General features: G+C 61.1%; 103 protein-coding genes, 1 tRNA gene, 2 rRNA genes and 3 pseudogenes (2 of these 109 running past the window's edge). 48 read left to right on the forward strand and 61 right to left on the reverse strand.

The annotated features are described in order from the left end of the window. From LG281_RS14250 to LG281_RS14260, 3 genes are all read left to right on the forward strand, one after another. Positions 1 to 1,115, forward strand: a 23S ribosomal RNA gene (locus LG281_RS14250) (it extends 1,616 nt beyond the left edge of the window). Between the two features lie 68 nt (positions 1,116 to 1,183). Continuing rightward, positions 1,184 to 1,299: ribosomal RNA gene (gene rrf, locus LG281_RS14255) — 5S ribosomal RNA — on the forward strand. A 107-nt stretch (positions 1,300 to 1,406) separates the two neighbouring features. Beyond that, the gene (locus tag LG281_RS14260) at positions 1,407 to 2,258 is read left to right on the forward strand and encodes an alpha/beta hydrolase (protein ID WP_404401802.1); all 852 of its coding nucleotides are present in this window, start codon (positions 1,407 to 1,409) and stop codon (positions 2,256 to 2,258) included. A gap of 18 nt (positions 2,259 to 2,276) precedes the next feature. On the opposite strand, the gene istB is transcribed toward LG281_RS14260, so the two are convergent. After that, positions 2,277 to 3,119, reverse strand: coding sequence for an IS21-like element helper ATPase IstB (gene istB / locus LG281_RS14265; RefSeq protein ID WP_404401804.1), 843 nt, complete (start codon positions 3,117 to 3,119; stop codon positions 2,277 to 2,279). Further along, complete coding sequence (gene istA / locus LG281_RS14270) at positions 3,116 to 4,612, reverse strand: IS21 family transposase (protein WP_404401806.1); 1,497 nt, start codon at positions 4,610 to 4,612, stop codon at positions 3,116 to 3,118. The genes istB and istA overlap by 4 nt, the downstream gene beginning before the upstream one ends. A 240-nt stretch (positions 4,613 to 4,852) precedes the next feature. Between istA and LG281_RS14275 the strand changes: the two genes are divergently transcribed. Continuing rightward, positions 4,853 to 4,984, forward strand: coding sequence for a hypothetical protein (locus LG281_RS14275; RefSeq protein WP_404401808.1), 132 nt, complete (start codon positions 4,853 to 4,855; stop codon positions 4,982 to 4,984). A 7-nt stretch (positions 4,985 to 4,991) separates the two neighbouring features. On the opposite strand, the gene LG281_RS14280 is transcribed toward LG281_RS14275, so the two are convergent. The 19 genes from LG281_RS14280 to LG281_RS14370 form a co-directional block, all read right to left on the reverse strand. Continuing rightward, on the reverse strand, positions 4,992 to 5,828 hold the full coding sequence (locus tag LG281_RS14280) for a sugar phosphate isomerase/epimerase family protein (RefSeq protein ID WP_404401810.1): 837 nt from the start codon (positions 5,826 to 5,828) through the stop codon (positions 4,992 to 4,994). 65 nt (positions 5,829 to 5,893) lie between these two features. Then, positions 5,894 to 7,069: a pyridoxal phosphate-dependent aminotransferase gene (locus LG281_RS14285; RefSeq protein ID WP_404401812.1), complete on the reverse strand. Its 1,176-nt coding sequence runs from the start codon at positions 7,067 to 7,069 to the stop codon at positions 5,894 to 5,896. 16 nt (positions 7,070 to 7,085) lie between these two features. Then, positions 7,086 to 7,883 (reverse strand): ABC transporter permease subunit, encoded by a 798-nt coding sequence (locus tag LG281_RS14290; RefSeq protein WP_404401814.1) that lies wholly within the window; start codon positions 7,881 to 7,883, stop codon positions 7,086 to 7,088. Further along, complete coding sequence (locus tag LG281_RS14295; RefSeq protein WP_404401816.1) at positions 7,880 to 8,830, reverse strand: ABC transporter permease subunit; 951 nt, start codon at positions 8,828 to 8,830, stop codon at positions 7,880 to 7,882. Before LG281_RS14295 ends, LG281_RS14290 begins: the two co-directional genes overlap by 4 nt. Then, the gene (locus tag LG281_RS14300; protein WP_404401818.1) at positions 8,827 to 9,969 is read right to left on the reverse strand and encodes an ABC transporter ATP-binding protein; all 1,143 of its coding nucleotides are present in this window, start codon (positions 9,967 to 9,969) and stop codon (positions 8,827 to 8,829) included. Before LG281_RS14300 ends, LG281_RS14295 begins: the two co-directional genes overlap by 4 nt. A gap of 79 nt (positions 9,970 to 10,048) precedes the next feature. After that, positions 10,049 to 11,134 (reverse strand): polyamine ABC transporter substrate-binding protein, encoded by a 1,086-nt coding sequence (locus tag LG281_RS14305; RefSeq protein ID WP_404401820.1) that lies wholly within the window; start codon positions 11,132 to 11,134, stop codon positions 10,049 to 10,051. Between the two features lie 721 nt (positions 11,135 to 11,855). Further along, positions 11,856 to 12,341 carry a bacterioferritin gene (gene bfr / locus LG281_RS14310; RefSeq protein ID WP_404401822.1) on the reverse strand — a complete coding sequence of 162 codons (486 nt, stop codon included), beginning with the start codon at positions 12,339 to 12,341 and terminating at the stop codon, positions 11,856 to 11,858. Then, positions 12,307 to 12,630 (reverse strand): bacterioferritin-associated ferredoxin, encoded by a 324-nt coding sequence (locus LG281_RS14315; protein ID WP_404401824.1) that lies wholly within the window; start codon positions 12,628 to 12,630, stop codon positions 12,307 to 12,309. Before LG281_RS14315 ends, bfr begins: the two co-directional genes overlap by 35 nt. A gap of 117 nt (positions 12,631 to 12,747) precedes the next feature. Continuing rightward, positions 12,748 to 12,954, reverse strand: coding sequence for a DUF3329 domain-containing protein (locus tag LG281_RS14320; RefSeq protein ID WP_404401826.1), 207 nt, complete (start codon positions 12,952 to 12,954; stop codon positions 12,748 to 12,750). Positions 12,955 to 12,971: 17 nt separating this feature from the next. Then, positions 12,972 to 13,640 (reverse strand): DUF599 domain-containing protein, encoded by a 669-nt coding sequence (locus LG281_RS14325; protein WP_404401828.1) that lies wholly within the window; start codon positions 13,638 to 13,640, stop codon positions 12,972 to 12,974. A 66-nt stretch (positions 13,641 to 13,706) separates the two neighbouring features. Next, positions 13,707 to 15,833 (reverse strand): flagellar biosynthesis protein FlhA, encoded by a 2,127-nt coding sequence (gene flhA / locus LG281_RS14330; RefSeq protein WP_404401830.1) that lies wholly within the window; start codon positions 15,831 to 15,833, stop codon positions 13,707 to 13,709. A gap of 17 nt (positions 15,834 to 15,850) precedes the next feature. Beyond that, positions 15,851 to 17,221, reverse strand: coding sequence for a sigma-54-dependent transcriptional regulator (locus tag LG281_RS14335; RefSeq protein WP_404401832.1), 1,371 nt, complete (start codon positions 17,219 to 17,221; stop codon positions 15,851 to 15,853). 23 nt (positions 17,222 to 17,244) lie between these two features. Continuing rightward, a complete protein-coding gene (gene fliN / locus LG281_RS14340) occupies positions 17,245 to 17,535 on the reverse strand; it encodes a flagellar motor switch protein FliN (RefSeq protein WP_404406758.1) in 291 nt (96 codons plus the stop codon). Between the two features lie 57 nt (positions 17,536 to 17,592). Next, a complete protein-coding gene (fliH, locus tag LG281_RS14345; protein ID WP_404401834.1) occupies positions 17,593 to 18,231 on the reverse strand; it encodes a flagellar assembly protein FliH in 639 nt (212 codons plus the stop codon). After that, positions 18,228 to 19,307: a flagellar motor switch protein FliG gene (gene fliG, locus LG281_RS14350; RefSeq protein ID WP_404401836.1), complete on the reverse strand. Its 1,080-nt coding sequence runs from the start codon at positions 19,305 to 19,307 to the stop codon at positions 18,228 to 18,230. Before fliG ends, fliH begins: the two co-directional genes overlap by 4 nt. A gap of 3 nt (positions 19,308 to 19,310) precedes the next feature. Continuing rightward, on the reverse strand, positions 19,311 to 20,939 hold the full coding sequence (gene fliF / locus LG281_RS14355) for a flagellar basal-body MS-ring/collar protein FliF (protein ID WP_404401838.1): 1,629 nt from the start codon (positions 20,937 to 20,939) through the stop codon (positions 19,311 to 19,313). Positions 20,940 to 21,236: 297 nt separating this feature from the next. After that, positions 21,237 to 21,515: a DUF1153 domain-containing protein gene (locus tag LG281_RS14360; protein ID WP_090594726.1), complete on the reverse strand. Its 279-nt coding sequence runs from the start codon at positions 21,513 to 21,515 to the stop codon at positions 21,237 to 21,239. A gap of 137 nt (positions 21,516 to 21,652) precedes the next feature. Beyond that, entirely contained in the window at positions 21,653 to 22,330 is a 678-nt protein-coding gene (locus LG281_RS14365; protein ID WP_404401841.1) for a flagellar hook assembly protein FlgD, read from the reverse strand. A gap of 12 nt (positions 22,331 to 22,342) precedes the next feature. Next, positions 22,343 to 23,827: a flagellar hook-length control protein FliK gene (locus tag LG281_RS14370; protein WP_404401843.1), complete on the reverse strand. Its 1,485-nt coding sequence runs from the start codon at positions 23,825 to 23,827 to the stop codon at positions 22,343 to 22,345. Between the two features lie 288 nt (positions 23,828 to 24,115). Here LG281_RS14370 and mnmA point away from each other — a divergent pair, with 288 nt between their 5' ends. Next, positions 24,116 to 25,264 carry a tRNA 2-thiouridine(34) synthase MnmA gene (mnmA, locus tag LG281_RS14375; protein ID WP_404401845.1) on the forward strand — a complete coding sequence of 383 codons (1,149 nt, stop codon included), beginning with the start codon at positions 24,116 to 24,118 and terminating at the stop codon, positions 25,262 to 25,264. 156 nt (positions 25,265 to 25,420) lie between these two features. Here mnmA and LG281_RS14380 read toward each other — a convergent pair whose 3' ends face one another. Then, a complete protein-coding gene (locus LG281_RS14380) occupies positions 25,421 to 25,573 on the reverse strand; it encodes a hypothetical protein (protein ID WP_404401847.1) in 153 nt (50 codons plus the stop codon). A gap of 97 nt (positions 25,574 to 25,670) precedes the next feature. Between LG281_RS14380 and LG281_RS14385 the strand changes: the two genes are divergently transcribed. Both LG281_RS14385 and LG281_RS14390 read left to right on the forward strand, forming a co-directional pair. Beyond that, a complete protein-coding gene (locus tag LG281_RS14385) occupies positions 25,671 to 26,237 on the forward strand; it encodes an RNA polymerase sigma factor (protein ID WP_404401849.1) in 567 nt (188 codons plus the stop codon). Positions 26,238 to 26,247: 10 nt separating this feature from the next. Next, positions 26,248 to 28,218: a von Willebrand factor type A domain-containing protein gene (locus LG281_RS14390; RefSeq protein ID WP_404401851.1), complete on the forward strand. Its 1,971-nt coding sequence runs from the start codon at positions 26,248 to 26,250 to the stop codon at positions 28,216 to 28,218. A gap of 57 nt (positions 28,219 to 28,275) precedes the next feature. On the opposite strand, the gene LG281_RS14395 is transcribed toward LG281_RS14390, so the two are convergent. Then, on the reverse strand, positions 28,276 to 29,229 hold the full coding sequence (locus LG281_RS14395; protein ID WP_404401853.1) for a ring-cleaving dioxygenase: 954 nt from the start codon (positions 29,227 to 29,229) through the stop codon (positions 28,276 to 28,278). A gap of 279 nt (positions 29,230 to 29,508) precedes the next feature. Here LG281_RS14395 and LG281_RS14400 point away from each other — a divergent pair. Both LG281_RS14400 and LG281_RS14405 read left to right on the forward strand, forming a co-directional pair. Then, a tRNA-Met gene (locus LG281_RS14400) sits at positions 29,509 to 29,585 on the forward strand. Positions 29,586 to 30,244: 659 nt separating this feature from the next. Further along, positions 30,245 to 30,397 (forward strand): hypothetical protein, encoded by a 153-nt coding sequence (locus LG281_RS14405; RefSeq protein WP_404401855.1) that lies wholly within the window; start codon positions 30,245 to 30,247, stop codon positions 30,395 to 30,397. A gap of 472 nt (positions 30,398 to 30,869) precedes the next feature. On the opposite strand, the gene LG281_RS14410 is transcribed toward LG281_RS14405, so the two are convergent. Further along, positions 30,870 to 31,514, reverse strand: a complete 645-nt coding sequence (locus LG281_RS14410) for an NAD(P)-dependent oxidoreductase (protein WP_404401857.1) — start codon at positions 31,512 to 31,514, stop codon at positions 30,870 to 30,872. Between the two features lie 126 nt (positions 31,515 to 31,640). Here LG281_RS14410 and LG281_RS14415 point away from each other — a divergent pair, with 126 nt between their 5' ends. The 8 genes from LG281_RS14415 (at position 31,641) to LG281_RS14450 (ending at position 39,873) form a co-directional block, all read left to right on the forward strand. Next, positions 31,641 to 32,507, forward strand: coding sequence for a LysR family transcriptional regulator (locus LG281_RS14415; RefSeq protein ID WP_404401859.1), 867 nt, complete (start codon positions 31,641 to 31,643; stop codon positions 32,505 to 32,507). Between the two features lie 735 nt (positions 32,508 to 33,242). Beyond that, entirely contained in the window at positions 33,243 to 33,911 is a 669-nt protein-coding gene (locus LG281_RS14420) for a haloacid dehalogenase type II (RefSeq protein WP_404401861.1), read from the forward strand. 7 nt (positions 33,912 to 33,918) lie between these two features. Further along, a complete protein-coding gene (locus tag LG281_RS14425; protein ID WP_404401863.1) occupies positions 33,919 to 34,995 on the forward strand; it encodes a phosphotransferase enzyme family protein in 1,077 nt (358 codons plus the stop codon). Between the two features lie 24 nt (positions 34,996 to 35,019). After that, positions 35,020 to 36,348, forward strand: a complete 1,329-nt coding sequence (locus LG281_RS14430; protein WP_404401865.1) for an aspartate aminotransferase family protein — start codon at positions 35,020 to 35,022, stop codon at positions 36,346 to 36,348. A 40-nt stretch (positions 36,349 to 36,388) separates the two neighbouring features. After that, entirely contained in the window at positions 36,389 to 36,871 is a 483-nt protein-coding gene (locus LG281_RS14435; protein WP_404401867.1) for a GNAT family N-acetyltransferase, read from the forward strand. A gap of 163 nt (positions 36,872 to 37,034) precedes the next feature. Then, positions 37,035 to 38,057, forward strand: a complete 1,023-nt coding sequence (locus tag LG281_RS14440) for an ABC transporter substrate-binding protein (RefSeq protein ID WP_404401869.1) — start codon at positions 37,035 to 37,037, stop codon at positions 38,055 to 38,057. Then, positions 38,054 to 39,091 carry a FecCD family ABC transporter permease gene (locus LG281_RS14445; protein ID WP_404401871.1) on the forward strand — a complete coding sequence of 346 codons (1,038 nt, stop codon included), beginning with the start codon at positions 38,054 to 38,056 and terminating at the stop codon, positions 39,089 to 39,091. Before LG281_RS14440 ends, LG281_RS14445 begins: the two co-directional genes overlap by 4 nt. After that, on the forward strand, positions 39,088 to 39,873 hold the full coding sequence (locus LG281_RS14450) for an ABC transporter ATP-binding protein (protein ID WP_404401873.1): 786 nt from the start codon (positions 39,088 to 39,090) through the stop codon (positions 39,871 to 39,873). Before LG281_RS14445 ends, LG281_RS14450 begins: the two co-directional genes overlap by 4 nt. Positions 39,874 to 39,899: 26 nt before the next feature. Here LG281_RS14450 and LG281_RS14455 read toward each other — a convergent pair whose 3' ends face one another. The 6 genes from LG281_RS14455 to LG281_RS14480 all read right to left on the reverse strand — a co-directional run bounded on the left by LG281_RS14455 (position 39,900) and on the right by LG281_RS14480 (position 48,129). Further along, positions 39,900 to 41,213 carry an NAD(P)/FAD-dependent oxidoreductase gene (locus tag LG281_RS14455; protein WP_404401875.1) on the reverse strand — a complete coding sequence of 438 codons (1,314 nt, stop codon included), beginning with the start codon at positions 41,211 to 41,213 and terminating at the stop codon, positions 39,900 to 39,902. Positions 41,214 to 41,223: 10 nt separating this feature from the next. Beyond that, positions 41,224 to 42,102: an ABC transporter permease gene (locus LG281_RS14460; protein WP_404401877.1), complete on the reverse strand. Its 879-nt coding sequence runs from the start codon at positions 42,100 to 42,102 to the stop codon at positions 41,224 to 41,226. A 29-nt stretch (positions 42,103 to 42,131) separates the two neighbouring features. Beyond that, positions 42,132 to 43,082, reverse strand: coding sequence for an ABC transporter permease (locus LG281_RS14465; protein WP_404401879.1), 951 nt, complete (start codon positions 43,080 to 43,082; stop codon positions 42,132 to 42,134). 84 nt (positions 43,083 to 43,166) lie between these two features. After that, on the reverse strand, positions 43,167 to 44,828 hold the full coding sequence (locus tag LG281_RS14470; protein WP_404401881.1) for a peptide ABC transporter substrate-binding protein: 1,662 nt from the start codon (positions 44,826 to 44,828) through the stop codon (positions 43,167 to 43,169). A gap of 31 nt (positions 44,829 to 44,859) precedes the next feature. After that, the gene (locus LG281_RS14475) at positions 44,860 to 46,524 is read right to left on the reverse strand and encodes an ABC transporter ATP-binding protein (RefSeq protein WP_404401883.1); all 1,665 of its coding nucleotides are present in this window, start codon (positions 46,522 to 46,524) and stop codon (positions 44,860 to 44,862) included. A gap of 327 nt (positions 46,525 to 46,851) precedes the next feature. After that, positions 46,852 to 48,129 carry an NAD(P)/FAD-dependent oxidoreductase gene (locus LG281_RS14480; protein WP_404401885.1) on the reverse strand — a complete coding sequence of 426 codons (1,278 nt, stop codon included), beginning with the start codon at positions 48,127 to 48,129 and terminating at the stop codon, positions 46,852 to 46,854. A 350-nt stretch (positions 48,130 to 48,479) separates the two neighbouring features. On the opposite strand from LG281_RS14480, the gene LG281_RS14485 reads away from it, so the two are divergent. Then, positions 48,480 to 48,959, forward strand: coding sequence for an Lrp/AsnC family transcriptional regulator (locus tag LG281_RS14485; RefSeq protein WP_404401887.1), 480 nt, complete (start codon positions 48,480 to 48,482; stop codon positions 48,957 to 48,959). A 37-nt stretch (positions 48,960 to 48,996) separates the two neighbouring features. Here the strand turns inward: LG281_RS14485 and LG281_RS14490 are convergent, their stop codons facing one another. The 4 genes from LG281_RS14490 to LG281_RS14505 all read right to left on the reverse strand — a co-directional run bounded on the left by LG281_RS14490 (position 48,997) and on the right by LG281_RS14505 (position 53,519). Next, positions 48,997 to 50,373 (reverse strand): aspartate aminotransferase family protein, encoded by a 1,377-nt coding sequence (locus LG281_RS14490; protein WP_404401889.1) that lies wholly within the window; start codon positions 50,371 to 50,373, stop codon positions 48,997 to 48,999. A gap of 13 nt (positions 50,374 to 50,386) precedes the next feature. Next, a complete protein-coding gene (locus tag LG281_RS14495; RefSeq protein ID WP_404401891.1) occupies positions 50,387 to 51,229 on the reverse strand; it encodes a GNAT family N-acetyltransferase in 843 nt (280 codons plus the stop codon). Between the two features lie 209 nt (positions 51,230 to 51,438). After that, positions 51,439 to 52,482: a tartrate dehydrogenase gene (locus tag LG281_RS14500; RefSeq protein ID WP_404401893.1), complete on the reverse strand. Its 1,044-nt coding sequence runs from the start codon at positions 52,480 to 52,482 to the stop codon at positions 51,439 to 51,441. 161 nt (positions 52,483 to 52,643) lie between these two features. Continuing rightward, a complete protein-coding gene (locus LG281_RS14505) occupies positions 52,644 to 53,519 on the reverse strand; it encodes a GNAT family N-acetyltransferase (protein ID WP_404401895.1) in 876 nt (291 codons plus the stop codon). A 221-nt stretch (positions 53,520 to 53,740) separates the two neighbouring features. Between LG281_RS14505 and argE the strand changes: the two genes are divergently transcribed. From argE to LG281_RS14540, 7 genes are all read left to right on the forward strand, one after another. After that, positions 53,741 to 54,865: an acetylornithine deacetylase gene (gene argE / locus LG281_RS14510; RefSeq protein WP_404401898.1), complete on the forward strand. Its 1,125-nt coding sequence runs from the start codon at positions 53,741 to 53,743 to the stop codon at positions 54,863 to 54,865. A 9-nt stretch (positions 54,866 to 54,874) separates the two neighbouring features. After that, positions 54,875 to 55,798 carry a 2-hydroxyacid dehydrogenase gene (locus LG281_RS14515; RefSeq protein ID WP_404401900.1) on the forward strand — a complete coding sequence of 308 codons (924 nt, stop codon included), beginning with the start codon at positions 54,875 to 54,877 and terminating at the stop codon, positions 55,796 to 55,798. 13 nt (positions 55,799 to 55,811) lie between these two features. Next, positions 55,812 to 56,168: a cupin domain-containing protein gene (locus LG281_RS14520; protein ID WP_404401902.1), complete on the forward strand. Its 357-nt coding sequence runs from the start codon at positions 55,812 to 55,814 to the stop codon at positions 56,166 to 56,168. Between the two features lie 150 nt (positions 56,169 to 56,318). After that, on the forward strand, positions 56,319 to 57,782 hold the full coding sequence (locus tag LG281_RS14525) for an aldehyde dehydrogenase family protein (protein WP_404401904.1): 1,464 nt from the start codon (positions 56,319 to 56,321) through the stop codon (positions 57,780 to 57,782). 71 nt (positions 57,783 to 57,853) lie between these two features. Further along, positions 57,854 to 59,329 carry an NAD-dependent succinate-semialdehyde dehydrogenase gene (locus tag LG281_RS14530; protein ID WP_404401906.1) on the forward strand — a complete coding sequence of 492 codons (1,476 nt, stop codon included), beginning with the start codon at positions 57,854 to 57,856 and terminating at the stop codon, positions 59,327 to 59,329. 73 nt (positions 59,330 to 59,402) lie between these two features. Next, on the forward strand, positions 59,403 to 60,395 hold the full coding sequence (locus tag LG281_RS14535; protein ID WP_404401908.1) for an ornithine cyclodeaminase family protein: 993 nt from the start codon (positions 59,403 to 59,405) through the stop codon (positions 60,393 to 60,395). Between the two features lie 5 nt (positions 60,396 to 60,400). Continuing rightward, a complete protein-coding gene (locus LG281_RS14540; RefSeq protein WP_404401910.1) occupies positions 60,401 to 61,372 on the forward strand; it encodes a threonine/serine dehydratase in 972 nt (323 codons plus the stop codon). A 489-nt stretch (positions 61,373 to 61,861) separates the two neighbouring features. On the opposite strand, the gene LG281_RS14545 is transcribed toward LG281_RS14540, so the two are convergent. The 9 genes and pseudogenes from LG281_RS14545 to LG281_RS14585 all read right to left on the reverse strand — a co-directional run bounded on the left by LG281_RS14545 (position 61,862) and on the right by LG281_RS14585 (position 71,517). Next, positions 61,862 to 62,281 carry a hypothetical protein gene (locus LG281_RS14545; protein ID WP_404401912.1) on the reverse strand — a complete coding sequence of 140 codons (420 nt, stop codon included), beginning with the start codon at positions 62,279 to 62,281 and terminating at the stop codon, positions 61,862 to 61,864. Next, a complete protein-coding gene (locus LG281_RS14550; RefSeq protein WP_404401914.1) occupies positions 62,278 to 62,697 on the reverse strand; it encodes a globin family protein in 420 nt (139 codons plus the stop codon). The genes LG281_RS14545 and LG281_RS14550 overlap by 4 nt, the downstream gene beginning before the upstream one ends. Before the next feature lie 88 nt (positions 62,698 to 62,785). Then, positions 62,786 to 65,653: an autotransporter domain-containing protein gene (locus LG281_RS14555; RefSeq protein WP_404401916.1), complete on the reverse strand. Its 2,868-nt coding sequence runs from the start codon at positions 65,651 to 65,653 to the stop codon at positions 62,786 to 62,788. A gap of 416 nt (positions 65,654 to 66,069) precedes the next feature. After that, on the reverse strand, positions 66,070 to 66,759 hold the full coding sequence (locus LG281_RS14560; RefSeq protein ID WP_404401918.1) for an outer membrane protein: 690 nt from the start codon (positions 66,757 to 66,759) through the stop codon (positions 66,070 to 66,072). Between the two features lie 230 nt (positions 66,760 to 66,989). Next, positions 66,990 to 68,042, reverse strand: coding sequence for a helix-turn-helix domain-containing protein (locus LG281_RS14565; protein WP_404401920.1), 1,053 nt, complete (start codon positions 68,040 to 68,042; stop codon positions 66,990 to 66,992). Positions 68,043 to 68,099: 57 nt separating this feature from the next. Then, positions 68,100 to 69,032 carry a helix-turn-helix domain-containing protein gene (locus tag LG281_RS14570; protein WP_404401922.1) on the reverse strand — a complete coding sequence of 311 codons (933 nt, stop codon included), beginning with the start codon at positions 69,030 to 69,032 and terminating at the stop codon, positions 68,100 to 68,102. A 228-nt stretch (positions 69,033 to 69,260) separates the two neighbouring features. After that, on the reverse strand, positions 69,261 to 69,845 hold the full coding sequence (locus tag LG281_RS14575; RefSeq protein WP_404401924.1) for a hypothetical protein: 585 nt from the start codon (positions 69,843 to 69,845) through the stop codon (positions 69,261 to 69,263). Positions 69,846 to 70,174: 329 nt separating this feature from the next. Beyond that, a pseudogene (locus LG281_RS14580) lies at positions 70,175 to 70,384 on the reverse strand (replication initiator protein A); the annotation flags it as partial. Between the two features lie 230 nt (positions 70,385 to 70,614). Then, a complete protein-coding gene (locus LG281_RS14585) occupies positions 70,615 to 71,517 on the reverse strand; it encodes a LysR family transcriptional regulator (protein ID WP_404401926.1) in 903 nt (300 codons plus the stop codon). A 131-nt stretch (positions 71,518 to 71,648) separates the two neighbouring features. On the opposite strand from LG281_RS14585, the gene LG281_RS14590 reads away from it, so the two are divergent. From LG281_RS14590 to atzF, 5 genes are read left to right on the forward strand one after another with little or no spacing between them, the layout of a single operon-like run. After that, complete coding sequence (locus tag LG281_RS14590; protein ID WP_404401928.1) at positions 71,649 to 73,259, forward strand: ABC transporter substrate-binding protein; 1,611 nt, start codon at positions 71,649 to 71,651, stop codon at positions 73,257 to 73,259. Between the two features lie 3 nt (positions 73,260 to 73,262). Next, positions 73,263 to 74,288 carry an ABC transporter permease gene (locus tag LG281_RS14595; protein WP_404401930.1) on the forward strand — a complete coding sequence of 342 codons (1,026 nt, stop codon included), beginning with the start codon at positions 73,263 to 73,265 and terminating at the stop codon, positions 74,286 to 74,288. After that, positions 74,285 to 75,196: an ABC transporter permease gene (locus tag LG281_RS14600; RefSeq protein WP_404401932.1), complete on the forward strand. Its 912-nt coding sequence runs from the start codon at positions 74,285 to 74,287 to the stop codon at positions 75,194 to 75,196. Before LG281_RS14595 ends, LG281_RS14600 begins: the two co-directional genes overlap by 4 nt. Positions 75,197 to 75,206: 10 nt before the next feature. Beyond that, complete coding sequence (locus tag LG281_RS14605; protein WP_404401934.1) at positions 75,207 to 76,838, forward strand: dipeptide ABC transporter ATP-binding protein; 1,632 nt, start codon at positions 75,207 to 75,209, stop codon at positions 76,836 to 76,838. Positions 76,839 to 76,860: 22 nt separating this feature from the next. Then, on the forward strand, positions 76,861 to 78,669 hold the full coding sequence (atzF, locus tag LG281_RS14610) for an allophanate hydrolase (protein WP_404401936.1): 1,809 nt from the start codon (positions 76,861 to 76,863) through the stop codon (positions 78,667 to 78,669). A gap of 209 nt (positions 78,670 to 78,878) precedes the next feature. Here the strand turns inward: atzF and LG281_RS14615 are convergent. Together LG281_RS14615 and LG281_RS14620 are read right to left on the reverse strand one after the other, a co-directional pair. Then, a pseudogene (locus LG281_RS14615) lies at positions 78,879 to 79,049 on the reverse strand (Arm DNA-binding domain-containing protein); the annotation flags it as partial. Positions 79,050 to 79,099: 50 nt separating this feature from the next. Continuing rightward, complete coding sequence (locus LG281_RS14620) at positions 79,100 to 79,321, reverse strand: alpha-ketoglutarate-dependent dioxygenase AlkB (RefSeq protein ID WP_404406760.1); 222 nt, start codon at positions 79,319 to 79,321, stop codon at positions 79,100 to 79,102. Between the two features lie 53 nt (positions 79,322 to 79,374). On the opposite strand from LG281_RS14620, the gene LG281_RS14625 reads away from it, so the two are divergent. Next, positions 79,375 to 80,129, forward strand: a protein-coding gene (locus tag LG281_RS14625) for an IS5 family transposase (RefSeq protein WP_404400528.1) whose coding sequence is annotated in 2 segments (ribosomal slippage) — positions 79,375 to 79,708 and positions 79,708 to 80,129 — 756 coding nt in all. Because the reading frame shifts where the segments join, the coding sequence is not laid out codon by codon here. On the opposite strand, the gene LG281_RS14630 is transcribed toward LG281_RS14625, so the two are convergent. From LG281_RS14630 to LG281_RS14650, 5 genes are all read right to left on the reverse strand, one after another. Further along, positions 80,060 to 80,491 carry an alpha-ketoglutarate-dependent dioxygenase AlkB gene (locus LG281_RS14630; protein ID WP_404401938.1) on the reverse strand — a complete coding sequence of 144 codons (432 nt, stop codon included), beginning with the start codon at positions 80,489 to 80,491 and terminating at the stop codon, positions 80,060 to 80,062. The genes LG281_RS14625 and LG281_RS14630 overlap by 70 nt on opposite strands. Before the next feature lie 48 nt (positions 80,492 to 80,539). Then, the gene (locus tag LG281_RS14635) at positions 80,540 to 80,683 is read right to left on the reverse strand and encodes a hypothetical protein (RefSeq protein WP_404401940.1); all 144 of its coding nucleotides are present in this window, start codon (positions 80,681 to 80,683) and stop codon (positions 80,540 to 80,542) included. A gap of 252 nt (positions 80,684 to 80,935) precedes the next feature. After that, entirely contained in the window at positions 80,936 to 81,601 is a 666-nt protein-coding gene (locus LG281_RS14640; RefSeq protein WP_404401942.1) for an RraA family protein, read from the reverse strand. Between the two features lie 10 nt (positions 81,602 to 81,611). After that, positions 81,612 to 82,322: an HpcH/HpaI aldolase/citrate lyase family protein gene (locus tag LG281_RS14645; protein WP_404401944.1), complete on the reverse strand. Its 711-nt coding sequence runs from the start codon at positions 82,320 to 82,322 to the stop codon at positions 81,612 to 81,614. Positions 82,323 to 82,338: 16 nt separating this feature from the next. Next, a complete protein-coding gene (locus LG281_RS14650) occupies positions 82,339 to 83,163 on the reverse strand; it encodes a carbon-nitrogen hydrolase family protein (protein WP_404401946.1) in 825 nt (274 codons plus the stop codon). Positions 83,164 to 83,271: 108 nt separating this feature from the next. On the opposite strand from LG281_RS14650, the gene LG281_RS14655 reads away from it, so the two are divergent. From LG281_RS14655 to LG281_RS14695, 9 genes are all read left to right on the forward strand, one after another. Further along, positions 83,272 to 84,822: an ABC transporter substrate-binding protein gene (locus LG281_RS14655; RefSeq protein ID WP_404401948.1), complete on the forward strand. Its 1,551-nt coding sequence runs from the start codon at positions 83,272 to 83,274 to the stop codon at positions 84,820 to 84,822. Positions 84,823 to 84,916: 94 nt separating this feature from the next. Further along, positions 84,917 to 85,861 (forward strand): ABC transporter permease, encoded by a 945-nt coding sequence (locus tag LG281_RS14660; RefSeq protein ID WP_404401950.1) that lies wholly within the window; start codon positions 84,917 to 84,919, stop codon positions 85,859 to 85,861. Next, positions 85,858 to 86,673 carry an ABC transporter permease gene (locus LG281_RS14665; RefSeq protein ID WP_404401952.1) on the forward strand — a complete coding sequence of 272 codons (816 nt, stop codon included), beginning with the start codon at positions 85,858 to 85,860 and terminating at the stop codon, positions 86,671 to 86,673. The genes LG281_RS14660 and LG281_RS14665 overlap by 4 nt, the downstream gene beginning before the upstream one ends. Next, positions 86,673 to 88,328, forward strand: a complete 1,656-nt coding sequence (locus LG281_RS14670; RefSeq protein WP_404401954.1) for an ABC transporter ATP-binding protein — start codon at positions 86,673 to 86,675, stop codon at positions 88,326 to 88,328. The genes LG281_RS14665 and LG281_RS14670 overlap by 1 nt, the downstream gene beginning before the upstream one ends. Then, a complete protein-coding gene (locus tag LG281_RS14675; protein ID WP_404401956.1) occupies positions 88,325 to 89,875 on the forward strand; it encodes a serine hydrolase domain-containing protein in 1,551 nt (516 codons plus the stop codon). The genes LG281_RS14670 and LG281_RS14675 overlap by 4 nt, the downstream gene beginning before the upstream one ends. Then, the gene (locus LG281_RS14680; protein ID WP_404401958.1) at positions 89,872 to 90,678 is read left to right on the forward strand and encodes a creatininase family protein; all 807 of its coding nucleotides are present in this window, start codon (positions 89,872 to 89,874) and stop codon (positions 90,676 to 90,678) included. Before LG281_RS14675 ends, LG281_RS14680 begins: the two co-directional genes overlap by 4 nt. A 38-nt stretch (positions 90,679 to 90,716) precedes the next feature. Beyond that, on the forward strand, positions 90,717 to 91,382 hold the full coding sequence (locus LG281_RS14685) for an RraA family protein (protein WP_404406761.1): 666 nt from the start codon (positions 90,717 to 90,719) through the stop codon (positions 91,380 to 91,382). Next, on the forward strand, positions 91,382 to 92,308 hold the full coding sequence (locus LG281_RS14690) for an N-formylglutamate amidohydrolase (RefSeq protein ID WP_404401960.1): 927 nt from the start codon (positions 91,382 to 91,384) through the stop codon (positions 92,306 to 92,308). Before LG281_RS14685 ends, LG281_RS14690 begins: the two co-directional genes overlap by 1 nt. Beyond that, a complete protein-coding gene (locus LG281_RS14695; RefSeq protein ID WP_404401962.1) occupies positions 92,305 to 93,147 on the forward strand; it encodes an alpha/beta hydrolase in 843 nt (280 codons plus the stop codon). Before LG281_RS14690 ends, LG281_RS14695 begins: the two co-directional genes overlap by 4 nt. Before the next feature lie 60 nt (positions 93,148 to 93,207). Here the strand turns inward: LG281_RS14695 and LG281_RS14700 are convergent, their stop codons facing one another. Together LG281_RS14700 and LG281_RS14705 are read right to left on the reverse strand one after the other, a co-directional pair. Then, positions 93,208 to 93,822, reverse strand: a complete 615-nt coding sequence (locus LG281_RS14700; RefSeq protein ID WP_404406763.1) for a GntR family transcriptional regulator — start codon at positions 93,820 to 93,822, stop codon at positions 93,208 to 93,210. A 138-nt stretch (positions 93,823 to 93,960) separates the two neighbouring features. Beyond that, positions 93,961 to 94,134 (reverse strand): annotated as a pseudogene (locus LG281_RS14705) (GntR family transcriptional regulator); the annotation flags it as partial. Between the two features lie 370 nt (positions 94,135 to 94,504). On the opposite strand from LG281_RS14705, the gene LG281_RS14710 reads away from it, so the two are divergent. The 5 genes from LG281_RS14710 to LG281_RS14730 all read left to right on the forward strand — a co-directional run bounded on the left by LG281_RS14710 (position 94,505) and on the right by LG281_RS14730 (position 101,425). Further along, the gene (locus tag LG281_RS14710; protein WP_404401964.1) at positions 94,505 to 96,319 is read left to right on the forward strand and encodes an ATP-binding protein; all 1,815 of its coding nucleotides are present in this window, start codon (positions 94,505 to 94,507) and stop codon (positions 96,317 to 96,319) included. Continuing rightward, complete coding sequence (locus LG281_RS14715) at positions 96,316 to 97,665, forward strand: sigma-54-dependent transcriptional regulator (RefSeq protein WP_404401966.1); 1,350 nt, start codon at positions 96,316 to 96,318, stop codon at positions 97,663 to 97,665. The genes LG281_RS14710 and LG281_RS14715 overlap by 4 nt, the downstream gene beginning before the upstream one ends. Positions 97,666 to 97,875: 210 nt before the next feature. Beyond that, a complete protein-coding gene (locus LG281_RS14720; protein WP_404401968.1) occupies positions 97,876 to 98,838 on the forward strand; it encodes a TAXI family TRAP transporter solute-binding subunit in 963 nt (320 codons plus the stop codon). A gap of 81 nt (positions 98,839 to 98,919) precedes the next feature. After that, positions 98,920 to 101,034: a TRAP transporter permease gene (locus LG281_RS14725; RefSeq protein ID WP_404401970.1), complete on the forward strand. Its 2,115-nt coding sequence runs from the start codon at positions 98,920 to 98,922 to the stop codon at positions 101,032 to 101,034. Continuing rightward, entirely contained in the window at positions 101,027 to 101,425 is a 399-nt protein-coding gene (locus LG281_RS14730) for a DUF1850 domain-containing protein (protein ID WP_404401972.1), read from the forward strand. The genes LG281_RS14725 and LG281_RS14730 overlap by 8 nt, the downstream gene beginning before the upstream one ends. Positions 101,426 to 101,458: 33 nt before the next feature. Here the strand turns inward: LG281_RS14730 and LG281_RS14735 are convergent, their stop codons facing one another. Genes LG281_RS14735 through LG281_RS14770 form a run of 8 tightly spaced genes read right to left on the reverse strand, consistent with a single transcriptional unit; the run spans position 101,459 to position 110,873 of the window. Further along, positions 101,459 to 102,295: an HpcH/HpaI aldolase/citrate lyase family protein gene (locus LG281_RS14735; RefSeq protein WP_404401974.1), complete on the reverse strand. Its 837-nt coding sequence runs from the start codon at positions 102,293 to 102,295 to the stop codon at positions 101,459 to 101,461. Next, on the reverse strand, positions 102,292 to 102,744 hold the full coding sequence (locus LG281_RS14740) for a MaoC family dehydratase (protein ID WP_404401976.1): 453 nt from the start codon (positions 102,742 to 102,744) through the stop codon (positions 102,292 to 102,294). The genes LG281_RS14735 and LG281_RS14740 overlap by 4 nt, the downstream gene beginning before the upstream one ends. Then, positions 102,741 to 104,600 carry an acetyl/propionyl/methylcrotonyl-CoA carboxylase subunit alpha gene (locus tag LG281_RS14745; RefSeq protein WP_404401978.1) on the reverse strand — a complete coding sequence of 620 codons (1,860 nt, stop codon included), beginning with the start codon at positions 104,598 to 104,600 and terminating at the stop codon, positions 102,741 to 102,743. Before LG281_RS14745 ends, LG281_RS14740 begins: the two co-directional genes overlap by 4 nt. A gap of 2 nt (positions 104,601 to 104,602) precedes the next feature. Next, complete coding sequence (locus LG281_RS14750) at positions 104,603 to 106,219, reverse strand: carboxyl transferase domain-containing protein (protein ID WP_404401980.1); 1,617 nt, start codon at positions 106,217 to 106,219, stop codon at positions 104,603 to 104,605. Next, a complete protein-coding gene (locus tag LG281_RS14755; protein ID WP_404401982.1) occupies positions 106,216 to 107,367 on the reverse strand; it encodes an isovaleryl-CoA dehydrogenase in 1,152 nt (383 codons plus the stop codon). Before LG281_RS14755 ends, LG281_RS14750 begins: the two co-directional genes overlap by 4 nt. A 10-nt stretch (positions 107,368 to 107,377) precedes the next feature. Next, positions 107,378 to 108,625, reverse strand: coding sequence for a dihydrolipoamide acetyltransferase family protein (locus tag LG281_RS14760; RefSeq protein WP_404401984.1), 1,248 nt, complete (start codon positions 108,623 to 108,625; stop codon positions 107,378 to 107,380). Further along, positions 108,622 to 109,641, reverse strand: coding sequence for an alpha-ketoacid dehydrogenase subunit beta (locus LG281_RS14765; protein WP_404401986.1), 1,020 nt, complete (start codon positions 109,639 to 109,641; stop codon positions 108,622 to 108,624). The genes LG281_RS14760 and LG281_RS14765 overlap by 4 nt, the downstream gene beginning before the upstream one ends. A 2-nt stretch (positions 109,642 to 109,643) precedes the next feature. Next, positions 109,644 to 110,873 carry a 3-methyl-2-oxobutanoate dehydrogenase (2-methylpropanoyl-transferring) subunit alpha gene (locus LG281_RS14770; RefSeq protein WP_404401988.1) on the reverse strand — a complete coding sequence of 410 codons (1,230 nt, stop codon included), beginning with the start codon at positions 110,871 to 110,873 and terminating at the stop codon, positions 109,644 to 109,646. Between the two features lie 154 nt (positions 110,874 to 111,027). Between LG281_RS14770 and LG281_RS14775 the strand changes: the two genes are divergently transcribed. After that, positions 111,028 to 111,471, forward strand: coding sequence for an Lrp/AsnC family transcriptional regulator (locus LG281_RS14775; protein ID WP_404406765.1), 444 nt, complete (start codon positions 111,028 to 111,030; stop codon positions 111,469 to 111,471). A 191-nt stretch (positions 111,472 to 111,662) separates the two neighbouring features. Here the strand turns inward: LG281_RS14775 and LG281_RS14780 are convergent, their stop codons facing one another. Then, positions 111,663 to 112,706, reverse strand: a complete 1,044-nt coding sequence (locus tag LG281_RS14780; RefSeq protein WP_404401990.1) for a LacI family DNA-binding transcriptional regulator — start codon at positions 112,704 to 112,706, stop codon at positions 111,663 to 111,665. A gap of 203 nt (positions 112,707 to 112,909) precedes the next feature. Here LG281_RS14780 and LG281_RS14785 point away from each other — a divergent pair, with 203 nt between their 5' ends. Continuing rightward, a complete protein-coding gene (locus LG281_RS14785; RefSeq protein WP_404401992.1) occupies positions 112,910 to 113,890 on the forward strand; it encodes an NAD-dependent epimerase/dehydratase family protein in 981 nt (326 codons plus the stop codon). A 34-nt stretch (positions 113,891 to 113,924) separates the two neighbouring features. Next, positions 113,925 to 114,337: the start of a substrate-binding domain-containing protein gene (locus LG281_RS14790; RefSeq protein WP_404401994.1), read on the forward strand. The gene runs 577 nt beyond the window's last position; only the first 413 of its 990 coding nucleotides appear in the window; the start codon lies at positions 113,925 to 113,927; the stop codon falls past the right edge of the window.

Genomic DNA, 114,337 nt, shown 5'->3' on the forward strand with positions numbered 1-114,337 from the left:
GGGGTGGCGACTGTTTATTAAAAACACAGGGCTCTGCGAAGCCGTAAGGCGACGTATAGGGTCTGACGCCTGCCCGGTGCCGGAAGGTTAAAAGGAGAGGTGCAAGCCTTGAATTGAAGCCCCGGTAAACGGCGGCCGTAACTATAACGGTCCTAAGGTAGCGAAATTCCTTGTCGGGTAAGTTCCGACCTGCACGAATGGCGTAACGACTTCCCCACTGTCTCCAGCATCGACTCAGCGAAATTGAACTCCCCGTGAAGATGCGGGGTTCCTGCGGTCAGACGGAAAGACCCCGTGCACCTTTACTATAGCTTCACGCTGGCATTCGTGTCGGCATGTGCAGAATAGGTGGTAGGCTTTGAAGCAGGAACGCCAGTTCTTGTGGAGCCGCAATGTGAGATACCACCCTTATCGTCATGGATGTCTAACCGCGGTGTAACAGCACCCGGGACAGCGTGTGGTGGGTAGTTTGACTGGGGCGGTCGCCTCCCAAAGAGTAACGGAGGCGCGCGATGGTGGGCTCAGAGCGGTCGGAAATCGCTCGTTGAGTGCAATGGCATAAGCCTGCCTGACTGCGAGAGTGACAACTCGAGCAGAGACGAAAGTCGGTCATAGTGATCCGGTGGTCCCGCGTGGAAGGGCCATCGCTCAACGGATAAAAGGTACGCCGGGGATAACAGGCTGATGATGCCCAAGAGTCCTTATCGACGGCATCGTTTGGCACCTCGATGTCGGCTCATCACATCCTGGGGCTGGAGCAGGTCCCAAGGGTATGGCTGTTCGCCATTTAAAGTGGTACGTGAGCTGGGTTTAGAACGTCGTGAGACAGTTCGGTCCCTATCTGCCGTGGGTGTCGGAATATTGAGAAGAGCTGTCCCTAGTACGAGAGGACCGGGATGGACGAACCTCTGGTGGACCTGTTGTGGCGCCAGCCGCATTGCAGGGTAGCTAAGTTCGGACGGGATAACCGCTGAAAGCATCTAAGCGGGAAGCCTCCTTCAAAACCAGTATTCCCTATCAGAGCCGTGGTAGACCACCACGTCGATAGGCCGGGTGTGGAAGCGCAGCAATGCGTGAAGCTTACCGGTACTAATAGCTCGATCGAACTTGATCGCTCTCATTGACCAATATCCGCAGATCTCAAAACACAAAGACCAGTTCACACCAGTTTGCCCTTTTCCGACCTGGTGGCTATGGCGAAGCGCCCAGAACCCGATCCCATTCCGAACTCGACCGTTAAACGCTTCTGCGCCAATGGTACTGTGTCTCAAGACACGGGAGAGTAGGTCGCCGCCAGGTCTGAAAAGCGCAAACAATAAACCCTTCTCGCAAAAAACAAAAAACCCCCTGGATAAAACCAGGGGGTTTTTTGCTTTGGGGCCCCAAATTTGTCGCGATCTCGCGGCATGAGTGACCTCTCTGATTTCCGGCTAGCTTTACGCGAAATGACCATTTCCCGCCGCACCCTTCTTTCCTTGCTCGGCGCCAGCGCTGTTGTGCCGACCCTTTTCCCGGCTTCGGTCTCCGCGCTTTCTTTGATGGATCCATTCAATGTTGGCTCCGCGATGGACGCCGGTGTCGTCAAGCTGGGAGACAGCATTCCTTATGCTGGCGGCCCCCGCGGGCTTCTCGATGTTTATTGTCCGCAGAACCCCACCGGCAATGCGCCGGTGGTGATGTTCATTTACGGCGGCGCCTGGAAGATGGGTGAGCGCTGGGAATATGAGTTTGTCGGGCGGGCGCTCGCTTCACGTGGTTTCGTGACAGTCATCCCCGACTATCGCCTTGTGCCTGAGGTCGCCTATCCGGCGTTTCTTTACGACTGCGCGGCGGCCGCGGCGTGGGTCGACGAGAATATAGGCGCTTTCGGTGGCGATAAGGCGAAGTTCTTTCTCGCAGGGCATTCAGCCGGGGCCTACAACGCTGTGATGCTGGCCCTCGATCCGGCCTATATGCGCGATATGGGTGCCAATGTTCGGGTTGCTGGCGTCGCAGGCCTGGCGGGGCCTTACGATTTCTATCCCTTCGAGTTCGGTGAGGTGCGCGATGCGTTCGGGGCGGCGGCTAATCCGGAAGGGACGCAACCGGTCAAGATCGTGACGCCAGACGCCCCGCCAATGTTCCTGGCTTCGGGGATCAACGATATGATCGTCAAGCCGATCAATACCCACAACCTGTCGGAAAAACTGCGTGAAGCGTATAGCGCGACAATCTGGATGAGAATCTGGTGTCGCGATGTTTTTGAGAATACGGATTAGCCTGTCGCTGGCAAGCTGTTATTCGTCCTGTGATTGACGCTCCGCGACAATCTGCGGAGAGTTTTTGATTGTCGCGTAGGACGCCGGCCGGCCACGCTTTCGCTTTGCTTCCATGGCGGATCTTCTCCTGTAGCTTTCAACATTCATCTCGAAGATGGTGGCGTGGTGTACAAGCCGGTCGACGGCAGCGAGCGTCATGGCGGGGTCAGGAAAGACCTTGTTCCACTCGCCGAAGGGCTGATTGGCGGTGATCAATATGGACTTGCGTTCATATCGTGCGGAGATGAGCTCGAACAGCACGCTGGTTTCGGCCTGGTCCTTGGTGACGTAGGCGAGATCGTCGAGAATAAGCAGGTCGAACTTGTCGAGCTTGTTAATGACGGATTCGAGCTGCAACTCGCGGCGTGCGATCTGAAGCTTCTGAACGAGATCGGTGGTCCTGGTGAAGAGGACCCGCCAGCCATTTTCGATGAGCGCGAGCCCGATGGCCGCGGCGAGATGGCTCTTTCCGCCGCCCGGTGGACCGAACATGAGAATGTTGGCCCCCTTGGCGAGCCAGCCGTCGCCGGCGGCGATCGCCATGACCTGAGCCTTGGAGATCATGGGCACGGCGTCGAAGGCGAAGCTGTCGAGCGTCTTTCCAGGTGGCAACCTGGCCTCGGCAAGATGACGTGAGATTCTTCGTCTGTCGCGCTCGGCCAGTTCATGCTCGGCAATGGCGGTAAGAAAGCGGGCGGCGGGCCATCCTTCCTTGTCGGCCTGTTCGGTAAATTGCGGCCAGAGCGTTTTGATCGCCGGCAGCCTGAGCTCATTGAGCAGGATGCCGAGACGGGCGGTATCGACGGTGTGGGCGTTCTTCATGCGACGTCTCCCGCCATACTGAATTCGTGGGCGCCATCGATCAGGGCCTCGTAGCCGCTGAGGGATGCGAGCTGCACCGATACGTTGGGCAACCTGGCGGGGTTCGGGGAGAAGTGCGCCCGCAGAACCGCCATATCCGGCAATCTGCCTTCATCGAGGGTGTCGGCCAGCCGTTCGGCGAGTTCACGTTCGCAGCCCCTGTCATGGGCCAGAGCCAGCAACTCGACCATGGTCTTGCAGGCCTGCCTGTCGGAAAGCTTCTCCAAGAGGGTGTCGAAGGTTCGGCGATATTCCTGCCGGGGAAAGAGCTTGTCGCGATAGACGAGTTGCAGCAGCGCCATGGGCTTCTTGCGCAGGGAATGGATGACGTGGCGATAGTTGACCACCTGGTCGTGCTTGCCCTCGGGCGAGGCCCGCCCGCGCGGCAAGGTCATCAGATGGGTGCCGCCGACAAAGACATCGAGCCGGTCATCGAAAAGGCGCACCCTGAGCCGATGGCCGATCAGCCGGGAGGGAACGGTGTAGAACACCTTCTTGAGGGTGAAGCCGCCGGTGCGCCCCACGCGCACCACCACCTCCTCAAAGTCCGTGGTGCGGTGCTGGGGCAATTGCTTGAGATGAGCGCGCTCGGCATCGATGCGCTTGTCATTGTGGGCATTGCGCCGGCTGACAATCTCGTCGATGAAGGCGCGATAGGCTTTGAGGTCGTCGAAATCCGGACTGCCCCGCATCAGGAGCGCATCGCGCACCGCGCTCTTGAGATGGCCGTGAGCGCTTTCGATGGACCCGTTCTCGTGGGCGACGCCCTTGTTGTTGCGCGAAGGCGTCATGCCGTAATGGGCGCACAGTTCCTCGTAGCGGTGTGTCAGGTCCTGCTTGGCATCGGCATCAAGATTGCGGAAAGCGGCAGACAGACTGTCGCTGCGATGGTTATGGGGGGCTCCGCCGAGCGACCAGAGCGCGTTCTGCAATCCTTCCGCAAGCGCCACAAAGCTCTCTCCGCCGAGAATGACATGGGCGTGCTCGAAGCCGGAATAGACGAGCCGGAAATGGTAGAGCAAATGATCAAGCCGCCGGCCGGCGATCGTGACCCCGAGGCTTGCCATGTCGGTGAAGTCCGACAGGCCGAGGCGGCCGGGCTCGTGAACCTGGCGGAAGATCACTTCCTGCGCCTCGCCGTGAACGGCACGCCAGGAGCGGATGCGCCGCTCGAGCGTGCGGCGAATGCCAGAGCCGAGTTCTGGATGGCGCCGCAGCATCTCCTCGAAAATGGCGACGGCCCGGATGCCGGGGGCGGCCTTGAGAAGGGGCACAACCTCCGCCTCAAAAATAGATTCGAGCGGATCCGGCCGGCGGCGGCCGCGCGTCTTGGACGTCTGGGAAGGCAGACGGGGATCGGTCTCGATACGATAACCCGTTGCCGCGCTGAACCCTGCCTTGGCGGATGCCGCGGCGAGGGTATTCGTCCGACGTAACTTCATGAAAAGCCTCATCTGATGATCGGTTACATGGCAACCCGGCACAAAGTGATTCCCCTCTTCGGAAAACCACTCCAATACCGGGTCGATCGCGATCAACAGACGCCGGACCTTTGAAAAAATGGCGCCGCGTCGGGGGCCGTAACTCCATTCGGGCTACGCCCTCATTCCGTCACGGCCCCCGACGCGCATTCTCATCTTGATTGACGCCAATTCTCATCCTGTTTGTCGCGCAGCAGTGAAGCGGGCATTCCGGTGGATGAGCGCTACTATGAGAGTATCGGGCATATGGAGATCGTCACGTCGCTCGGTGCGATGATGCGTTGGCGGGCGCCCGTGCTCGAGCACATGATCGGGTTCTTTGCCAGCCTCAATGCACTTAGCTGAACCAGGCTCAGCCCGGAGCAAGGCTGTCCTCGATAAAGCGACGTTCGGCCGCCAGCCCGGCCCATTCGTCTGCGTCCGGGCCGTCATAGATAAGGGTGAATGGACCGCGGTATCCTGAGCGTTTACACGCCTCGATACACATCCGGTAGTCGTCGGCGTCGATCTTCGAGAACGCGTCGAAATAGGCCTTGGCATGGGTATCGATCGCGCGAGGCAGGATTTTTTCGAGGTCCCGGTATTTCCCGTCCTGCGTCCAGTTGCCGAAGTCCGCGAGAAGTCCGATCTCGGGCGTGACGTGGTCGAGGAGATAGAGGATTTCGTCGGGACCGGGCGTAAGATCGAACCAGTTTTCGGTGCATAGGGATACGCCCTGGCGCTTTGCGAAATCCGAGAGTGTCGAGAGATGGTGCACGCTGAGATCGAGCGCATCGTCCGATGGCGGCCGCTTTCCGGCGATGACGCGGGCATATTGCGCGCCTATATGCGCTGCCGTCTCGATCCAACCTGCTGCCCATTCGCTATCGCGCTCGTGATGCGTCGGATGGGTGATGTCTCCGTCATCGATCAGCAGCACGCCGAGGGTGACACGTGCGTCCTCGAGCGCCGCGCGCAATTCTTTCAAGAACGCGGGCGAGCGGCTCTCGATATGAAAATGGCAAAGGTGCAAGCGGCTATAGCCGTGGTCGGCGAGCGCCGCTGGAAGGTCGCGCATGGCGATCTCGCCGGCGCCCCAGCGTTCTTCCGGCTTTGCCTTTTGACCCGGCGCATCCCACCAGCACAGCCCGATCGTGCGGTGCAAGCTCCACGTCGAAACGGAAAAGCGCGAATCTTCGCGTGATGTCATGTGCCGATTCCTCCCGGCCGCATGAGACAGGAGCGGGGCCGTTACGGCAAGTGGTCGTGGTGCCGTCAGTTGGCGGCGAGAAACCGGTTGAGCCGTTCCACGCCTTCGGCGATCCGCTCCGGCTTTGCCGCATAGCACCAGCGCAGCCAGCCGTCGCCCTCGGGGCCGAAAGCGCTGCCCGGAGCAAGGCCGAGACCGTAATCGGTCACCAAGGCTTTGGCGACGGCCATATCGTTGGGATGCCCGTCAATGCGGAAGAAGGCGTACATAGCGCCGTCGGCGTCCGGTACCTCGATCCGGCCTGTAGCGGCAAGGCCTTCGAGCAGGGTCGCGCGGGCTGTGCCAAGGGAGGCTTTGAGGGCATTTACGGCGTCTTCGCCTCGTCGGTCCGTCAGTGCGGCGAGTGCGCCTTTTTGCACGAAAGCGGGCGCGCAGGAGGTGTTGTATTCGATTACCTTGGGCACGTCGGGCATCATCGCCTCGGGCAGGGTGAGCCAGCCCAAACGCCAGCCGGTCATACGCCAGGCCTTGGAGAAGGAGTTGACCAGGATCAGCCGGTCCTCCGGCTCGGCGTGGCGGATCATCGAAGGCGCGGCATCGGTGCCATCGAAGATGAGCCGCTCGTAAACTTCGTCGGACAGGAGCCAGATGCCGTGCTTGCGGCAGTGTTCGAGGATCGCCTTCTGGTCCTCGGACGTCATGGTGAAGCCGGTCGGGTTGTTGGGGGCGTTCAAGATCAAGAACGCGATGTCGGGTGTCAGCGTTTCGATCAGCCTGTCGATATCGAGTGTCCAGCGTCCGTTCCGGATTGTTAGGGGATGCCGGATGACTTCGGCGCCGATCAGACGTGGGCCTTCGGCGATATTGGGCCAGATCGGCGTCACGACGACCGCCTTGTCTCCGGGCGAGAGCACGAGTTGGCCGGCGATCATCAGGGCCGAGACGCCCGAACCCGTCACCGCAATCCGGCTGGACGATAGGGAAACGCCATGCAGCCGGGATTCGTAGTCCGCAATCGCCTCACGCAGTTCGGGCAGGCCGAGATTGTGCGTATAAAAGGTCTGGCCTTCTGTGAGCGCTGTTTGCGCTGCTTCGCGGATGAAATCCGGCGTCGGCTCGTCGCTTTCGCCGAACCAGAACGCAGCGACGTCGTTCTTGCCCATGGCGGCGTTGGCGATGTCTCGGATGCGTGAGGAGGTAAGGGCGGCGACGGTGGGCCGGACGGTGGGGCTGAAGGACATGGTCTCTTTAATAGCGTCAGTTTTTTGCACGGCGCATGCCGAAGAGTGTCGCACCGGCGACACCCAGTGCGACGATTGCGATGATGATAGTGGCGAGAGCGTTGACGTCGGGGGAAACGCCCAGGCGGATCTTCGAAAAGATCACCATCGGCAGTGTTGAGGCCCCCGGGCCGGAGACGAAGCTTGCGATCACGAGGTCGTCGAGCGAGAGCGTGAACGCTAGCAGCCAGCCCGAGATCAGCGCCGGGGAGATGATCGGCAGCGTGATATCGAAAAAGACCCGCAGCGGTGTGGCGCCCAGGTCCAGCGCGGCCTCGTCGAGGGAGCGGTCCATGTCGATCAGGCGCGAGCGGACGACGACGGTGACATAGGCCATGCAGAAGGTCGTGTGGGCGATAACGATGGTTGTAAAGCCACGGCCGGCGGGCCAGCCAAAAGCCGCTTCCATCGATACGAACAACAAGAGCAGCGACAGCCCGGTGATGACTTCAGGCATCACCAGCGGGGCCGATGCCATGCCGGTCAGCGCCGTGCGGCCGCGGAAATGCCCGAGCCGGGTGAGTGCGATCCCCGCCAGCGTACCGAGTACGGTGGCAATCGTGGCACTCACCGCCGCGATCTGCAGGCTTAGCCAGGCGGCGCTAAGGATCTGCGGGTCGCGGAAGAGTTCGCCGTACCATTTGGTCGAAAATCCGGTCCAGACGGTGACGAGTTGGCTTTCGTTGAAGCTGAAGACGATGAGCGACACGATGGGCGCGTAGAGGAACACAAAGCCCAGCACTGCGACGATGGGGATGAGCAGCCCGCGTTTCATGCGCCTTTCTCCACAACGGCGTTCTGGGCGCGGGCGAGCAGCATGATGGGGATCAGCAAGAGCACCAGCATCATGATGGCGACCGCTGCGGCAGAGGGCCAGTTGCGGCCCGAGAAGAACTCGTCCCACAAGACCCGTCCGATCATCAGCGTATCGGCGCCGCCCAGAAGCGAGGGGATGACGAATTCGCCGATGGCAGGAATGAAGACCAGCATCGAGCCCGCGATGATGCCGGGCATCGAGAGCGGCAGGGTGACGGTGAGGAAGGTGACGAAGGGTTTAGCGCCCAGATCGGCGGAGGCTTCGATCAGGTTCTGGTCGAGCTTGACGAGCGTCGTATAGAGCGGGAGCACCATGAAGGGCAGGTAGGTGTAGACGATGCCGATATAGACCGCAAAGGGCGTATAGAGCATTTGCACCGGCGCATCGGTCAGACCCAACCCCTGCAGGAGCTGATTGAAGACGCCATTTTGCCCAAGGAACCCCATCCAAGCATAAACACGCAGGAGGAATGAGGTCCAGAAAGGCAGGATAACCAACATCAGCAGGAGATTGCGGTATTTCTCGTCGCTGCGCGCGATGAACCACGCCATGGGGTAGGCGATCAGCAGCGTGATGACTGTGGAGACGCCGGCGATCTGGACGGAACTCAGATAGGCGTTGGCAAAGAGCGGATCCTGGATCGGGCGCAGGAAATTGGAGATATGCAGCGTGATCTGCAGCACACCCTGTTCGGTCCACGCCAGCAACGGCTCATAGGGTGGGCGCGCGAGCGCATAAGTCGAAAAGGCGATCTTGAGGACGACCAGAAGCGGCGCGAGGAAAAAGAAAATCAGCCACAATGCCGGCGCGGCGATGACCGCGAGGCGGCCGTCGAGCCCGTACCGCCTGAGCCGGAGGGTAAGGCGCGGTTTGCCGCTCGCGGGGATTTCGGCGTCCGCGCTCATGAGGTCAGCACCGCGCCAGCGTCGGACGCCCAGGAGATATAGACTTTCTCGTCCCAGCGTATGCCGTCTTCGTCATAGCGCGAGGCGTTGGTCTTGGTGACGTGCACACGCTTGCCGCTGTCGAGCATGATCCGGTACATCGAAATGTCCCCCAGATAGGCGATGTCCTGAACCAGTCCATGGGTGATGTTGGCGTCGCCCTCGGGCTGTTCGCGCGAAAGCACCATTTTCTCGGGGCGGATCGCGTACCAAAGGATCTGCTCGGGCGCGCAATCGACGCCGTGGCTCACATAGATATCGCAGCCCGCCTCCCCGGTGGCATCGATCCTAATATGGTCGTCTTCGTCCTCGGTGACGACGCCCTCGAACATATTGACCGTACCGATGAAGTCGGCGACGAAGCGGGTGTTGGGGAATTCGTAGATTTCCTGGGGTTCGCCGATCTGGGCGATTTTGCCCTCGTTCATCACCCCGATCCGGGTGGCGAGTACCATGGCCTCTTCCTGGTCGTGGGTGACGACGATGAAGGTGACCCCGAGGGTTTCCTGGATCTTGACCAGTTCGTATTGCGTATCCTCGCGCAGCTTTTTGTCGAGCGCGCCGAGCGGTTCGTCGAGCAGGAGAAGCTTGGGGCGTTTGGCAAGTGCGCGCGCGAGTGCCACGCGCTGGCGTTGGCCGCCCGAAAGCTGATGGGGTTTTCGCGCGCGGAAATTCTCGAGCCGCGTGAGTTTCAAAAGTTCATCGACGCGGGCGGTGATTTCCGCCTTGGGCAGACCTTCGCGCTTCAATCCATAGGCGATGTTGTTCTCCACCGTCATATGCGGGAAGAGCGCATAGGACTGGAACATCATGTTGACCGGGCGCTCATAGGGCGGGACGTTCGCCATATCCTGCCCGTCGATTTCGATCGCACCGGCGGTCATCGTTTCGAAGCCGGCGAGCATGCGCAGGAGGGTGGATTTGCCCGAGCCCGATCCTCCGAGCAGGCAGAAAAGCTCACCCTTGTAGATGTCGAGCGAGACGTCGTCGACCGCGTAGACGTCACCGAAGGTCTTGGTGACGTTGCGGATGCGCACGAAGGGCGTGGCGTCGGGATCACGCCAGGGGCGCGTATCGGCGGCGATCTGCGGCTTTTTCAATGATGTCTGTTCCCCAAGCGCGGAAAAACATGTTGGCAGGGCAGCACGAACTGCCCTGCCGATCAAGCGTTAGCGGGATTTATTGCCCGGTCTTGATACGCGTCCAGGAGCGGTTGAGCACCTGGTCGAATTGCGGGGTGTGGCTCTTGAGCGCGTAGAGGTTGGCCATCACCTCCTCGGTCGGGAAGATCGCCGGGTCGTTGGCGATCTCGGAGTCGACCATATCCATCGAGGCCGCGTTGGGGTTGGCGTACCAGACATAGTTGGTGATGTCGGCAGCGATCTCGGGCTTCAGGATGAAGTTGATGAACGCGTGCGCAGCTTCGGGGTTCGGGGCATCCGAGGGGATTGCCATCATGTCGAACCAGAGGCTCGCGCCCTCTTCGGGGATGAGATAGGTGATCTCGTTGCCCTGATCGGCTTCCGCGGCGCGGTCTGCAGCGATGAAAACGTCGCCCGAATACCCCACGGCCAGGCAGATATCGCCATTGGCCAGATCGGTGATGTACTGGGACGAGTGGAAATAGCGGATATAGGGCCGTACCGCGGCGATCAGCGCTTCGGCTGCCGCCAGATCTTCCGCGGTTTCCGAATTCGGATCGAGCCCGAGATAGTTGAGCGCGGCGGCGACCACTTCGACCGGAGCGTCGAGCACAGCAATGCCGCAGTCCTGAAGCTGCGCAGCGACTTTGGGATCGAACAGCAGGTCCCAGCTTTCGAGTGGACCATCTTCACCAAGCCGTTCGGTCACCATGCCGACATTGTAGCCGAGACCGGTCGTGCCCCACATGTAAGGCACGGAGTATTCGCTGCCGGGATCGTGGCTTTCGACGATCTCCATGATCCGTGGGTCGAGGTTCTCCATGTTCGGCAGCAGCGACTTGTCGAGCGGCTGGAACAGGCCGACCTGAATCTGGCGTTCGAGGAAGAAGCCCGAGGGCACGACGACGTCATAGCCCGAATTGCCGGCAAGCAGTTTTGCTTCGACGATCTCATTGGAATCGAAGACGTCGTAGACCGGGGTGATGCCGGTTTCGGCCTCGAACTTTTCGAGGGTGTCTTCGGCGATATAGTCCGACCAGTTGTAGATGTTGACGGACTGCGCGTTGGCGCTCGTTGTCGCGAGAAGGGCGATGCCGAGCGTTGCGAGGAGGGGCTTGTGCATGAGAGGTGTGGTCCTTCCCTTTGAGAAAAAAGAAAAGCAATTGGTGGCAAACACGCCGCGCTAGGAGCTACCTTTGGGGTATTCCAACCACACGGCACTCCCTTCGCCGCTTCACCAATCGAGTACGGGTTACCCCGCGGACGGACCCGACCGCTCTGCATAAAAAGGTCGAAATCCGCATTAGCGTTTTGTTGGCACGCTGAAAAGCGAAATTCGCGGCCCATGGGCGGCGAGCGTGTAGATTTTTCGTTACAGGGGAATGAAACGGGAAATGGGCGGAGCGTGCAAGGGTGCGGCAGTCGTAATCGTCGTGGCTTACGGTCTCGTCGCGTGCCCAACCCCCAGCCCGTCATCACCCGATTCATTCGGGTGATCCAGCGGCGCGCTGTCCAGCGCGTGAAAGGACTCGTCCTTGCGTTCCAACGAACCGGTGCACCTGGCACTAGACCCCGGGAACAAGCCCCGGGGTGACACGGTGGGGAGGCGCAGCTTTGCCATGAACCGGACACCAGTGCGTCAAGCGCGAGGATGACGGCGGGATGGGAGGACATGCTGCGCAACCCGTTATAATCACTGTGCAGGACCACTAGCGCGCGGAAGACTCGCGAGCATGGTGATTGACGCAAGTGCCGCTCTGGATCACCCGGACAAGCCGGGTGATGACGGGTTGGGGAAGGAAGCGGATACTTCCAAGAGCTGAATCGTTCCCGACAGATGAGGCCTATTCAGCTTCATTGGCCGGCAGCGCGTTGAGCTGGCCGTATTTCTCCTCGCCGATCTTGGCGAGCAGGTCGAGTTCGGTTTCGAGGAAGTCGGTATGGCCTTCTTCGTCGGCGAGGAGCTCTTCGAAAAGCCGCTGGGAGACGTAGTCCTCCACCTCGTTGCAGATCTTGCGGGCTTCCTTGTAAGCCTTGATGGCGTCAAGCTCGCCGGCGAGGTCGGCTTCGAGCACTTCCTTGACGTTCTGGCCGATCCTGAGTGGGGCGACGCGTTGGAGGTTGGGGTGGCCTTCAAGGAAAACGATGCGATCGATCAGCTTGTCGGCGTGGTGCATTTCTTCGACGGATTCGGCACGTTCTTTCTGGGCGAGGCGCTTGAAGCCCCAGTCATCAAGAAGCCGGAAGTGAACCCAGTACTGGTTGATTGCACCCAATTCGAGAAACAGCGCGTTGTTAAGCTGCTCGATGACTTTTGCGTTGCCTTTCATGATCACCTCCGTTGCGCATGCGCGAAGTGCTCTTGGGAAGCCCCTTCAGTCTCGTTCTAACGTCGACGAGATTGGCCGCGTTCCCCTCGAGCATGAGGTGATAATTCTCGGTGACCTTTTGGATAATGTCTACAATGTTCGGCACGCAACCGCAGCATTGTCCCCGCTTACCTGCTTCCTTGTAGACCCGCGCAGGCACGACGAGCTGCCAGGGATCCTCATCGAGAATCCCGACAACGATATCTTCGATATCCTTGGTCGTGATCAGGTTGCACTGGCAGACGAGCATGGAAATCCGTAGGGAGGTTGCGAGTTTGCACCGGTAACTGCCCTCTACATACGGCTTAAAATGTGATTGTCAATGTCAGCTTTGGTCGCAGGTGCGTGAATGGCCCCGGAAGACGGGCTATTCCGGCTTGTCGGTATCGTCCGGCGTGTCCTTCCAAGCGATGAAGAAGACGTAGATGGCGTAAGCGCCGAGCCCGCCGAAGATCAACGCCCAGCCGATATTGCCGTGGTAGAGGTCCCAGCCGGCGAGGCCTGCGCAGATCGCGACCATCAGGGCGCGGGTCCATAGGGGGCGGAACCAGGGGTGATTAATGTCGCTGGCCAAGGGGTGTTCTCCTGAGTTCAGTGGGGCGTGATCTGCGCGACGAGCCAGCGCGCTTCGGAAAAATATTCCCGGTGGATCAGAAGGGCGACGGTGCCAACCGTTACCACCAGCGCGGCCCAACTCGAAACGTACCACGCGACCATGGGGATCGCGAAATAATAGGCACGGATGCCGGCGTTGAAACTTTGGGCTGCCTTGGCGTTGATCCGGGCGATGACGCGGACTTCCTCGGGTGGCGAGGGGCGCGTGTGGTCGAGCCCACCGATGAAGATGCAGAAATGATTGAACTGGCGCAACGAGAGGGTGAAACTCAGGAAGGCTGAAACGAACAGCACCAGCATGGCGATGTTGTGCACCTGCAGGTCGGCCACCGAATAGGAAAAGCCGAAAGCGATGGTCGAGAGCGCCGGCGCGAACTGAGGTAATTGGCCGATGACGGTAAAGAGCGCGAGGATCAGAAGCGCGGTGGTCGAGGCAAAGAACGACACAGCGCTCATGATATTGCCCGAGAGGATGCCATCGAGCGGACTTTCGCGCCGGGTTGCCTGGGTCACCCAGTTGAAGCGCTGCTCGTTCATCAGCATGGAGAGCGAGGGGCGGCGCGCGTTGATGATCCGGGCGGCGTATTGATAAAGGTATAACGCCAGAAGCGGAATGATCGAGGCGGTGAGCGCAATGGCGTTCATGGCGGCGGGTCCCCAAATTTGAAACTGATCCAGCTTAGCGTTGGATTGGGTAAGTGGCGAGGCGGGTTAGATGCTCCCTACTGTCCGGAGGCGCACACGTGGGTGCACCTCGTTCTGGCTCATCACAACGGTCTGTGGCCGGAAGCGCTCGATGATCGAACGGACATGCGGGCGGATTTGCGGCGAGGTGATGAGAACGGGAATTTCGCCGTTTTGCGCCGCCTTTTCGAACGCACCCTGGATGCCGGAGATAAATTGCTGGAGTTTCGAGGGCGCCATAGCGAGATGACGATCCTCGCCTTCGCCCACCATCGCCTCGGCGAAGTCGCGTTCCCAATTGGGCGAGAGGGTGATGAGCGGGAGGGTATTGTCGTGCGCCATGTTGGCTGCGCAAATCTGGCGGGCGAGACGCGAGCGGACGTGTTCGATGATCTGCGCGGTGGAACGTGCGCCGCCCGCGATTTCGGCAATGCCTTCGAGGATGGTGGGCAGGTCGCGGATCGAGATGCGTTCGGCAAGCAGCCCTTGCAGCACGCGCTGGATTCCCGAGACGGAAATCTGAGAGGGCACGATATCCTCGACGAGCTTTTGCTGATCGCTGTCGAGTCCTGAAAGCAGCGACTGGACGTTGGCGTAGCTCAGAAGGTCGGCGGTGTTGGCCTTGAGAACTTCGGTCAAATGCGTCGATATGACCGTCGAAGGGTCGACGATCGTCAGCCCCTGCACCTCGGCCTCGTCGCGCAATGCGGGGTCGATCCAGGTTGCGGGCAGGCCAAACGTCGGCTCGGTGGTGTGCTGGCCGGGCAAGGTGATCTGGTTGCCGTAGGGATCCATCACCATCAGTTGGCTCGCAAAAACCGTTCCCTGGCCAGCCTCAACCTCCTTGATCTTGACCTTATAGACGTTAGGCTCGAGCTGCATGTTGTCGAGAATGCGCACGGAGGGCATCACGAAGCCCAGTTCGGTGGCAAGCTGGCGGCGGAGCGCCTTGATCTGCTCGGTCAGCCGATCGGAGCCGGAGTCATCTTCCTTGACAAGGCTCAGAAGTCCGTAGCCGAGTTCGAGCTTCAATTCATCCATCTTGAGGCTGTCGGTGATCGGCGCCTCGGCCGGTGCGGCTGCGGCAGTGGCCTGCTGCGTCGCCTCTTTCTGCAACGCCTCGCGGGCGGCGGCTTTTGTGCGCTTGTTGGTGGTCCAGGCGAGATAGCCGACCGCCCCGCCCAGCGTCACGAAGGGGATGAGCGGCATGCCCGGCACCAGCGCCATCAGGAACATCACGCCCGCCGACATGGCAAGCGCGACGGGATACCCGGTGAACTGGGTTGTGAGTGCCTTGTTGGCCGAACCGGTGACACCGGCTTTCGAAACGAGGATACCCGCAGCGGTCGAAACGATGAGCGCGGGGATTTGGGAAACCAACCCGTCGCCGATGGTGAGGAGCGTGTAGTTCGAGCTTGCCTCGTTGAGCGATAGTCCCATCTGCAGCGTGCCGATGATGATGCCGGCGATCACGTTGATGAAGGTGATCAGAAGCCCTGCGATCGCATCGCCACGGACAAATTTCGAGGCACCGTCCATGGCACCGAAGAAGGAACTTTCGTCTTCGAGCGTCTTGCGCCGGTTCTTGGCTTCGGTCTCATCGATCAGCCCGGCGGAGAGATCGGCATCGATGGCCATCTGCTTGCCGGGCATCGCATCGAGGTTGAAGCGTGCGGCGACTTCCGCGATACGGCCCGAACCCTTGGTGATGACGATGAAGTTGACGATCAAGAGGATCGCGAAAACGATGATCCCGATGACGAAATTCCCGCGTGTGACGAAATTGCCGAACGCTTCGATGACGTTGCCCGCCGCCTGCGTGCCGGTATGCCCGTCCGCAAGGATCAAGCGCGTCGAGGCGAGGTTAAGCGCCAGCCGCAGCATGGCCGAGACCAGCAATACGGTCGGAAAGGCGGAGAATTCGAGCGGTGTCTGGATAAACAGCGCCGTCATCAGGATCATGACCGAAAAGACGATCGAGCACGCCAGCATGATGTCGAGCAATACCGGCGGCATCGGCAGGATCAGCACCGAGAGGATCACGACAACGCCGATCGCCAGCCCGGCATTGGACTGGCGGATGGTTTCTATGATCTCACTGATCCGGCCAAGCGGCGCGGCGGACGGTGTGGCGGTGGGCGTCGCGTCGGTCATCTAGAGAACTTCAATCCTCAGGCTGCGCTGAAACGCTGTTCGCCGGGTGCGGGGATCTGCACCCCTTCGTCGGCGTACTGATTGAGCTTGTTGCGCAGGGTGCGGATCGAAATTCCGAGAATATTGGCTGCGTGCGTGCGGTTGCCCAGGCAGTGGTTAAGCGTGTCGAGGATCAGTTCCTGCTCGACCTCTGCGACCGTGCGTCCGACAAGCGCGCGGTTGGCGGCGTTTGCGGCCTGCGCCGCCTGGCTCGCGAGCGAATGGGCCTGTGCGGCCTCGGACAGCCCAGTGCCATCGGGCATGAGGATCGCCTCGGGTTCGATGACATCGCCCGAGGAGAGCAGTACGGCGCGGTGGAGCGTATTTTCGAGCTCGCGGACATTGCCATCCCACGGTGCGCGCAGCAGTTCGTCTCGCGCGGTCTGGGAAAGAACGCGTTGGGGCAGCCCGTTGGCCTGAGAGTATTTCGCGACGAAATGGTCGGCTAGAGCGACGATGTCGCCGGGACGCTCGCGTAGCGGCGGGAGTTTCAGGTTGACCACATTCAACCGGAACAAAAGATCTTCGCGGAACCGGCCTTCGCGCACCTCCGTTGGCAAGTCTCGGTTGGACGTGGCGAGAATGCGGATGTTGACCGGCACGGGCTTCGACCCGCCCACGCGGTCGATCAGCCGCTCCTGGATAGCGCGGAGCAGTTTGGCCTGCAGGCGGAAATCCATCTCGGAGATTTCATCGAGCAGCAGCGTACCGCCGTTGGCCTCTTCGAACTTGCCGATGCGGCGGGCGACAGCGCCGGTGAATGCGCCCTTCTCGTGCCCGAAGAGCTCGCTTTCGAGCAGGTGCTCGGGGATCGCCGCGCAGTTGATCGAGATGAAGGGCTTTGCTGCCCGGCGCGAGCGGGCGTGAAGGTATTTCGCCATCACCTCCTTGCCGGTACCGCTTTCCCCGGTGATCAGTACCGAGGCGTCGGAGGCGGCGATTTGGTCGGCGAGTTTCACCACCTTGGCCATTGCGGGATCGCGGTAAAGGAAGTCGGAGGACTCCTTGGCGACTGCTGCGATAACGGCGGCAATCAGTTCGGCGTCCGGCGGCAGTGGGATATATTCCTTGGCGCCGGCCCGGATGGCGTTGACTGCCGCGGCCGCATTGGTCTCGGTGCCGCAGGCGACCACCGGGATATGGATGCGCTCGGCGTCGAGCTTGGCGAGCAATTCGGGGATATCTACCATGACGTCGACAAGCAGCAGATCGGCCCCTTTGCCCGAGCGCAGGGAGGCGAGCGCGACGTCGATATCGGCCGCGTGGGCGACCTTGGCGCCGCCATCCATGGCCATCTTCGTCGCCTGACTCAATTGGCCCTCAAGGCCTCCGACAATCAGTAAGCGCATGGTTTTACCTCCTCGGCTCTTTGTTAGGCCGCTTTGATGATTTCAGTCATGGTGACGCCGAGCCGGCCCTCGACAAGCACGATTTCCCCGCGTGCAACCAACCGGTCGTTGACGTAGATATCGATGGCCTCGCCCACCTGGCGGTCGAGCTCAACCACGGTGCCGACATCCATTTTCAGAAGGTTGGCAACGGGCATTTTCGTACGTCCGAGCACGACCGAAATCCGGACGGGAACGTCGAAAACCGCTTCAAGGTCACTGGCGGTTTTCTCGCTGACCGAACCGGTTTCTTCGTCATCGACGCCGGCGAGCATCTCCTCGAAGGTGATGCCGTCCGAGCCGCCGGGGGCGTCGTCTTCTCCGGCCATGGTTTAGTCTCCCTTGTTCTCTTTGGCGCCGCGCGCCGAAAGATAGGCGGAAATCCGGGTGTTGATGTCGTTCGAGATGGCATTCATGTCGCGCACGAGGCCGCCGTCGGCCCACTCGATGCGGCCGTCGCCGAGCTTGATGTCAGGGTCGCCCATGACGACGAGGCGCCCCGAGAAGCCGGAGGCGCGGATGCGGTCCTCAGCGGCACTCCGTATCGCATCGCTCAGTTCGGGGTGGCAGCGCACCACGAGATGCGGCGCGTGTTCGAGCGCGCCCAAGCATTCCTGAATGAGCGCCGTCAATTCCGCATGTGGCTGCCGCGCAATCAGATGGGCAGCGAGCTTGCGCGCGATGGAGGCGGCAAGCGTAACGGCTTCGCGGAGGTTTTCCTTCTGCCGCCTGTCCAGTGCTTCGACCATTTGCGCGGCGTTATCGGCGAGTGTGGTCGCGGCCCCGGCAAGCGCATCGGCGGAACGCGCCGCGGCACCGGCCTCGCCAGCGGCGAACCCTTGCTCGTAGCCCGAGCGGCGCGCTTCTTCGAGCATGGCCTCGAGTTCGTCCTCGGGCAGGGTGCGTGTCCTGGTGCGCACGCGGGCGAGGTCGAGGTCGAAGGTGAACTTTGCAGGGGCGGCGGCACTCATTGGATCATCTCCTCATCGGCCTTGCCCTTGTTGATGACGATCTCGCCACGCGCGGCGAGGTCCTTGGCGGTGTTGACGAGGCGGCTCTGGGCCTCATCAACGTCTTTAAGCCGGACCGCGCCCATGGCATCCATGTCGTCGCGCATCATCGAGGAGGCGCGGGCGGACATGTTGGAGAAGAAGAACTCTTTGGCCGTATCCGATGCTCCCTTTAGCGCGAGCGCCAGCTCCTTCTTGTCGAAGTTCTGCAAGAGTGTCTGGATCGCCGCGGACTCAAGCCGCGTCAGGTCGTCGAAGGTGAACATCAGCGATTTGATGCGCTCGGCGCTTTCGCGGTTGATATCCTCGAGCGCGGTCATGAAGCGCGCCTCGGTTTGGCGGTCGAAGGCGTTGAAGATATCGGCCATCTGCTCATGGCTGTCGCGCCGCTGAGTGTGGCTAAGCGTCGACATGAATTCGGTGCGCAAGGTCGCCTCAATCTTTTCGAGGATTTCCTTTTGCACCGGGTCGATCGAGAGCATGCGCTGGACAACGTCGAGCGCGAGTTCCTCGGGCAAAACCGAAAGGACGCGCGAGGCGTGGTCGGGCGAGATCTTGGTCAGCACGACAGCGATGGTCTGCGGGTATTCGTTTTTCAGATAGCTCGCGAGGATATCTTCCTGAACGTTGGAGAGCTTTTCCCAGATGTTGCGGCCAGCGGGACCTCGGATTTCCTCCATGATCTGGTCGACGCGATCCTGTGGCAGGAAGGAGAGCAGCAGGCGTTCGGTTGTGTCGGTATTGCCCGCCATCGCACCCGAGCTCGACACGCCCATGATGAATTCACTCAGAAGAGCGTCGAGCATATCCTGTGTGATCGGTCCGAGCCGAACCATAGCGCGCGAAAGCTGGCGGATTTCGATCTCGTCCAATTCCTCCCAGATAGGCTTGCCGAAATCAGGCCCCAGGGCGAGAAGAAGCACGGCTGCCTTTTCATCGCCCGAAAGCGCGCGCTCGTTTTTCGCGTCGTTGACGACGAGATTCTTCTGCGCCGAATCTTCGGAGCCACTGGGAAGTTGTGGGTTTGTCAGAGCCATGGTTTACGCTGCACTCGATAGCCAATCGCGGACGATCAGCGATGCCTGTTTGGGGTTGTCCTCTACAAGTTCACCGACCATCTTGATCGCCTTGACCTGGCTTTCGCCCATAGATTTGGCTTGCTCCATCCAGGCTTGTGTTGCCGCTTCTCTGGCTTCGGCGGCGGCGGCCAGGTCTTCGGAATTGTCGTCTTCTTCATCGGCTTCGACGGCGGAGGCGGGCGGCAGGGCGAGCGGCTTCGCCTCAGGTGCCAGCACCTTCTTAACCAGCGGCCGCATGATAAAGAGCATCAGAGCCAGCGAAATCAGCAGGGTTATCGCCATTTCCGCGAACTTCATGAGGTCGTCGCGGGTAAAGTCGAACAGCCCCGGCTCGGCGGTGCCGATTTCAATGTCGGGACGCTGGGCGAACTGCATGTTGACCACTTCGACCTGATCACCCCGGTCTCCATCGAATCCCATGGCCGTGCGGACAAGCGCGGTGATTTGGTCGAGTTCCTCGGCGGAGCGGGCCTCATAGATCGGGTTGCCCTGCGCGTCGTAGGTATAGACACCGTCAACCACCACGGCGACTGAAAGCCGTTTGATGTCGCCAGCTTCATTGACCGACGTTTCGGTGGTGCGGGAAATCTCGTAGTTGGTGGTTTCCTCAAGCGTGGTGGACAGCTGCGTGGAGCCACCATCCCCAGTGTTCTCGCTGGCGCCGGGCAGTTCATTGGCCACGGTCACCTCGCCGGTATTGCCTGCACCCGTAGACTGATCCTCGGTTTCGCGCACCTGGCTAGACCGCGCGACCTGGCTGTTGGGGTCGAAGGTTTCCGAGGTTACCGTCGAGCGATTGAGGTCAAGCTCGGCGGAAACCTGCACGCGGGCGCGGCCTGCGCCGACGATGCTGGCGAGCAGTTCCTCGATCCGCGTGCGCATGCGGTTCTCGATGCCGACGACACGCTCCTCGATAGCCTGGGCTGTGACGCTGGTCTCGTCGGTGCCGTTGCCGGAGGCAAGCAGGGTGCCCGTGTCATCGACAATTGAGACGGCGTTGGGCGAAAGCCCTTCGATTGCTGAAGCGACGAGGTGTTGAACCGCCGCGATCTCGCCCGATGAAAGCTGGCCGCGAACCGAAAGGACAATCGAGGCCGAGGGCTGCTTCATGTCGCGGGAGAATAGTTCGCGTTCGGGCAGCACGAGGTGCACGCGAGCGGACTGGACCCGGGCAAGTGAGGAAATCGTGCGCGCCAGTTCGCCTTCGAGCGCGCGGACATGATTGATGTTCTGCACGAAGCTCGTCGCTCCGAGCGCGGATTGCTGATCGAAGATCTCGTAGCCCACCTGGCCACGCTGGGGCAGGCCGGACTGAGCGAGGGTCATACGGGTGGTGGTGATCTGGTCGCGTGGGATCAGGATCGTGTCGCCTTCACCGCGGAGCTCATAAGGCATGCCCATGGTGTTGAGCTCGGATACGATGGCGCCGGAGTCCTCGAAGGTGAGCCCGGTGTAGAGCGGTGCCATCTGAGGGGTCGTCGAGCGCATGATCAGAAAGGCGAAAAAGCCAAGGAGCATGATCGCGACGACAGCCATTGCGGCGATGCGCGCAACGCCGAGCCTTTGTAACAGTTCCCCCAAGTCCTTCACGCCGTTCCCCAAACCTTAGGCTTTTCTGCCCAGGGCAAATCACCCCGAATACGCACTGGGCAAAATATGCCTAGCGGATGGTAAACAAGGTCTTAACCAATCGTTGCAATGTGCGAATTGTGGCGCATTTTGCCTTTGTTGCGTCGACATCGGGTTGGGGAAAAGTCGGTAATTTGGCGCAATTGCGATGTAAAGGCGCCATAAACAAAGCCCGCCGCTGTGCGCGGCGGGCTTTGAAGACCCAAAGGGCCGTATCAACGAAATGGCGCGTGATCGCGAAGCGTTCCACCGCAGGCGTTAACCCTCGCGGTAATGCTGAATCCAGGTCGTGCGCAAACCGGCAAGGCCATGCTTGTCGATCGCCGCCTGCCAATTGAGGAATTCGTCAACGCTCAAGGTATAGCGTTCGCACGCTTCCTCGAGGCTGAGCAAACCGCCACGAACGGCTGCCACCACTTCCGCCTTGCGGCGGATCACCCAGCGCTTGGTATTGGCTGGGGGCAGATCCGCGATGGTCAGCGGACTGCCATCGGGACCTATCACATACTTCACGCGCGGACGCATCTGTACGGTCATTTTACTCTCAACTCAACCTGACCATAACCAGAAGCCACCCTAGCGCAGGTGGCTTAAAAATTGGCTAAGGGGAAACTTACAGGTGGTTAAGAGGTTGTGCAAAATGCACAATTTACAGCAGTCGGGATTGCCGGCCGTCAGGCAGCTGCGTCGTCCGTGCTTTCGGTGTTGCCGATCTCGGTAATCGACGAAAGAGGTAGGCGCAGGCCGTTAACGATAAGGTAGGGCTCAGTGCCGCTGACATCCACGGACTCGACGACGCCCTTCATCTTGGTGGTGACGTCGATCGCCTTGCCGTCGGCGTCGCGCGCATCGATGGTGATTGTGTATTTGCCCGAAGTGAGCACCGCGCCCGAATTGGTCGTGCCGTCCCAGACAATCTGGTCGGTTCCGGCCTTCATGCTCGTTTCCTGAGAGTAGACGACATTTCCAGACTGGTCCTTGATAGTCACCGTCACATCCTCGGACGCCTCGGCGACTTTATAGATCCAGGTTGCCTTGCCATCGATCAGATCGGTGGTCGCGCCGGAGGCGACGACGGTTTGCCCAACATAGTTGACGGCCTGGGAGTTGATCTGGTTCTGGCTCGAAAGCATCATGGCTTCAAGATACTCATTGGTTTTGAGCTGTTGCTCGACCCCTGTGAACTGCACCAACTGCTGGGTGAATTGGTTGGTATCCATCGGATCGAGCGGATTCTGGTTCTTGAGTTGTGTCGTCAGGATCGAGAGGAACGTGTCGAAGTCTTCTGCAATCGACTGGCGGGATGACGCCATCGCGGACGAAGACGCCGTGCTGGAAACAGACTCAACCATCGGCTTTTCCCATCATACCCAGAGATTGACCCCATCGGAGTGGATATAGCTCCGATAGAGTTCCGTGCGCGCGCCAAGCGCGGTTTGCGATGCCGAGACGTCGTCGGCTTCTTTGGACGACGCGGTGCGCCAGGGCGTCTCCTCGCCCATATCCTCGGCGTTGCCGCCGCCATCCTGGCGAAGGGAGAATTCGAGTTCGGTCTTGGCGGAATCCAGACCAGCCTCGGCGAGCGCCCGTTCGAGCGCGCGCTGGTCGCGCTGCATAAGATCGAGCGTTTCGCTTTTCTCGACGGCGAGGCGAGCAATCACATTGCCGCTTTGATCCATCTCCATGCGCACGTCGATGCGGCCGAGTTCGGGCGGGTTGAGCCGGATTTCGAAGCGGTTGACGCCGTTGTGGACGTGCCGGGTGATCTCGGCGGCGACGTAGTGCACGTCGACCGGGGCAGACGGCGGGGCGAAGGGTTGCGTGCCTTGGCTGCCTCGGACGTTGGTTGCCGCCTGACCCGCGGATGCACTTTGCTGGCCAGCAGGCAGGATTACGGCATCGGCGTCGCCAAGCTGGCTGGCAATATTCTCTCCCGAAGCAGGCGGTGTTCCAGTTTGCGTGGCGGGTTTGATCCCGGCATTGGGCTGCTGCTCGCCCGTTGAGCCGGTCTGAACGGTATTGGTGTCCGGCTTGGCAAGTGTCCGGTCGGACCCCGGCAGTGTGTCGCTGGCCTGGAGCTTGGTCGTCGTGCTGGGAGCGGTGGGGACAGTTTGCCCGGACGCCTGCGCTGCTTTTTCGATGTCTATTGCCGGGGTGGACTGAACATCACTCAGAAGGATCACTTTCCGGGTATCGGCCGGCATTTCGACGCTCTGTGCAGCGACGGTTTGCATGTGCACCGAGTGCCGGTCAAGAAGCGATGCGAAGTCGTCGAGCTTGGCCGCCAGGCCGGGCGCAATTGATATCGCCTTATTGCCGATGTCAGTCGCCAGCGAGGCGAGCGCATCGAATGGATTGGCAGTTCCGCCATCGCCGCCTCTCGTAATAAGGCCGAGGCTTGTTGCGAAGCCACTGAGCTTTTCGAATGCGGTGCCGCCGGGCATGGGCAATTCGGTCGCCGCCATAAGCTGCTCGACACCTGCGAGCAGGTCTGCAATCTCGTCGAGCGCATCGGCGTCAGGTGCGGTATCGCCGTCCATTGCGTCTTCAAGCGCGGAGAGCTTTTCGAGGAGTTGGGACAGCATGTCCGCGAGTGCGGTTTCGGCTTCACCGGCGGTCTCATTGACCTGCAGTCCTGTGTTCGCGAGCATAATCGGCGTCGAAGCTCCCGCGCGCACAGACGCCTCTGGCGTCTGCGAGCCAAAACGCTCGATCAGCGCTGCGAAAGTTTCTTCAACCGAGCCGGTCGGTGCGCCGGCAAGTCCTGTCGTATCGGTGGCGCCGATCGACAGGCCTTGTCCGGAAAACGGGGCCGGAATACTCAATCCGACTTGCAATGCGTTGGTCACGTTGACGTCAAACTCGTTTCAAGATGCACTCATCCAGAAGCGTCCATGCAAGCAGCTTGCCAGTTTCACGCTTTGAAGAAATCTATTGAATTTCAATGAATTGCTGTTCCAAGCGACGGAACGGGTGGCGTTCGGGGCGGCACAATCGGCCTTAAAGGCGGCAATATCTACCCAGCTGGGTTCTTGCCGATGGGGTGCAAAGCGCGTAAAAGCCCGGCCCATCGGCATCGCCTATTGCGATACCGGAATATCCGCTGGCCCTTGACCCCAACCGGATGAGAGAAAGAGATGCCTAATTCCCTTGGTTTCGACCGCACGCCGGCCGAAACGCGCGTTGTCGTCGCCATGTCGGGCGGCGTTGATTCCTCGGTCGTTGCAGGATTGCTTGCCCGCCAGGGCTATGAAGTGATCGGGGTGACCCTTCAGCTTTACGATCATGGTGAAGCGACCTTCCGCAAGGGCTCATGCTGCGCAGGGCAGGACATCCACGATGCGCGCCGTGTGTCGGCGGCGCTCGGGATCCCGCACTACGTGCTCGACTATGAAGAGCGTTTCAAAAAGGCCGTGATCGACCCGTTCGCCGAGAGCTATGCCAAAGGCGAAACGCCGATCCCATGCGTTTCGTGCAACCAGACCGTCAAATTCGAGGACCTGATGACGGTGGCCAAGGACTTGGGCGCAGACTGTCTTGCAACCGGCCACTATGTTCGCTCCGATGTCATCGACGGAAAGCGCGGGCTGTTTCGTCCGCTCGATGCGGACAAGGACCAGACCTACTTCCTTTTTGCGACAACGCCCGAGCAGCTCGACTATCTGCGCTTCCCGCTGGGCGGCATGACAAAGGATGAAACCCGCGCGCTGGCTCGGGAGATGGGGCTGACTATCGCCGACAAGCACGACAGCCAGGACATTTGCTTTGTGCCCCAGGGCAGCTATTCCGACGTTATCCGCAAGCTGATGCCGGAGGCCGAAGTGCCCGGCGACATCGTCGATCGGGATGGCAACGTGCTCGGGCAGCATAAGGGCATTATCCATTATACAGTCGGTCAGCGCCGCGGGCTCGGCATCGCTTCTGGTGAGCCGCTTTACGTGGTCAAGCTCGATCCGCGCAATCAGCAGGTCGTTGTCGGGCCCAAGTCGGCGCTCACCACGCACACCGTGCGCCTGCGTGATGTCAACTGGCTTGGTCCCCGTCCTCTGGTGGAAATGGCGTCGGGTAACGGCATGGCGCTCGAAGCCAAGGTGCGCTCAACGCGCGCGCCGCAGGAATCGGTCATTCATGTCCGCGACGGCGAGGTTTATGTCACGCTGGTCGCCGGCGAAAGCGGTGTCGCGCCGGGACAGGCCTGCGTACTTTACACCGACGACGGCGCAGATGCGCAGGTGCTCGGCGGTGGGTTCATCGCCGAAGCGGTGCCGGCGACGATGGTGGCCTAAGGGCTTGCTCAGAAATAACTGTATCGCCTTGCTTGGTCTTTTCGTCCCCGGCGGTGGCGCGACCGAGCCGGAAATATCTCGATATTCCCGGCCGATTACTCCTGGCTAGGAACAACAATCCCGGCACAATCCAACGCAGCTATTTCAGGGCAAGCCCTAGGAGCTTCGTTCGATGTCCGCCGACACGTCCGCTTCCCATTCCACCATGGTCGAAACGATCGTGCCGCCTATGGTTATGAGCGCAAGGATCATGAGGCCGATCAAAATTAGGCGATTGGTGCGGTCGGAGACATCTTTTTCGTCATCCATAGGCGCATGTCCTCACGATAAAGGGGCAGACGTCATTTAGTAGGCCTTGGCGACAAAATTTCCAAGGAAATTGCCGCGCGGATCGTCACATGCACAAATGCTGTACGATCCGGGCTCAAAATGGCGTAGCGACACGGTGACGAGAGAGCGATCCATTGCTGAACTCCTGGCGCGCGCCAAAGCCGGTGATCGTGCGGCGTTCGGTATGCTCATCGACGCGCACTACGATTTTCTCTACCGCACGGCCTATAAGTGGTGTGGCACGCGCGAAGACGCCGAGGATATTGCCCAGGATGTCTGTATCAAGCTCGCCACCGCGATCGCCGGATTCGACGGGCGGTCGGCGTTCACGAGCTGGCTTTACCGGATCGTATTTAATGCAGTGCGCGACCGGCAGCGGCAGGCCGCGCGACACTTGCGGCAGGTGGGCGCTCTCGCAATGACGGCTGAGGGCGTTATGGCGGCACCACAGCCCGAGGCTCTCGCCGATGCGGAGCTTTGGGACGCGGTGCGATCCTTGCCGGAGAAACAGCGCGACGCGGTGCTCCTGGTTTACGCCGAAGAGAAATCGCACGCGGACGCTGCGGCGATCATGGGCACGAAGGAAAGCACGGTCTCCTGGTACATCCACGAGGCCAAGAAAGCTCTCAAGGGCATGGTTTAGGACAAATGCGATGGCAGACGACCGCTTGAAATCGCTCCGCAATGCAACGGTGCCGCCGCCCTCCAAGCGTGCGCGCAAATCTGCGCGCGATGCAGCGATGGCCGCGTTCGATGCCGTGCAGAATGATGCAACCGTCGAAAAAAAGTCGGCGACCGTCCAAGGATCGTCCTTTGGCGCACGTCTCAGGTCCATCACTTCCAAATGGAAAGGACCCTGGACCATGGAATTGCGTTATGGACTTGGTGCGGCTTTCGTCGCCGTGCTTTTCGTGCCGCTGGGCTGGCAACTACTCAACCAGACTGCGCTCACCCCACCCACAGTACCGCAGTTCGAACTCGGCAGCGCCGAGACTGAACCTGCGGCGGTGGCTGAACCGGCGCCTGCGGCGCCGCAGGATTTAGCGGGCGCACCCAAAGCTGACGCCGAGGCGCGCGAACAGATCATGGCCAGCGAAGAGCTGGCGACGGAGAGCGTCTCTCCGGTGCCAACGACGTCGGCGTCGCAGAGCATGCAAACGATGTCGGGTATCGTGACGTCTCTCGACGGCGGTTTTGCCGAAATCCCATCAACTGGGGATCGGTTCACCGCGTTCGAGGAGAATGGCGTCACGCTGACTGCGCAAGAGCCGGTCTCAACCTTCTCGGCCGATGTCGATACTGCGTCGTATGCCTATGTGCGTCGCGCGCTCGAAATGGGCCAAGTGCCTCCGGCGGATGCCATTCGTGTCGAAGAGTTGATCAACTATTTCACTTATGACTACCCGGCCCCGGAGTTTGGTGGAGCGCCGTTCCAGCCGACGATTGCAGTCACGCCCTCGCCCTGGGATGCGGACAACCGGCTGGTTCATATCGGGATCAGGGGTGAGGCGATCGATGTGAGCGCCGTACCGCCGGCGAACCTGGTGCTTCTGATCGACATGTCGGGCTCGATGGACGCGCCGGACAAGCTGCCGCTCCTGAAGCGTTCTCTGGGGCTTCTGGTCAACGAGATGGGCCCTGAGGATAGAATCTCCATCGTCACCTACGCGGGCGACGCCGGCGTGGTGCTCGAGCCGACGTCTGGTGACGACAAGGCCGCCATCATCGCGGCCATCGACGGGCTCGAGCCGGGCGGCTCGACGGCCGGAGCAGCCGGTATCGAGGAGGCCTACCGGCTCGCCGAATCCGCATTCATCGAAAACGGCACCAATCGGGTGCTGCTCGCGACGGACGGCGATTTCAATGTCGGGCTTTCCGATCCGAACGGGCTTGAAGACTTCATCGCCGGAAAGCGCGACGACGGCATTTTCCTCTCCGTCCTCGGCTTCGGCATGGGCAATTACAACGACGCGGTGATGCAGGCGCTCGCACAGGCGGGTAACGGCACGGCGGCCTATATCGACGATTTTGCGGAGGCGCGCAAAGTTTTGGTCGAGGAGATGGGCGCGACCCTGGTTACAATTGCAAAGGACGTTAAAATCCAGGTCGAATTCAATCCCGCGACGGTCTCGGAATACCGGCTGATCGGCTATGAAACCCGCGCGCTTGCGCGCGAGGATTTCAACAATGACCGGGTGGATGCCGGGGATGTCGGCGCGGGGCATACCGTCACCGCGATCTATGAGATTACCCCTCTTGGCGCGCCGGGATCGGTTGACCCGCTGCGCTACGGCGAGACCGAGCCGGTGCCCGAGGATGCCAGCGGGGAACTCGGTTATCTCAAGATCCGCTACAAAGCGCCGGATTCCAACGTCAGCGCATTGATCGAAGCCCCAATTACTCAGGATCTTGCTATTGCGAATTTCGACGAGGCGACGCCTGATATCGCATTCGCGACCGCGGTGGCCGCTTTTGGACAGAAGCTCAAGGGGTCGGACGCGGTTTATGCGATGAGCTGGGACGAAATTCGTGCGTTGGCAGAAGAGGGGCGGGGCGAGGACCCGACCGGACGGCGCGCCGAATTCATCGGACTCATCGGATTGGCCGAGAGCCTGACGCAATAGGCGCCAGGCTTTACGGGGAGAAGGGCGTCCCGGCAGTCACCGGGGCGCCGTCGTTCGTCAATCGATCGGTTTCAGCCCCGCTTCGATCTGAGCGCGCTTGGGTTCGAGGAAGGGCGGAAGAGCCAGGTGCTCGCCCAGCGTTTCCATTGGCTCGTCCACATCGAAGCCCGGACCGTCCGTGGCGATCTCGAAGAGGATGCCGTTGGGCTCGCGGAAGTAGAGCGATGTAAAATAGTAGCGTTCAACCTCACCCGATGTCGGTACGCCGATTTTCGCCGTGCGTTCGACCCATTTATCGAATTCGGCCTTGTCGGGCGTGCGAAACGCGACGTGATGCACGCCGCCGGCGCCCTGGCGGGCAAAGGGCAGGTGCGGTTCGACCGCGACATGCAGCTCGGCAGACGCTCCACCATCGCCCATGGCGAAGACGTGTACCTCGCCCTGATCGGTGGTCGCGGCGTGGGTGCGGACCTTGCGCATGTTCATGACCGAGGTGAGGATCGGTTCTGTCCGGCGCAGATCTGGCACGCTCATCGTGATCGGTCCTAGGCCTTTGATCTGGCTCTCCTTGGGCACCGGGCTTTTGTCCCAGGGCTTGGCACCGCCGGCGTGGGTATCGTTGACGAGCCGCAGGCGCTGGCCTTCGGGGTCCTCGAAATCAAGGCTCATATGGCCTGCGCGCTCAGCGATTTCGGAGGTCGTAACGCCATGCTTTTCAAGATGTTCTTTCCACCAGGCGAGCGATGCCTCGCCCTCGATCCGAAATGCTGTTCGCACGATTGAATGGGTGCCTCGCTGTTCGGGGGCGGCGGGCCAATCGAAGAATGTGATATCGGAGCCTGGTGATGCCGCCCCGTCTCCATAAAACAGATGATAGGCGGTGGTATCGTCTTGGTTGACGGTACGCTTGACCAGCCGCAGGCCGAGGACTTGGGTGTAGAAGCGGAGGTTTTCCCGGGCGTTCGCTGTTATTGCCGTCAGGTGATGCAGGCCCTTGAGTTCGAGTGTCATGGGCTGTCCTTTCAAAGCCTTGGTTGGCATCAATATAGAAGTATGCAGTTCGGTGGCCAGAGTACGCAAACGAACGTATCATTCGATTATGCCGAACGGTGAGTGGATCCTACGCAATCCAATTTTCTAACTTTAGCGAAAAAACGGTGTGACGTCTGCGTCGTGCTTGACAGCCTGAATTCCGGTCCCTAATAAGCGCCGTGCCTTTCGGTATAGCAGATACTTGTGATACCGACTGCCTAAGCTCGATGTGACGCGTTCGCGTTGGCGCCATCTCGGGGCGGAGTAGCTCAGCTGGTTAGAGCAGCGGAATCATAATCCGCGTGTCGGGGGTTCAAGTCCCTCCTCCGCTACCAAAATTTACGTTAAATTTCATTTGGTTATGTCTGGCGCCCAATGGGCACACTCAAGCGTGAGCGCCCGGGGTTGCATTCTGGGTTGCAGCAGGCGTGGGCTCGGATGGGACGGGGTGTGGCGGTTCAACATAGGTTAGCTGGTGAAATGCTGAGCTGTTCTGGCTATCCGGATTTGTGGCTAAGGAATTCGGCCAGGATCAACTCAGTTTCCTCGGCCATCTGGTTTTCGAGCTCGTCTGCTTCATCACGTAGCCGTGCGGCTTCTTCCACCTTAGTGGAACGCTGCGGAGAAACATACAACCGACATCGGCATGCAATTTGGGGCGTGGATGTTTCCAAACACGCCCCGCATCAGGTCATTTTCCGACGAACAGCCCCCTTGCCCTCTTCTCACCCGCAGCTCCTTTTACCCACTGCACGGCGTGCTTCTTTGGGTAAGTATGCACAAGGTTTCAGCCTTTGAAAATGTGCTCTCGGTGATAGCGCAAGAACTGTGGGTGTGGTCGATCTTCGGGACGCAAAGGCAATCGTAATTGTCGCTCAGGGTTCAGCAGCCGCATGACGGTAAGCGCCACCTTCCTTATGACGCGAAAAAACGCGCCTGAAAATCTCCAGACGCGCTTTGATTTAGACGGTGGCAGGCCGAGATCAACGCCATCGTGGACGAGCTGATCGCGAAACATGGCCCGCGTGCCGAGGAGATGGCATACGCCGAGGAGGATCGGGCATGGCGCTATTCCGACATCTATGAGCAAGGGAAATGGCGGCGCGTGCGCCGGGAGTTGTGGCGGCGGCACAAGGCGGGGGAATGAGAGTAGATTACCACTACCAACCGAACGGCTGGACGGACAAGGATGCTCCACACACGACTTCAGGATGGTCTTCTAGTGGGGTATCGCCGGCTGTCCGATCGAGGATGCTAGAGCTCAGGTTCCTTGTCACCGTCGGCAGAACCTCGAAAAGGCTAGTTGATCTTGTCCTACCGACTCGGAAGCTCCACTTGCGGCACTCGTTGTGCGTGAAGGGAGATGCCCACAACAGAACGCCGCAATTGTTGCTTCAAGGTTATCCTGCGCACTGCGGCTGTCGGCTTTCTCTACTTCCCCACCATAACCGGTCGGTCCGAAATCGGCCCCGTTGCTGATAAAGAAACGCCTGCTTTTGCTTGTCCCATTGGCAAGGAAGATTGATCACGGTGGTCCGGTATGGGGTGGTTTTCGGACGGTCGGCTTTTGGACGGCCATCAACGAGATCGGCCGTTCCGTCGACGGCCGGAGGTGCGCCTCACTTTGGGCTACGCTCATGATCCCGAGGCCCCGATACGCCACACACCTGATGGCCCGACCAGGAGTTCTGGACCGTGTCTACAAGAAACAGGGCAAGGCCCAGGCGCGCTACGGACGAGCCGTCAGCGGGCAGCGAACCGCGTTCGGCGCGATATCGCCTTTCCTCGCTGTCAGTCAGAAAGCCGCAGCGCGCGACGATCACATCGAGGTTTGCTGCCCGCAGCTTGTGTTCCATGCGCGTGGCGCTCTGCACGACCCTGCGCACAATGACCGTCAAAAGCCGATCGAGCAGCCGCCTGGGCGGGAAGAGAAGCGCGCTGGACGTGACAAGGATCTTCCTGACGTCGGTCTGCGATGCCGCTTCTACGATGGCGTCTGCCGACCTGTAATAGATCGACGTTGCCCTTTTGGTTGGGCGGCGTCCGCCAAGTGTGGAAATCACGGCATCCTGACCGCGAAACACCCCGGCCAGAAATTCGGGATCGCAAGGGTCGCCGACGGCAACGCTCAACCGGTCGTGCCGGATCGCCAGGCGCTTTGCATCCGAACGGACAACCGCGGTTACAGTTGCACCCCTCTCGAGCGCCTCGCGCACCACATGGCTCCCGGTGCGGCCATTGGCACCCAATACTACAAGTTTCATATCGTCCGGCCCTGTCTGTTTGTCGGTGTTGCAACGCTCCCGTTTAGACATCTATCGATACATTTTTCGCTGGTAAATTGGCGAAATACGTAGCCTCAGTATGCAGGAACAGCATATATTGACGACATGCCGTTTGACTGGAACCTTGCAAAGACATTACTAGCGGTTGCCGATGAGGGTTCTCTCTCGGCCGCCGCCCGTGCGCTTGGGCAGACGCAGCCTACGGTCAGCCGGCAGATCGCCGCTCTTGAAAATGCATTGGGGATCACGCTGTTCGAGCGTACTGGACGGTCGGTCGCGCTGACGCAGGCCGGGGTGGAATTGCTCGATCATGTGCGTTCGATGGCGAGCGGCGCCAACATGCTGTCGTTGGCCGCTTCGGGGAAATCCCAATCGATCGAGGGCAAGGTGCTGATCACGGCATCCGAACTGATGTCAGCCTATATCCTGCCGCCGCTCTTGAACGAGCTTAGCCAGAAAGCGCCGTTGCTGGAGATCGATGTCGTTGCCGACAATGGCGTCAGGGATCTCATGCGCCGCGAAGCCGATATCGCCATCCGGCATACGCGGTCCGATCAACCCAATCTGATTGCCAGAAGCGTTCGCGACCAGATCATGCGCTTTTATGCCAGCCCCGCCTATATAGAGATCAGGGGAGAGCCGCGGGAAGACGATTTCTCCGGGCATCAGATTATCAGCTACATCGAAGCCGACCGGATGCTGAATTATTTGCTGCCGGTGGGGCTCCATCTCACAAGAGCAAATTTCCGCCTGAGTTCATCGTCTCAGGTCGTCGCTTTGCGGATGGCACGCGCCGGGCTGGGCATGATCATCCTGCCTCAGCGAATCGCGCAGACCATTCCTGATCTCGTGCCGGTTCTGAACACCCTCAATGCCTTCACAGTACCAACGTGGCTCGTTGCACATCGAGAACTACGCACAAGCCGCCGCATCAGACTGGTGTTCGATCACCTTGCGGAAAATCTGTCATAGCTCTGCGCCGACGACCCACCAGGACCACTGAAATGACCGCTCCTGGATTTCGCAGGTTCAACGGGCAATGGCCGAAATGGCGTCGGATGCTGAACGGCGGCTCTCCCCAATTCCTCGCCAAAACCGGTCAGTCCGGTACCGGCCCCAATAGGTCGTGCGGAAAGCACAACTACGCCGCTATAAGCCGAGAGAACAATCGGAGCCGGTAGCGTATATCCGGTAGGTGTGGGGATTGACGGTAGCGGTCCTCCGCTACCAAATCGTGCGATAAGATATTCCAAAACCACGATTTTCTACGAAATCGCGCCGTTATTACTAGTGTGTTTGACGATAGTGGTTGGCTGAGATCAAGAACTCGCAAAATATGGTGAATGGCGAGCAATGCGGCGATGCTCACGGGCAGAGGTCCACTGGCCAAAATCTGCTTCGCTCCCTCAGAGCAATCATGGCGTGCCACCAATGCCGGTTCCGATACCAGTCATCGCGTGTGAACACGACATGGGGTATGCCCTGAGGTCAGCGGCCCATCGAGAGACGGACCAGGCGTAGACCGTAGCGACTGCAATTATCATCTGTTCGGCTCCCGAGGCGCGAAGATAGCGTGCCGCGAAAGGTCCTGCCGGGTTTACCCCAGACTGGAGAGGCTTCTGCTGAAAGACCATTCAATGCGGAACATTCTGCCAAACGCTCGCGGCTATGCTTGGCAACTACAGCAGTTTGACAGGAACCACGGACATGGAACGTTTCCGGCCAAAATACGTAACCTTCGATTGCCACGGCACGCTGATCAATTTCCAAATGGCGGAAGCCGCTCGGGACTTGTTCGGTCATCTCCTCGATGGGCCGCGGATGGATGAATTCATCAGAAATTTCCAAGGCTACCGCATCGATGAGGTGATGCAGGACTGGAAGCCCTATGCCGAAATCGTTCACAACGCTCTCGAGCGCACCTGCCGCCGCAACGACGTCCCGTTTCGCGCCGAAGACGCCGAAACGATCTACAACCGTATCCCCTCCTGGGGGCCGCATCAGGACGTGCCAGACGGGCTGGCCAAGCTCGCCAAGGAAATCCCTCTGGTGATCCTTACCAATTCGATGGTTGCCCAGATTTCCTCGAACGTTGCCAAGCTCGGCGCACCGTTTCATGCTGTCTATACTGCGGAGGAGGCGGGGGCATACAAGCCGCACTTCAAGGCGTTCGAATTTATGTTCGACATGCTGGGATGCGGCCCGGAGGACATAACGCACGTTTCCTCCTCTTTCCGCCACGACCTGATGTCCGCCTATGATTTGGGCATCAAGAGCAAGGTCTGGGTCAATCGTGGCCATGAGCCGGCCAATCCCTATTACGAGTACACCGAAATCCGTGATGTGACGCAGTTGCCCGGTGTTTTCGGAATCTGAGGGGAAGATGGAACTCAGCCATCAGGCTCGCGCGGCGGCCGTAACCGAAGCCTATTTTCGTGCCGCCGCTGCGATCCTGGCGACACCACCGGATTCCGCCGAGTCGGATCTGTCGACGGCATTGCTCAAGCGCCATTATGGATTGGCGGGGTCGGTCACGACCCTGTCCTCCGAGGTGGAGCGCACGGTTGCGGTCGACCTGCTGGATGGCCGCAGGCTGATCCTCAAAACCTCGACAAGACCGGAAGCGATTGACAGCTTTTGGTTCCAAACCGCCGCCATGGCAGGCTTGCAAGGAAGTGCCGGCTTCCTTGCACCCGAAGTGCTTCGCACGAACAGCGGCGCATTGATGTTTGAGGAAGAGGGCGTATGCGGCTACTTACAGACCCGGCTCGATGGTGTTCCGCTGCGCCGGGAGGCGCCTGCTCCAGACTTGCTCTTTCGAACTGGCAGCGCTCTCGCCCGGCTGAATTTGGCCCTTGGGCAAATCGATGTTCCCGCAGCCCATCGTCCGGTTCTTTGGCATATCGGGTGCTGGCCGCGGTTACTGGACCTGGAACGGTACTTGCCGTCCGGGAGCATTGCCGATTGCGTTCGCGTTGCGATGGCGGAGTATGTGGAATTTATTGAGCCACAAATTACCGGCGTAGCTTGGCAGGTCACGCACAATGATCCCAGCCCGTTCAACATGATGGTGACTGACCAGGGGCTGGGTTTCATCGATTTCGGCGATGGCTGTTGGAGCCCCAGGATTCAGGACCTGGCGATTGCAGCGAGCCATGTGGTCACGGACGCGGCGCTTCCTTTGGGAGGGGCCGAGCATCTTATCTCCGGCTATGCCGCGGTCATCCCTCTTTCGCGGCTGGAAGCAAAACTGCTCGTCGGGTTGATGCGGGCGCGGCAAAGCGCGTTGATCTTGATCAATTACTGGCGCGCTCACCTTTTTCCTGCCGAGGCGCAATACATCAAAAAGAACGTCGCGCGCGCCGAGCGCGGCCTCTCTATTCTGGCGCGGCTTGATGCTGCATCGGGCGAAGCAGCCGTTCTAGCGGCTGTGTCGTCTCAGCCGACGGAACCTAATTGACCTCTTTCAGATAGGCGGCAGCACATGTCTACAGATCTTATGCCTAATCGCTACAGACCCGGCGAAGCCGACCTTCCTAGGCGCGAGGCCGAGCTGATTGCCCGCCGCGACGGCGTTCTGGGGGCGTCTTACCGGCTCCAGTATCGCAAGCCTGTGCACTTCGTGCGCGGCGAAGGCATGTGGCTCTACGATCCTGACGGGCGGGCCTATCTCGACTTCTACAATAACGTGCCGTCTCTCGGCCATTGCCATCCTGAAGTGAACGCTGCGATGGCTGAGCAGGCAGGCCGGATAAGCGCGAACACACGCTATCTCGAACCAAGACTTGTCGACTATGCCGAGCGGTTGGTCGATACGTTCCCGGATGCGCTCGACCGGGTAGTTTTTACCTGCACGGGAAGCGAATCCAACGATCTGGCCCTGCGTATCGCGCGGCTTGCGAGCGGCAACGAGGGCGTGATCGTGTCCACCTATGCCTATCACGGCACGAGCGCGGCGGCCGCCGCGGTTTCGCCGAACCTGGGCGACGCAATAAAGCTCAGCCCGGTCGTGCGCATGGTTTCCTTGCCTGGACCGGCAGGCGTTCCGGAAACTCAGGCTGCTGCGTTTTTTGAGGCGCAGGTTCGGTCGGCCATTGTGGATCTGAACCGTCGCGGCATGGGTGTCGCGGCCTTGCTCATCGACAGCATCTTTTCTTCCGATGGCGTATGGGTCGATCCTCCAGGCTTGATTGCCGGTGGAGCTGCTGCCGTACAGGAGGCCGGCGGCCTTGTCATTGCCGACGAGGTTCAGCCGGGCTTCGGGCGGACTGGTGCCCATATGTGGGGCTTTGAGCGGCACGGGATCGTTCCGGATCTTGTTACCCTCGGCAAACCGATGGGCAACGGATTTCCAATTGGCGCTGTCGTTGGCCGAAGGGCCCCGATGGACCGGTTCGGTGCTACCGCCCGTTATTCGAACACCTTCGCGGGAAACACCGTTGGAATAGCGACAGCGGATGCTGTGCTGAGGATCCTTGAGCGCGACCGGATCCCTCAGAACGCACTTGCCATGGGTCAACGTCTTCGGACCGGGTTGGAGGAGATCGCAAAGCAGCATGATGGTATTCGTGCGATCCGAAACGCGGGCCTGTTCTTTGGCGTCGACATGGGCACCGAGGGCATGCCGGCAGCAGACCGGCGTGCGATGGCTTTGGATGTAGTCAACGCGATGCGGGACGACGGTGTCCTCATCAGCACGACAGGGGCCAACGAGGATACACTCAAGGTGCGCCCTCCGCTCGTTTGCCAAGCCGAGCATGTCGACCTCTTCCTTGCGTCCCTGGAGCGTATGCTCGTCAAGCGCGCAGGCTAGCCGCTTTTCAGCGTCTGCTGCGAACGCTACCTATGCCACCATGAACATTCGGCCCGCTTCATCCGCTGACGCTCCTGCCATCTGGTCGATCATCGAGCCCATGATCCGAGCAGGGGAAACCTATGCGGTCGATCGTGACCTGAGCCGGGCAGAGGCCATTGCCTACTGGATGGGACCGGACAAGGAGGTTTTCGTTGCCGAGGAAATGGGCGCCATTCTTGGTACCTACTTTATGCGTCCCAACCAGGCCGGGGGCGGTCGGCATGTTTGCAACTGTGGATACGTCACGGCTTCTGATGCGACGGGTAGAGGCGTCGCACGGCGCATGTGCGAACATTCAATTATTACCGCCCGTGCCCGGGGATATCGGGCAATGCAGTTTAACTTCGTGGTGAGTTCCAACCAGCGCGCCATTTCGCTATGGCAGAAAATGGGCTTTGACATTGTGGGTACGCTGTCCGGCGCGTTCCAGCATCCAACGCATGGCTATGTCGACGCCTTCGTTATGTATCGATCGTTATAAGCGACGGTGTCCTGCGGATACTGCGGTGTCCAGCTGCATGATGGCCGCTCTTATCAAACGCGGCTCCAATTCTCCAATACATGATAAAAATACTCTTGTTTTTTTGTGAGGCACGCCATAGTGATGCGCCGATGCCCTTGAGTAAGATTGGATTTTGAGCGCTATGAACATTTCGCGTGTTTTCGGTATCCTGTGTTGTGTCTCGGCGATGATCGCCGGTACCGCTAACGGCGAAGAAACACGGACCCAGTATCCGTTGACGATTGAAAATTGCGGGCAGTCCGTGACATTTGAAAGCGCGCCGCAAAATGCCGTGGCGCTGGGCCAGAACAGCGCTGAAATCCTCCTGCTTCTGGGGTTGGAGGAGCGGTTGGCCGCGACCGCTTTTTGGCCAAATGAGATCTTGCCGGAACTCGAAGAGGCCCATGCGAAAGCCACCCTGCTGACCGTCGAATTTCCAACGCTGGAAGCGGTGCTCGGCCAATCACCGGATTTTGTCGCTGCCCAGCTGCCGACACTCCTTGGACCGGACAGTAGAGTCGCCAAGCGCGACGATTTCGAGAACCTGGGCATTCCGACCTATCTGTCGCCCAGCGTTTGCCTCGAGCGGCAGGCCGGCGATGACGCCTATGGAAGCCGTGCCGAATTATGGAACATGGACCTTCTGTTCCAGGAGATCGACGAACTATCGCAGATATTCGATGTCGCCGACCGCGGACAGGCGCTGATCGCAGAGTTCCGCGCCCGTGAGGCTGCGTTGCGCGAACGCTTCGTGAGCGATCCCGACCTCAGCTTTATCTTCTGGTTCTCCAGCCCTTCGCCTGCCGATGATGCCTATCTTGGCGGGGGCAATAGCGCGTCGAGCTACATTGCCGACCTGCTTGGGGGCCATAACGCCATAACCGTCAAAACCGAATGGCCGACGGTGAGTTGGGAGAGCATCATTGCTGCGGATCCCAAAGTCCTCGTAGTCGCGCAAGTGGATCGGAACCGATGGGAACTGGACAATGCCGAGAACAAGATCGCGTGGCTCGAGAACGATCCGACCGTTAGCCAGATTCGTGCCGTACGCGAGGGGAGACTATTGGTCATGCCCGGGGCGTCGATGAACCCCACAATTCGGACGATATATGGGGCGGAGGCACTCGCCTGGCAACTTGAACAAATCGGTGCACACACTGAATGACCGACGTAATGCGATTGCATGAAGGGGGCCGCACGGTCCTCTTCGTGTTTCTGTCAGTATTTGCACTGGCGCTCGTTATTGCGGCGGCCGTGGGAATTGGTGAATTTAATATACCTCTTGATACGGTCGCCTTGGCGATCACCAACCGGCTTGGACTGACGGAAGTACCGATCGACCGTATTCAGGAAAGTGTAATCTGGGATTTGCGGCTGAGCCGCACGTTGGTTGCGGCACTGTGCGGCGCGGGGTTGGCGATCTGCGGGGCCATTCTGCAGTCGCTCTTGCGTAACGCGCTGGCCGAGCCGTTCGTCCTCGGCATTTCCGCGGGCGCATCGACTGGAGCCGTGTGCATTCTCATTCTGGGGTTGGGCAGCGGCGCGGTATCGTTGTCGGCAGGGGCGTTTCTGGGCGCTTTTGCGGCCTTCGCCTTCGTTGCTCTGCTTTCGAAAGGCGCCACGGCTGGCGCGAACCAAACGATCCTGGCCGGCGTAGCGGCATCGCAGCTCTTCAATGCGTTGACGTCCTATGTCGTCACGACCTCGGGCAACGCGCAGCAGGCGCGCGATGTCATGTTCTGGCTGCTTGGCAGCTTCGGCGGTGTCCGCTGGCCCGAGTTTCAGTTGCTCGGTGTCGTGATCCTGGGTTGCCTTGCAGTTTGCCTTTGGCAGGCACGTGCGCTCGACGCCTTCGCTTTCGGCGACGAGGATGCAGCAGCGCTTGGCGTTCCCGTTGTCCGGGTCCGCCTGGCTCTATTCGCAGTGACCGCGCTCCTTACCGCAGCCGTTGTCAGCATGGTTGGAACGATCGGCTTTGTCGGTCTAGTTGTTCCACACGCAGTTAGATTTGTCGTTGGACCTCTCCACTTGCGGCTATTACCAGCGTGCGCACTCGGTGGCGCCTTATTCATGGTCCTCGCCGACATTGCGTCGCGAGTTCTGATTGCGCAGCAAACGCTGCCAGTCGGCGTCGTCACGGCGCTTATCGGGGTTCCCTGTTTTTCCGTTATCCTTTATCGCGCGAGGCAGCGAACATGAGCGTTCTGGCTGAAGGTCTCGTTTGGCGGGCGGGCGGCAAAGTCATAGTCGACGATGTATCTCTTGCGGTCGAGCCGGGGCAGATGCTGGGCCTTCTGGGGCCGAACGGGTCGGGAAAGTCATCCTTGCTGAGGCTGTTGGGCGGATTGCGTCGGCCCGAACGTGGCCGGGTACTGCTCGAGGGAACAGATATATCGCGGATGGCGCGCAGAGCGCTGGCGCGCAAGGTTGCGCTTGTAAGACAGGATTCATCGACGGACACCAACATGTCGGTGCGTGAGGTCGTGCGCCTGGGCCGCACGCCGCATCGCTCGCCGCTTTCAGGCTGGAGCGCTGGCGATGAGGAGGCTGTCGAGACGGCGCTTGCGCATGCGGGCATGACTGAGCGCGCTGAACAGGGATGGAAGAGCCTGTCGGGTGGCGAGAGGCAGAGGACTCATATCGCGAGAGCACTGGCCCAGCAGCCAACGACGATATTCCTCGATGAACCCACGAATCACCTCGACATCCATCATCAGATCGAGCTTCTGGGCCTTGTTCGAAGACTGGGATTGACCAGCATCGTCGCGCTCCATGACTTGAACCACGCGGCTATGTTCTGTGATCGCCTCGTCGTGCTTTCCGAGGGCAAGGTCGTCGCCAACGGGACGCCCAGTACCGTATTGACCGAGGACTTGCTCGGCAGTGTCTTCAGAGTGGCATGCCGCATTCAGCCATCAGCGCATCACGCATGCCCGCATATCGTCTTTCTGCCACCGGACCGGCGGGCCGCCTTACTGTAGTGGCGGTTCGATCCCGGCGCCTAGGACTATCGCCGACTGCGCCACATCGCGAGACGATCCTGCAAGGCGTAGCCCTGGATAACCGCGGGCATGAACCAGGGCGTGCCGTTATAAAACGGGACGAAAGCCGGCGGGCGGAAATCGAACGCGGTGCGGGCCTCCGACGTGTTGCCCAAGAGCCGGTTTGCTGCCCGCGTACCGAGCCACGGCGCCCACACCACACCGGAACCGCAGAAACCCGTGGCGTAAACGAGACCGTCTCGCTCGAAGATGCGCGGGATCATGTCCCGATGCATGGCGACGTTGCCGTACCAGGTATGAGACAGCCGGACGTTTTCCAGTTCGGGGAAAAGCTCGATCAGCCCGTCGCGAAGCCGCAGTATCGGGGCTGTCGCGTTGTCGTCGCGCGTGTTGTCGCGCCCCCCGAGCAGAATTCGCGTTCCGTCCGGCGAAGGCCGGTAGTAGAAGCCCAGCTGGCGGTTTTCGCCCATCATCATCTTCTTGGGCATCAGGCGCGCCATCACTTCGGGCGACAGCGTTTCGGTTGCGATCATCCGGCTGCGCACAGGCACCATGCGGCGGCGCAGGAAAGGCAGCGCGCTGTCGGTATAGCCATTGGTGCAGACGAGGACTTGCCGAGCCCGCACGACGCCAGCCGACGTCCTAAGCAGAAACGCCTCGCCATCGCGCTTGATGCCCGTAACCGGGGTCTGGGCGTGAACCGTTACGCCGGCCGCAAGAGCAACGCGAAGCAGCTCGGCGTGGAATTTGGCTGGGTGCAGCCCACCGATATCCATGCGGACCGTGCCGCCCCGGTAGAAGTCGGTGCCGATATAGCCGTGCTGTTCGGCATGCGGGACGGCATAGGCTTCTATGCCGAGCCTTTTGGCGAGCAACTCGGCGCTGCGGGCCATCGGCTCATACTGGTCAAATCCCAAGGCGCCCTTGAAAAGACCCGTCAGCTGGAAGTCGCACGCCATATTCTCGGTACGGATGAAGTCGTACAGGAATTCGCGTGCGACTTTGCCTTCAGCCTCGATGGCAAGTGCCGTCTTTTCTCCGAAACGCCGGGTGAGCACTGAATAGCCGGGTCGTATGCTGCCGCTGGTGATGCCGCCATTGCGCGACGAAGCACCCTCGCCAGGGTTCATTGCATCGAATGCGGCAACCGACCGGCCGGCCCGCGCAAGCGTCAGTCCCGCCGCAAGTCCGGTATAGCCGGCGCCGACGATGGCCACGTCGAGCGTTTTGGCAAGAGGTTGAACGGGAACCGGCCGCACAGGGGCGGCTTCCCACCAGTATGGCGTGGATTTTTGAGTGAGTGGGAGGCGGTTATGCATCTTTGTCTCGTCAAATTGTGTCGTTGCGGACATCGAGCGCATCACGCAGCCCGTCGCCGATGAAGTTGAAGCTTGAGACCGCAATGGTAATCGCCAGGCCGGGGATGATCGCCAGCCATGGTGCGGTCGCCAGGTATTGCTGTGCTCCATTGAGCATGTTTCCCCAGCTGGGCAGGGGCGGCTGAATGCCGAAGCCGAGGAAGCTGACATAGGCTTCAAGCAGGATCGCGCGGGCGACGGTCAGGGTTGCAGCGACGATGATCGGCCCCATCGCGTTGGGCAGGATTTCGCGGAACATGATGTGTGCGCGGCTCAACCCCAACATACGTCCGGCGAGCACAAACTCGCGTTCCTTGAGCGAACGCACCTCGGCTTCGACGATACGCGCGACTTCCATCCAGCTGGTCATGGCGATGATGACCGTGATCATCGCCGGGCTCGGCTTCAGCGCTGCGGCCAACGCCAGAAGCAGGAAGATCGAGGGGTAAGACAGGAAGCCATCGACGGTGCGCATCAATACCGCGCTGATCCACCCACCGCGATACCCCGCAATGACGCCCACCAGGGTTCCGGCCAGGATCGACAGGATCATGGCGAAAATGCCCACAAGCAAGGAAATCCGACCCGCCATGAGCAGGCGCGCGGCGACGTCGCGGCCGAGCGGATCGGTGCCCAGATAGTGGCCTCCGGTCATGGGAGGTGCGAACCGGGCTCGGAGGTCGATGTAAAGCGAGTCGTAGGGTAGCAGATAGGGCCCGAAAGTGCAGGCGAGCGTCAGAAGGACGATCAGTAAGAGCCCGAGGAGCGCGAGTTTGTGGCTCAGGAACCGGCGCACCACCCGATTATGCCACCAGCGGTCAATTGTCTGGGTTGCGGCGATATTGGTCATGACAAAGCCTCCTTTTGCGCTGCCAGCGATCACGCCAGGCGGATGCGCGGATCGACGACCGCGACGACGACGTCGGCGAGAAGATTGCCGGCGATGGTGAGGATGGCCGAGAACATCAGCAGTCCCATGACCACCGGATAGTCGCTATAGCCAAGGCTATCGAGGAACAGCCGGCCCATGCCGGGCCAGGTAAAGACAGTCTCCGTCACCAGCGCCCCGGTGAGGATGGAGGGCAGCTGCACGCCAGCCAGCGTGATCATGGGCAGCAGCGCGTTGCCCACGACGTGTTTCATGAGAACCCGCCGTTCGCTGACGCCTTTGGCCCGGGCTGTCTTCACGAATTCCTGGCTGATTGCATCGAGTGTCGCGGTCCGCATGTAGCGGCTCCAGATCGCGATGTGTACCAGCGCAAGAACAACCGAGGGCATGATGAGGTGGTGCAGGAAGTCCAGCACCGAACCGTCTCCGATGGTGTACATGTTGCCCGCCGGCAGCCAGCCCAATTGCAGCGAAAAGACGTAAATGCCGATCAGGCCGAACCAGAATGTCGGGATGGAAAGCGCCACCATTGCTCCGACCGTCGCCGCATAGTCGAAAAAGGAATACCGGTGCGTGGCGCCCCGGATGCCGATCCAGGTTCCGATTGCGATGGCGATGACGGTGGAGGAACCCATCAGGATGAAGGTCGCGAAGATGTGCCGGCCGATCACGTTGAGGACCGGCGTACCGTCGCGGAAGGAGTGGCCCCAATCGCCCTGGATGAGGCGCCAAGCCCAGTCGAGATACTGAATCCAGAGCGGGCGGTTGAGGCCCAACTGCTCAGCGATCCGGTTCATATCGTCCTGGGTCATGCCGGGGTCGAGCGCGTACTGCGCCAATGGTCCGCCCGGAATCAGGTTGAGCACCGTGAACCCGATGATCGAGACGATCAGCAGCAGTACCGCGCTCTGCATAAAACGATTCAGCAGGAATCCGGGCATGTTCTCCTCCTTTTGAGCCTAGCGGCCCTGATCAGTGCCGCCGCCCACCGGTCTTGTGACCAGCAGGCGGCGGTGCGGGGTGTGTTAGGCCCAGTACCAGCTTGCCGCGTTCCAGGATTCGGTGCGCGTGTTGGTGTTGGGCGTATACCCTTCGAGGCCTTCCTTGTGCCCGTACACGTTGGTGTACGAGAACAGGGGCAGGAACGGCAGGTCGTTGCGGATGATCTCCTGGATGCGGACATAGATGGCGCGCCGCGCTTCGGGATCGAACGTCCGGCTACCCTCTTCGAGCAACGCATCGACTTCCGGGTTGGAATACTGCGCGTTGTTCGATCCGTTACCGCCTTGCGCGGCGATTGAACCGCTATGGAAGCGGTTGGTGACGTCCGGATCGGCGCCAACCAGATAGGTGATGCCCACCATCGCCGTATCGAATTGCGACAGCATCCAGAATTCGCCCCACATTACCGCCGATGGCATGTTCTCGATCGTCATTTCGACGCTGATCTCGGCGAAGGTCTGCTGCAGGAACTGCTGAGCCTGCTCGCGCAGGTGGGCTCCGGAGGTCGTCGAATTCTTGAAGGACAGACGCACGCCGTCCTTGGCGCGGATGCCATCTGGCCCAGGTACCCAACCGGCTTCATCGAGGATGCGGCGCGCTTCGTCGAGATTGAAGTCCTGAACGGGCAGATCGGGATGATAGTAGTACGACTGCGGCGGCATGAACGTCTCGGTCGGGCTTGGCACACCGTAATAAAGGCCATCAATGATAGCCTGCCGGTCCATTGCCGCATAAAGCGCCCGACGGACGGCGGGATCCTTAAATTGGGGCCGCTCGAGGTTGAGATAGATCGACTCGACCGATCCCTTGGGTATCGGGGTAACCACGCGGCCGGGCAGGGCGCTGGCCTCGGCATAATTGTCGGGCGTGATATAGGCCTGGCCCACCAGATCAATGTCGCCGCTCTTGAACTGGGTGTAGAGCACGGTCATATCCGGAATATATTTGAAGACCAGCTGCTCGATATAAGGACCTTCGCCGAAGTAGTCGGGGTTGGCGACGAGTTCGATACGATCGCCGGCGATGCGTTCGCCCCATTTGAACGCACCGGTCCCGATGGGGGGCTGGTTGAAGAGTGCGTTGTTGGGATCGGCCTCGTTCTCAAGGATATGTTTGGGAACGATGAATGTTTCGGTCAGGAACGACAGGTACGGCGCAAAGGCTTCTTCCATCGTCCAGGTCAGTTCGGTGGGCGAAACAACCGTGATGTCGCGCACCAGCGAATGCCCGGTCGTGCGCCATGCGCGGAACTCGGGATTGGTGATGAGTTCGATGGTGTATTTTACGTCTTCTGCGGTGAAGGGTTCGCCGTCATGCCATTTAACGTCGTCACGCAGCTTGATGCGCCAGGTGAGGCCGTCTTCGGAAATGCCGCCATTCGCCGGGCTTGGCACCTCGACCGCGAGGTTCGGCACGATCTCCCCATCCAAATTGATACGGAAAAGCGCGTCGAACACCGAGAAGAGAACACCGTCATCGACTTCGATATGCGCCATGAGCGGGTTGAAAACGGTGGGCTCCTGCGACAGCCCGACGATCACCCGGCCGGTGGGGCTATCCGGTGGGGTCTGGCCAAAAGCGGACGTCGTCAGGAGGTGCGGTGCGAAAATCCCGGCGGCGCCACCTGCAGCCATGACACGCAGCGCATCGCGTCGCGAATAGTTCGATTTGGAGTCGGTGGTCATTGATGTCTCCCTTTGATGACCATGTTGGCGGTTAGCTCTCGGCGGCGACCGGACGCCGTTCCTCGGTGAAATCTCCGGGGATGGCGGCAACCAGTTCGCGCGTGTATGCCGATTGCGGGTTGAGAAAAATCTGTGATGGCGGGCCCTGCTCGACGACGACCCCTTTTTGCATCACGGCAATGTCGTCGCAGATCTGGCTGGCGACGCGTAGATCGTGCGTTATGAAAATCATCGATACGCCGGTTTCGCGTTGAATGCGGTCGAGAAGCTGCAGAATTTGGGCCTGGATCGACACATCGAGCGCCGAGACGGCCTCGTCGGCGATCAACAGCTTCGGCTTGAACATCAGCGCGCGCGCGATGCCGATGCGCTGGCGCTGACCGCCGGAAAATTCGTGCGGGTAACGATCGAAAGCCCCGGCGTCGAGGCCGACGTGATCCAGGAGCGCCTGTGCTTCCTCGCGGGCCTTGCCGTAGGCCATGCCGTGAGCCACAGGCCCCACGGTCAGGATACGACCCACCGTTGCGCGCGGGTTGAGGGAGGCGAAGGGATCCTGGAAGATCATCTGAATTTTTTGACGGAACGTCCGGAATTGCGCCTCGCCAAGGGGGGCGACATCGGTGCCCTCGAACAGGATGCGTCCGCTGTCGGCGGTCATGAGCTTGATGAGCAGACGGCCCAGCGATGATTTGCCAGACCCGCTTTCCCCGACGATCCCCAAGGTTCGACCGGATGTCAGCTCGAACGATACATCCCGGACAGCCGGAACCACGCGCAACGAACCGAACAAGGCACTCCCGCTGCGATATGTCTTGGCGAGGTTTTCGACCTTGAGGACTGGAGCGGCTTGCTCAACCTGTTGCGGCGTCCGATCCTTGCCCGAAAGGTGGGGAACGGCCGCGATGAGGCGCCGTGTATAGGGATGCTCCGGCGATTTCAGAACCTTTTCGGCGCTGCCCTGTTCAACGACGTGCCCCTTTTCCATGACCACGACGCTGTCGGCGATCTCGGCCACGACGCCGAAATCGTGAGTAATGAACATCACGCTCATGCCCTTGCGCCGTTGGATATCGCGGATCAGTTCGAGGATTTGTGCTTGGGTTGTTACGTCGAGTGCGGTCGTCGGTTCGTCGGCGATCAGGATGGTCGGTTCCAGCGCCAAGGCCATCGCGATCATGACACGTTGGCGCTGGCCACCGGACAGCCGGAACGGATACTGGTGGTACATCAGTTCGGGGTCAGGCAGCCCGACCTCGTTCAAAAGCGCGATCGAACGTTCCCGGCGGGACTTCGCGTTGCCAACCCCATGCGCCAGCATCACTTCGTCGATCTGCGAGCCCACCGTCATCAGGGGGTTCAGCGCCGACAGAGGGTCCTGAAAGATCATCGACACGATCCGGCCCCGCAGACTTCGCAGCGTGTCGGCGGGCATACCCACGATGTCGCTGCCTTCGAGCTGGATCGAGCCGGCCTTGATGCCGATCACTTTGGGCAATAGCCCCATGATCGCGTTGGCGGTCACCGATTTTCCGGAGCCGGACTCGCCGATAATGCACAGGATCTGTCCGCGCTTGAGGTCGAAGGAAATGTCTTCAACTGCATGGGCGCGCTCGCTGCCACCCGGCAGGCTGACGGTCAGTCCGCGCACGGAAAGCGCTACATCGGATGCAGCTACGGCGTGGATGGTCGCGGCCATGTGATCTCCCTCCTGTCCTTCGTCAAACTCCCCAGCACGACCCTCCAGTCCCGCTGTCGGAGCATCATGCCGCGGATGCGGCATCTGCGAGCGCTCCGTGCTCATGAACCACTGCCATTTCGCTTCCCCTCTTGCGCGCCGGTCCAAAGAACGAGGCTTTCGCTATCGTTCATCCGAGTTTGAACCGTTATTGTCTCCAGAGTCTCCAAAACATGTCGTGTAGGCAGCACGATCAACTAACCTGGTACATCGCCAAGGTATTATATTCTGATGCTGCCCGGCGTGGCGCGGAACCGAGACAGGCATGAGCGATGGCCCATTGGGTTATCAGGCAAGGGCATCTTTCATCCGGTACCAGGTGCCGACGATGGGCAGGAACCAGGGTTTGCCCGCGGTGAACGGCAGGGCTCGCCAATGCATCCCGCTGAGCGGGTTGGTATCCAAACGGCCCATGGCGATATCGGCCAGAACGCTTCCGATCAGGGTCGACAACTGCGCCCCGTGGCCAGAATAGCCCATGCCATAGATGACGCCGTCCGCCTCGCCCGCTCGCGGGAACCGGTCCTGCGTGCAGCCGACGAGACCGCCCCAGCAATAATCGATCTCGACGTCGGCGAGCTGAGGAAACACAGAGAGCATTTGCTTGCGCAGGAGCGCACCCGAGACGGCATCGCTGTTCTGGTTCGACACCGCGGAAAATCGCGCCCGCCCGCCAAACAGAAGCCGGTTGTCGGGCGTCAGACGGAAGTAATTGGCGATGTTGAGCGAGTTTGTATAGTTGCGATTTCCCGGCAGTGTCGTGGCGACCTCATCATTGGTCAGCGGACGGGTGGTGACGATGAAAGAGGCGATGGGAAAGATTCGGCGGCGGAAATAGCCGAAAGTTCCAGTTGTGTAGGCGTCCGTGGCAAGGATCACCCGCCGCGCGGTAACCGTGCCGCGCGGTGTTATCAGTTGCCAGTCGTCCCCGGTCCGCGTGCGGGCCGTGACGGGCGCGTTTTCCCAGATCACCGCGCCGTGGCGGTGGGCGGCCTCGGCCAGACCGTTGGCGTATTGGCCCATATGCATCATCGCGGACTTGGGGGAAAGCACCGCGCCGTGAAAGGCATTCGACCCGAGTTCCGCTCTCAGATCGGCGCGCGAGAGCCATTCGACAGATGGATCGACCTCGCGCCGGATTTCGTCGCACATTGCCTGCAGGCCGGCCACATGGGCGGGTTTCGAGGCCAATTTGAGCTTGCCGGCGCGGCGGAAGGCACAGTTGATGCTTTCCTCCTTGATGATCGCTTCGATCATATCGATGGAATCGTCATAGGCGCGCCACAGGCGCCGCGCCTGGGCCTCGCCGAAGCGCGCCTTGATCGCGCCGAAACTGGCGAAATGGCCGCTGTTGAGATGCCCGCCATTGCGCCCTGAGGCGCCATATCCGACGTGTCTTGCCTCCAGGACGGCGACCTTGACGCCTGCCTTCGCCAGGGTCCGTGCGGCATTGAGTCCGGTAAAACCCGCACCGATAACCGCCACTTCAAAGGTTCCGGAAACGGGGTCAGTCGCGGCATTTGCGAAAGGGCTCGCGGTCTCGTGCCAGTAGGATGCGAATTTCATCGCCGCTCGCCTTTCATGCTCGCCGCTGCTGGGTTTCTTCACTTATGAGAATGACTCCTTTTTCCCGCGCGCGGTTCGCGTTCGGTGCTGGAGGCGCAGAACTTTCCCGCAAATACCGGTCAACAATCCGCAGGAAATTCCGTCCCGCCGCAAACTCCACTACCCGCCAGGGTGCGTGGCCCGCTACGATGGACGAAGATCGGGGAGGTTCTTGCCGCGATTGGCAACATGATACAGATCCGCATCAGCGCACGGACATCCCTGTGGTTACCGCTGTGACACGCCGGAATTGCCTGTACGGCCTTTAGCAGCCGGGCTATTCTTGGTTGTGCAATCGATGGGTGTCCCGCATGAAGCTTGACAAAATCGACATCAGAATTCTTTCCGAATTGCAGAAGAATGGAAGGATCACCAATGTCGAGCTAGCCGATTTGGTCCACCTATCGCCCAGCCCCTGCCTGATGCGGGTCAAGAAACTTCAGGCGGAAGGTTATATCAGCGGCTATTCTGCCCAGATCAACGTTGCCAAGTTGGGCGCAAGCCTTACCGTTTTCACCGAAATCACACTGAGGAACCACCGGCAGGTTGACTTCGCGCGGTTCCTTTCGGCCATCGAAAAGATTGACTCCGTCATCGAGTGCCATCTGGTTTCGGGGGGATACGATTATCTCGTGAAATTCATGACCGCCGGGATCACCGAGTATCAGACGATCATGGAGGATTTGATCGAGATGGAAATCGGGATCGACAAGTATTTCAGCTTTGTGATCCTCAAATCTCCGATTGTGAAGTCGCATTTGCCCCTTGAAGCGATTGTGGCGGAACACTGAGCTTCCGGGTTACGGTGGGCAGCGCCGGAGCTTCGCATCAGGTTTTCATTGCCGCCCGCACATCCTTGTCTTCGAGCGTCTGGTCCAGCGTCAGCCGCGTGCGTTCAACGATCTCGTCGATTTCCGCTTCCGTGCAGCACAGCGGCGGGGCGTAGCCCAGGATGCCCTGATTGAAGGCGCGGATGATCAGGCCGTTCGCCCAGGCGCGGTCGAAAATCCTCCGGCCCGCGTCGGCTTCGGCGGGCAGGGGCGTCTTGCGCTCCTTGTCGGTGACGAGTTCCACCGCAGCCAGCATGCCGCGCCCACGCACCTCGCCCACCAATGGATGATCGGATAGGGTCTTCAGCCCCGCCATCAGGTGCGCGCCGGCTTTGCGTCCGTTCTCGAGCAGACCGTTTTCGTAAAGATCGAGACAGGCGAGCCCCACAGCCGCGCTGACCGGATGCGCCGAATAGGTCTGGCCGTGTCCGACAGGCGCGGCGCCGGCACCATCGGCGATGGTGTTGTAGACATTGTCGGACATGAAGACCGCCCCCATCGGGACGTAGCCCGAGGTCATCCCCTTTGCGACGGTCAGGAGGTCCGGCACGATACCATCCTCCGAGCAGGCGAAAAGCGGTCCCGTGCGGCCGAAGCCGGTGATGACTTCGTCGGCGACGAACAGGACGTCGTGCTCCCGGCAAACCGCATGCATGGCCTTCATCCAACCCGCGGGAGGCACGAGAACGCCGCCGGATCCCTGGATCGGCTCGGCATAAAAGGCTGCGACACGCTCCGTGCCCAGTTCCGAGATCTTGGCGCGGAGGGCCGCAACCGAAGCATCTATGATGGCCCGGTCGTCGGTCCCGACCGGATTGCGGTAGCGGTAATGAGACGGGATCTTGTGCTGCCAGTGATAGGGCGCGCCGAAACCGGTGTGGAAAATCGGCAGCGCGGTCAGCCCTGCGCCAGCCGTCGAGGATCCGTGATAACCGCTCTCCAGCGAGATGAACTGATCCTTCTGTGGCGTGCCCTTGGCGTGGTAATAATAGCGGATAAACCGGATCGTGCTGTCTACAGCGTCGGATCCGCCGAGGGTGAAATAGACGTGGTTCAAGTCGCCGGGGGCGTGTTCGGCCAGCCGGGCGGCGAGGCGGATCGCAGGCTCCGATCCCAGTCCGAAATAGCCGGTCGCGTAAGGCAGGGTGCGCAACTGTTCGGTGGCCGCTTCGATCAGGGTTTGCTGACCGTAGCCGGCATTGACGCACCAGAGACCCGCGAACCCATCCAGCAATTCCCGCCCTTCGGCATCGATGGCGGTCGCGCCCCTCGCGGATTTGAGGACACGTACCCCCGCTGTCTCGTGACCGCGGTAGGAGGCCAGGGGGTGCACAAGGTGCGCGCGATCGAGCTCGATCAATGAATTTGGCAACATTTTGGACCTCCGTTTATCCTAGGGCCTGGCTGGCTAGGGCGTAGGTCCAGTGTTGGCCGGTTGTGGTTTGGTTTCGCTTCTCGGCTGCGCGAACCATGGCTATTCCCCCGTCGGTATGGGGCAGCCCGCGTTCGACCAACCAGGGCGCCAGTCCGGTGGCAGTGTTGGTGTCGACCCGGACGAACTGTCCCTGACTGTGCGCCAATAGGAAGGCGATCAGTCTCCGCGCCTCATTGCCGTTGCGCGCAGCAACGGGGCCGATCACCTGCCCCCGGCCGAAGTCGCGGATCGTAGCGAAGGACACTACTTCGTCTGTGTCGCGTATGATGGCGAATTTCGCCCGCCCCTTGAGGATCTGCATCAGCTTGGACCGGTCGTGGCCGTAGGCCGCCCGGTCGATCGCCACGAGCTGCGTGTGATCACTGGCGCCGGCCCAGCTGACATCTGCCGGCGCCTCAATAGGTAGCGGCACCCCCTGATGCTGCACAACTTCCCCTGTGGTGGTGAAGCCCATCTGTTCGTACAGGGGCAGACCAGCCCGAGTCGCCACCAGATAGCAGGTGCGCTCGCCGGCCAGTGTGAGCGCCTCAGTCATCAGCTTGCGCCCCAGTCCACGCCCGCGCATGGCCTCATCGACGATAACCAGGCCGATGACCGCCCCATCTTCGCCGTATGGCGTCATAAGGATGGTTCCCACGACGCGCCCGTCCTCCAGGGCCACCACGCCCCGGCTGACGGCAAGGGACAACTCCCAATCCGCGAGACGGTGCGGCCATTTGGCTTGGCGTGACAGGACGAGCGCACCTTCGAGGTGCGCCGGTGTCATCGGCTCAAACGTGATGGCGACTGCGGTCATGATGTTTCCTTGGCGTATGTATCCATTGCAAGGATGATAAGGGGAGGCTGACAGCAATTCCTCCCGAGCATGGCCGGCGGAAGACCGGTTTTCGCCGTGGTTTGAGGGCTGCGCCAAATCTTATGCTGTGGTTCGGATGGGGTCATGCCGCTGCCCCGCTTGACCCGCGATTCCTGGAATCGTGACAAAGCGCCGAGGCGAGCCGATCTTTAGCCGAGCGCGTTCAGCACTGCAGTCGCGATGGATTCGGTGGTGTCCTTGCCCGGAACGGTGCCTAGTCCGGTACGTGTGACATCGGACAAAGCAGTCATCAGGCGATCGGCCGCTTCAGGTTCGCCGAGATGCTCCAACATCATGGCCGCCGACCAGATGGCGGCCATTGGATTGGCGATGCCGAGATGGGCAATATCCGGTGCCGAGCCATGCACCGGCTCGAACATCGAGGGTTGGCTGCGGTCGGGGTTGATGTTGGCGGATGCCGCAAAGCCCAGCCCGCCCTGAATCGCGGCGCCGAGGTCGGTGAGAATATCGCCAAAGAGATTCGACGCGACGACGACATCGAGACTATTGGGCGCCATCACCATGCGCGCGGCCATGGCATCTATATGGTAGGTGCTGACCTCGATATCCGGATAGTCCGCCGCCAGCTTAGTCGTAATCTCGTCCCAGAACACCATTGTGTGTTTCTGTGCATTGGACTTGGTCACCGAAGCAAGCTTTCCGCGCCTTTTGCGGGCTTGCTCGAAGCCGAAGCGCAGGATGCGCTCCACGCCCGTCCGCGTGAATATCGAGGTTTCGATCGCCACCTCGTCCGGCGTTCCCTGATGGACGCGGCCGCCGGCGCCTGAATACTCACCCTCGGTGTTCTCGCGGATGCAGAGAATATCGAAGGCATCTGTCTTGAGCGGCCCCTGCACGCCGGGGAGAAGCCTGTGCGGGCGGATGTTGGCGTATTGGACGAACGCTTTGCGGATCGGCAGCAATAGCCCGTGCAGCGATACCGAGTCGGGCACCTGTGCGGGCCAACCGACCGCACCGAGAAGGATGGCATCGAACGCGCGAAGCTGCTCGATCCCATCTGCCGGCATCATTGCGCCTGTCTTTTTGTAATAGGCGCAGGACCAGGGAAATTCCGTAGAGGTCACCGCAAATCCGATGGACAGAGCCACCTTTTCGACCGCCCGCCAGGCTGCCCTCGTGACATCGGGTCCGATGCCATCGCCGGGGATCAGGGCAATATTGTAGCTCTTCATCTTTGTTCTCCAACAGGCTGGGGCCCGCCGCCAAGTCGGCGCAGGATGGGGATTTGGGGAATATGATTTGGCTGAGGCGCTCATGCAGCATAATGTCTGGCGCGCCCGGCCCTCAGGTTTCCAAGCGTCAGACGGGCCGCGTTATGGCGTGCTGCATCGCGTCAACTCAGTGCGTGCCCGGCAAGACCATAAACCCATGGCGCGCCTGCGGTCCGATTCAGGAACCGACGTCCTTTGGACATCGTCGTTGTGGTTTCACCAACAACAAGACCGGCTTGCTCAAGAAGTGCGGGAAAGGGGCCGTCCTGCTCGCGCGTGTCGATGCGGACGAAGCGGCCTTCCATTGCGCGCAGATGCCAGCCGGCGAGCTGGATTGCGTCGTCGTCGTTCTCGGCGACGATCGGGCCGATCACATGGCCTCGGCCGAATTCACGACGCATGGCATAGCCGACAATCCGGTCATCCCGCCGCAGGATGCAAAGCTCTCCTCCTTTTGCGAGTTGCGCCAGGAGCTGCGAACGGTCTGCTCCGAAGGCGCGCGTATCGATTGCCGTGATCTCCTCGATCCCGTCGACGGGGAGTGCGCCTAATGTACCGTTCGGCGCGGGAAGGTCCGGAAGCCTCGCCGCAATCCCGTTGTGCAGGAAAACCGTCGCCTCAGGGATGAAGCCAAGCGAAACGTAAAGCGAATAGGAGGGTTTGGTCGCATTCAGGCTTAAATCGCGCTGTCCGCAGTGCTCCAGCACCTGCTCCATAAGCCAGCGGCCAGCCCCCTGCGCCTGTGCGCGGGGCGTTGTGATCACCAGGCCAATGGTGGCGAAATCGGTGCCGTGCGGAAACCACATGGCACTGCCGAACACCCGGCCGATGCCATCGACGACGACGATGCCTTGCCCGACGCGCCGCAGGAATTCCCAGTCCGCCGGCCGATGCGGCCAGCCGACGCCGATTGATAGCGCGTGCAACAACTGAATATCAGCTTCGGCGATGTCCTGTGCGATCAGATCAAAGGACTTCAAACGAACAGATTTCTGCATTGGAGCTCCTTCACCGCGGAACCGAAAGGCGTGCCGTCGCTGCCGCCAAAGCCAGTATGGATGCCTACTGCCATACAATGACGCGAACGGGCCAGCAGGTTTCACTGCATTGGCGCCGTTCGGCGAAATCTTCTGCCAAACTTCACCGTCATTCCGCAGGGAGCCTCAGGGACTTTTGGTTATGCTGGGACGGAACCATAGCAGCGCCAACCGAGGCCGCCATGAACGTCGAAGACATCCTTGCAAGCCTGGTGGCCTTCCCGTCGGTCGTCGGGACACCCAATGGCGAGATCGTTTCGTGGATTCGCTCCTATTGCGCCGCGCATGGCGCCGAGGTCAGCGTTTTTGCCGGTCCCGAGGGCGACCGCGCCAATCTCTTCGCCACGATCGGACCGCGCGAGGCGCGTGGCTATATTCTGTCCGGCCATATGGATGTGGTGCCAGCGGGCGAGGCGGAGTGGCTGTCCGATCCCTTCGCGTTGCGACGAGACGGCACCCGGTTCTACGGTCGCGGGACTTCGGACATGAAAGGTTTCCTGGCCTGTGCCCTGGCCGCCGTGCCCCGGCTCGCAGCGATGAAGCTCAAATATCCCGTTCACCTTGCCTTCTCCTATGACGAGGAGGCCGGGGCACGTGGCGTGCCACATCTCATCGCCAAGCTACCTGAGCTCTGCGAAACGCCGCGTGGCGCCATCATCGGCGAGCCGAGCGGGATGCAGGCCGTGCGCGGGCATAAGGGAAAGGCGGCGGCCCGGGTTGAGATTATCGGGCGCTCGGGGCATTCCTCGCGGCCCGAGCTGGGGCTCAACGCCGTGCATGCCATGGCCGAGGTCGTGACCGGCGCGGTGACGTATGGCGAGACGCTCGCCGCCGGCCCTGGCCACCCTGACTTCGAACCATCGTTCTCGACCTTGCAGTTCGGCACCATCACGGGCGGGCAGGCGGTCAATATTGTTCCGGATCGTTGCTGTGCCGAGATCGAACTGCGCGCAGTGCCGGGGCTCTCGGCTGCCCAATTGCTGGAGCCTGTGAAAGCAAAGGCCTTTGCCTTACGCGAGGGTGGGTTCGACGTGATCTGGCAGGACCTCAGCGCTTATCCGGGTCTGTCGCTGGCCGAGGACAGCGCGCTTGCCGGTCTTCTCGTTGCACTCACCGGCAGGCAAACGCGCGCGGCGGTCAGCTACGGCACGGAAGCGGGGCTGTTCCAGGAAACCGGGATCGACGCGATCATCTGTGGCCCGGGGGATATCGCCCGGGCCCACCGGCCCAATGAATACATTGAAGCTGATGAACTCGCAGCTTGCCAGAAGATGATCGAGGATCTCGGTGTGCAGCTCGCGGCCTGAGGAGGGGCAATGACATTCCTGTTCAATTCCGATGCGGCACGCGCGGCGGTGTTTCGCGAGCATTTTGCGCGTGATCTCCCCGATCTACCGTTCGTTCATTCGAGCGAACCGGTCGATCCCGACAGCGTGCGTTATCTGCTGACATGGACTGTGCCCGAGGACATCTCGCGTTACCGCAATCTCGAGATCCTCTTCTCGATCGGGGCTGGCGTCGATCAATTCAAGGTCGATGCCATACCGGCAGGCGTCCGGATCGTCCGCATGGTTGAGGACGGCATCATTCGTATGATGCAGGAATATGTCACGCTCGGCGTTCTGGCGCTGCACCGCGAGATGCCTGCCTATCTTGCGCAGCAGCGGCAGAGTGTTTGGCAACCGCTTGCAGTGTGCCAGGCAACGGAACGCCGCATCGGATTTTTGGGGCTGGGTATGCTGGCACAGGCCACGATCGAACGGCTCAAGCCGTTCGATTTTCCGCTGGCCGGCTGGAGCCGGAGCCGGAAGGCAATCGATGGCGTCGCGTGCTTTTCCGGGCAAGATCAACTCGCGGCCTTTTTGAACCAGACCGATATCCTTGTCTGCCTGCTGCCGCTAACCGCCGAAACGCGAGGGTTCTTGAACCGGGACGTTTTCGCCAGCCTGCCCGAAGGCGCGCGGCTGCTGCATGTGGGCCGGGGGCCGCAGCTGGATCAGGCTGCATTGCTGGAGGCGCTCGACACCGGTCGCCTCGCCGCGGCCATGCTGGACGTTACCGATCCCGAACCGCTTCCGCATGACCATGCATTGTGGCGGCACCCTAAAGTGATGATCACGCCGCACATCGCATCGGTGACACAGCCGCACACCGCGGCACGGGCGGTCGTTGAAAACATCCGGCGCTATCGCGCCGGAAAAGATCTGATCGGCCTCGTCGATCCGAACCGTGGCTACTAACAAGGACCAATCCATGTCTCTTCTTATCTCCATCGATACCGCCCCGTCCTTTGCTCCGAAGGTTTCTTCTCCGGATCCGGCCCGCCTCATCTCCGGCAATCCTGTGTTCAGGAGCTGGCCGCAGGATTCGGCAAAGCAGGACAAGGTACAGACCGGCGTCTGGGAGGCGACGCCGGGCGAAAGTCATTCGATCAAGGGCACCATGCTCGAATTTTGCCACATCATTTCCGGCCTCGTGGAAATCGAGGAGAAGGGTGGTGAAACCAGAACCTTCCGAGCTGGCGACAGCTTCGTGATGAAGCCCGGCTTTGTCGGCATCTGGCGCACTATCGAGACCGTGCGCAAAATCTATGTCTGCGTCTATGACTAGCGGCCGGACGATGCATCCAACGCGGACAGAATGATCGGCTTCCAGCACCCCGCGTTCTGCGATTCACCGCTGCCGAAATAGCCGATCTCAACGCAAAATGCGGCGGGAGACCCGCTAACGTCTATCGAAACGCCAGTGCGAGGTGGCCCCGTGACTTTGAGTTTCGACCCCGACAGTCTCGACCTTTCCGCGTACCACTATGTCGGTGGCGAGCGGATTGTGGCCAATGGAGAGTTGGAGTTGCGGCGCCCTTCGGACGGCAAAGCATATGCTGGTTGTCCGGTGGCCGATGTCTCGCTCGTGGATCGTGCCGTTGCAGTTGCCAAAGATGCGCAGAGATCGACCGGCTGGGCAGATGTCCGACCGCGCGAGCGTGTCAAAGTCTTGCACGCCTGGGCGGACCTGATCGAGAAGGAGGCGGTCGCGCTGGCGCGGCTGGAAGCCGTCGCGTCCACGCGTCCAGTCGCGCAGCTTGTTGCGCTCGACATCCCCGTCATCGCCGAGCAAATTCGTTTCTTCGCCGAATTCGCCGACAAGGAGGGGAGCGACGTCGTTCCAACCGGCTCGGACAGCTTCGGCATGACGGTCAGCGAGCCCTATGGCGTCGTGGGTGCGATCACGGCGTGGAACGTTCCGCTGTCGCTTGCCGCGTGGAAACTGGGGCCAGCGCTTGCCGCGGGCAATGCGGTGGTGCTCAAGCCTTCGGAGATGACGCCGTTTTCGACGCTTCACATGGCAGAACTCGCTGTCCGGGCCGGCATTCCCGCCGGGCTGGTCAACATCGTCCTGGGCGACGGCCCGACAACCGGCGCTGCGATCACCGGTCATCCCGATGTCGCCAAGATCAGCTTTACCGGATCGACGCGGGCCGGCTCTGCCATCATGGAGAACATCGCCCGCACCGGGACCAAGCCCATGACGCTGGAGCTCGGGGGCAAGAGCCCGCAAATCGTTTTCGCCGACGCCGACATTCCTCGCGCCGCAGCAGCGATTGCGACAAGCATTCTCGCCAATGCGGGACAAGCCTGCGTGGCCGGGTCCAGGCTGATCGTCGCGCGTGAAATCGCAGATCAACTGACATCCGCGATCATCGCTCAGATGCAGTCGGTTCGGGCGGGCTATACCTGGGACGAGACCAGCACATACTCGCCGATCATCTCCGCGCCCCAGATGGAGAGGATCGCCGGCATCGTAACCGCCGCCCGCACCGCCGGTGCCGAATGCCTCTTCGGGGGCGAGCCGATTGCGCATGAGGGCTATTTTTATAGCCCCACGCTTTTGTCCGGCGTCGATGAAACATCGCCCGCCGTGCGCGAGGAGATCTTCGGGCCGGTGCTCACCGTGCAATGCTTTGACGATGAGGCTGAGGCCATCGCACTTGCCGATCATCCCACTTACGGGCTTGCTGCGGGCGTGTTCACCCGCGACCTGTCACGCGCCCTGCGCGTAACGCGAACGCTGCAGGCCGGTACGATCTGGGTCAATCGCTACGGGCGTTCGCGCGATCACATCCTGCCGACCGGCGGATACAAGCAGTCCGGCATGGGCAAGGACCTGGGACGCGATGCGTATTTGGCGAACCGCAAGACCAAGAGCGTCCTCATCGGCCTTTGAGGCGCTGGACGATAATGAGTTGATACAACGACGCAAGCCGGGCTTGCGGACCTGAACAAAGAGGAAAGATCATGAATGCGATGACGAAAGTTAGCGTTCTCAACGACGGGGGTCTGTTCCGTCAGACGGCGCTCATAGGCGATACTTGGCAGCATGCGCATTCTGGCGCGACTGTCGACGTGATCAATCCGGCCAGCCTCGAAGTCCTCGGAACCGTTCCTGACATGGGGCGCGCCGAGACCCAGGCTGCAATCGACGCGGCGGACGCCGCCTTTCGGGACTGGAAGGGCCGCACGCACGCTGACCGTGCAGCGCTCCTGGAGCGCTGGCACGACCTGATGCTCGAGAATACCGAAGACCTGGCACTCCTTTTGACACTCGAACAGGGTAAGCCGCTCAGCGAGTCGCGTGCGGAAATCCGCTATGGCGCGTCCTTCGTAAAATGGTTTGCCGAGGAAGCGAGGCGCATTGGGGGAACCACCATTCCCTCGCCGACCGCCGACCGCCGCATCCTGGTGCTGAAGGAAGCCGTTGGCGTTTGTGCCATCATCACGCCCTGGAACTTCCCCAACGCCATGATCACCCGCAAGGTCGCGCCGGCACTGGCAGCTGGGTGCACCGTGGTCATCAAGCCGTCCGAGTTCACCCCATTCTCGGCACTTGCGCTCGGCGTTCTTGCCGAACGCGCCGGCATTCCGGCGGGCGTTATCAACATCGTGACGGGCATGCCCACCGAAATCGGCAACGAATTGATGGCGAACGAAACCGTGCGCAAGATATCGTTCACCGGCTCGACCCGTGTCGGCGCGCTATTGATGCGCGGGGCGTCCGACAGCATCAAGCGCCTCAGCCTCGAACTGGGCGGCAATGCGCCGTTCATCGTTTTTGACGACGCCGATCTCGACAAGGCCGTCGAAGGGGTGATCGCGTCCAAGTTCCGCAATGGCGGCCAAACCTGTGTCTGCGCGAACCGCGTCCTGGTGCAGGCCGGCGTCTACGATGCCTTCGCCGAAAAGCTGGGGCAGCGTGTGGCGCGGCTGAAGGTCGGCGCCGGCACCGACGAGGACACCGATATCGGACCGATGATCAACGCAGCGGCGATCGACAAGATCGAACGGCACATCGCCGATGCGCAGGCCAAGGGCGCCCGGATTATCGCGCAGGGTGAAACGGTTCCCGAAGGCGGGCAGTATACCCGCCCCGTCGTTCTGGGTGGTGCGACCACCGAAATGCAGCTTGCGTCCGAAGAAACCTTCGGACCGGTCGCGCCGCTGTTCCGCTTTGAGACTGAAGAAGAGGCGATCGCGATTGCCAACGGCACGCCGTTCGGGCTTGCTGCCTACTTCTTCACCGAAAACCTCAAGCGCTCGTGGCGTGTGGCCGAAGCACTAGAGTTCGGCATGGTGGGGCTCAATACCGGCATGATCTCCACTGAGGTCGCTCCCTTTGGCGGCGTGAAGCAGTCGGGTCTCGGCCGCGAAGGTTCGCAACTGGGGATTGAGGAATACCTGGAAACCAAGGCGCTCCACATCGGTGGTTTGAACTAGGCCTATGCGGGGGCTAGGCGATTTGGAGCCCGATGGCCCGAGCCCCCTGCATTAGAACGGGTAGGTAGTATTGATGAAAACGCTGCTCCTTACGAAGGATGAAGTAAGACGCCTGGTCGAGATGCCGGACGTCATCGGCGCGGTCGAAGACGCTTACAAGGCCTTCAGCAGCGATCAGGTCATTCAACCCGACTATATCGGGATCCAGTTGCCTTTTCATCGGGGGGAGATCGACTTCAAGCTCGGCTATTACAAAGCCAACGAAGTCATCTCCATGAAAGCGCACTCCGGTGGGTTTACCAACAACCCGGCGGAGCACGGCGTGCCCAATAGCATGGGCACGATTCTGCTGTTTGATGCCAAAAGCTGTGCGTTGATGTGCATCATGGACGGAAGCCTGATCACCGGCCTCAGAACCGGGGCGTCGGGCGCTGTTTCCGTCAAGGCTCTGGCGAGAAAGAACGCCAGGACGGTCGCATCGATCGGTACGGGCAACCAGGCCCGAATGCAGATCCGGGCGATAAGCAAGGTGATGAAGATCGACGAAATCCACGCCTTTAGCCGCACCGCCGAAACGCTGTCGAAGTACAAGTCGGACATCGAAAGCGAATTCGGCATTCCTGTCATCCTCGCTGGCTCCAAAAGGCAAGCGGTTGAGCGGGCCGACATCCTGATTACGACGACCCGTGGAAAGGGGGATCTTGTGGAAGCAGACTGGGTGAAGCCCGGCACGCATATCGTGGCGATCGGCACGGATGCCCGCGGCAAGCAGGAGCTCGACCCCGAGCTCTTCAGGCATGCGAAGATCATCGTCGACTCGATCCCGCAATGCATTGAAAAGGGCGAGACGCAGCACCCGCTCGCCATGAACATCATCGCAAAAGACGATATCCACGGCGAGATCGGCGAGGTCCTGCTGGGAACAAAGCCCGGACGGGAAAGCGATGACGAAATCACGATCTTCGATTCCACCGGGATGGCCATCCAGGACAACACGACAGCCCACAAGATCTATTCCAACGCGATTGCCAGAAACGTCGGTACCTTCTTTCAGTTTTTTGAGTAGAGATCATGCGCAATTACCCCACCATCGAGGACATCCGTAACGCCCGGGAACGGCTGAAGCCGCACGTCAGGCACACGCCGCTATTGCGAGCGGACAAGATAGAAAAAGCAGTTGGTTGTGAGCTCTATCTCAAGCCCGAAACCCTGCAGATTACCGGCGCGTTCAAAATTCGCGGCGCCCTCAACAAAGCGCTTTCGCTGCCGAGAGAGGAGATCGCAAACGGTATTATCGCGACGTCGTCGGGCAATCATGCCCAGGGGCTTGCCTATGCCGCAAGGATGCTGGGCGTGAAGGCAATACTGGTCCTTCCGGTCACCTCGCCAAAAATCAAGATCGAAAACACAAAGGCCCTTGGCGCGGAGGTTATTCTTTTCGACGGCGATACCGCCGCCAGATGGAAACGCGTGTACGAAATCGCCGAAGAAAACAAATACGTGCCTGTTCACGCTTTTGAAGATCCTATCGTGATGGCCGGCCAGGGGACGATCGGGTGCGAAATACTGGAGGACTTGGACGACGTAGACACGGTCATCGTGCCCGTGGGCGGCGGCGGGCTGATCTCTGGGATTGCCACTGCCATCAAGGAGACCAAGCCATCGGTACGCGTCATCGGGGCCGAGCCCGCTCTGACGCCAAAATATTTTCACAGCCGGATCAACAAGGAGCGCACATCGCTTCCCTTGAAGGACACCATTGCGGATGGCTTGCGGATAAGCGTTCCGGGTCAAAACCCGTATCCGATCATCGAAAAGTATGTAGACGAGATCGTTCTGGTTGAAGACGAGCACATCGTCGCCGGCATGCGCGCTCTTGCCAAGGACGCTAAACTGATCGCTGAACCCGCCGCATCGATCGGTATCGGGGCGCTGTTGGCCAACGTTATAGACGTCAAGCCCGACGAAAAGGTTTGCGCAGTGCTGAGTGGAGGAAACTGGGATTTGTGCGATCTAGCCGAGATATACAAGGAGGCGGGATAATGAGTGCCAGCTTCGCCCGCGCCAGCTGAATTGACGGCCCCGCCAATGTCGTTGATAGCGCTTGGCTGTGGAACCCCAAGAGGTTGTCCTCGGTCCGTCCGAAGTGGCTGATACTTGCCATTCAACTATGTCGCACGCCTACCGATCGACGATTCCTCCGCCTTGAGCCGTCGGTCAGGTCGAGGACATTGACGAATCGCGTGCATCCTTTCGAATGCTTGGTCAAGTCGGCTCACTTCTCTTTTGTCAGCCTAGGGTTTCCGGGGCCAAGTCGACTTAGAACTTTTGGGTTCGGATATTATTTATCGGCTCCCAGCGGTAGCGCGGCGATGCCGTTTCTCTACGCGAGGCGTATCCGGAGATTGAGAACGCTACCAACGATGGAGGGCGTAAAGTTGCGCTAAATGCCTATGAAGAGGTGTGTCCGACAGCGACAAAAGCTGGTGGCGAGTGGAGTTGCCGGCCCTGAGCGAGGCGACGGTGCTAACGTCAAATGCGGCCTCGACAACGCAGCCACCGGCAGGCAGGTGCGGAACGCAGCATGGAACCCTCTGCACCGTCGTCAAGCTGGTAGGTGATGCTGTTTTCGAGCGCCAACCCGAATGGCAGAACGAGGGTACCCCTGATGCCCTCGTTTTTGGGTCGCAGTTCGATCGCCAGCGTCCGTTGGCGGCTTTCCTGGGAGATTTGCTGCTGGGAGAACGCACAGCGCCTGGTCTTGCCAACATCAGGCGCCGAGACGAGAGCACAGGCGACGGTCCAATCGCCGTGGACTTCGCGCAATGATGATGCATTGCCAGGAAGCGTCGCTTCTTGAGCCCAAACCGGGGTTGCCAGGGCCAAGGCAGCGAGAAGGGAAACCGTGATGAATCCAACGGAACGGTTTGGAGTGCCTCGTACTTCGATCATTGGCTTACAGCGTCTGCGCTGGCTGCGATCATGGCGTTCGACAAGGCCGCGTACGCCACGGACCAGGCGCATTTGACCTCTTCGGTGAAGGCGGGCCCGAGGCAGTGGGCCAGCGTCCATAGGAGAGTGTCGCCAACAATCGCATAGTGTTCCTCCTTTACCCCGTAGCCGACATGGCGGCGGGCGAGGACTTGGACGGCCGGGAGGACTGCATCAAATTCGTGAAGGCTGTTCGCGACCAACGAGAGCATCTGGACGAGCTTTTTTGATTGCGGCGCGATGTCTTCCGGGAACAGGCTGCGCACTTGAGGATGGGTGATGAAAAGGCGTTCGTAAAAGGTCGCTCCAAACTGGTTGGCTCGGCTTTGCAACTGCGCAAAACTTGCCTGGACGTTGCGAACATCATCTTCGGTCATGGATTTACCGTTCTGTGCCTGTGCTGGAGAGAAATTCAGGGAGGGGTCCGAAGGCCCCTCCCGTCAGGTCCGCCGACTTCTGCGGCTTCTAGAACCTGACGCCGAGATTTGCTTTGATGCTGTGATCGGAGATGCCTGAACCGAGCTGACCGGAATAGACGAAACCAAGCGTGGCATCAGGCGTGATGTCCAGATCAAGGCCAGCCTCGAGGATCAGTGCATCCTGAGCCAGCGGAACTCCAGCGACCGTGAAGGCGTCGCCGCCGGCAACGAATGTGTTGGAGGCCGTTGGAACGTCTCCAAAGGCGTGGCGCCAACCAATCATACCGGTAAGCTTAGCCGTGCTGGTCCCGCCCATGACCAATTCCGTCGAGGCCCTCAGTCCCAGGGTGGTGAAAGTGGCATTGATCACGTCGTCTGCTCCGGTGAGTGCGGCCGCGCCGCCATTCTCGGTGAACCCGTTGGTGGCATGGCTGACCCAGGCAAGGTTGGCAAAGGGCTCGAAGCGTGCAGAGTCAACATCCATGCCGTAGCTCACCTCGCCGAAAAGCTGACCGGTGGCGGCCGAGTAGCTTGACGACAGGCTATCGAAAAAGCCGGTAAAGGCAGCGGTGCGGTTCACCTCGAGATCGTGCCAGCTATAGGCCCCGCCGAACCGGGCGGCGAAGTCGTTCCATGCCGTGCCACCATAGGCACCGAGGTGATAGCTGTTAGCCGAGCCTGAAGAGGCGCGGTCGTCTACATTGAAGCCTGAGCGGCTGTAGCCGGCAAGCACACCGGCCTGCCAGCCATCGAACACTTCGCCGTCGGCGCCGATGAAGACGCCTCCAGTCGAGCGGTCGAGCGAGGCGGCGTTGCCATCGCTGTCGGTATGGCCGCTTGCGCCGAAGGCCTGGGTCCAGAAGCCGAGACCCTCGCTCGCGATACCCAAACGCGCAGCGGCAGCTTCGCGTACGAAACGGCTGTCCTCGATCAGGGCGGTCTTGGCAGAGGCATGGATCTCGCCGGAGATCGCATCGAAGGCGGCACGCGCTTCATCTTCTGTGCCCAGCACCGCGATGGCATTGAAGAGTTCGCCACCGCCGAGCGACTGGGCCCCGGCTGCCGCCGCGATCTGGTTCGGGGTCAACGCCGCGCTGTCGAAGTCAGCCGTCCGGGCGATGGTAAGGAAGACATCATTGGCGCCATAGGTAAGCGTCGGGGTGAGGAACAGAGACGCGGATGCGAAGTCGGCGCCATCGAATGCACCGCCAACACCGGCAGCAGCCGTCAGAATGGTGTATTGTGTGTCGATGGCGAAATCCGGGAAGGGTATAACTTCGACCGTACCGCCATTGAGCGTGGCCGTGCCGGTGGCATCGATGAGGTCGCTCTGGCCAAGGCTGTTTACTTCTACCTCATAGACCGATCCGGGATCGAAGGTGACATCACCCGCGACGTTCAGCGTGCCGATCGAATTGCCCGGCGCCACCGTGCTGCCATCAAGGGCGAAGACGGTCGCCACCGTGCCGGTTCCGCCGAGTGTGCCATTGCTGATCGACACGAACACGGAGTCCGCGATTGAGCCGTTGACGATCAGCGTCCCATTGGCGATTTGCGTCTCTCCCGTATAGGTGCTCACGCCGGACAGCGTGAGGGTACCCTCGCCGACCTTGCCGAGCGCGCCGCCAACGCCGGACAGGGTGCCGCTGAATTCGGTCGAAAGATCGTTCAGTCCGGTGAGGAGCCCCCTGTCGCCGAGAATGATATCACCAGCCCCCTCGATCGAGCCGACGGTCGTGCCGAAGGCAGGCAGAATTGCGCTGATGTCAACAGTGGCACCCGCGGCATTGATAAGACGCGCATAGCCAAGGGAGGCCGTATGGCTCAACTGGATCAACCCTTCGTTCACGATTGTCGCGTTGCCGGCGCTGCTGTCGTTGATCCATTGGATCGTCCCCGAATTCGTAATCGTTGCGTCGGCGGCGGTGCTGTTTCCGGCAAATCCCAAAAGCCCGTTGTTGTTAATTGTCGCATTGGCTGCGCTGCTGTTACCGAAGAACAGTGTTTCGGTTGCGAGTGCATTGTTGGAGATGGTCGCCGTTCCGGCCGTGCTGTTGTCCAGAAATCTTATTCGCCCGTCATTGCCAATCACTGCGCTGTCTGCGGTGCTGTCGTTGAGGAAGACCACCTCTCCCACCGCAGCATTTGTGATCGCCGCGCCGCCGGCCGCGCTGGAATCTTGAAACTCGAGAACACCGCCACCCTCGACGATCAGGGTTGCACTACTCGCGGTACTGGTATTGCTGAATTCGGTGGTGCCGGTGCCCGACGTCGTGATCGTTGCGCTGTCCGCGCTGGCGACACCGATGAACCGCGCAACGTTGTTGTTCGTGATCGCGGCGTTTCCAGCCGACCCGTGCTCGAAGCCCAGGATGCCATTGTTGGTTATGGTGGCATTGCCCGCACTGGCGTTTACGCCCCCAAAGCCCAGCTCGCCATTGTTGACGACTACCGCATCGCCTGCACTGCTGTCATTCAGGAAGCCCACCAAGCCACCGGCATTGTTTATAATGGTTTGCGTGCCGCCATTGATGACGATGCCCTCGCCATGAAAGAGCACCTGCTGATCGTTGGTGAAAACATAGTCGTCCGCGTTCGCGTTGAAGATCCAGCTGTCCACGTCCACGTCCAGCACGCCACCCGTTATGGATAGCGCGGTTATGGCGGACGGACCGAAAATGGCGGTGTCGCCCGCATTTACAGGCGCTTCGCCCGTATCCCAGTTTACGGCGCCGAAATAGTTGGTGCCCACGGGTGTCTCCAGCCACACCGAATCCACCGCCAAGGCCGGCGCTGCCGCCAGCATCGCGGCTAAGGACACCGCGATGGACAGCCCCGAGAGCATCAGGCCGTCGCGGAAGGAGCGCAGCGCGGTGCCCGCTGAGGTGGAGGAGATCTGTCGTAGAGCCGTCATGGACCGATTGCCTTTCATAATTTGGACTTGGCGGCCGCACCGCCTGGGGCCGCCTCAAGGGAGAGTCGGTTCGGGCATGTGCGCCGCGCGGGTTGCTCGCGAGGGCTACGGGTTTCCCCGTAACTCCTTGTTGGAGCAGCAATTGCGGCGGTGCGTGGGAATTGCAATGCGAATGCGAGACCCTCGGCGGCGTTGTCACGCTACGCGCAAATTCGAAGGCCCCGGCGTTACCGAGCGTGCAGGCCGACATGGAGGGTAAGAGGGCGAGGTGGTGCGCCTTGGCGAAGCGGTATGCGCTGATTCTCGGCCTGACCGGGGACCGGACCCCGGCACCTTGGCGCGCAAGCGGGCTTCCGGAAATAACGCGTAGGGAGACCGGGCGCCGCCCGGTCTCCCCAAAAAAGACGCTGCCGCGATCAGAATTTAAGGGCCAGGCCGACCGAAACGGTATGCATGGACAGATCGAAGTCGCGTTCTCCGAACACCGGGTCGAAATAGGTCTCGCTCCCGAGGCCGTAATAACGGTACTCCACGCGCCCTAGCCAATTGTCGTCGAACGCATGCTCGATCCCCAGACCTGCGGTCCAACCGCCATGCAAGGCGTAGCTGTTTGCGGGGACGCTTGGCAGGTCGATGTTGGCTTCGGCCGCCGCGATGCCGGCAGTGGCGAACAGGAGTGTCCGGTCGAGCGCAAGGCCCAGACGACCCCGCACCGAGCCGAACCAATCGACTGATGCCGCGCCCGGGATGTCATTGGCGCCCCACAGGAAGTCCGCATTGATCCAAGACGCGTTGATATCGCCCTCTATACCCACCGCGAGGGCATCGAGCTGGAGGTTGTATCCGGCATACGCACCGATGAACGGCCCGTTGAGGTCGATAGGCGCACCATCGAGCAGCAGGTCGGGGCCGGCGGTCTGCCCGAGCGTCGCAAAGCCATAGCCAACCTGGACGCCGACATAGGGGCCGGTCCAGTCATAAAAGACGAGCTCCGCCGGTGGCTCCGGCAGAGGCGGCAGGACGGTGATAGGGTCGGCGGCCCAAGCGGGTGTGGCCAGAACCAGGAACGCAACCGAGGTTGCCAGAGCGTTTCGAAGAGATGTCATACCTCACCCGTTCAAAATGGATCTTGGAAGAAGCGCCGTGGAACGCCACGCGATGGCGGCCTCCCACGGCGTGATGCATGGGAATATTACCAGCAGTTGCAGTGCGATAAGGAGATTGCAACGCTTACGGGGCGGCTGGGCATCGGTTGTCACCCGGCGCGCAAAAAGACAGCCTCATGCGACGCCTGGCGCGCAAAGCCATGGTGGAAAACCTTAAGGAGAAACCGGAATCAGCCGAGACCGACCCACCTGAACGGCGCATGATCTGCCGGGACGGCAGTGCGCGCTTGCAGCCTAACAGACGCCAGAGCACGCTGCTGGCTGGGCGTCAGATCGTAAACCCGCTCGAACGCCCGAATGAAGCTGGTGCGGTGGGAAAAGCCGTGCGCCTCGGCAATCTCGCCGATCGTCCTGCCGCGTTGCGCTGGATCCATCAACGCCTGGCGGGCGAGGCGCAACCGTTCGTTCTGGATATGGGTGGCGATGCCGCCATCCTCCTGGAAGAGATAGGAAAGCTTGCGCCGGCTGATGCCGAAATGCGCGGCAATTTTCTGAGGCGAAAGGTCCCGGTCGAGCGCGTGACTGCTGATATGTCGGCGAATGGCCTGCATCAGGGACTGATGTACGCCGTCCGCCGTTCGTTCCGCGATCATTCCGTTGATCGCCGCCGCTGACAGTTGCAAGACCGCCGGCATCAGCGCCTGCGCCTGTGTCACGGTGATCCGATGGGCATGGGATACCAGTGAATACATTTGGTCATGCAGCATTTTGACCAGGATGTTGTCGCCGCGAATGTGACGGATCGGATACGCGTCCGGCTCAATAAGAAGTGGTGCGAGCAATGGGCGTGGTATGGCAACGTGCAGGAAATCGATGTCGGTCAGCGCCATGCGTTGCGGATGGGTCATGTCCGCCACCAGCATATCCCCCGGCTCAAGTCGGCTGCCCGTCTCGGTATTCCGGCAAACCAGGCGCCCGCTCCTGAAGAAATGCAGCACATAGTGCTCGACATTGTGGCGGGCTATACAAAAGCGGGAGCGGTCGAAGGCCTGGGCCGTGATCTGCATATCGCCGATGGCGATCTTGTCCAGGACGAAGCTCTCGACGCGGGCATGGAAATCAATATCAGAGTCTTTACTGAGCCGCGCTTCGCAGATCGGCTCCAACTGTTCCTGCCAGTTTTCGACTGCAGTGCGTTGGGGTAGGATCGCGGTATCGAAAACCGAACGCGGAATGACCCGTCCGGCATTCACGTCTTCCCTTTGAATGGTCGGCTCTGACATCTCGTCCTCTTGGTTTTCGCGTCCACGTGCGCCTCCGGAGCACTTGGTGCGAATGGGCTAAAAATGACCTATCCATTTGATCGGCGAGGGGTGCGATAACGCATCTTTGTCCGCGCTCCTCCGCCCAACGGCGATCGCACGCTGTTGGCTGGGCGTGAGACTATAGGCGCGCTCGAAGGCGCGGATAAAACTGGTACGGTGAGCGAACCCATGGGCTTCGGCGATTTCAGCGATGGTTCGACCGCGCTGCGCAGGATCCATCAGTGCCAGGCGCGCCAGGCGCAGCCGCTCGCTCTGGATGCAGGTTGCGATGCCGCCATCTTCCTGGAACAGATAGGACAGTTTGCGCGGACTGATACCAAAATGAGAGGCAATTCGTTTCGGCGTCAACTCCGCTGCAAGCGCATGAACGCTTACATAACGGCGGATTGCTTGCTTGAGCGCCGAAGACACGCCGAGTCGGGTTTCGTCCCTGACGCCCCCGTTTATTGCCGCGGCAGCCATTTCGAGCAGCGCAGGCACCAGCGCTCCCGCCTGTTTCATGGTGATGTGGTGGCTTTCCGCATAGAGTGCATTCACATGGTCGTAGAGTAATTTGACCAGGATATTGTCGCCCGAGAAGTGCCGCAGTCCGCTCGCATCAGGCTCAGACAGGAGAGGCGCTAGCAGGGCGCGCGGCACGACAATATTCACCACATCCAGGTCGACAATAGCTACCAGTTCCGGGTTGGCCATATCGGCGAGCGTCATGTCCCCCGGTTTGACGGTCTCACCAACACCAGTTTTACGGCAGATCAGGCGCCCCTTCCGGTAGAAGTGGAGCATATAGTGGTCGATGCCGTCACGGGCGACACGGAACCTTGATCGGTCATAGGCATAGGTGGAATTCCGGACATTGCCCAGGACCAGCCTGTCGAGGATGACAGCCTCCGCGCGGACATGGAAGTATTCGGGTTCCTTTACCAGCCGTGCGTCGGCGAGATGGTCCAACTGCTCCTGCCAGAGTGCGAAAGCCTTTTGCGGCGGGAGTCCGCGCGTATCGAAAATGGACCTCGGGACCGGCTGTCCCGCAAGTGCCTGATCGGTATCACCTGCATGTTCTGACATTGGGTGCCCCCATAGATATTGGCGGATCCGCCCCCCTGGAATTACTCTCGCACACTCGCCTGTGCAAATATCAACTCAACAATACGTTCGCAGAACTTTTCAGCGCGACGATTATGGCCCCCCGAAGCTCGCAGCAATCTCATCAATCAGTGCGTCGTAGGTTTCGCGTTCCGAAAATTTGTACTTGATCTGCAGGCCATGGATAATGTTGTCGTCACCGAACACGAAGCGCTTGTAAAATAACCCTTCATCGGTCCATCCGGAAACAACCACCCAGCCATCCCCGGACGAGCGTTCGATAAATATCTCGCGATCACTCCATCCGGAAACGGTGATCAAATCATCTCCATCCCGGTAATGGGAAGTTTCAACATCAATGCCAACCCCGGAGGCACTCAACTCGGCAAACTCCTCAGGTGTTGCCTCGAGGGCGTTGTTCATAGCGAAAACGGCGAGGCTCGCGCCGTCGGGGGACAGAAACGTTATCCCTTCGCCGCGAGGCGGAGGCTCCATCGCTTCACGGAAGACCTCCGCCGGAAATGTCACAAACGTGCCAAAGCGGGCGTTCTCATACGTCAGGGTATCGGCATAGGCAGGGCCGGCGAAAGCGGCCACACCAGCAAGGATACCTCGGGGGAGGCAAAGTACGCTTGGACGGAAGCGCCGTCCCCTATTTCGTGACAATTGGTCGGTCAATCAAAGCGCCTCCTCACAAAGCACATTGATCTCATTATCTGGCTTCGCAGTTCTGGAGATCAATTTCGGCGATCTGGCCCTTCTCGTCGTACACTCGACCGCCTTGGGGCATTCCTCAGTATTCGCTGACCTCAAACGCCAAATGCAGTTCGACCTCAAAAAGTGCAATCGGTCCGCAAAGGTCGAGGAGCAACTGTCACACTGAGCGCAAAATGGCATTGAGATTTGTCGCGCTGCGCGCATGCGCTGTAACGACAAGCACGCGAGAATAACAATCGATCATTCACGCCGGGATTGGACCAAGGAACGTTATGCAGTCGCAAAGCCGCGCCGCGGTAGAACCAGTCGGGCAACACGAACTCCATGCCCTCGATGCGGCCATCGCGCGTGACGCATTCCTCCCATTCGTTGATCCAGGAGAACGCGTGCCGGCGCCAATGTCCGCCCTGGCGGATGATGGTCCGGACAGCGGTTGATTGCAGCCGCGTGAGCGCGCCCTTCAGCGGCTTGTAGTCACGCGAGCCGATTTCGCGGCCGATCGTCGACGCTCCGATAACTGCGAAGGCGAGCTGCCGGGTTTCGGACGGAATAGCCTGCTCTACGATGCCGCGCGTTGCTCAAAAGCCGGCAGGTGCGGCTGGAGCGACGACAGGCGAGCGCGGCGCGTGGCAGGGCCCTGCACCTCGCGCCGGCGCGGATAAGATGGTCCTGGCCCCAAATAGAGCTGGAAAATCGCACCGGCGCCGCACGATGCCGGTCCTCCGCACTGTTAAGTATCGCCATAGATCTTCAGCGCCTGCGACAATTGCATCGCAAAACGCGCCGAAGCGACCGGCAGGGTGCGGCCGCGCATTTGGCCGAGAATGAGATTGCCTGTCGGAAGGTCCTTCTCGGAGATCGGCCTGAACACGATCGCGCCATCCTGCTGATTTCGCAGGCCTATGGGGATCTGGAAGCCGATGACGTTCTCGTGCATCACGTAATGCCGGATCAGTTCGAAGCTTTCGGTCTCGACGACCGGCGATACACGTCGGGCGCCGCGGCGGGCGGCGAAGTCGAGCAAGTGGCGCACACCATATTTGTTCGACGGCGCGACATGCGGCGCATCGAGGCAATCGCGCAGCCGGATTTCGCTCTTTTCGGCCAGCGGATGATCGGCCCGCATGACGGCGTTTACCGGCTGCGGGGCAATGTGAAGTACCTCGAAATCCACCAGGTAGACCGGCTCGAACACCAGCACCAGATCGCTCGAATAGGTGGTCAGCTCCTGCTCGGCCTGCGCTCTGTCCCGCACATTGACGGTAAAGGTCACACCGGGGTGCTCGGCGCGGTAGCGGGCGATCTGTTCGGGCAGGAAATAGGGCAGCATGGCCTGGGAGCAGGCGATGGACACATGCCCGCGCCGCTCGCCCAGGAGATCGGCCACCTGACCCTGCACCCGCATCAGATCCGACTGCATCGTCCGGTAGTGGTGCAGGAGCAGTTCGCCGGCGGGGTTGAGCCGCACGCCACCAGGCAGGCGCTCGAATAATTCGGCGCCGAACTCCTCCTCGAAGGCGTTGATCCTTCGGGTAAGGGCGGACGCGGTGATGTTCATGTCCTCGGCGGCACGGCGCATGGAGCCGGCACGCGCCACGGCCTCGATCATCCGGAAATTCTGCAAGTGCTTCATCTCAGTCAGCTTTCTCGTCCCAGGATAGGCGCGGTGCATTTTTTGCACCGCATTGCTGAGAATGTAGCAGTTTGCGGAACCACAAAAAACTGCAAGCTGCGAACAGATTTCTCACCGCAGGGGTACGCACGATGTCGATTTCGAGACGCTCATTCCTTCAGACCGGCGCCGCGCTGATGGCTGGACTGCCGTTTGCCCGCGCCATTCCCGCCATGGCGGCGCCGCTCGATACGCTGGTGATCGCGACCGGGCAGACGATCAACAGCCTCGATCTGCACCGCACCGGCACCAATCGTCCGAGCTATCAGGTTGCCATCAACTGCTATGACCGGCTGATCTCCTTCGGTTCCAAGGAACTGGAGGACGGCAGCCTGTCCTTCGACTACTCCAAGATCGAGCCGGAGCTTGCCCAAAGCTGGACCATCTCGGAGGACGGGCTGACCATCACCTTCAAGCTCAAGCCCGATGCCGTGTTCTGGGATGGCCGCAAGGTGACGGCCGCCGACGTGAAATGGTCCTTCGACCGCGCCGTGTCCGTGGGCGGGTTCCCCAGCACGCAGATGCGGGCTGGCGGCTTCACCCGTCCGGACCAGTTCGAGGCGGTGGACGAGGAGACCTTCTTGGTCAAGCTCGACAAGCCGTCCAAGCTTTCCCTGCCGGACCTCGCTGTGCCAGTGCCCTTTATCATCAACTCCGAAGTTGCAATCGCCAATGCGACAGCGGAGGATCCATGGGCGATGGAGTATCTGCACACCAATCCGGCCGGCTCGGGCGCCTACAAGGTGGCACGCTGGGACAACGGCCAACAGATCGTATTCGAGCGGTTCGACGGTTGGGTCGGCGGTCCGTTGCCCGCGGTTGCCCGCGTGATCCAGCGCGAGGTGCCGAACCCTGCCACGCGCAGGGCGCTGATCGAGCGCGGCGACGTGCATGTATCTTTCGACATTCCCGACAAGGACGCGGCCGAACTCGCCGACAAGCTCACGGTCTATTCGACCCCCATCGCCAACACGATCCACGTGGTCGGCATCAACTACGATTTCGAACCCTTCCAGGACGCGAATGTGCGCAAGGCCATCGCCTATGCCATTCCCTACGAAGAGATTTTCCAGACCGCCGCCTATGGTCGTGGTGCACCGCTCTGGGGCGGGGATGCAGAAATCGCCGACACCGCCTGGCCGCGCAAATCGCCTTATTTCACCGATATCGAGAAGGCGAAGGAACTGATGGCGGCTTCGGGCTATCCCGACGGATTCTCGGTGCCGATGTCGATCAGCACCGATCTTTCGAGCTGGATGGAGCCAACCGCGCTTCTCATCCAGGAAGCCCTGGGCAAGATCGGCATCCTGGCTGAGATCGAGAAAATCCCAGGCGCGAACTGGCGCACGGCCGCGCTCGTGGAAAAGCGTCTGCCATTGCATCTGGAGAATTTCGGCGGCTGGCTCGACACACCAGACTACTACTTCTTCTGGGCCTATATGGAAGGGAACCTGTTCAACTCCTCCAACTACCTCAATGCGGAAGTGCAGGCGCTGACCGAGCAGACCCTGCCCATGGCACAGGATGATCCCGAATACCTGCCCAAGATCAGGCGCATGTTCGAGATCGCCTTCGAAGACCTGCCGCGCATCCCGCTCTACCAGCCGGCGCTCAACGTTGCCGTCAATGGTGCGGAAGGCTACGAGTTCTGGTTCCACCGCCAGCTCGACATACGCTCGCTCAAGGGCAGCGGGGAACTCTGAGCCATGGCAGGGCGGGGCGCAGCCATTCTCAACCGGGTCGCGCAAGCGATCCCGGTTGTCATCGGGGTGGTGATCATCAGCTTCCTGCTGACCCGTGCTTTGCCGGGCGACCCGGCCGTTCAGTTCGCCGGCGTTGCCGCAACACCTGAATCCATAGAGCAGGTGCGCGTGGCGCTCGGGCTCGACAAGCCGTTGTCCGAGCAGTTTGTCATCTATGTGGGGCAGTTGATCCAGGGGGATCTGGGACAATCCGTTTCCACCGGACGTCCCGTTTCGGTCGAACTCGCCTCACGCCTGCCGGCCAGCCTCGAACTAACGCTGACCGCGCTGGTGGTTTCCTGCCTCGTTGCCATTCCGCTTGGTGTGCTCGCCGCCACAAAGCCGGGAAGCTGGGTCGACCAGCTCTGCCGCATTCTGGTGACGGCGGGGGTCTCGCTGCCCACATTTTTCACCGGCATCGTGCTGGTCTATGTCTTCTACTACCTGCTGGGCGTGGCGCCCTCGCCATTGGGGCGGCTGGACTTCATCTATCTCGACCCGCCGCGTGTCACGGGTTTTTTCCTCATCGACGCCGCGCTCATCGGTGACTGGGAAACCTGGTTCGGGGCGTTGAAACAGCTGGTGCTGCCCGCCACCACGCTGGCCCTGTTCACCCTTGCGCCGATCGCCCGCATGACCCGCGCCGCCATGCTCTCGGCGCTCTCCGCCGATTTCGTGCGCACCGCGCGGGCGGCGGGATTGGGGCGGCAAAAAGTGCTTATTGGTTATGCCTTCCGCAACGCGCTCCTGCCCGTGGTCACAACGCTCGGCATGGTCTTCTCCTTCGTGCTCGGCGCAAACGTGCTGGTCGAGAAGGTATTCGCCTGGCCCGGCATAGGCTCCTACGCCGTCGAGGCGCTCGTCGTTTCCGATTACGCGGCGGTGCAGGGCTTCGTGCTCGCAATGGCGATGCTCTTTGTCCTGCTCAACCTCATCATTGATCTCACCTACACAGCGATCGATCCGCGCTTCGGGACCTCAGCCAAATGACCGAGACAATGGTTACGCCCGCCCAGAGCAAGCCAGGCGAACCGATACCGGGAGCAAAGCCGAAATCCGGTGCGTTGGCCCATACGCTTTATGTGCTGCGCGAAAATCCGGTGACCGCGATTTCCTTCGCCATGTTTGCCTTTTTCGTGCTGTCGGCGCTGATCGGGCCTTATGTAGTGCCGTACGATCCGCTGGCAACCAACGCGGAGATCGCCCTGCAGCCGCCTTCCGTCTTGCACTGGTTCGGCACGGACGCGCTGGGGCGGGACGTGTTCTCGCGGGTGATCGTGGCGACACGACTCGATCTCGTGATCTCGGTAGCGGCGGTGGCCATTTCCTTCGCCATCGGCTCGGTGCTCGGCGCGATCGCGGGTTATCGCGGCGGTTGGATCGACATTATCCTCAATCGCATCCTCGACACCATCATGGCCTTTCCGCTTTTCGTGCTTGCCATGGGCATTGTCGCGGCGCTCGGCAATTCGGTGGGCAATATCATCATCGCCACGGCGATCATCAACATTCCCTTTTATGCCAGGGTCGTGCGCGCGGAGGTGAACATCAGGCGCGAATCCGGGTTTGCACTCGCGGCCAAGCTTTCCGGCAATTCCGATGCGCGGGTTCTGGCCGTTCATATCTTCCCCAACGCGCTGCCGCCAATGATGGTGCAGGTCTCGCTCAATCTCGGCTGGGCCATCCTCAACGCGGCCGGGCTGAGTTTCATCGGCCTCGGCGTACGCCCGCCCACCCCGGAATGGGGGATCATGGTCGCGGAGGGCGCCAATTTCATCGTCTCGGGGGAGTGGTGGCTCGCCTTGTTCCCTGGGTTATGGCTGATGCTTGCTGTCTTCACCTTCAACCTGATGGGCGATGGTCTGCGCGATATTGTCGACCCGCGCCGGCGGACCTGAGGAGGACGGAATGCTGTCGATCACCGATTTTCACGTCGCCTTCAGGACCCGGCGGGGCGAAGTCAACGCAGTCAACGGCATCAGCTTCGAACTCGCGACCGGGGAGCGCCTCGGCATCGTGGGGGAAAGCGGCTCTGGCAAATCCGTCACCTCCTATGCCCTGATGCGCATTCTCGACGCCGGCGGGCGGATCAAGGCGGGCGAAGTCGTCTATGACGGCATCGACCTGCGCCGCGCGGCCGAAACGGACATGCGCGATATTCGCGGGCGGGAAATCTCCATGATCTTCCAGAATCCGCGCGCCGCGCTTAATCCGATCCGCAGGGTGGGACACCAGATCGAAGACGTGCTGCGCCAGCACGGGCGCGCTACGCGACACGATGCGAAGCAAAAGGCCATCGCAGCGCTGGAGGCGGTGAAGATCCGCGACGCGACCGCGCGCTACGAGGCCTATCCGTTCGAGCTTTCGGGCGGCATGTGTCAGCGCATCGTCATCGCCATCGCCCTCGCCTGCGATCCGAGACTGCTCATCGCCGACGAGCCGACGACCGGGCTCGACATCACAACCCAGAAGGCGGTGATGGACCTGATGAACGAGCTTGTCACCTCGCGTGGCATGTCATCCATTCTCATCACCCACGATCTCGGCCTTGCCTCTCAATATTGCGACCGCATCGTGGTCATGAAAGACGGGCTCATCGTGGAGGAGGGTGCGCCCGCGCACCTGTTCGCCCGGCCCGCTCACCCCTACACCCGCAAGCTCGTGGACGCGACGCCGCGCCGGGGCGCCTCGATCCGTTCGCTCTTGCCCGAGGCAGTGCGGAAACCGATTGCGCCCCATGTCGTAAAGGACACGCCGCTGATCGAGGTGAAGAACCTAGTGAAGACCTATCAGGGCAAGTCAGGGCCGGTGCACGCGGTCAAGGGCATCTCGTTCACCATACGCGAAGGCCAGAGCGTAGGGCTGGTGGGCGAGAGCGGCTGCGGCAAGTCCACGACATCCTCCATGCTGGTGCGCCTACTCGATGCGACCTCGGGAGAGATCCTTTATCGTGGCGAGGATCTGGCGAAGATCCCATCCTCCGGATTCTCCCGCAATCCGCTGCGGGCCAAAATCCAGATGGTCTTTCAGGATGCGACCGACAGCCTCAATCCGCGCCACACAGCCTGCATGACCATCGCCGAGCCGCTCAAGCGCATGGGGACGGTGAAGGGCCGGGCGCTGGACGCGCGCGTTGAGGACCTTGCGGGTTTGGTCGGGCTGCCGCTGCACCTGCTCGATCGCTTCCCACACCAGTTGTCGGGCGGTCAGAAGGCCCGGGTCGGGATCGCCCGTGCCATCGCGCCGGACCCAGACTTCCTCATACTCGACGAGCCCACCGCGGCGCTGGACGTATCCATCCAAGCGGTGGTGCTCAATCTTCTCGCCGACCTCAGGGCGCAGCTGGGGATAAGCTACCTCTTCGTCAGCCACGACCTCAACGTGGTGCGCCTGCTTTGCGACGAGGTGATCGTAATGAAGGCGGGCGAGGTGGTGGAGGCCGGTTCCGCCGAGCACGTAATGGACAACCCCCAACACGCGTACACCAAAGAACTGCTTTCCGCCGCCCCACAGGCGCCAAGGCGTAAGGCCGCATTCTGAGACGATTTGCAAGGACTTGACTATGCTATCTGAATTGCCGTTCACCCTATCGGCTCTGCGCCAGGCCTATGCCGAAGGGGTGCGCCCCGAAGATGTGATTGCCGAAGCCTTCCGCAGGCTCGATGCGGTGGCCGATCCCGGCATCTTCATCCACGAGGCGCGCGAAGCGGCATTGGCCGAAGCGCGTGCGCTGGGCACGCCCGACGGACGTCCGCTCTGGGGCATCCCCTATGCCGCAAAGGACAATATCGACGTTGCCGGCATGCCTACCACCGCGGCCTGTCCGGACTTCTCATACGAGCCGGCGGGGGATGCGTTCGTGGTGGCGCGCCTGCGGGCGGCGGGAGCGATTTGTCTGGGCAAGACCAATCTGGACCAGTTCGCAACCGGGCTTGTGGGCGTGCGCACGCCCTTTCCCATACCCAACAACGCGATCGATCCCGACATCGTGCCCGGCGGCTCCTCCGCCGGTTCGGCGGTCCTGGTGTCGCATGGCATAGCGTGCTTTGCCCTGGGCACGGATACCGCCGGTTCCGGCCGCGTGCCGGCGGCCCTGAACAATCTGGTGGGGCTCAAGCCCACCTTGGGCACACTGTCGGCCAGCGGCGTGGTGCCGGCCTGCCGCACGCTCGATACAATCTCGATTTTCGCGCTTACGGTCACCGACGCCTACGAGGTGTTCGAAACGGCATCGGCTTTCGATCCGGCAGACGCGTATGCCCGCGAAATTCGCACCGGCCCCCTGGCCGCGCTGTCTCCGGGGGTTGTCATCGCGATGCCGAATGCAGCAACGCTTGAGACGTTTGGCGATGCGGAGCAGGCAGCACATTTCAGCGCCACCATAGCTCGCCTGGAAGCTCGGGGCGCAATCGTGAAACCGATCGACCTGTCGCCCTTCTACGACGTGGCTCAAATGCTCTATGAGGGTGCCTGGGTCGCTGAACGCACGGCTGCCGTCGGCGCCCGGATCACCGAGGCGTCCGGTACCCTGCATCCGACCACGCTTGCCATCGTTTCGGGCGGTCTCGAAAAGTCCGCCGTGGACACCTTCAAGGGCATTTATCGCCTGCAGGAGCTCAGGCGCGTCTGTGAGCAATTGTTGGTAGGGGTGGATTTTCTCTGTGTGCCGACGGTCCCGACCTTCGTGACACGCGAGGAGATCGACGCCGATCCCATCGGTCCCAATTCCCGGCTCGGCACCTACACCAATTTCGTCAACCTGCTCGACATGTGCGGCATCGCGGTGCCGACAGGCGTGCGCGCCGATGGCCGGCCTGGCAACATAACCGTTCTCGCCCGTGCCGGCGAAGACGATCGCGCGGCCGGACTGGCGCTGATGATGGAGGCGGGCTTGCTCGGCGCAACGCGCTGGCCTCGGCCGGAGGTGGCTTTGGCTACCACCCGCTTGCGCGACGACGAGATCGCCGTTGCCGTTTGCGGCGCACACATGTCCGGGCTGCCGCTCAATTCCGAACTCACCTCGCGCGGCGGACGCCTTCTCCGCGCCACAGAAACGGCACCCGACTACACGCTCTACGCCCTGGCGGGAGGCCCGCCCTTCCGGCCGGGCATGGTTCGCACGGCGCCGGGCACCGGTACATCGATCTCCTTGGAGGTGTGGGCGCTGCCAAAACCCGCGTTCGGCAGTTTCATGGCCGGCATTCCCGCACCCCTCTGCATCGGCAGCGTCATGTTGGCAGACGGTACGAGCGTGAAGGGCTTTCTGTGCGAGCCAGCCGGCATCGAAGGGGCAACCGACATCAGCGCCCTTGGCGGCTGGCGAGCTTATCTGGCCCAAGGCAAACCCTCGAGAGCGGCTTCGGTCCGATGACACTTCGGCTGCGAAAAAGCAAAAGCGTCTGTCACCGGCCTGAGGCGAAGGTCAGAACCTGCTCGCAGTCTGGTGCGACGATCAGGACGAGACGGTAGCGACAATCTGGCAGAGGTTCTCTGGTGGCCGCCAGGGATGGAAGCAATTAAGCCGTTCCTCCCCGGCGAACAAGTCAGCGAAAGTGCGCTTTAGAAAGTTGGCTTCCAGCTTTAGAGGCCGAGCTCGATTGAGCGCATGAGGCTGCGTGCCTTGTCGCGCGCGTCGTGCGGCGTCAGGATGGGCCACGAGCCGATTTTGATCCGTTTCATATGGCCGTTGATGCGCTTGGAGACGTAGAACACCTTGCCGCTTGTGGCCGACACTCGCAGATGTAGGCCATCAGTTGAGTGGACACGCGGAGCTTAAGACCGAGCGTACCCAAGCAGAGCGCTTATGTCGTGATAACAGTCCGAAATGTCAGGGACACCCTCCGCCCTCGAGGGACTTTCTTGCCGTCAATCACATCCGACTTGCGAGCAGGGATACCATGCGTCCAGTTGAACCGGGCCTCGTCGTTCAGCACGAGCAGACCGCGTGGAGCAAGAGCCTGGGTAGATGACTGTCTGGAGTGGATATGTGAGAATTCCATCAAACACGTCGAGCCTAGGCTCAGGACCTATTAATTTCGTTTGAGATGTGATTCACGGCTTCCAACAGGAGGCCTTGATGGGTGATTTGTTTTTGCTGAGCGAGCGCCAGATGGCGCGGATATCTCCGTTCTTTCCGCTGTCGCATGGGGTGCCGCGGGTCGATGACCGACGGGTTGTGAGCGGCATCGTCTATGTGATCCGCAACGGTTTGCAGTGGAAGGATGCGCCGGCCGGCTACGGGCCGCACAAGACGCTCTACAACCGTTTCATCCGCTGGAGCCGGATGGGTGTCTTCGACCGCATCTTCGCCGGGCTCGCCGGCAAAGGGCCAAAACCCGAGCGCATCATGATCGACGCGACGCATCTCAAGGCTCACCGCACCGCGGCGAGCCTGCTCAAAAAGGGGCTGTTCCCCGTCGCATCGGGCGAACAAAGGGCGGACTGAACTCGAAGCTCCACACCGTTTGCGACGGTGAAGGTCGGCCGATCATCCTGCTCCTGTCGGAAGGCCAGATGAGCGATCACACGGGCGCCCGCCTCGTGCTCGACGCCTTGCCGCCGGCCTCCCATCTGATCGCCGATCGCGGCTACGACAGCGCCTGGTTCCGCCAGGAACTTCAAGCACGAGGCATCGAGCCCTGTATTCCCTCGAGCCGCAACCGCAAGGTCCCGTATGACTACAACAAGGCGCTCTACCGTCAGCGCCACAAGGTCGAGAACCTTTTCGCAAAGCTCAAGGACTGGAGGCGCATCGCAACCCGCTACGACCGATGCGCCCACACCTTCTTCTCGGCCATCTGCATCGCAGCAGCCGTCATCTTCTGGCTCTGATCAATGAGTCCTGAGCCTAGACTAAGCGACACGATAGTCTCGCCAAAACAAGGTTCGCAATCCACATGAGGGGCGATGCCCTGACCAGGCAAATATTCATTGACGATCACTTGGTCAGGTCGCACGTGGAAAATGCCGTCTTCCACCAGTCGGTCCGCAAGGGCAGATAGCCAATCAGGTAAAGGGCCAAGATAGGATTCGTTCGTTACACGTCGGGCCCTGTAGTCATAGCGAAAGCCGTCGTGCTGAACACGCCGCTTGAGATCTCCGAGCCACGTGGAATTGTCGATCGATCGCAAGAGCGCGAGTTCGTACGCCTCATCGACATAGTTCGGCACGTAACGAGCAGCGGGTGGCAACATTGGCGAATCTCACATTCAGCCACAAGCTAACAATCTATCGATGTCCCGTCATGGCAACTGCAATACCCTGGAACGGAAGTTTCGATACTTCGCCAACGAGATGAACTCGGCCACGCCGATGCGGCGCTCGTTACGCTCGACCTTGGCGGCGTAGTATTCCGGTACGATCCACATGTTTATGGTCAGCGCCATGCGTATCGGCTGGAGCAGCTGTAATCACCTGGAAATGGTGGAGGTGCTCGAAGCGCGTGATGCCGAGAGCCTGCAGCTCGATATTCAGCGCCATCTAACGAACTGGCGGAAAGTATCTGCCGGGCTGCAGGGCCATTGACCTATCGATGGAAAGTCGGCCGTCTGGTTCGCTGAGCTGCTGGCGCTCCTCGAGGTTACAATCCGATCATAACAGGGCAAAGTGTCCGTACCAGTAGAGTGAGGGCCTTCCGTCTATAAACGATCCTTGATCATTTGCGATGCGCCGCTGACGTCACCCAGTTTTTCACCGGCCCTGAGGCGTGCGATGAGGCCGATTTCCGCGCTTTGCATGTCGAGTGCACGGTCCGCCACCGCCTCGGCATGTTCTGGCGAAAGGACAACTACGCCGCTTTCGTCGGCCAAAATGGCGTCGCCCGGCGCGACCGATACACCGCCGCAGGCGATCGGCGTGTTGAAGCTGCCGGACTGGGCATAAAGCTTGGTCGTGATCGAGGACCGGCCGCGGCTCCAGACCGGGAAGGCATTGGCGACGATCTCGTTGACGTCGGTCACCGGGCCGTCGATCACCGCCCCGGCAAAGCCGCATAATGCCGCCGCGTTGGTCACGACGCCACCCCAGCATGCGTGGCGCGTGTCGCCCGAGCGGTCGATGACGAGGATGTCTGTGGGCCGGAGCGTTGAAACGACATCATGCAGGAGCGTCGAATCGTTGGCCGCCAGCCGCAACGTGACTGCCGTGCCTGCGATTCTCCTGCCCGGATCGATCGCGGCAATGGCGCTGTCCATGAAGGCCGAATGCAGGAAGTGTCCGACGGTAGCTGTTTCGACTTGCCGGAGTTTTGCAAGCAGCGCATCAGGCAGGCTTTCGGGCAGAGGGTTTTTGATAAAATCTTTCACTTTTCTTTCCTTATCGGGCTGAGCGTTGGGGCAATTGGTCGATCACCGATGCAAGACCAGCCATCAGCACCTGATGCTCGGCAGCGATCACGCGAACAGAGGCGCCTTCATCGATTGCGAACCGTTGTTCCTGAGGTTTCCAAGCGGGTATCCACCACGGCTTGCCGGCAGATTTGGCGGACCGTGCGATATGAGAGATGTCGGCGCGGTCTGCGTCGGTGAACGCGTAGGTCTCGCGTCCCCGCGTGAGTGCGAGATCGAACGGGCCGACGAAAACGCCGTCGACGCAATCGTGCGCGAGGATCGCGTCGATATCGTCGAACGCATGTGCGGTTTCGATCATGGGCAGGCAGAGAACGTCCCGATCGCACCGCGCGAAATAGCCGGCATCCGGCGCGGTGAACCGCGCGGAACGTCCGGCGGCATAACTGCGGGTGCCGCGAGGCGGGAATTTGGCCGTTTCCAGCGCGGCGTGGCACTCTTCGAGCCGGCCACAATGGGGAACGATCACGCCATCGACGTCGAGGTCGAGGGCGCGCTGCACCCAGACCGGTTCGGGGCCTTCGACCTTGAAGAACACGCTGAGCCCGATGGCACGAGCGGCAACGACGAGCGCCTCGCGCCGGTCGGGGGAAAAGGCGTTGTGTTCGACGTCGCACACGACGCGCTTGAAGCCGGCATTGGCCGCGATCTCAAGGAAATCGAGATTGGGCGTGCTCATCCAAAATGCGTAATCCTCAAGCATCGGCTTGGTCCAGCACGTGATGGGTGTTGGACGGCAGGATGGTGCGGATATGCCGGGCGTAGTCGAAGTCGATGTCCGCCAGTATCACGCCCGGTTTGCCCGAGGCGCGGGCAACGATCGTACCCCAGGGATCGATCACCATCGAATTGCCGTAGCAGGCACGCTCGCCGGCCGCTTCTCGGTGGAAGCCGACCTGTCCGGCGGCGATGACCCAGCTCTGGGTTTCGATGGCGCGGGCGCGCAAGAGCGCTTCCCAATGGTCCTTGCCGGTCTCCATGTTGAAGGCGGCCGGGACCATGATGACGTCGCAGCCATTGCGCATGTGCCGCAGATAAAGCTCGGAAAACCGCATGTCATAGCAGATCGAGCACCCGAACTTGCGGCCCTTATGGGTGAAATCGACGATAGCGTTGCCGCGGTCGATGACGTCGGATTCGCGGAAGACATGACCGCCGGGCGTTTCGACGTCGAACAGGTGGATCTTGCGGTAGCGCGCGCGTTCGGCGCCGTCCGGGCCGAAGATCACGCTGGTGTTGTAGTACTTGTCGCCCTCGCGCTCGATCATCGAGCCGGTATGGAGGGCAACACCGTAGGTTTTCGCCAACTCTTGCAGGGCGCGATAGCCTTCGCCATCGGGGAAGATCTCCGCTGCGGCCCATTGCACCTCCCTGAGCCCGCCCAGGAACGTTGAATATTCCGGCAATGCGATAAGATCCACGCTTTGCCCGGCGATCCTTTCTGCGAACAAACGTGTGATCGTGGCGATATTTTCCGATTTGTCGTCGCGGGAATTGAGCTGCATCAGGGCAACACGCACGGGCTTCTCCTCTAAATGGGCGGAACTGAACGATCTCATAATGCGCTATTGACGCGCGATCTTCAATGTGAAATGTTTTTTGAGCATTTAAAAAACACGAGGGGTGTTATGAAGCTCGCAATGCTTACGGGGAACATCGCGTTGTCGGTCCTGGCAATCGGCGCCGCATCGGCGGCCATGGCCGACACGCTCAATGTCCAGCTATCGTCCGATATCCGAAGCTCCCAGCCGGGTATCAACCGCGATGCCATCACGGATTCGGTTATGCTCAACGTCGTCGAAGGGCTCGTTGCTGCCGGCGAGGGCGGGGATATCCAGCCGATGCTGGCCGAAAGCTGGGCGGTGTCGGACGACCGCACGGTTTATACGTTCACGCTGCGGGACGATGTGGTCTTCCACAACGGCGCGCCGTTGACCGCCGAGGACGTGAAATGGAGCTGGGAAAAGCTGCTCAGCAATCCTGATTACAACTGCAACGTCTTTTTTGACGGTAGCCGGGGCACGCAGATCGTCGGCATCGATATCCTCGACACGCACACGGTCGCGTTCGAACTCAATGCACCCGATGAGATGCTGCTCACCTATATGGCGCAGCCGCAATGCGGTGCCGCTGCAATCGTGCATCGCGACTCATTCAACGAAGACGGCACCTGGGACCGCCCCATTGGCACCGGTCCGTTCGTTTTCGACGAGTGGACGCGTGGCGAAAGCGTGCATTTGGTCAAGTTCGAAGACTATGCGCTTACCGGAACCGGTATCGACGGCTATGGCGGGCGCAAGGAAGTGCTGGTTGACGACGTGAATCTCGTCGTCGTGCCGGACAATTCGGCCGCTGTGGCCGGCTTGCGTAGCGGAGACCTCGATATCCTGCCCTATGTGCCGCCCAGCGAGGCCGCCGAGCTTGCCGGTGACGATGCCTTCCAGCTCGTTTCCGAGCCGCATGGCGGGCTCGTGACCATGCTGTTCCAGACGCAAGACCCGGTCATGTCGCATCCAGCCATGCGCAAAGCGTTTGCGACTGCGCTCGATGTTCCGCAGATCGTCGATGCGGTGATGTACGGCCTGGGCGTACCCAACAATTCGCTGGTCGCTACGGGGTCGCTCTACCACACCGAGCATCATGACCAAGGGTATGAATACAATCCCGCCGCGGTTCCCGCGCTGCTGGAAGAAGCGGGGTACAATGGTGAGGAAATCACCATCCTCACCAACCGCCGGTCGGCGATAAGCTACGACGTCGCCGTGATCGCTCAAGCCATGCTCCAGGCCGCTGGGATCAATTCCAAGATCGAAGTGCTCGAATGGGCGAGCCAGCTCGACCGCTTCCGTTCGGGCAACTATCAGGTTATGGCGTTCAACTATTCGAACCGCGCCGACCCGGCTTTGGCCTATAATGCCGTGACCGCCTCAAAGGAGGAGCGTGCGAATGCCATTTGGGACAATCCCGAAGCCATAGCGCTCTTGAATGCGGTTCTTCAGGAACCCGAACAGGCAGAACGTCAAGAGCTTTTCGACCGTTTGCATACGCTGTTCCTGGAGGACGTTCCGCTTCTGATGCTGGCCAATGGGCTGGATGTCGGCGTGGCAGCGGACAACGTAACGGGCTACCGCACGTGGCACGGCTTTGCCCGGCTCTGGGGCGTTGGCCTTACCGAATAGAACCTTCCAGCCCTGATGCTCCCGCGCTTTCTCCTGGGCGTGGGGGCATCGCCTCACATCGGTCGGCGCGCAGCGCCGCACAAGGGCTTCGCCAATGCTTAGATTTACGCTCTCCCGATTGCTGACGGCCATACCGACGCTGCTTATCGTTTCGGTTGCCGTATTCACCCTGGTCCGGCTTATTCCGGGCGATCCGGCTAGTCTCATGCTCGGTGACCTCGCCGACGATGCCGCCTATTTTGCCTTGCGCGAACGGATGGGGCTTGACGAGCCGATCGCCGTCCAGTTCTTCATCTGGCTGGGTAATCTCTTTCAAGGTGATCTGGGCGTTTCGATCACGACCGGTGAGCCGGTTCTGCCGCTCATTCTCGGACGGTTTGCGACCAGTGCGCAGATGGTGCTGATGGCGGTGGCGCTTGCCGTCGTCGTCGCCGTGCCGATGGGCATGGCCGCCGCCTGGCGGCAAAATGGCGCGCTCGACCTTGCCATCGTGGGCCTTTCGACGCTCCTGGTCTCCATCCCGACATTCTGGCTCGGGCTCATGATCCTGCTCGGGTTCGGGCTCAAGCTCGGCTGGTTACCCGTTCTCGGCTATGTTTCGATAGCCCGGGATCCCGTCGCGGGGCTGCTTTATCTCGTCATGCCGGTCGCCACCCTCGTGCTTCACGAGATCGGCATTCTCGTGCGCATGGCCCGAGCCTCGACGCTCGACGTGCTGCGCCTCGACTACATCACCCATGCCCGTGCCAAAGGGCTGACCGAAACTGCGATCCTCTTCAACCACGCGGCGCGCAACGCCTTCGGGCCGACCTGGACGCTGATCGGGCTCATCCTGGGCAATCTTCTGGGCGGCGTCGCTGTCGTCGAGACGGTTTTCACTATTCCCGGGCTCGGGCGGCTGATCGTCGAGGCGATCTACGGCCGCGACTATGCGGTGGTGCAAGGGTGTCTGCTGTTCGTCGCTGTGACCTATGTGCTCGTCAACCTTGTGGTTGATCTTCTCTATCCCCTCTTCGATCCGCGGGTGGCCGCCGAATGAAACTCCATCACCGCAACCGCATCATCGGCGGCACTTTGATCGGCATCTTCGTTACAACGGCGGCCGTCGGTGCGCTCTGGACGCCCTACGATCCGCTGCGCATCGATCTGCGCGACAAACTTGCGCCACCGAGCATCGCCCATTGGCTGGGCACTGACGAATTCGGCCGCGACGTTCTCTCCAGGATCATGGCTGCCGCCGGTACCAGCGTTTCGATCAGCATCATGACCGTATGTTTCGCAGTTACCATGGGTGTGCTCTTCGGCGTCGTTTCGGGCTATGCGCGCGGCTGGCTCGACCGGGGCGTCATGACGCTCAACGACGCCTTGCTCGCCTTTCCCTCAATGCTTCTGGCGCTCGCGCTGCTTTCGGTAACCGGCGCCAACATGTACGGGATCATTTTTGCGCTTGGCCTTGCCTATACCCCGGCCATGGTACGCGTCGTGCGCGGCGCCGTGCTTTCACTGCGGGAGCGAGAGTTCGTCGAGGCGTCGCGGATCATGGGCAATTCGGCGCTCTTTACGATGGCGCGGCATATCCTGCCCAACTGCATCGCACCGGTGATCGTGCTTGCCACATCGATGTTCGGCACCGTGATCCTGACCGAAAGCGCGCTGAGTTTCCTTGGCCTGGGTGTGCCCCCGCCAGCGCCGACCTGGGGCAACATGCTTGCCAGCGCTCGCCCGCACATGGCGCAGGCGGTCTGGCTGGGCATCTTCCCGGGTCTGTGCATCTCGCTCACCCTTTTGGGGATCAATCTCTTCGGTGATGCGATCCGTGACCGCTTCGATCCGCGTATGAGGGGGCTGTGATGACAGCGAGCGAAACATTGCTGAGTGTCCGGGATCTTTCGCTCAACGTGCGCGGGCCGGATGGACCCGATATCGTCAAGCGTGCCAGCCTCAATGTCGCGCCGGGTGAGGTCGTGGGCATTGTCGGGGAGTCCGGTTCGGGCAAGACGATGCTGGCACGTGCGCTCATGGGTCTTCAGCCGCCCGTTATCGTACGCACCGGCGGAGACATCCGGTTTCGGGGACAATCGGTGCCTGAAATGGCGGCCAAGCATATCCGCGCGTTGCGGGGAGCCGAGATCGGCATGGTGTTCCAGGAACCCATGACCTCGCTCAATCCCTCGATGATGATCGGACGGCAACTCGACGAGCCTTTGCGGGTGCATACGCGGCTAGATGCCGCCGAACGTCGCCGGCGGGTTCTCGACATTCTGACCCGCGTCGGCATTCCCGACCCCGAAAGCGGGCTGAGCGCCTACCCGCATCAGTTCTCCGGGGGTATGCGTCAGCGCATCATGCTCGCTTCGGCGATGCTGCTGCGCCCCGCACTGCTGATCGCCGACGAGCCGACGACAGCGCTCGACGCACTGGTGCAGCGCGATGTGCTCGAATTGATGCTGGAGTTGACGCGGGACGAGGGTACGGCGCTCTTGATGATCAGCCACGACCTGCCCATGGTGGCGCGCTATTGCCAACGCGTGCTCGTCATGCGGCGCGGAGAGATCGTCGAGGCGGGGGATACCGAGACGATCCTCGCCCGGCCGAAGCATGATTATACCCGGGATCTGCTGCAGGCTATGCCAACGCGCGGGCCCAGGCGGACGTTTCCCAAGGATGCGACGCCCATCGTCGAAGTGCGCGGGCTAGAAGTGTCCTACACGTCCAAGGCCGGGCTTTTCGCCGGGTCAAAAACCAAGCGCGCGCTCCATGGGATCGATCTGTCCATCAGGTCCGGTGAAGTCGTCGCGCTGGTGGGCGGGTCCGGCTCGGGCAAGACGACGCTGGGCCGGGCAATCGCCGGGCTCACTGCGGCATCGGCGGGCGATATCCTGTTCCGTGGCGAACCGGTCCGGCGCGGTTCGCGTGGGTACAGGGATTACCGGCTCAACTGCCAGATGATCTTCCAGGATCCGTTCGGCTCGCTCGATCCGCGTATGACCATCGGTGCACTGGTCGGCGAAGCGCTGCGGCATGAGCCGGGCCTTGATCGCGCCGATGTCGCAGGCCGCGTTGCCGAAATTCTCTCCGAAGTGGGGCTTGGCGCGGACTATGCCGGGCGATATCCACATGAACTTTCCGGCGGTCAGCGCCAGCGCGTTGCGATTGCCCGTGCCATCGTCCGCAACCCGGATTTCGTGATCGCCGACGAGGCCGTCTCGGCGCTCGACGTCACCGTGCGGGCGCAGGTGCTCAGGCTTCTTGCGCGGCTGCAGGAGCGGTACAGGTTTTCCTGTCTGTTCATCAGCCACGATCTCGGTGTCGTCGAACAATTGGCTGACCGTGTCGTCGTGATGCGGGATGGACGGATCGTCGAGGAAGGTGAGCGGGACGCGATTTTCGACACGCCGCAATCCGACTATACCCGGGCGCTGCTGTCCGCGATCCCGACGCTGGAACGCACGGAGCACGGCGTCACGATGAGCTGGCGGTTCGCCGGGGAGGCGGCTGCGCAGTGACTCTCCCGGCAGACGGCCTGCTGCGGGCCACACCGCAGTCGCGCGGAACCGACCCCGCCGTCATCCTTGGTCTGTTCGAAACGATCGAACGCGAGGGGATCGAGCTTCACAGCCTGCTCATCTGGCATGACGGGGCACTTGTGACCGAAGCTTATTGGGCGCCTTTCGCGGCCAATAGGCCGCATATGATGCATTCGGTGACCAAGAGCTTCACCTCGATGGCGGTGGGACTTGCCGTGGGCGACGGGCTGATGTCCATCGACGACCCCGTGATGCGGTTTTTCCCCGAGCATGACGGTATCAATCCGTCCGAGAAGCTCGGGCGTATGACTGTGCGGCACCTGCTCACCATGACCAGCGGACACGCGCGGGGGATTTCGGGTGGGTCGTGGCGGCAACTCGAAACGAGTTGGGTTGCCGATTTCCTGCGTCAGCCAATCCCGCACGAGCCGGGCGAAGTCTTCGTTTACGACAGCGCGGCGAGCTACATGCTTTCGGCCATCGTTCAGAAGGCGACCGGGCGGCGCGTCTCCGATTACCTTGCCGAACGCATCTTTGCGCCCATGGATATGTCCGCCGCCATGCGCTGGGACATCGGCACCGACGGAGTCAATACCGGTGGCAATGGCCTGTCATGTCTGTCGAGCGATCTGCTCAAGCTCGGTATTCTGCATTTGCAGGGCGGCGTCTGGCAGGGACGAGCATTGCTGTCGCCGGACTGGGTGCGGGATGCCACCGGCACGCAGGTGCAGGACGTCATCCTGGGTGTTTTTACAGGCGCGCATTACCTCGGGCCAGACGAAGTGGGCGACGGGACGCCGCCCGAAAAGCGCGAGGGCTATGGCTATCATTGGTGGCGCGGGCCGCATGGCAGCTTCTCGGCCAACGGGTTGTTCGGCCAATACTGTATTGTCCTGCCAGACGAAAACGCCGTTGTCGCCTTTACCGGCGGCATGGCCGATGACGACCGGCGCGTTCATCGCCTGATCTACGATGCGCTTAGGCCGGCGCTCGGCGCAGGCGCAGCCGTAGATAACGACACACTCGCCGACGCGACTGCCGGACTGACGTTCCGCATTCAGCCTGGCCCGGACACCAGCGCGATGGCACCGCGCGATTGGCAGGGCCGGTACGCGATGGTCGAAAACGATCAGACCGCCGGGCAAATCGCGCTACGGTCATCTGGCGTGGATGTGGAATTTTCGCTGACCGATGCGCGCGGCACCCATACGATTGTCGCCGGTTTCGGCCATTGGGTAGAGGCTATGACGACCATGACAGGGGCTCGACTCCATCATTCCTACGAACCAAGGGATGGGCTGCGTGTGCTTGCCTGCGCGCGCTGGCTGCCGGAGGCGGGTGGCTGGGCGTGCCTTGAAATGGATTGGCTGTTCGTTGAAACCGCCTTTCGGGACACCGTGCGGTGCTGGATTAGGGGGGGAACGCTGCGCGTGACGCGCACGGTCAACGTTAATTCCTCGCACCTGGCGCTTCCCGAGTTGCAGGGCGAACGTCTCGGTGTCGCACATACCTTGGGGATTTCATGACCAAGTATACGCTCGCGGCTATGACGCAGGCGGAATTCGCGGATCGGATCAAGGATCCCGTGACCATCCTCATTCCGCTCGGCTCGCAGGAAGTGCAGGGGCCTCATGCGCCCATGGGCGACTTTCGGTTGACCGAGCGCCTGGCGGAGATGAGCGCGGACGCCGGGGACGGTATCGCGGCACCGGTCCTCCCCTTCGGCTATGCCGACTTCTTCCGCGGCTTTGCCGGCGGTATCCAGTTGCGGCCGCAGACCTTTTCCGCGGTACTCGAAGACGTCATCGTCTCGTTTCTCGATCACGGGGTCGAGCGGCTTCTGATCTTCAACGGGCATTCGGCGAACGGCCCGCTTGTCGACCAGGTTGCCCGGAAGATACGGCGCGAGCGGGGCGTCGCCGTGCCCTCGCTCAACATCTGGAAGAGTATTCCCGACACGCTTTGGACGGAACTTTACGGCGACGAGGCCGGCGCCGTGCGCGGGCACGGCGGGGAGCCGATGTCCTCGGCTTATGCCTATCTCTTTCCCGAGCGTATCCGGCCCGATCTGATCGCTGACAAAGCACCGCGCGGGCAGGCGTATGGGCTGGACATTCACGGCATATCCGGCGTCCGGTTCGAAGGTCAGCCATTGAACCTGCCGATCGACGCGCACGAGGTCGATCCTGCCGGTATGCTCGGTGGGTCCGCGCGTGGCGCGAATGCCGAGCGGGGCAGGGCGATCTGCGAGCATATCGTGAGCCACACCGCGCGGCTCATCAGACATATGACGACATGCGACCCCAGAAAGATGCTGTCGGGACGCTGAGGATGGAGGCGAGAGTGAAAAAATACCGTGTTGAGCCCATGCCCGATCCGGCAGATCCGGCGCTGCTTTCGGCGCTCGAGGCCATCGAAACCGCAACGATCGGGCATATGCGATATACCGGGTTTATGGACCGGTGCATCCAGGCGGTGGATCCGGGGCAGAAGACGCGAGCGGGTGTGGCGGTCACGGTAGCCATCCCGGCGGTGTGCTCGACGCTGGTGCACTATGCGGTGAGCCATATCCGGCCCGGCGACATGCTCGTCATCGACAGGTTGGGGGACGACCGGCACGCCTGTGTCGGCGGCGCCGTCGCGCGGGCCGCGAAGCAAGCCGGCGCGGTCGGCATCGTTGTCGACGGCCCGGTCACGGACGCGGCTGAAATCCTCGCCGAAGGGCTTCCCGTCTGGTGTCGTGGCACGTCGGCCATCACCACCCGGCAGGCCGGTTTGGGCGGCACGTTCAACCGTCCCATCGCCTGCGGCAACGTTCCGGTGCTGCCCGGCGACATGGTTCTTGCCGACGCATCCGGTGTCGTCGTGTTGCCCCGGGATGAAGCCGATGGAATTGCCGAGATCGCCATCGCGCGGGAAGGCCGCGTGGCGCGCACGATGGACCGGCTCTCCGCCGGCGAGAAACTCGGCGAAATCACAGGCGCGGTTCGGCGGGTCGAGGACGATCTTGCCCAAAACGGGGAGGGCGCGTGATGTCTGCCGCTTCCGCGATACCTGCGGCACGCTCGGCCGGAACCATGTTCGGTCTTGAAGACCAAACCCTTCCCGGTGTGCTTTCGGTTGAAGCGCCGCGCGCGCCGTTTGTGCCCGTTGTATTTGATAGCCCTCACAGCGGCCTGGATATTCCCGACGATTTCAGGCCTGCCGTCAGCGCAGAGCGTGTCCGTGTTTCCGCCGATACGCATGTTGACGATCTCTTCAGCGCCGCGCCCGATATCGGCGCGCCCTTACTCAAGGCGCACTTCCCGCGCAGCTTCCTCGACGTCAATCGTTCCCTGCGCGATATGGACGTAACGATGGTCGATGGTGTCTGGCCCCATCCCGTGCGCGAAAGCCCTACGGCGCGGCGGGGAATGGGCCTGATGTGGCGCTATGCCTGGGGCAACGAGTTGATGCATGATCGCCTTTTGAGCGTTGCCGAGGCCGAAGACCGCATAGCGCGGTATTGGGTGCCGTACCACCAAACGCTCAGAACGCTGCTCGACACCACCTATGCCCGGTTCGGTGGCGTCTATCATATCAACTGTCACTCGATGACCGCGGTGGGGCACGCCATTTCGTCCGATCCGGCCGGCTCGGGACGGCCGGACATTTGCATCGGTGACCTTTATGGCACATCGGCAGGTCCCGATTTCGTGGCGTTCATCCGCGAGACCTTGCGGGCCGAAGGGCTTAGCGTTGCGATCAACAAACCGTTTCGGGGCGCGGAACTCGCCGAGGCATACGCGAATCCGGTTTTGGGGCGCCACAGCGTGCAGTTCGAAATCAACCGCCGGCTTTATATGGACGAGGAAACCCGCGAGCGCACCGCCGGCTATTCCGCACTCAAGGCCATCCTGACGCGGTTCAGCCGGACGCTCGCGGCATATGCGGTCCAGCAGGTCGGAGTGGCGAAATGAGCGATCGAAAAGCCCCGGGCTTTTACCGTTCCGGCCGCACGACGTTCTTCGCGTCGCGGATGGACCAGCGGTTCTCCTATTGCTGTTACGTGCCCGAGGGCTACGCGCCCGATGGCGATGCTGTCTATCCGCTCGCGGTGCTCGTCCATGGCAGCTTGCGCGATGCCGCGACGCTACGCGACGAGTTTATCGATTTCGCCGAGGCCAATCAGTGCGTATTGCTCGCCCCGTTCTTTCCTTGCGGCATCGAGGAGCCGGGCGATCTGCACAATTACAAGCTCATCCTCTATCGCGGCATCCGGTTCGATCTCATCGTGCTCGATATGATCGAGGAGGTTGCCGAACTCTATCGCCTGGATACAAGCAAGGTGCTGATGCACGGGTTTTCCGGGGGCGGGCAGTTTGCGCACCGGTTCTTCTACCTTCACCCCGAGCGCCTGATGGGCGTTTCCATCGGCGCGCCGGGTACGGTTACGCTCGCCGATCCGGAAAAAGAATGGTGGGTCGGCACGCGCCGTATGGAGGACATCTTCGGGCGCCTCTTCGACCCTGAGGCCATGAGCGAAGTGCCGGTGCAACTGGTCATCGGTGCGCAGGACATCGAAACCTGGGACGTGACCGTCGGGCCGAATTCGGCCTTTTGGATGCCGGGGATCAACGACAGCGGTGAGACCCGTATCGCACGGCTCCGCGCGCTCGAAGCCTCCCTTGCTGGGATCGGCATAACGCCGCGTTTCGATATGGTCCCCGGCGTCGCGCATATCGGCGGGCTCATCAAAGATCCGGTGAAGGCGTTCTTTGCCGACTGTCTTGCGGCTCGTCGAAGTCGAGGTATTTGACCGGCCACAGGTTCGCGATCTCGGCCGCGATGCCTGATCGGGCAGAATGTCCGTGCCGGCCTAATCGAGCTGGCGGACGGTGTCGGTCTTGGGCGTGGTCCGGCTCAAATGCCGGTAGAGGATTGCCGCGGCGAGCTTCGTATCATCGGCGGCAATCGCATCGAGGATGGCGATATGATCACGGGCGGCACGGCGTATCCCCTCTTCGCTGATCTGGGTGAACTCGGCGTACTCGGTCATGCGGCGCAAGCTGTTCTGGCGCCGTATCGCCTGCACCAGAAACCTGTTCTGCGACCATGAGACGACGGTTTCGTGGAAATTCGCGTTCGCCTCGAACCAGTCCGTGCCGGAAACCTGGGAAATAGGCATTTCCAGCAGTTGTTTTTGTTGAGCCTGCAAGGCTCCCAACTGCTCCGGGTCGGCACGGAAATCCCGTTCTTCGACGGCGCCGCATTCGATAATGATCCGAAAGGCATAGCTCTCATTGACGGCCTGCTTATTGTCCAGGCATTCGGCAAACCGCCATCCATGGCCGGGACGCCGCTCGGCGAGGCCTTCGGCCGAAAAGCGCATCAGCGCGCGCCGCACGGTACCGCGGGTGACGTCGAATTGTTCGGCCAACTCCGCTTCCGAGGCTTCGTCGCCGATCGCGCCGTTGGCCCGGGCGATCATCATTTTGGTGTAAAGGGCCTCCGTATCCGATGGTGGGACAATGGTGTCGAGATCGGTTTGCGCATCGAGGCTCCGTTTGAGCCGAAAGCCCGACGTTGGAGCCTGGGTTATCAAATCCTGCTCGCAAAGGATTTGAAGAACCTGCCTCACGGGTGTTCGTGATGTGCCCAGTTCTTTTGCCAAAGCGGCATCGGATATTCGATCCCCGACCGCCCACCGGCCATCCTGAATGAGACCCACGATTTTGCGCGCCACTTCGGCTTGCAGTGGGCTTAGCGAGGGCAGATCGAATACCGAAGCAGTCTTTTTTTTCATGCTGGCGTTGAATTTTCAGCGGTTTGACAAGGTTTTCCACCCCATATCTAGCATTTCATGTCCTATGGATGAACAAAAAACATCGAAGCAAGTTGTTGCCAATTGACTTTCCTCCGCTTCGAGCGCTTGCATGTCTTTAAAAGGGGTAGCCGGAACTTCTCACACTGGCTATGCCCTGCGCTGGCTCAAAGTGGCGTGAGGGTAGCCGGAGAGCGCCGTGCGTATTGAACATACGTGCAAGCTCTCCAGCGTACACTGTCGCCACTTTCAACCAGCCCTTCGGGTCGGATTGTGGCGGCCGCCGCCGTATGCGACTCGCCACAATCCGACGCAGGGCGTAGCCAGTGTGAGAAGTTCGGGCTAGAGGAGCATGCGCCTGTTCGGTTCGGCAACGCGCCGCATCAATCACCGCCTCGTGCTTGTGAGTTTCATCGGGCTCGCAGTCGTTTTGGCGTGCATTTCCATCTGGGTGGTAGCGGTCGGAAACGGGATGCTCCGAGTGGAGCGCGAGCTTGTGGACCGGCTGACGATTTCGTTGCGCGCCGTGGAAAGCGAGATCGAACGCTTCCGCTACTTGCCTGGTGTTGTCGGGGAGGACGAACGCATTCGCGCGCATTTGCGCGGCGCTGCGCCGTCTGGCGCCGCCAATCGCTATCTCCAGATCGTTCGCGAGATGTCGGGTGTCGACGAAGTCTATGTGCTCGATACCGAGGGGCTGACGCTGGCCGCCAGCAATTGGTTGGAGCCCAGCAGTTTCGTTGGCAACAACTATAGCTTCCGGCCGTATTTTGCCCAGGCCATGGCGCGTGGAGAGGGGCGGTACTACGCCGTCGGCGTCACCACGGGCATACCCGGCTACTTTCTGTCGGAACGGATTGACGAAGATGGAGAGCCGATTGGCGTCGTGGTCGTCAAGGTCGATATGGCACCGCTTGAGCAAACATGGACCAAGGCCGGTGAACAGACCGGCATTGCGGACGACGCCGGCATTGTCTTTCTCGCTGGCAATCCCGGCTGGCGCTATAGGCCTCTTTATCCGCTTTCGATGGAAGCCGAAGCCCTCATCGCCGCGGAGCGCCGCTATGACGGTATCGATGTTGCCGCGCAGCGGCCATTGGCGTCTACGCCTCCACCGGAGAGTGGCACGATAACCATATCGGAAGAGGACGGTGCATTCCTGGTTGGCACGGTGCCCGTCGATCCGGATGGATGGCAGCTCTTTTCGGCCCTGCCGCTGCAACCTGTCTATGGGGAAGCGCGCCTCGTAACGACGCTGGCGGCGCTCGCCGCCATGCTTGTCTCAGCCATTACCCTTTTCCTGTGGCAGCGCCGGCAACTCACACGCATCAAGCTCGAACAGAACGCTGTGCTGGAACGCCGCGTCGCCGAACGCACCCGCGAACTCGCGCACGAAATCGAGGTGCGCAAGCGCACGGAAACCGAATTGCGCGAGACCCATGATAGCCTCATCCACGCAGCGCGTCTTGCTGCGCTCGGGCGTATGTCGGCAGCGATCGTCCACGAGGTCAGTCAGCCGCTCGCAGCGCTCGACAGCCGGTTGGCGGCGGCAGATCTCCATGCCGAACGCAACGCCCCGGCGGAGGTGCGGCGCAATCTCCGGTCCGGCCGGGATTTGCTAAAGCGTATGAAGCGTACCGTCACGCATCTCAAGACATTTTCCTCGCGGCAGGACCCGGCACCTCTCGAGCCCGTTGACATCGCCCACGTGATCGAGGCGGCCTACGATATCGTTGAACCGAAGGCGCGAGAGGCTGGTATTGCTCTTGAGGTACAGGCAATGTCAGGTCTCCCGGCCGTTACCGGTGATCCAATCCGGCTCGAACAGGTGTTCATCAACCTCATGCTCAATGCTATCGACGCAACACGCACCGCCGGTAACAGTCATGTCGGTATCTCCGCCGCCTTGCGCGACACCAATGTCGTGGTCGCAATCGCCGATACCGGCGCCGGCATTCCCGAGGATTTGCGTGAACGGATATTCGAGCCGTTCTTCACCACAAAAACCACCGGGGAAGGGTTGGGGCTGGGACTCTCGATCACGCATACAATCCTCGAGGAATATGGCGCAACGCTCTCGTTTGCCTCCAATACGGATGGTGGCACGCTAACCACTGTCGCTTTGCCCCTTCACGTTGCGAGGCTGCATACGGAGCCGGTCGCATGACGGATCGTGGTGCAATCGCCTTTATCGACGACGAACGCGAACTTTGCGAGGCCTCCGGCGAATGGCTGGGCGTGTCCGGGTTCACCGTCGAAACCTTTGCCGATCCGGCCAAGGCGTTGAGACGCATCGACCCGAGGCTTTTCGATTGTGTCGTTACCGATCTGCGCATGCCCCGCGTTGGCGGGCTCGATGTGCTGGCGCAGATGCAGAAGGCGGACCGTGACTTGCCCGTCATCCTCCTGACCGGACACGGGGATGTACAGATGGCGGTCGAGGCGATGCACGCCGGCGCGTATGATTTCATCGAAAAGCCCTATGATGCCGACCGGCTGGTTACCGTGCTCGACCGGGCGGTCGAGCGGCGGCGTTTGCGGCGCGAGGTGGGGCGGCTGCAATCGGCGCTGGGCGGCGAGGCGGTCCTGGAGCAGCGGCTGGTCGGCGTTTCCCCGGCGATTGCCGATGTCCGCCGTCGCGTCGCGCAGCTCGCGGACGTCGATGTCGATGTGCTGATCCGGGGTGAGACGGGTACTGGCAAAGAGGTCGTGGCGCGTGCGCTGCACGATCTTGGGCACCGGGCCAAGGGCAATTTCGTTGCCATCAATTGCGCCGCCATTCCCGAAGCGATTTTCGAAAGCGAAATCTTCGGTCATGAGCGCGGCGCGTTTACCGGTGCGGGGACCGAGCGCATCGGCAAGTTCGAGTTCGCTTCTGGCGGCACCGTTTTTCTCGACGAGATCGAATCGATGCCGCTGAGTTTGCAGGCGAAAGTCCTGCGCGCCATTCAGGAACGCAGCATGGAGCGGTTGGGCTCCAACCGGGCCGTCCCGCTCGACGTGCGTTTCATCGCTGCGAGCAAGGTCGATCTCAAGGCCGAAAGCGATGCGGGGCGCTTCCGTGCCGATCTCTATTTCCGTCTCGGAACGGTGGAAATCGACCTGCCGCCACTGCGGGAACGCCGCGAAGACATCGCGCTGCTTTTTGCTCTCTTTGCGGGGCAGGCCGCCGAGCGCTTTTCGCGCAAGCCGCCCGAATTCGGCCGCGCTTTCCTCCAAGAGCTGCGCGCGGGGTCTTGGCCGGGCAATGTGCGTGAGCTCAAAGCCACCGCGGACCGCGCGGTCCTTGGGCTCGACCGCGAAATGACCGGCGGTGCGCCTGGTGTCGAGCTCGGGCAGGGCACGCTCAACGACAAGGTCGCCCGGTTCGAGGCAGAACTGATCGCCGAGGCTCTGCGCGCAGCCGGCGGTTCGACCGCCGAGGCGGCTGAAATCCTCGGCCTTGCGCGCCGGACACTCAATGAAAAGATCGCGCGGTACGGCCTGCGCGATATAGCCGAATCCGGCCATTGAGCACTGGCGGTTTTCCGCTCGCGGAGCGCCGACCTGGCGGAAATCCGCCCAGAATTATGGCTATTCACTGCGGCTCAATCGCGCCAACTTATTGAAATCGAATAATTTTCTGCCCGTACCCGCATCTGGCACATCCCTTGCTCAATACAGCGTGACCGGCCCGTGGAGGATGAGGCCGGCGATCAACTTGCATGCAAGGGAGGATTTTGCATGAACTTCAAATCCGCCAAGACTTATGCCGGGCTGCTGCTCGGTGCCGCCGTCGCGCTGGGCTCGGTTGCCGCCGTTGCGCAGGGCCAGCAGTTTATCAACATCCTGACCGGGGGCACGTCCGGCGTCTACTATCCGCTCGGTGTCGCCCTGTCGGAAATCTACGCTGAGAACATCGAGGGTGCGCGCACCCAGGTGCAGTCGACCAAGGCTTCGGTCGAGAATCTCAATCTGTTGCAGGATGGGCGTGGCGAGGTCGCGTTTGCGCTTGGCGATTCCGTCAAGCTGGCCTGGGATGGCAATGCGGATGCCGGTTTCTCCGAGCCTTTGACGGATCTACGTGCCATCGCCGCCATCTATCCCAACTATATCCAGATCGTGGCTTCGGCCGATTCCGGCATCGAGACGCTGGCGGACCTCGCCGGTAAGCGCGTTTCGGTTGGCGCCCCCAAGTCCGGCACTGAACTCAATGCCCGCGCGATCCTTGCGGCTGCTGGCATGAGCTATGACGATTTCGCCCAGACCGAATATCTGCCCTATGCGGAATCCGCCGAGCTCATCAAGAACCGCCAGCTCGACGCAACGCTGCAGTCCGCAGGGCTCGGGGTTGCCTTCATCAAGGACCTGGCTGCCTCGATCGATATCAACATCGTTGAAATCCCGGCCTCGGTCATCGAAGCGGTCGGCGCGCCTTACGTGCCAAGCGTCGTGCCAGCGGGGACCTATGGCGGTCAGGACGCGGACGTGAGCACCGCTGCCATCGGCAACGTTCTGGTGACTCATGCCGGTGTGGATGAGGAAACGGTCTATCAGATGACCAAGCTTCTCTTTGAGAACCTCGACGCCATGACGGCGGCGCACAGCGCCGCCGGCGGGATCAGTCCTGAAGGTGCCTTGGCTGGCCTTACCATTCCCCTGCATCCGGGCGCCGAGCGCTACTACAGGGAAGCGGGCCTGATGTAATCTGCCGGTAGGCTGGGACACCCGGGTTTGGTCCCGGGTGTCCCCATAAATTTGCGCCGCCGTGCTTTGGGAGGAATGACAATGACGCGCGACGACACCGGCCCGGCGGCTGCGCCGACCGAGGCTGCAACTTTTCACGACCCCCTGGCCAGGGGCTTTCCCTCAACCCGCGAGGGCAAGGTGCTGTTCTGGCTCGCCGTGGTCTTCTCGATCTTCCAGATCGTGACCGCGTTGCACCTCGTTGCCCTGCCCAGCATCGTTGTGCGGGCCTTCCATGTGGGGTTCCTGCTGGCGCTGAGTTTTCCGTTGATCGCGGCGAGCCGCGATGCCGGACCTGTCGTCAAGGCGCTTGCATGGGCCTTCGCCATCGCGGGCTTCGGCGTCGCGGTGTATCAGTTCGTCGAATATGGACCGCTGATCGTGCGCGCCGGTGACCCGACTTCGCTGGATCTTGTCGTCGGCGTTGTCGCGCTGGTCACGCTCTTTGCCGCCTCCTGGCTGATCATGGGACCGGCGTTGCCCATCATTTGCGGCCTGTTCCTTGCCTATTGCTTCTTCGGCCAATACCTGCCGTCGCCGCTCAACCATCGCGGCTATGATTTCGAGCAGGTCGTCGACCATATGGCCTTCGGTACCGAGGGCATCTACGGCATTCCGACGCTGGTCTCCTCGACCTATATCTTCCTCTTTATCCTTTTCGGCTCGTTCCTCGAACGCGCTGGAATGATCAAGCTTTTTACCGATGTCTCTCTTGGTCTTGTCGGTCATTCCCAGGGCGGAGCGGCCAAGGTCGCCGTGATCTCCTCGGGCCTGATGGGCACCATTTCCGGCTCAGGCGTCGCCAACGTCGTCACCACTGGCCAGTTCACCATCCCGCTGATGAAGCGCTTCGGCTACCGTCCTGCTTTTGCAGGCGGCGTCGAGGCAACCTCATCGATGGGCGCACAATTGATGCCGCCGGTGATGGGCGCAGTCGCGTTCATCATGGCCGAGACGCTGGGCGTCGAATATATCGAGGTGGTCAAAGCCGCGATCATTCCCGCCATCCTCTATTTCTTGTCTGCCTTCTGGATGGTGCATCTGGAAGCCGGCCGGCGTGCACTTTACGGCCTGCCGCGGAGCGAATTGCCCTCGCCGCTCGCTGCGCTCAAGGCGCAATGGTATCTGGTGTTGCCGCTGGCTGCGCTGATCTTCCTGCTGTTTTCGGGCTACACCCCGCTTTATGCCGGCACCATCGGCCTTGCGCTGACCGTGCTTTTGATCCTCGGCGGATCGGTGGCCTTGCGCTTGCCCGGTAAGGTCATCCGCCTGATCTTTTGGATAGGGCTGGGGTTGATCGCTGCCGCGCTTCTGAAGTTCGGCACCTATGTCATCGTGGCCGCGGTGCTGGCGCTCATCGCACTCAACCTCTTTTCGAAAAGCGGCCGCGAGACGCTAGCTATCTGCCGGGATTCGCTTGCCGAAGGTGCCCGCACAGCACTTCCTGTCGGCATAGCCTGTGCCATCGTGGGCATCATCGTCGGCACCATGACGCTGACGGGCATGGCCAACACGTTCGGCCAGTTTATCGTTCATGTCGGGGAGTCCAATCTCTTCCTTTCGCTGGTGCTGACCATGGTCACTTGCCTGCTGCTCGGCATGGGTATCCCGACGGTCCCCAACTACATCATCACCGCGACCATCGCCGGTCCGGCGCTCTTGCAACTGGGCGTGCCGTTGCTCGTAAGCCATATGTTCGTCTTTTATTTCGGCATCCTCGCCGACTTGACCCCGCCGGTGGCGCTCGCCTGCTTTGCGGCAGCTCCCATCGCGAAGGAAAACGGGCTCAAGATCTCGCTCGAGGCGGTCAAGATCGCCGCAGCCGGTTTCGTTATCCCTTATATGGCCGTGTTCACCCCAGCCCTGATGCTCCAGGACGGGGGTGAACTTGCAACGGCCATCGGCTTTCTTCCGGCGGTCGCGTATATCATCTTCAAGGCGTTGCTGGCGATCGGGCTCTGGGGCATCGCCGTGGTCGGCTTTTTCCGCCGGAAGATCGGTGTATTCGAGCGGGTTGTTGCCGTAGCCGCCGCCTTCCTTCTGGTTGCGGCATTGCCGATGACCGACGCGCTCGGTCTTGCCTTGGCTGGCGGGTTCTTTGCCTGGCAGGTCGTCGGTGCACGGCGGGATAACGCGCCGGCCGCGATCCATGAGTGAACCGCTTTGCATTCTGGCGGCGGGCAAGGTCCTCGTGCTTGCCGTCAGCACCTTTACCTTGTCTTGGACGCATACCGTCGAGCGCATCGAATGGTGGGAGCATTGGCAAGTCCTCGACAACGGACTGAAGGTGACCGAAGCAAGGGTGCAGGGGTCCGGGGCGGGCATCGATCTTCCCGGAGATGCTGTCCGCACAGCCGATGGATGGCTTTACGAGCCGGCCCTTCCGCCCGTCGAACACCTCGTGCTTGCCGCTTCGGGCGCGGGGCAGTCTGCGTGGCGGCTATGTGGAGACGGGCAGTGCTTGACGCTGGGAGAGGAAAGCGGCGATCCGATCAAATTATGGCGTGCCGAAGGCGGCGTGTGTGATGCAAATTCAGTGACCCCATAACGGTTGTATCTCGCCGCTCGGGGGAGGATGGTTCTATTCCACGCTGCCCAGCAATTTCCGCGCTGCTTTGAGATGGGGCAGATCCACCATCCTTCCCTCGATCTGCAGGACGCCGGCTCCAGGGTTCGCCGCAAAGGCTTCGACGATGACGCGTGCGTGCGCAATCTCGTGCGCGCTGGGGGTGAAGGCCGCGTTGATGATCGGCACCTGTGAGGGGTGAATGGCCATCATCGCGGCAAACCCGTCGCGGCGGCCACGTGCCGCATAGGCGGCAAGACCCTCACTGTCGGTGATGTCCGGATAAACGGTTTCTATCGCGGGCACGTCGGCGGCGCTTGCGGCGAACAATGAAAGGCTGCGAACCATTTCATATGGCGGCGTGAAGCGTCCGTCCGCTTCGCGCGCCGTTGCGGCACCGACGGCGGCGGAAAGGTCCTCGGCACCCCAGGTAATGCCAGCCAGCCGCTCGGCAACCTGATCGAACGTGTCGAGCGCGAAGATGGATTTGGGCGTCTCCGTCGCAATGGGGAGGATTTTGATATCGGCAAGTCCAAGCATCGTTGCAAGGTCCAGCACCGATGCCGCCCCCTCCGCCTTGGGCAGTACAATGCCGTCCGGCTTTGCGGACAGCAGCGCATTGATATCGTCGCGCACGAAAGGTGACCCTAAAGGGTTGATCCGTACGAAGACAGGTACGTCGCGCCCGGTCTCGGCAAGGAACGCCGTGACATCCTTTCGCGCCCAGGGTTTGCGTTCGAGCGCGACGGAATCCTCAAGGTCAAGAATGACCGCGTCCGCGCCGCTCGCTATCGCTTTGTGCATGCGATCCGGCCGGTCTCCGGGCACGAAGAGGAGCGAGCGCAGTCTCATGGCTCTCGCCTCCTGACAAGGGCCATCCGCAGGCATTCGCAAACCACCTCGCCATGTTGATTTCTTGCGCGATGGGCAAACGTGACGATCCCGGCGTTTGGACGGCTTTCAGAGGCCCTCACGTCGACGATTTCTGTTTCGGCACGCAGCGTATCGCCGATGAAGACCGGTTTGGGCATGCGCACCTTGTCATAGCCGAGATTGGCAACGAGGGTGCCAAGCGTGGTGTCTTCGACCGTCAGACCGATCATCAGCGCAAAGGTGAAGGTGCCGTTGACGACGATCTTGCCGAACTCGGTTTTCGCCGCGTATTCGGCATCAAGATGCAGCGGCTGGGGATTGTGTGTGAGCGTTGAGATCAAGAGGTTGTCCGTCTCCGTCACAGTGCGGCGGATGGCGTGAACAACCGTATCTCCTATGCTCCAATCCTCGAACCAGCGTCCGCTCATGGTTCCTCCCCTTCGATCCGCACGAGGATTGCCCCTTCCTCGACCTGCGCCCCGAGTACCGTATCGAGCGCAACGCGCCCGCCGAAAGGTGCCTTGAGGGTATATTCCATCTTCATCGCCTCAAGCACCAGCAGCGGCTGTCCCTGTTCGACATTCTGGCCTTCCTCGACGGAGAGTGCCGTGACCTGACCCGGGATCGGAGCGGCAATGGCGCCATTGCCAGCCGCGCCAGCATGCGCGGCCTCGGTGCGATCGGGCGTAAAGCGCCATGTCTCGCCGTTTTCCGTTACAAGAACGCCGTCCCGATACCGGATCGGATCGAGGTCATGAACGGTTCGGACATTCCCTGTTACGGTTTCATTGCCAAAACGCATCCGTATCTCGTCCACCGCCGGCGCGTTCATACGGAACCCGACGAGCGATCCCCACGCATCGTTGGACCTGGGCAGCATGGCCCTCGCGGCGGCGGAACGGGCCGCTTCTGACGGGGCGGGCGGCGCCGTGAGCGTTTCGCCAGCGCGGTCAATGAGGCCGGTATCCACATCGCCCGTGCGGAAGGCGGCGCTGTCCAGCACGCGAACGAGGAAGCCGGCATTGGTGGAAACGGGGTAGACCGAAGCGCCGGCACAACCGGCGCGGAGCCTCGTGATCGCCGCATCGCGCGTGTCGCCATGGGCGATCAGCTTTGCGATCATGGGGTCATAAAAGGGTGTCACAGCATCGCCCTCGCGGACGCCGGTCTCGATGCGCACGCCCTGAGGCAATGCGAAGCGCTCCAAACGGCCAGTGGACGGCAGGAAATCCTGCGACGGATCCTCGGCATAGAGGCGGGCTTCCGTGGCCCAACCCTTGATGGCGAGTTGGTCCTGCGATTTTGGGAGCTTTTCGCCCGCGGCGACGCGCAGTTGCCATTCGACGAGATCGACCCCGGTGATGTCCTCGGTGACGGGATGCTCGACCTGCAGGCGAGTGTTCATTTCCATGAACCATATCCGATCAGATCGCAGCCCCTCTGAAGCGTCGGCGATGAATTCGATGGTTCCCGCCCCAACGTAATCCACGGCTTTGGCTGCGCGGACGGCGGCAGCACAGATTTCCGCGCGGGTTGCCGCGTCCATTCCCGGTGCGGGGGCTTCTTCGATCACCTTTTGATGACGACGCTGGATGGAGCAGTCGCGCTCGAACAGATGCACGATATTGCCGTGCGTGTCGCCAAAGACCTGCACCTCGATATGGCGGGGCCTGGGCACATATTTCTCGATCAGAACCCGTGGGTCACCGAACGCGGAGACGGCCTCGCGCTGGCAGCTTTCCAGCCCGGCTGCAAAGTCTTGCTGCCGCTCGACCCGGCGCATACCCTTGCCGCCGCCACCCGCGACCGCCTTGATGAGCACAGGATAGCCGATCGTGTCGGCCTCGCGCGAAAGGCGCTCGGGGGACTGATCTTCGCCCAGATATCCGGGCGTGACCGGGACGCCGGCCTCGGCCATCAGCCTTTTGGCGGCGTCCTTGAGCCCCATGGCACGGATCGATGCCGGGCTTGGCCCTATCCAGACAAGGCCTGCATCGAGGACGTATTGGGCAAACGCTGCGTTTTCCGAGAGGAACCCGAAGCCGGGATGGATAGCCTCCGCGCCGCTCTCGCGTGCCGCTTGGATGATGCGGTCGCCGCGAAGGTAGCTTTCGCGCGCGGGAGACGGGCCGATGCGAACGGCTTTGTCAGCCATAGCGACGTGCATCGCACGCGCATCGGCATCGGAATAGACCGCAACCGTCCTGAGCCCCATGCGCCGCGCCGTGCGCATGACGCGGCAGGCGATTTCGCCTCTATTGGCAATGAGCAAGGACGCAAACATGGCTACATCCTGAAGACGCCGAACTGCGCCCGCTCGGGTATCGGCGCATTCAGCGTTACGCGGAACGCAAGACCAAGGATGTCGCGCGTTTGCAGGGGATCGATGATACCGTCGTCCCACAACCGCGCGGTGGCATAATAGGGGCTGCCCTCCTCCTCATAGCGGGCGCGAATAGGTGCCTTGAAGGCGTCCTCGTCTTCCGTGCTCCAGCTTTCACCCCGCGCTTCGAGCGCGTCGCGGCGCACGGTCGCCAGCACGGAAGCGGCCTGTTCGCCGCCCATCACTGAAATGCGCGCATTGGGCCAGGTGAACAGGAAGCGCGGGGAATAGGCGCGTCCGCACATGCCGTAATTGCCCGCCCCGAAGCTGCCGCCGATGATGACGGTGATCTTGGGAACGTTGGCGGTCGCAACGGCGGTGACGAGCTTGGCGCCGTCCTTGGCGATGCCGCCCGCCTCGTATTTGCCGCCAACCATGAAGCCGGAAATGTTCTGCAGGAACAGTAACGGGATGCCGCGCTGGCAGGCCAGTTCGATAAAGTGCGCGCCCTTTAGGGCGCTTTCGGAAAAGAGCACGCCATTGTTGGCGAGGATGGCGACGCGCGTGCCCCAGATTTGGGCGAAGCCGCAGACGAGCGTCGCGCCATACCCGGCCTTGAACTCGTGAAAACGGGAGCCATCGACGAGGCGGGCGATCACTTCGCGGACCTCGTACGGCGCCCGCACGTCCTGCGGGATGTGACCGAGAAGGTCGTCCATCTCCGCCAATGGCGCATCGATATCGTCCAGCGTTGTTTCGGGGGCGAGATCGGGTTTGAGCGTTGAGACGATATCGCGGACGATAGTGAGGGCATGGGCGTCGTTATCCGCGATGTGATCGACGACGCCGGACCGCTTGCCGTGGGTTTCGGCGCCGCCCAGTTCCTCCGCCGAGATGATTTCGCCCGTTGCCGCTTTGACGAGCGGCGGGCCCGCCAGAAAAATCGTGCCCTGATTGCGGACGATCACCGTTTCGTCGGACATGGCGGGTACATAGGCGCCGCCCGCGGTACAGGCGCCCATGACGCAGGCGATCTGCGGGATGCCCCTGGCGGACATCTGGGCCTGATTGAAAAAGATGCGGCCGAAATGGTCGCGGTCGGGAAAGACCTCGGCCTGATAGGGCAGGTTCGCGCCTCCGGAATCGACGAGATAGATGCAGGGGAGATGGTTTTCCAGCGCGATCTCCTGCGCGCGGAGGTGCTTTTTAACCGTGAGCGGGAAATAGGCGCCGCCTTTGACGGTCGGATCGTTCGCAACGATCATGGTCAGACGTCCGGAGACGCGGCCAATGCCGGCGATCAGCCCCGCGCCGGGGGCCTCGCCGCCATAGAGGCCATAGGCTGCAAGTTGCCCGATTTCGAGGAATGGCGAACCTGCATCGAGGAGGGTCTCGACGCGCTGGCGCGGGAGCATCTTGCCGCGTCCAACATGGCGCTCGCGGGCGGCCTCAGGACCGCCGATGGCGGCTTCTGCAACGCGTTGCCGGAGCTCTTCGGCCAATGCGCGGTTCTTGTCCACGTTGGCGATGAAGCCGGGGTCGGCGCGATTGGCGGACGCGGGAAGAACTGGCGCGGTCATGCCCCGATCAGCTCCCGCCCGATAAGGAAGCGTCTGATCTCGTTGGTGCCCGCGCCGATGTCGTAGAGTTTGGCGTCGCGGACGTAGCGTTCGACCGGCCACTCCTTGGTGTACCCGGCACCGCCGAGCGCCTGCACGGCTTCGAGGGAGACTTTTACCGCATTTTCCGAGGCAAGCAGGATGGCGCCCGCGGCATCGAACCGTGTTGTGCGCCCCGCGTCACACGCCTTGGCCACGGCGTAGACATAAGCGCGGGCCGAGTTGAGCGCGACGTACATATCCGCGACCTTGGCCTGCATGAGCTGAAAGTCACCGATGGGCCTGCCGAACTGTTTTCGTTCGCGGACATAGGGCAAGACCGCATCGAGGCACGCCTGCATGATGCCTAACGGCCCGGCGGCAAGAACGACCCGTTCGTAGTCGAGCCCCGACATCAGGATTTTCACCCCCTCCCCAACAGCGCCCATAACGTTCTCGGTGGGCACCTTGCAGTCCTTGAATACCAACTCGGCGGTATCCGAGCCGCGCATCCCCATCTTGTCGAGCTTGGGGGAAACGGAAAAGCCCTCAAAGCCTCTTTCGATGATAAAGGCGGTTATGCCCTGAGGGCCGGCTTTCGGGTCGGTCTTGGCGTAAACCACCAGCACATCGGCTTTAGGTGCGTTGGTGATCCAGAATTTCGTGCCGTTGAAGAGGTAATGATCGCCGTTGTCATCGGCGCGCAGGTTCATCGAAACGACGTCCGATCCCGAACCGGCTTCCGACATAGCGAGCGCGCCGAGGTGTTCGCCGGAAATGAGCTTCGGCAGGTATTTGCGTTTCTGTTCGTCTGTGCCCCAGCGCCTGATCTGGTTGACCGCAAGATTGGAATGAGCGCCGTAAGACAGCCCCACCGAAGCCGAGGCACGGCTGACTTCTTCCATCGCCACGCAGTGTTCGAGATAGCCAAGGCCCAGCCCGCCGAACTCCTCCTCGACGGTAATGCCGTGCAGCCCCAATGCCCCCATCTCTGGCCAGAGATCGAGCGGGAAGGTGTTGGTCTCATCGATTTCGGCGGCACGCGGGGCGATGCGGTCGGCGGCGAAGCGGGCGGTTGTTTCGCGGATGGCGTCGGCCATTTCGCCGAGGGTGAAGTCCAGGGTCGTCATTGGCATCTCCTCAGGTCCATGTCCGCGGTTCGATGAAAATCAGCGCGGGGTTTTCCAGGAGGCGCTTGAAACGCTGGATGAACTTGGCCGCATCATAGCCATCGACGATCCGGTGATCGAACGAGGACGAAAGATTCATCATGGTACGGATCGTGACGTGGTTGTTGACGACCACCGGACGGCCCATGAGCTTGTTCGGCCCTATGACAGCGACCTCGGGATGGTTGATGATCGGCGTCGCGGCAACGCCTCCGAGCGCGCCGAGGCTTGTGAGGGTTATCGTCGAGCCGGAAAGCTCCTCGCGCGACGCGGCGCCCTCGCGGGCGGCGTTGGTGACCCGGCTCATCTCGCGGGCGCAATCCCAGATATCGAGGGCCTCGACATGGCGGACGACCGGCACCACCAGCCCGTCCGCAGTCTGGGTGGCGATACCGATATGGATGGCTTCATGTTCATACAGAATGCCGGCTTCATCGTCGTAATGGGCGTTGACGTACGGGAATTCGGGCAGAAGCTGCGCCAGGGCGCGCATGAAGAATGGCAACAGCGTCAATTTAGGTTGGGCGCCCTGACGCGCGGCGTTGATCTCGCGGCGCAGTCCCTCGAGGGCCGTCATGTCGCAGTCTTCGACATACGAGAAATGCGGAATGCGGCGGGCCGAAATTTCCATCTTCTCGGCAATCCGGCGGCGCAGGCCGATAATGCGGATCTCACGGACCCCGTGCCGCTCGCGTGCGACCGGCGCCGGAGCGCGGTCCTTGAGGTAGGCATCGAGATCGGCATCGGTAACGCGGCCCTCAGGACCCGTGCCCGTCACGTCCGCGAGGTCGATCTTGAGATCCTCCGCGCGGCGGCGGGTGGCGGGTGAGGCAAGAATGGGACTGGGTGGCGCCTGTTCGCCCGCCTCAGCCTGAACCGTCGGCTCGGCGACCGGCGTGTCTGCGGGGATTTCACCCGGCTCCTCCTCAGCGGCTGCAGGCGGCCCCTCGACCGGTTCTTGCGAAACCTCCGCTTCGCCTTCGATTTCCAGATCCACGAGGACCGAACCGACAGCGACCTTGTCGCCGGGTTCGCCGTAAACGGCCAGCACTGTTCCCGATACCGGCGAGGTCATATCGATTGTCGCCTTGTCCGTCATGACGTCGACAAGGGACTGGTCTTCTTCGACCTTGTCTCCGGGTTTGACGTGCCAGCCGGTGATCTCAGCCTCGGCCACCCCCTCTCCAATATCGGGCAGGCGGAATGAAAAGGTCTTCATGCCACGGCCTCCACACAATGCTTCAGCGCCTTGCCCACCCGCATGGGGCCGGGGAAATAGTCCCATTCAAAGGCGTGCGGATACGGCGTATCCCAGCCGCACACGCGTTCGACGGGCGCTTGCAGATGATAAAAGCACCGCTCCTGGATCAAGGCGGACAATTCGCCACCGAAACCGCCATAGCGCGAGGCTTCGTGGACGATCACGCAGCGTCCGGTCTTTTTGACAGACGCCACGACGGTATCGATATCGAGCGGCACGATGGAGCGCAGGTCGATGAGTTCGGCATCGACCCCGGTTTCCTTGATGGCCGCTGCCGAGACGTGCACCATCGTGCCATAGGCGAGCACGGTCACCTCCTTGCCGGAGCGCACGATGGCGGCCGACCCCAGCGGGACGGTGTAATGCCCGGCGGGAACCTCGCCGGCCGGATGCTCGGCCCAAGTCTTAAGCGGCTTGTCATAGTGGCCATCGAAGGGGCCGTTATAGATACGCTTGGGCTCAAGAAAGATCACCGGATCGTCCTCCTCGATCGAAGCGAGCAGCAGGCCCTTGGCGTCGTAGGGGGTGGAGGGAATGACGGTCTTTAACCCCGTGACGTGGGCAAAGATCGCCTCGGGACTTTGTGAGTGGGTCTGCCCGCCAAAGATGCCGCCGCCATAGGGCGAGCGCACCGTGATCGGGCACCAGAATTCCCCATTCGAGCGGTAGCGCAGCCGTGCGGCTTCCGAAACGAGCTGATCGTAGGCAGGGAGGATGTAGTCCGCGAACTGGATTTCGATAATAGGCCGTAGGCCGTACGCGCCCATGCCGATTGCGGTCGCGACAATACCGCCTTCCGAGATCGGCGTGTCAAAGCAGCGGGTCAGCCCGTGTTTTTGCTGCAAGCCCTCCGTGACGCGGAATACGCCGCCGAAATAGCCCACGTCCTCACCGAAAATCAGCGTATCGGGATCGGTCGCGAGCTTGACGTCGAGAGCGGAATTGAGCGCTTGGATCATGTTCATGCGCGGCATGGTTAGACCCCTGCCTCACGGCGTTGCTCGAGGATGCGCCAGTCGGGCTCGTGGAACACCTCTTCGAACATTTCGCGCACATTGGGCTTGGATGTGCCAAGCGTCCCGACGCCCTCAGCCTGCTTGGAGGCTGCCTTGATGGCCTCGGTGAGTTCGGCGGTCAGCGCCTCATGCTTCTCGTCCGACCACTCGTTGAGCGCGATGAGATGGTTCTTGAGGCGGTCGAGCGGATCGCCCAGGGGCCAGAGGCTCGCCTCTTCGTCAGGCCTGTAGCGCGTGGGGTCGTCGCTGGTCGAATGGCCGGCAGCGCGATAGGTGAACAACTCGATGAGTGTGGGGCCATTGTTGGTGCGGGCGCGCTCGGCTGCCCATTCGGTAGCGGCATAGATGGCAAGAAAATCGTTGCCGTCCACGCGTAGCCCCGGAATGCCATAGGCGATTGCCTTTGCCGCAAAGGTCGTCTCGTTTCCGCCAGCGATGCCGGAAAAGCTGGAAATTGCCCACTGGTTGTTGGTGACGCACAGGATAACCGGGGCGTGGTAGACCGACGCAAACGTCAGCGCCTCGTGGAAATCGCCTTCCGCCGTGGTGCCCTCGCCGACGTGACCGATGGCAATCTTGTCATCGCCCTTGAAGGCTGAGGCCATGGCCCAGCCGACAGCGTGGCCGAAGCGCGAACCGACATTGCCCGAGAGCGAATAAAAGCCGTATTCGCGCGCCGAATAAAGGATCGGCAGTTGCCGCCCGCGTAACGGATCGCGCTCATTGGAATAGATCTGATTGCAAAGGTCGAGTAGCGGGTAATCGCGCGCCATCAGCCATGAGAGCATCCGGTAGGTGGGAAAGCACATATCCTCCCGGCCCATGACGAGCGCTTGCGCGGCGCCGATCGCCTCCTCGCCCAGCGACCTCATATAGAAGCTGGTCTTGCCCTGCCGGTGCGCGCGGAACATGCGGTCATCGAAGATGCGGGTCAGAAGCATGGCGCGCAGCCCCTGCTTCAAAAGGTCCGGTGAAATGCGCGGATCCCACGGGCCAACCGCATGGTGCTTCTCATCGAGTACACGGATGAGGCCATATGGCAGATCGTGCATGCCGCCCTCAGGATCGGCAATATCGGGTCTTCGGGTTTCCCCTGCGTCCGGAAGCCGAAGATGAGAAAAATCTGGCTTGTCGCCCGGGCGAGCGAAGGGCTCGGGTATGTGCAGGCTAAGCGGTGGCCTATTGGACATGCTGCTCTCCTCCCAGATTGCACCATTCCGACACATTGAATGATACATCTAACATGAGAGGAGTACTTAACCTGAAAACTTGCAAGTCAGCGCTAATTGTAGTAATTTTATCCTATGGATACTACTTTATTGAGGAGATTTAATTTTGGACGATATGGATCGGAAGATCCTAAGAGTGGTGCAGAGCGACAGTAGCATCTCGATCGCCGATATGGCGGACAGGGTGGGGCTGTCCCATACCCCGTTCTGGCGCCGTTTGAAAAAACTCGAAGCCGACGGCGTGATCCGCGAACGCGTTGCGATCCTTGACCCCGACAAGCTCGGCCTTAGCATTACCGTGTTCGCCAACATTAAGCTCAAACAGCATGACGAGGACACGCTGGAAGCATTCGAGCGCGAAGTCGCGGAATTTCCCGAGGTGATCGAGTGCTTTTCAATGAGCGGGGAAACCGACTATGTGGTTCGCGCTCAGGTTCGCTCTATTGACGAATATGAGCGGCTCCTGAAGCGCAAACTCCTGCATCTGCCCGGTGTCGTTGCGATCAACTCCCATTTTGCACTCAAGTGCATCAAGCTCACGACACAACTGCCGGTTTAAGAGGCTGACCCAAAAGTCCGCGGTTGAGGATTGGCGAGGGATTTTTGGTTGGAATTGAAGGGGAATTTTGGGCAATATTATGCATATTGGCTAAAATTCCCCTTCAATTCCGGCCAACAAAGACCCGCCAAGCCGACCCGTCGGACTTTTGGGTCAGCCTCTAACCCGCGTTTCGTTGGCACGGCGAAGCGCTATGAGGGGGATCTCTCTACCGATTGCCTTTCGACAAGTTCGCACTCGACCTTGATCCGGTTGGGCTTGGCGTAAAGGCCTCCGGCACCGTCGATCAGCAGTTCGGCGGCGATCTGTCCCATTTCGTAGTGCGGAAGGATAAGGGTCGTCAAAGGCGGGTGCATATGTTGGGAAATCTCGCGGTCGTCAAAGCCGATCACCGCGACGTCGTCAGGCACTTTCAATCCCAGTTCTGCCAGAGCCTCGTAGCACCCTAGCGCCATCATGTCGTTGGCGCAGAAGATCGCGTCGGGCGGGTTGTCCATTGCCATTAATTCGTGGGTCATTTCGTAGCCAGCCGTCGGTTCCCAGTTGCCAGGGCGTACCAGATCGGCGTCGAAGGGGATGTCGTTGCTCGCCAAGGCTTGTTTGTACCCCTTGAGGCGGTCGCGGGCGGCGTCGACGCCGTGCTGGCCGTTGATGAAGCCAATGCGCTTGCGGCCTGCTTGAAGCAATCTTTCGGTCGCGGTCCGGCCGCCTAAAAGATCGCCCGGGAGCACGGACGGGTAGGCGCGCTGGGCGTCGTAGCAGTTCACCAGCACTGTGCGGTCGCTGGCGAGCGCCGGCGGGAGTTCCACCAGCCGTGTCAGGATCGTGCCGTAGATGAAACCGAGCGTTGGGAGCTCTCCCATCTGGTTGACGACGGCCGTTTCCATGTCTGCGTCCCCGTGGCTAAGCTCCAGGCAGATATTGATACCGAACTCGAGCGCCTTGTCGCGGGCCCCTTCGAAGGCGAGCGCCATCCAGGGATCGGTTGTCACCTCGTCCGCGATGAACACGATGGTCGATTGTCCACCGGGGGCGCTGCGCGATCCTCTGCGCACGAACTGGTAGCCCAGCTTCTGCGCGGCATCCAGAACGCGACGGCGTGTGGTATCTGTCAATTTGGCGCCGGGGCTTCCGTTAAGGACGAGCGAGACCGTCGCTTGCGAGACGCCCGCCATTGCGGCGACATCCATCATTGTCGGCCGGCCGCGGCCGCCATGTCCCTTGTTTTCCGCCATCGACCTTTTTTGACCTCGCGAGTTCCCCGAACGGCTTGCTCTTTTGCTGCTGGCTAGCGGCAAATCGGCCAGATTGCAAACGTCAACTGTATTTACCTACCAGGATCCGAACAGGCGGCAGCGCAAGGCCTTCTGTATCAGCAAGCACAGCTTGACGAATTTCTATTACTAAATATTATTGATTTTCGATAGAGGGGATGATTATGAAGCTCTTGGTCACCGGAGCGGCTGGGAAGGTCGGGCAGAATTTCCTTGCCCGTTTGCGTTCGCAGGAGGCGTATGCCGACTGGGAGGTTGTGGCGCTATGCCACAATCGGAAGGTCGAAGAGACCGGCCATGTCCGCACGATTTCCGGATCGCTGGCTGATGCCGCGCTCGTCCAGCGGGCAATGGAAGGCGTAACGCACGTGCTGCATATGGCAGCCGTCAAGGAAAGTCCCGATCTTGCTATCGACGTGGCTGTCAAGGGCATGTTTCTCCTGCTCGAGGAGGCGCGTCGATCTCCGACATTGCGTCAGTTCGTCCTCATCAGCGGAGACTGTACGGTTGGGCGCATCTTCCATCGCTATCCCGAGCCTATCACCGAGGTATCGCCTCGCATGGCCTATCCGGGTTGCTATGCGCTCACCAAGGTCCTTGAGGAGGTCATGATCGAGCAATATCAGGTGCAGTACGGATTGCGTGGTACCGTCTTGCGTGCACCGTGGATTATGGAAAAGGACGATTTCAAGTTCGCCTTGACGTTCGGCTCCGATCAGTTCGGCGGCCCGCCCTGGTCGGCCTTGATTTCGGCTGAAGAAGAAGCGGACTTTGCGGCGAGGGGCGTCGTTCCTCTGATGCTGGGCGCAACAGGGGTGCCGCTGAAACGGAGCTTCATACACGTGGACGACCTTGTTTCAGCCATTTTCGCGGCGCTCGGCAATCCGGCGGCGGAGCAAAACCTGTTCAACATCGCGATGAACGAGCCTGTCGATTACGCCGTGGTCGCCGACTACCTTGCGCGGACCCGGAACATCGAGGCTGTAGAGATACAGACTCCGTTCCATAGTAACTGGCTGGGTAATTCCAAGGCACGACTTGTGCTAGGATGGCGGCCGGAAAACGATTTCGAGGCGCTCATAGAGCGAGCCTGGACCTATATGCGGGATCCCGGCGATCCTCGAAAAATCTGGTACCCGGGGTAGAGGACGCCGGGCCAGGAAACAAAGGGAGGATACCATGAAATCCATTCAAATGCTGACTTTGGCGTCGGCGCTCGCTCTTGTTGCGGGAGGTGTCGGCGCACAGGAAAAGGAAACCCTGGCGATCGTCGTCAAGGGCCTGGACAATCCCTTCTTCGAGCAGATCAATCTGGGTTGCCAGGAGTGGATAGCGAACAATCCGGACTCAGAATATGAGTGCCTTTATACCGGCCCTGCATCGAGCGCCGATGAGGCTGGCGAAGTCCAGATCGTGGACGATCTCCTGACCCGAGGTGTGGCGGCGATTGCAATCTCTCCGTCGAACGCGCCGGCAATGGCGAACCGTATCCGGCAGATCGATCCCGATGTGCCGGTTATGACCATTGACGCCGATTTCCTTGCCGAAGACCGCGACCTGCGGGAGACCTATCTCGGGACGGACAATTACCT

This window comes from Pelagibacterium halotolerans (assembly GCF_044811015.1).
Taxonomy (GTDB): Bacteria; Pseudomonadota; Alphaproteobacteria; order Rhizobiales; family Devosiaceae; genus Pelagibacterium; species Pelagibacterium halotolerans_A.

Bases quoted from the DNA above. Each gene is read 5' to 3' on its own strand.
- LG281_RS14685 (WP_404406761.1), top strand. From the start codon at position 90,717: ATGCCCGATCCGGCAGATCCGGCGCTGCTTTCGGCGCTCGAGGCCATC.
- LG281_RS14600 (WP_404401932.1), top strand. From the start codon at position 74,285: ATGACCGAGACAATGGTTACGCCCGCCCAGAGCAAGCCAGGCGAACCG.
- LG281_RS14760 (WP_404401984.1), bottom strand. From the start codon at position 108,625: ATGAAGACCTTTTCATTCCGCCTGCCCGATATTGGAGAGGGGGTGGCC.
- atzF (WP_404401936.1), top strand. From the start codon at position 76,861: ATGCTATCTGAATTGCCGTTCACCCTATCGGCTCTGCGCCAGGCCTAT.
- fliN (WP_404406758.1), bottom strand. From the start codon at position 17,535: ATGCTCGCCGGCGTCGATGACGAAGAAACCGGTTCGGTCAGCGAGAAA.
- LG281_RS14500 (WP_404401893.1), bottom strand. From the start codon at position 52,482: ATGAAGAGCTACAATATTGCCCTGATCCCCGGCGATGGCATCGGACCC.
- istB (WP_404401804.1), bottom strand. From the start codon at position 3,119: ATGAAGAACGCCCACACCGTCGATACCGCCCGTCTCGGCATCCTGCTC.
- LG281_RS14695 (WP_404401962.1), top strand. From the start codon at position 92,305: ATGAGCGATCGAAAAGCCCCGGGCTTTTACCGTTCCGGCCGCACGACG.
- LG281_RS14645 (WP_404401944.1), bottom strand. From the start codon at position 82,322: ATGAGCACGCCCAATCTCGATTTCCTTGAGATCGCGGCCAATGCCGGC.
- LG281_RS14750 (WP_404401980.1), bottom strand. From the start codon at position 106,219: ATGACCGCGCCAGTTCTTCCCGCGTCCGCCAATCGCGCCGACCCCGGC.
- LG281_RS14635 (WP_404401940.1), bottom strand. From the start codon at position 80,683: ATGGCGCTGACCATAAACATGTGGATCGTACCGGAATACTACGCCGCC.
- LG281_RS14460 (WP_404401877.1), bottom strand. From the start codon at position 42,102: ATGACCAATATCGCCGCAACCCAGACAATTGACCGCTGGTGGCATAAT.
- LG281_RS14665 (WP_404401952.1), top strand. From the start codon at position 85,858: ATGAAACTCCATCACCGCAACCGCATCATCGGCGGCACTTTGATCGGC.
- LG281_RS14425 (WP_404401863.1), top strand. From the start codon at position 33,919: ATGGAACTCAGCCATCAGGCTCGCGCGGCGGCCGTAACCGAAGCCTAT.
- LG281_RS14565 (WP_404401920.1), bottom strand. From the start codon at position 68,042: ATGTCAGAGCCGACCATTCAAAGGGAAGACGTGAATGCCGGACGGGTC.
- LG281_RS14395 (WP_404401853.1), bottom strand. From the start codon at position 29,229: ATGACACTCGAACTCAAGGGCCTGCATCACCTGACGGCAATAACAGCG.
- LG281_RS14785 (WP_404401992.1), top strand. From the start codon at position 112,910: ATGAAGCTCTTGGTCACCGGAGCGGCTGGGAAGGTCGGGCAGAATTTC.
- LG281_RS14710 (WP_404401964.1), top strand. From the start codon at position 94,505: ATGCGCCTGTTCGGTTCGGCAACGCGCCGCATCAATCACCGCCTCGTG.
- LG281_RS14480 (WP_404401885.1), bottom strand. From the start codon at position 48,129: ATGAAATTCGCATCCTACTGGCACGAGACCGCGAGCCCTTTCGCAAAT.
- LG281_RS14670 (WP_404401954.1), top strand. From the start codon at position 86,673: ATGACAGCGAGCGAAACATTGCTGAGTGTCCGGGATCTTTCGCTCAAC.
- LG281_RS14770 (WP_404401988.1), bottom strand. From the start codon at position 110,873: ATGTCCAATAGGCCACCGCTTAGCCTGCACATACCCGAGCCCTTCGCT.
- LG281_RS14295 (WP_404401816.1), bottom strand. From the start codon at position 8,830: ATGAGCGCGGACGCCGAAATCCCCGCGAGCGGCAAACCGCGCCTTACC.
- LG281_RS14455 (WP_404401875.1), bottom strand. From the start codon at position 41,213: ATGCATAACCGCCTCCCACTCACTCAAAAATCCACGCCATACTGGTGG.
- LG281_RS14700 (WP_404406763.1), bottom strand. From the start codon at position 93,822: ATGATGATCGCCCGGGCCAACGGCGCGATCGGCGACGAAGCCTCGGAA.
- LG281_RS14420 (WP_404401861.1), top strand. From the start codon at position 33,243: ATGGAACGTTTCCGGCCAAAATACGTAACCTTCGATTGCCACGGCACG.
- LG281_RS14365 (WP_404401841.1), bottom strand. From the start codon at position 22,330: ATGGTTGAGTCTGTTTCCAGCACGGCGTCTTCGTCCGCGATGGCGTCA.
- LG281_RS14260 (WP_404401802.1), top strand. From the start codon at position 1,407: ATGAGTGACCTCTCTGATTTCCGGCTAGCTTTACGCGAAATGACCATT.
- LG281_RS14475 (WP_404401883.1), bottom strand. From the start codon at position 46,524: ATGGCCGCGACCATCCACGCCGTAGCTGCATCCGATGTAGCGCTTTCC.
- LG281_RS14440 (WP_404401869.1), top strand. From the start codon at position 37,035: ATGAACATTTCGCGTGTTTTCGGTATCCTGTGTTGTGTCTCGGCGATG.
- LG281_RS14410 (WP_404401857.1), bottom strand. From the start codon at position 31,514: ATGAAACTTGTAGTATTGGGTGCCAATGGCCGCACCGGGAGCCATGTG.
- LG281_RS14720 (WP_404401968.1), top strand. From the start codon at position 97,876: ATGAACTTCAAATCCGCCAAGACTTATGCCGGGCTGCTGCTCGGTGCC.
- LG281_RS14730 (WP_404401972.1), top strand. From the start codon at position 101,027: ATGAGTGAACCGCTTTGCATTCTGGCGGCGGGCAAGGTCCTCGTGCTT.
- LG281_RS14465 (WP_404401879.1), bottom strand. From the start codon at position 43,082: ATGCCCGGATTCCTGCTGAATCGTTTTATGCAGAGCGCGGTACTGCTG.
- LG281_RS14450 (WP_404401873.1), top strand. From the start codon at position 39,088: ATGAGCGTTCTGGCTGAAGGTCTCGTTTGGCGGGCGGGCGGCAAAGTC.
- LG281_RS14515 (WP_404401900.1), top strand. From the start codon at position 54,875: ATGACATTCCTGTTCAATTCCGATGCGGCACGCGCGGCGGTGTTTCGC.
- LG281_RS14485 (WP_404401887.1), top strand. From the start codon at position 48,480: ATGAAGCTTGACAAAATCGACATCAGAATTCTTTCCGAATTGCAGAAG.
- LG281_RS14430 (WP_404401865.1), top strand. From the start codon at position 35,020: ATGTCTACAGATCTTATGCCTAATCGCTACAGACCCGGCGAAGCCGAC.
- flhA (WP_404401830.1), bottom strand. From the start codon at position 15,833: ATGACCGACGCGACGCCCACCGCCACACCGTCCGCCGCGCCGCTTGGC.
- LG281_RS14315 (WP_404401824.1), bottom strand. From the start codon at position 12,630: ATGCTCGTCTGCCAGTGCAACCTGATCACGACCAAGGATATCGAAGAT.
- istA (WP_404401806.1), bottom strand. From the start codon at position 4,612: ATGAGGCTTTTCATGAAGTTACGTCGGACGAATACCCTCGCCGCGGCA.
- LG281_RS14285 (WP_404401812.1), bottom strand. From the start codon at position 7,069: ATGTCCTTCAGCCCCACCGTCCGGCCCACCGTCGCCGCCCTTACCTCC.
- LG281_RS14585 (WP_404401926.1), bottom strand. From the start codon at position 71,517: ATGAAGCACTTGCAGAATTTCCGGATGATCGAGGCCGTGGCGCGTGCC.
- LG281_RS14605 (WP_404401934.1), top strand. From the start codon at position 75,207: ATGCTGTCGATCACCGATTTTCACGTCGCCTTCAGGACCCGGCGGGGC.
- fliH (WP_404401834.1), bottom strand. From the start codon at position 18,231: ATGAGTGCCGCCGCCCCTGCAAAGTTCACCTTCGACCTCGACCTCGCC.
- LG281_RS14385 (WP_404401849.1), top strand. From the start codon at position 25,671: ATGCTGTACGATCCGGGCTCAAAATGGCGTAGCGACACGGTGACGAGA.
- LG281_RS14280 (WP_404401810.1), bottom strand. From the start codon at position 5,828: ATGACATCACGCGAAGATTCGCGCTTTTCCGTTTCGACGTGGAGCTTG.
- LG281_RS14765 (WP_404401986.1), bottom strand. From the start codon at position 109,641: ATGCCGCGCATGAACATGATCCAAGCGCTCAATTCCGCTCTCGACGTC.
- LG281_RS14335 (WP_404401832.1), bottom strand. From the start codon at position 17,221: ATGCGCTTACTGATTGTCGGAGGCCTTGAGGGCCAATTGAGTCAGGCG.
- LG281_RS14495 (WP_404401891.1), bottom strand. From the start codon at position 51,229: ATGACCGCAGTCGCCATCACGTTTGAGCCGATGACACCGGCGCACCTC.
- LG281_RS14535 (WP_404401908.1), top strand. From the start codon at position 59,403: ATGAAAACGCTGCTCCTTACGAAGGATGAAGTAAGACGCCTGGTCGAG.
- LG281_RS14690 (WP_404401960.1), top strand. From the start codon at position 91,382: ATGTCTGCCGCTTCCGCGATACCTGCGGCACGCTCGGCCGGAACCATG.
- LG281_RS14775 (WP_404406765.1), top strand. From the start codon at position 111,028: ATGGATCGGAAGATCCTAAGAGTGGTGCAGAGCGACAGTAGCATCTCG.
- LG281_RS14360 (WP_090594726.1), bottom strand. From the start codon at position 21,515: ATGACCGTACAGATGCGTCCGCGCGTGAAGTATGTGATAGGTCCCGAT.
- LG281_RS14470 (WP_404401881.1), bottom strand. From the start codon at position 44,828: ATGACCACCGACTCCAAATCGAACTATTCGCGACGCGATGCGCTGCGT.
- LG281_RS14490 (WP_404401889.1), bottom strand. From the start codon at position 50,373: ATGTTGCCAAATTCATTGATCGAGCTCGATCGCGCGCACCTTGTGCAC.
- LG281_RS14780 (WP_404401990.1), bottom strand. From the start codon at position 112,706: ATGGCGGAAAACAAGGGACATGGCGGCCGCGGCCGGCCGACAATGATG.
- LG281_RS14415 (WP_404401859.1), top strand. From the start codon at position 31,641: ATGCCGTTTGACTGGAACCTTGCAAAGACATTACTAGCGGTTGCCGAT.
- LG281_RS14445 (WP_404401871.1), top strand. From the start codon at position 38,054: ATGACCGACGTAATGCGATTGCATGAAGGGGGCCGCACGGTCCTCTTC.
- LG281_RS14680 (WP_404401958.1), top strand. From the start codon at position 89,872: ATGACCAAGTATACGCTCGCGGCTATGACGCAGGCGGAATTCGCGGAT.
- LG281_RS14530 (WP_404401906.1), top strand. From the start codon at position 57,854: ATGAATGCGATGACGAAAGTTAGCGTTCTCAACGACGGGGGTCTGTTC.
- LG281_RS14380 (WP_404401847.1), bottom strand. From the start codon at position 25,573: ATGGATGACGAAAAAGATGTCTCCGACCGCACCAATCGCCTAATTTTG.
- LG281_RS14590 (WP_404401928.1), top strand. From the start codon at position 71,649: ATGTCGATTTCGAGACGCTCATTCCTTCAGACCGGCGCCGCGCTGATG.
- LG281_RS14660 (WP_404401950.1), top strand. From the start codon at position 84,917: ATGCTTAGATTTACGCTCTCCCGATTGCTGACGGCCATACCGACGCTG.
- LG281_RS14560 (WP_404401918.1), bottom strand. From the start codon at position 66,759: ATGACATCTCTTCGAAACGCTCTGGCAACCTCGGTTGCGTTCCTGGTT.
- LG281_RS14545 (WP_404401912.1), bottom strand. From the start codon at position 62,281: ATGATCGAAGTACGAGGCACTCCAAACCGTTCCGTTGGATTCATCACG.
- LG281_RS14290 (WP_404401814.1), bottom strand. From the start codon at position 7,883: ATGAAACGCGGGCTGCTCATCCCCATCGTCGCAGTGCTGGGCTTTGTG.
- LG281_RS14725 (WP_404401970.1), top strand. From the start codon at position 98,920: ATGACGCGCGACGACACCGGCCCGGCGGCTGCGCCGACCGAGGCTGCA.
- LG281_RS14715 (WP_404401966.1), top strand. From the start codon at position 96,316: ATGACGGATCGTGGTGCAATCGCCTTTATCGACGACGAACGCGAACTT.
- LG281_RS14390 (WP_404401851.1), top strand. From the start codon at position 26,248: ATGGCAGACGACCGCTTGAAATCGCTCCGCAATGCAACGGTGCCGCCG.
- LG281_RS14595 (WP_404401930.1), top strand. From the start codon at position 73,263: ATGGCAGGGCGGGGCGCAGCCATTCTCAACCGGGTCGCGCAAGCGATC.
- LG281_RS14755 (WP_404401982.1), bottom strand. From the start codon at position 107,367: ATGACGACCCTGGACTTCACCCTCGGCGAAATGGCCGACGCCATCCGC.
- LG281_RS14435 (WP_404401867.1), top strand. From the start codon at position 36,389: ATGAACATTCGGCCCGCTTCATCCGCTGACGCTCCTGCCATCTGGTCG.
- LG281_RS14740 (WP_404401976.1), bottom strand. From the start codon at position 102,744: ATGAGCGGACGCTGGTTCGAGGATTGGAGCATAGGAGATACGGTTGTT.
- LG281_RS14735 (WP_404401974.1), bottom strand. From the start codon at position 102,295: ATGAGACTGCGCTCGCTCCTCTTCGTGCCCGGAGACCGGCCGGATCGC.
- LG281_RS14655 (WP_404401948.1), top strand. From the start codon at position 83,272: ATGAAGCTCGCAATGCTTACGGGGAACATCGCGTTGTCGGTCCTGGCA.
- mnmA (WP_404401845.1), top strand. From the start codon at position 24,116: ATGCCTAATTCCCTTGGTTTCGACCGCACGCCGGCCGAAACGCGCGTT.
- LG281_RS14520 (WP_404401902.1), top strand. From the start codon at position 55,812: ATGTCTCTTCTTATCTCCATCGATACCGCCCCGTCCTTTGCTCCGAAG.
- LG281_RS14555 (WP_404401916.1), bottom strand. From the start codon at position 65,653: ATGACGGCTCTACGACAGATCTCCTCCACCTCAGCGGGCACCGCGCTG.
- LG281_RS14540 (WP_404401910.1), top strand. From the start codon at position 60,401: ATGCGCAATTACCCCACCATCGAGGACATCCGTAACGCCCGGGAACGG.
- fliG (WP_404401836.1), bottom strand. From the start codon at position 19,307: ATGGCTCTGACAAACCCACAACTTCCCAGTGGCTCCGAAGATTCGGCG.
- LG281_RS14505 (WP_404401895.1), bottom strand. From the start codon at position 53,519: ATGCAGAAATCTGTTCGTTTGAAGTCCTTTGATCTGATCGCACAGGAC.
- bfr (WP_404401822.1), bottom strand. From the start codon at position 12,341: ATGAAAGGCAACGCAAAAGTCATCGAGCAGCTTAACAACGCGCTGTTT.
- LG281_RS14745 (WP_404401978.1), bottom strand. From the start codon at position 104,600: ATGTTTGCGTCCTTGCTCATTGCCAATAGAGGCGAAATCGCCTGCCGC.
- argE (WP_404401898.1), top strand. From the start codon at position 53,741: ATGAACGTCGAAGACATCCTTGCAAGCCTGGTGGCCTTCCCGTCGGTC.
- LG281_RS14305 (WP_404401820.1), bottom strand. From the start codon at position 11,134: ATGCACAAGCCCCTCCTCGCAACGCTCGGCATCGCCCTTCTCGCGACA.
- LG281_RS14325 (WP_404401828.1), bottom strand. From the start codon at position 13,640: ATGAACGCCATTGCGCTCACCGCCTCGATCATTCCGCTTCTGGCGTTA.
- LG281_RS14550 (WP_404401914.1), bottom strand. From the start codon at position 62,697: ATGACCGAAGATGATGTTCGCAACGTCCAGGCAAGTTTTGCGCAGTTG.
- LG281_RS14630 (WP_404401938.1), bottom strand. From the start codon at position 80,491: ATGTTGCCACCCGCTGCTCGTTACGTGCCGAACTATGTCGATGAGGCG.